Annotated in this window: 109 protein-coding genes and 1 other annotated feature (1 of these 110 cut by a window edge); of the genes, 17 read left to right on the top strand and 92 right to left on the bottom strand. The window is 37.6% G+C overall.

The annotated features are described in order from the left end of the window. The 7 genes from smc to ISU02_RS01125 form a co-directional block, all read right to left on the bottom strand. On the bottom strand, positions 1–2,352 hold the 5' portion of the coding sequence (gene smc / locus ISU02_RS01155; protein WP_207736135.1) for a chromosome segregation protein SMC. 1,206 nt of this gene lie to the left of the window's left edge; the window shows 2,352 of its 3,558 coding nt (coding positions 1–2,352); the start codon lies at positions 2,350–2,352; its stop codon lies off the left edge, out of view. 16 nt (positions 2,353–2,368) lie between these two features. Then, the gene (locus ISU02_RS01150) at positions 2,369–3,403 is read right to left on the bottom strand and encodes an elongator complex protein 3 (protein ID WP_194699945.1); all 1,035 of its coding nucleotides are present in this window, start codon (positions 3,401–3,403) and stop codon (positions 2,369–2,371) included. Beyond that, a complete protein-coding gene (rnc, locus tag ISU02_RS01145; protein ID WP_228727694.1) occupies positions 3,393–4,091 on the bottom strand; it encodes a ribonuclease III in 699 nt (232 codons plus the stop codon). The genes ISU02_RS01150 and rnc overlap by 11 nt, the downstream gene beginning before the upstream one ends. 217 nt (positions 4,092–4,308) lie before the next feature. After that, positions 4,309–5,340 (bottom strand): phosphate acyltransferase PlsX, encoded by a 1,032-nt coding sequence (plsX, locus tag ISU02_RS01140; protein WP_194699943.1) that lies wholly within the window; start codon positions 5,338–5,340, stop codon positions 4,309–4,311. A gap of 370 nt (positions 5,341–5,710) precedes the next feature. Next, positions 5,711–5,887, bottom strand: coding sequence for a 50S ribosomal protein L32 (gene rpmF, locus ISU02_RS01135; RefSeq protein WP_069875554.1), 177 nt, complete (start codon positions 5,885–5,887; stop codon positions 5,711–5,713). A gap of 19 nt (positions 5,888–5,906) precedes the next feature. After that, positions 5,907–6,404 (bottom strand): YceD family protein, encoded by a 498-nt coding sequence (locus tag ISU02_RS01130; RefSeq protein WP_194699942.1) that lies wholly within the window; start codon positions 6,402–6,404, stop codon positions 5,907–5,909. A gap of 63 nt (positions 6,405–6,467) precedes the next feature. Beyond that, complete coding sequence (locus ISU02_RS01125) at positions 6,468–7,661, bottom strand: acetate/propionate family kinase (RefSeq protein ID WP_194699941.1); 1,194 nt, start codon at positions 7,659–7,661, stop codon at positions 6,468–6,470. Between the two features lie 116 nt (positions 7,662–7,777). Between ISU02_RS01125 and ISU02_RS01120 the strand changes: the two genes are divergently transcribed. Beyond that, positions 7,778–8,992 (top strand): nucleotidyltransferase, encoded by a 1,215-nt coding sequence (locus tag ISU02_RS01120; protein ID WP_194699940.1) that lies wholly within the window; start codon positions 7,778–7,780, stop codon positions 8,990–8,992. Continuing rightward, a complete protein-coding gene (thyX, locus tag ISU02_RS01115; RefSeq protein ID WP_228727693.1) occupies positions 8,992–9,678 on the top strand; it encodes an FAD-dependent thymidylate synthase in 687 nt (228 codons plus the stop codon). Before ISU02_RS01120 ends, thyX begins: the two co-directional genes overlap by 1 nt. Positions 9,679–9,808: 130 nt before the next feature. On the opposite strand, the gene ISU02_RS01110 is transcribed toward thyX, so the two are convergent. The 11 genes from ISU02_RS01110 to ISU02_RS01060 form a co-directional block, all read right to left on the bottom strand. Next, on the bottom strand, positions 9,809–11,641 hold the full coding sequence (locus ISU02_RS01110; RefSeq protein WP_194699938.1) for a diguanylate cyclase: 1,833 nt from the start codon (positions 11,639–11,641) through the stop codon (positions 9,809–9,811). 12 nt (positions 11,642–11,653) lie between these two features. Beyond that, positions 11,654–12,286: a hypothetical protein gene (locus ISU02_RS01105; protein ID WP_228727692.1), complete on the bottom strand. Its 633-nt coding sequence runs from the start codon at positions 12,284–12,286 to the stop codon at positions 11,654–11,656. 88 nt (positions 12,287–12,374) lie between these two features. Continuing rightward, positions 12,375–14,177, bottom strand: coding sequence for a hypothetical protein (locus ISU02_RS01100; RefSeq protein WP_194699936.1), 1,803 nt, complete (start codon positions 14,175–14,177; stop codon positions 12,375–12,377). A gap of 25 nt (positions 14,178–14,202) precedes the next feature. Beyond that, complete coding sequence (locus ISU02_RS01095; protein WP_194699935.1) at positions 14,203–15,786, bottom strand: DUF342 domain-containing protein; 1,584 nt, start codon at positions 15,784–15,786, stop codon at positions 14,203–14,205. Positions 15,787–16,008: 222 nt separating this feature from the next. After that, positions 16,009–16,743, bottom strand: a complete 735-nt coding sequence (gene nfsA, locus ISU02_RS01090) for an oxygen-insensitive NADPH nitroreductase (protein WP_194699934.1) — start codon at positions 16,741–16,743, stop codon at positions 16,009–16,011. A 56-nt stretch (positions 16,744–16,799) separates the two neighbouring features. Continuing rightward, on the bottom strand, positions 16,800–17,333 hold the full coding sequence (locus ISU02_RS01085) for an ATPase (RefSeq protein WP_194699933.1): 534 nt from the start codon (positions 17,331–17,333) through the stop codon (positions 16,800–16,802). 3 nt (positions 17,334–17,336) lie between these two features. Continuing rightward, positions 17,337–17,816 (bottom strand): pantetheine-phosphate adenylyltransferase, encoded by a 480-nt coding sequence (gene coaD / locus ISU02_RS01080; RefSeq protein ID WP_194699932.1) that lies wholly within the window; start codon positions 17,814–17,816, stop codon positions 17,337–17,339. Beyond that, the gene (gene rsmD, locus ISU02_RS01075) at positions 17,813–18,364 is read right to left on the bottom strand and encodes a 16S rRNA (guanine(966)-N(2))-methyltransferase RsmD (RefSeq protein WP_194699931.1); all 552 of its coding nucleotides are present in this window, start codon (positions 18,362–18,364) and stop codon (positions 17,813–17,815) included. The genes coaD and rsmD overlap by 4 nt, the downstream gene beginning before the upstream one ends. A 29-nt stretch (positions 18,365–18,393) precedes the next feature. After that, on the bottom strand, positions 18,394–20,412 hold the full coding sequence (recG, locus tag ISU02_RS01070; RefSeq protein WP_228727707.1) for an ATP-dependent DNA helicase RecG: 2,019 nt from the start codon (positions 20,410–20,412) through the stop codon (positions 18,394–18,396). 114 nt (positions 20,413–20,526) lie between these two features. Further along, positions 20,527–22,191: a DAK2 domain-containing protein gene (locus tag ISU02_RS01065; RefSeq protein WP_194699929.1), complete on the bottom strand. Its 1,665-nt coding sequence runs from the start codon at positions 22,189–22,191 to the stop codon at positions 20,527–20,529. A gap of 15 nt (positions 22,192–22,206) precedes the next feature. Beyond that, the gene (locus ISU02_RS01060) at positions 22,207–22,563 is read right to left on the bottom strand and encodes an Asp23/Gls24 family envelope stress response protein (RefSeq protein ID WP_194699928.1); all 357 of its coding nucleotides are present in this window, start codon (positions 22,561–22,563) and stop codon (positions 22,207–22,209) included. Between the two features lie 208 nt (positions 22,564–22,771). Here ISU02_RS01060 and rpmB point away from each other — a divergent pair, with 208 nt between their 5' ends. Beyond that, a complete protein-coding gene (rpmB, locus tag ISU02_RS01055) occupies positions 22,772–22,963 on the top strand; it encodes a 50S ribosomal protein L28 (RefSeq protein WP_194699927.1) in 192 nt (63 codons plus the stop codon). 79 nt (positions 22,964–23,042) lie between these two features. On the opposite strand, the gene ISU02_RS01050 is transcribed toward rpmB, so the two are convergent. Beyond that, positions 23,043–23,930: a LysR family transcriptional regulator gene (locus ISU02_RS01050; protein WP_194699926.1), complete on the bottom strand. Its 888-nt coding sequence runs from the start codon at positions 23,928–23,930 to the stop codon at positions 23,043–23,045. 133 nt (positions 23,931–24,063) lie between these two features. On the opposite strand from ISU02_RS01050, the gene ISU02_RS01045 reads away from it, so the two are divergent. Then, positions 24,064–24,771, top strand: a complete 708-nt coding sequence (locus ISU02_RS01045; protein ID WP_194699925.1) for a CTP synthase C-terminal region-related (seleno)protein — start codon at positions 24,064–24,066, stop codon at positions 24,769–24,771. A 123-nt stretch (positions 24,772–24,894) separates the two neighbouring features. On the opposite strand, the gene ISU02_RS01040 is transcribed toward ISU02_RS01045, so the two are convergent. The 14 genes from ISU02_RS01040 to ISU02_RS00975 form a co-directional block, all read right to left on the bottom strand. Further along, a complete protein-coding gene (locus ISU02_RS01040) occupies positions 24,895–25,590 on the bottom strand; it encodes a thiamine diphosphokinase (protein WP_194699924.1) in 696 nt (231 codons plus the stop codon). Next, positions 25,587–26,240: a ribulose-phosphate 3-epimerase gene (gene rpe / locus ISU02_RS01035; protein WP_194699923.1), complete on the bottom strand. Its 654-nt coding sequence runs from the start codon at positions 26,238–26,240 to the stop codon at positions 25,587–25,589. Before rpe ends, ISU02_RS01040 begins: the two co-directional genes overlap by 4 nt. Continuing rightward, positions 26,234–27,124 carry a ribosome small subunit-dependent GTPase A gene (rsgA, locus tag ISU02_RS01030; RefSeq protein ID WP_194699922.1) on the bottom strand — a complete coding sequence of 297 codons (891 nt, stop codon included), beginning with the start codon at positions 27,122–27,124 and terminating at the stop codon, positions 26,234–26,236. The genes rpe and rsgA overlap by 7 nt, the downstream gene beginning before the upstream one ends. Before the next feature lie 14 nt (positions 27,125–27,138). Beyond that, complete coding sequence (gene pknB, locus ISU02_RS01025) at positions 27,139–29,145, bottom strand: Stk1 family PASTA domain-containing Ser/Thr kinase (RefSeq protein ID WP_194699921.1); 2,007 nt, start codon at positions 29,143–29,145, stop codon at positions 27,139–27,141. Between the two features lie 11 nt (positions 29,146–29,156). Beyond that, a complete protein-coding gene (locus ISU02_RS01020; RefSeq protein WP_194699920.1) occupies positions 29,157–29,870 on the bottom strand; it encodes a Stp1/IreP family PP2C-type Ser/Thr phosphatase in 714 nt (237 codons plus the stop codon). Positions 29,871–29,880: 10 nt separating this feature from the next. After that, on the bottom strand, positions 29,881–31,260 hold the full coding sequence (gene rsmB, locus ISU02_RS01015; protein ID WP_194699919.1) for a 16S rRNA (cytosine(967)-C(5))-methyltransferase RsmB: 1,380 nt from the start codon (positions 31,258–31,260) through the stop codon (positions 29,881–29,883). A 422-nt stretch (positions 31,261–31,682) separates the two neighbouring features. Continuing rightward, complete coding sequence (locus tag ISU02_RS01010) at positions 31,683–32,360, bottom strand: zinc metallopeptidase (protein ID WP_194699918.1); 678 nt, start codon at positions 32,358–32,360, stop codon at positions 31,683–31,685. Positions 32,361–32,373: 13 nt separating this feature from the next. Further along, positions 32,374–33,333, bottom strand: coding sequence for a methionyl-tRNA formyltransferase (gene fmt, locus ISU02_RS01005; protein WP_194699917.1), 960 nt, complete (start codon positions 33,331–33,333; stop codon positions 32,374–32,376). Next, a complete protein-coding gene (gene def, locus ISU02_RS01000; RefSeq protein WP_194699916.1) occupies positions 33,334–33,801 on the bottom strand; it encodes a peptide deformylase in 468 nt (155 codons plus the stop codon). 10 nt (positions 33,802–33,811) lie between these two features. Continuing rightward, complete coding sequence (priA, locus tag ISU02_RS00995; protein ID WP_194699915.1) at positions 33,812–36,256, bottom strand: primosomal protein N'; 2,445 nt, start codon at positions 36,254–36,256, stop codon at positions 33,812–33,814. Positions 36,257–36,421: 165 nt separating this feature from the next. Next, positions 36,422–37,636 carry a bifunctional phosphopantothenoylcysteine decarboxylase/phosphopantothenate--cysteine ligase CoaBC gene (gene coaBC / locus ISU02_RS00990; RefSeq protein WP_194699914.1) on the bottom strand — a complete coding sequence of 405 codons (1,215 nt, stop codon included), beginning with the start codon at positions 37,634–37,636 and terminating at the stop codon, positions 36,422–36,424. A 100-nt stretch (positions 37,637–37,736) separates the two neighbouring features. Beyond that, positions 37,737–37,964 carry a DNA-directed RNA polymerase subunit omega gene (gene rpoZ, locus ISU02_RS00985; protein WP_069875528.1) on the bottom strand — a complete coding sequence of 76 codons (228 nt, stop codon included), beginning with the start codon at positions 37,962–37,964 and terminating at the stop codon, positions 37,737–37,739. After that, positions 37,957–38,580 (bottom strand): guanylate kinase, encoded by a 624-nt coding sequence (gmk, locus tag ISU02_RS00980; RefSeq protein ID WP_194699913.1) that lies wholly within the window; start codon positions 38,578–38,580, stop codon positions 37,957–37,959. The genes rpoZ and gmk overlap by 8 nt, the downstream gene beginning before the upstream one ends. Before the next feature lie 10 nt (positions 38,581–38,590). Next, complete coding sequence (locus ISU02_RS00975) at positions 38,591–39,475, bottom strand: YicC/YloC family endoribonuclease (protein ID WP_194699912.1); 885 nt, start codon at positions 39,473–39,475, stop codon at positions 38,591–38,593. Positions 39,476–39,674: 199 nt separating this feature from the next. Between ISU02_RS00975 and ISU02_RS00970 the strand changes: the two genes are divergently transcribed. The 3 genes from ISU02_RS00970 (at position 39,675) to ISU02_RS00960 (ending at position 43,175) form a co-directional block, all read left to right on the top strand. Then, a complete protein-coding gene (locus ISU02_RS00970) occupies positions 39,675–41,423 on the top strand; it encodes an Rqc2 family fibronectin-binding protein (RefSeq protein WP_194699911.1) in 1,749 nt (582 codons plus the stop codon). A gap of 106 nt (positions 41,424–41,529) precedes the next feature. Further along, entirely contained in the window at positions 41,530–42,459 is a 930-nt protein-coding gene (locus tag ISU02_RS00965; protein WP_194699910.1) for a substrate-binding domain-containing protein, read from the top strand. Positions 42,460–42,566: 107 nt separating this feature from the next. Further along, complete coding sequence (locus tag ISU02_RS00960; protein ID WP_194699909.1) at positions 42,567–43,175, top strand: DUF308 domain-containing protein; 609 nt, start codon at positions 42,567–42,569, stop codon at positions 43,173–43,175. A gap of 149 nt (positions 43,176–43,324) precedes the next feature. Here ISU02_RS00960 and ISU02_RS00955 read toward each other — a convergent pair whose 3' ends face one another. The 5 genes from ISU02_RS00955 to ISU02_RS00935 form a co-directional block, all read right to left on the bottom strand. Next, positions 43,325–45,340 (bottom strand): DUF6449 domain-containing protein, encoded by a 2,016-nt coding sequence (locus ISU02_RS00955; RefSeq protein ID WP_194699908.1) that lies wholly within the window; start codon positions 45,338–45,340, stop codon positions 43,325–43,327. Further along, positions 45,315–46,235, bottom strand: coding sequence for an ABC transporter ATP-binding protein (locus ISU02_RS00950; protein ID WP_194699907.1), 921 nt, complete (start codon positions 46,233–46,235; stop codon positions 45,315–45,317). The genes ISU02_RS00955 and ISU02_RS00950 overlap by 26 nt, the downstream gene beginning before the upstream one ends. 41 nt (positions 46,236–46,276) lie before the next feature. Then, positions 46,277–46,813 (bottom strand): bifunctional pyr operon transcriptional regulator/uracil phosphoribosyltransferase PyrR, encoded by a 537-nt coding sequence (gene pyrR / locus ISU02_RS00945; RefSeq protein ID WP_194699906.1) that lies wholly within the window; start codon positions 46,811–46,813, stop codon positions 46,277–46,279. A 9-nt stretch (positions 46,814–46,822) separates the two neighbouring features. Continuing rightward, positions 46,823–47,737, bottom strand: coding sequence for an RluA family pseudouridine synthase (locus tag ISU02_RS00940; RefSeq protein WP_194699905.1), 915 nt, complete (start codon positions 47,735–47,737; stop codon positions 46,823–46,825). A 94-nt stretch (positions 47,738–47,831) separates the two neighbouring features. Continuing rightward, positions 47,832–48,032: a hypothetical protein gene (locus ISU02_RS00935; RefSeq protein WP_194699904.1), complete on the bottom strand. Its 201-nt coding sequence runs from the start codon at positions 48,030–48,032 to the stop codon at positions 47,832–47,834. A gap of 149 nt (positions 48,033–48,181) precedes the next feature. On the opposite strand from ISU02_RS00935, the gene ISU02_RS00930 reads away from it, so the two are divergent. From ISU02_RS00930 to ISU02_RS00905, 6 genes are all read left to right on the top strand, one after another. Continuing rightward, positions 48,182–48,964 carry a threonine/serine exporter family protein gene (locus tag ISU02_RS00930; RefSeq protein ID WP_194699903.1) on the top strand — a complete coding sequence of 261 codons (783 nt, stop codon included), beginning with the start codon at positions 48,182–48,184 and terminating at the stop codon, positions 48,962–48,964. A 95-nt stretch (positions 48,965–49,059) separates the two neighbouring features. After that, entirely contained in the window at positions 49,060–49,512 is a 453-nt protein-coding gene (locus ISU02_RS00925) for a threonine/serine exporter family protein (protein WP_194699902.1), read from the top strand. An 86-nt stretch (positions 49,513–49,598) separates the two neighbouring features. After that, the gene (locus ISU02_RS00920; protein ID WP_194699901.1) at positions 49,599–50,630 is read left to right on the top strand and encodes a DUF4097 family beta strand repeat-containing protein; all 1,032 of its coding nucleotides are present in this window, start codon (positions 49,599–49,601) and stop codon (positions 50,628–50,630) included. A 208-nt stretch (positions 50,631–50,838) separates the two neighbouring features. Beyond that, on the top strand, positions 50,839–51,156 hold the full coding sequence (locus ISU02_RS00915) for a hypothetical protein (protein WP_194699900.1): 318 nt from the start codon (positions 50,839–50,841) through the stop codon (positions 51,154–51,156). Positions 51,157–51,332: 176 nt separating this feature from the next. Beyond that, positions 51,333–52,121 (top strand): superantigen-like protein SSL4, encoded by a 789-nt coding sequence (locus ISU02_RS00910; protein WP_194699899.1) that lies wholly within the window; start codon positions 51,333–51,335, stop codon positions 52,119–52,121. Between the two features lie 11 nt (positions 52,122–52,132). After that, on the top strand, positions 52,133–53,368 hold the full coding sequence (locus tag ISU02_RS00905) for a D-alanyl-D-alanine carboxypeptidase family protein (protein ID WP_194699898.1): 1,236 nt from the start codon (positions 52,133–52,135) through the stop codon (positions 53,366–53,368). Between the two features lie 88 nt (positions 53,369–53,456). Here ISU02_RS00905 and ISU02_RS00900 read toward each other — a convergent pair whose 3' ends face one another. Both ISU02_RS00900 and ISU02_RS00895 read right to left on the bottom strand, forming a co-directional pair. After that, on the bottom strand, positions 53,457–53,882 hold the full coding sequence (locus ISU02_RS00900; protein ID WP_194699897.1) for a MaoC family dehydratase: 426 nt from the start codon (positions 53,880–53,882) through the stop codon (positions 53,457–53,459). 118 nt (positions 53,883–54,000) lie between these two features. Next, positions 54,001–54,723 carry a beta-ketoacyl-ACP reductase gene (locus ISU02_RS00895; RefSeq protein ID WP_194699896.1) on the bottom strand — a complete coding sequence of 241 codons (723 nt, stop codon included), beginning with the start codon at positions 54,721–54,723 and terminating at the stop codon, positions 54,001–54,003. A 181-nt stretch (positions 54,724–54,904) separates the two neighbouring features. Between ISU02_RS00895 and ISU02_RS00890 the strand changes: the two genes are divergently transcribed. After that, positions 54,905–55,225, top strand: a complete 321-nt coding sequence (locus ISU02_RS00890; RefSeq protein WP_194699895.1) for a hypothetical protein — start codon at positions 54,905–54,907, stop codon at positions 55,223–55,225. Between the two features lie 157 nt (positions 55,226–55,382). On the opposite strand, the gene ISU02_RS00885 is transcribed toward ISU02_RS00890, so the two are convergent. The 22 genes from ISU02_RS00885 to pgeF form a co-directional block, all read right to left on the bottom strand. After that, entirely contained in the window at positions 55,383–56,723 is a 1,341-nt protein-coding gene (locus tag ISU02_RS00885; protein ID WP_194699894.1) for a Sapep family Mn(2+)-dependent dipeptidase, read from the bottom strand. A gap of 259 nt (positions 56,724–56,982) precedes the next feature. Next, positions 56,983–60,078, bottom strand: a complete 3,096-nt coding sequence (gene ileS / locus ISU02_RS00880; RefSeq protein ID WP_194699893.1) for an isoleucine--tRNA ligase — start codon at positions 60,076–60,078, stop codon at positions 56,983–56,985. A 174-nt stretch (positions 60,079–60,252) separates the two neighbouring features. Then, positions 60,253–60,488, bottom strand: a binding site (T-box leader). Positions 60,489–60,650: 162 nt separating this feature from the next. After that, positions 60,651–60,926, bottom strand: coding sequence for a hypothetical protein (locus ISU02_RS00875; protein WP_194699892.1), 276 nt, complete (start codon positions 60,924–60,926; stop codon positions 60,651–60,653). 145 nt (positions 60,927–61,071) lie between these two features. Then, positions 61,072–61,836, bottom strand: coding sequence for a hypothetical protein (locus tag ISU02_RS00870; protein ID WP_194699891.1), 765 nt, complete (start codon positions 61,834–61,836; stop codon positions 61,072–61,074). Between the two features lie 305 nt (positions 61,837–62,141). Next, the gene (locus tag ISU02_RS00865; protein ID WP_194699890.1) at positions 62,142–64,235 is read right to left on the bottom strand and encodes an S-layer homology domain-containing protein; all 2,094 of its coding nucleotides are present in this window, start codon (positions 64,233–64,235) and stop codon (positions 62,142–62,144) included. A gap of 12 nt (positions 64,236–64,247) precedes the next feature. Beyond that, a complete protein-coding gene (locus tag ISU02_RS00860; RefSeq protein WP_194699889.1) occupies positions 64,248–64,526 on the bottom strand; it encodes a hypothetical protein in 279 nt (92 codons plus the stop codon). A gap of 117 nt (positions 64,527–64,643) precedes the next feature. After that, positions 64,644–66,308: a protein kinase domain-containing protein gene (locus tag ISU02_RS00855; RefSeq protein ID WP_194699888.1), complete on the bottom strand. Its 1,665-nt coding sequence runs from the start codon at positions 66,306–66,308 to the stop codon at positions 64,644–64,646. A 9-nt stretch (positions 66,309–66,317) separates the two neighbouring features. After that, complete coding sequence (locus ISU02_RS00850; protein WP_194699887.1) at positions 66,318–66,749, bottom strand: hypothetical protein; 432 nt, start codon at positions 66,747–66,749, stop codon at positions 66,318–66,320. Positions 66,750–66,967: 218 nt separating this feature from the next. Further along, positions 66,968–67,429 carry a DivIVA domain-containing protein gene (locus tag ISU02_RS00845; RefSeq protein ID WP_207736133.1) on the bottom strand — a complete coding sequence of 154 codons (462 nt, stop codon included), beginning with the start codon at positions 67,427–67,429 and terminating at the stop codon, positions 66,968–66,970. 127 nt (positions 67,430–67,556) lie between these two features. After that, entirely contained in the window at positions 67,557–68,345 is a 789-nt protein-coding gene (locus ISU02_RS00835) for a YlmH family RNA-binding protein (protein WP_194699884.1), read from the bottom strand. Further along, positions 68,345–68,611, bottom strand: a complete 267-nt coding sequence (locus ISU02_RS00830) for a YggT family protein (protein WP_194699883.1) — start codon at positions 68,609–68,611, stop codon at positions 68,345–68,347. The genes ISU02_RS00835 and ISU02_RS00830 overlap by 1 nt, the downstream gene beginning before the upstream one ends. Positions 68,612–68,624: 13 nt before the next feature. After that, the gene (locus ISU02_RS00825) at positions 68,625–69,119 is read right to left on the bottom strand and encodes a cell division protein SepF (protein WP_194699882.1); all 495 of its coding nucleotides are present in this window, start codon (positions 69,117–69,119) and stop codon (positions 68,625–68,627) included. A gap of 21 nt (positions 69,120–69,140) precedes the next feature. Next, positions 69,141–69,845, bottom strand: a complete 705-nt coding sequence (locus ISU02_RS00820; protein WP_194699881.1) for a YggS family pyridoxal phosphate-dependent enzyme — start codon at positions 69,843–69,845, stop codon at positions 69,141–69,143. A gap of 14 nt (positions 69,846–69,859) precedes the next feature. Further along, on the bottom strand, positions 69,860–71,143 hold the full coding sequence (locus ISU02_RS00815; RefSeq protein WP_194699880.1) for an HlyD family efflux transporter periplasmic adaptor subunit: 1,284 nt from the start codon (positions 71,141–71,143) through the stop codon (positions 69,860–69,862). 23 nt (positions 71,144–71,166) lie between these two features. After that, positions 71,167–72,195 carry an NAD(P)H-dependent glycerol-3-phosphate dehydrogenase gene (locus ISU02_RS00810; RefSeq protein WP_194699879.1) on the bottom strand — a complete coding sequence of 343 codons (1,029 nt, stop codon included), beginning with the start codon at positions 72,193–72,195 and terminating at the stop codon, positions 71,167–71,169. 180 nt (positions 72,196–72,375) lie between these two features. After that, positions 72,376–72,888, bottom strand: a complete 513-nt coding sequence (locus ISU02_RS00805; RefSeq protein ID WP_194699878.1) for a cysteine hydrolase family protein — start codon at positions 72,886–72,888, stop codon at positions 72,376–72,378. 48 nt (positions 72,889–72,936) lie between these two features. Further along, positions 72,937–73,305: a VOC family protein gene (locus ISU02_RS00800; RefSeq protein WP_194699877.1), complete on the bottom strand. Its 369-nt coding sequence runs from the start codon at positions 73,303–73,305 to the stop codon at positions 72,937–72,939. A 17-nt stretch (positions 73,306–73,322) separates the two neighbouring features. After that, positions 73,323–73,688: a hypothetical protein gene (locus ISU02_RS00795; protein ID WP_194699876.1), complete on the bottom strand. Its 366-nt coding sequence runs from the start codon at positions 73,686–73,688 to the stop codon at positions 73,323–73,325. 156 nt (positions 73,689–73,844) lie between these two features. Then, positions 73,845–74,081 (bottom strand): hypothetical protein, encoded by a 237-nt coding sequence (locus ISU02_RS00790; RefSeq protein ID WP_194699875.1) that lies wholly within the window; start codon positions 74,079–74,081, stop codon positions 73,845–73,847. A gap of 166 nt (positions 74,082–74,247) precedes the next feature. After that, a complete protein-coding gene (gene der / locus ISU02_RS00785) occupies positions 74,248–75,567 on the bottom strand; it encodes a ribosome biogenesis GTPase Der (RefSeq protein ID WP_194699874.1) in 1,320 nt (439 codons plus the stop codon). A gap of 1 nt (position 75,568) precedes the next feature. Further along, positions 75,569–76,879 (bottom strand): DUF512 domain-containing protein, encoded by a 1,311-nt coding sequence (locus tag ISU02_RS00780; protein WP_194699873.1) that lies wholly within the window; start codon positions 76,877–76,879, stop codon positions 75,569–75,571. Between the two features lie 120 nt (positions 76,880–76,999). Further along, positions 77,000–77,818 carry a peptidoglycan editing factor PgeF gene (gene pgeF, locus ISU02_RS00775; RefSeq protein WP_194699872.1) on the bottom strand — a complete coding sequence of 273 codons (819 nt, stop codon included), beginning with the start codon at positions 77,816–77,818 and terminating at the stop codon, positions 77,000–77,002. Between the two features lie 269 nt (positions 77,819–78,087). Here pgeF and ISU02_RS00770 point away from each other — a divergent pair, with 269 nt between their 5' ends. Together ISU02_RS00770 and ISU02_RS00765 are read left to right on the top strand one after the other, a co-directional pair. Beyond that, positions 78,088–78,570 carry a response regulator transcription factor gene (locus tag ISU02_RS00770; protein WP_194699871.1) on the top strand — a complete coding sequence of 161 codons (483 nt, stop codon included), beginning with the start codon at positions 78,088–78,090 and terminating at the stop codon, positions 78,568–78,570. Then, positions 78,552–78,836 carry an ABC transporter permease family protein gene (locus tag ISU02_RS00765; protein WP_194699870.1) on the top strand — a complete coding sequence of 95 codons (285 nt, stop codon included), beginning with the start codon at positions 78,552–78,554 and terminating at the stop codon, positions 78,834–78,836. The genes ISU02_RS00770 and ISU02_RS00765 overlap by 19 nt, the downstream gene beginning before the upstream one ends. A 107-nt stretch (positions 78,837–78,943) precedes the next feature. Here the strand turns inward: ISU02_RS00765 and ISU02_RS00760 are convergent, their stop codons facing one another. From ISU02_RS00760 to yfmF, 30 genes are all read right to left on the bottom strand, one after another. Beyond that, positions 78,944–80,515, bottom strand: a complete 1,572-nt coding sequence (locus ISU02_RS00760) for a xylulokinase (protein ID WP_194699869.1) — start codon at positions 80,513–80,515, stop codon at positions 78,944–78,946. Then, a complete protein-coding gene (locus ISU02_RS00755; RefSeq protein WP_194699868.1) occupies positions 80,500–81,732 on the bottom strand; it encodes an MFS transporter in 1,233 nt (410 codons plus the stop codon). Before ISU02_RS00755 ends, ISU02_RS00760 begins: the two co-directional genes overlap by 16 nt. A 21-nt stretch (positions 81,733–81,753) precedes the next feature. Continuing rightward, positions 81,754–82,836 (bottom strand): class II aldolase/adducin family protein, encoded by a 1,083-nt coding sequence (locus ISU02_RS00750; RefSeq protein WP_194699867.1) that lies wholly within the window; start codon positions 82,834–82,836, stop codon positions 81,754–81,756. 43 nt (positions 82,837–82,879) lie between these two features. Continuing rightward, positions 82,880–84,355, bottom strand: a complete 1,476-nt coding sequence (locus ISU02_RS00745; protein WP_194699866.1) for an aspartate aminotransferase family protein — start codon at positions 84,353–84,355, stop codon at positions 82,880–82,882. A 163-nt stretch (positions 84,356–84,518) separates the two neighbouring features. Further along, positions 84,519–85,187 carry a TetR/AcrR family transcriptional regulator gene (locus tag ISU02_RS00740; RefSeq protein ID WP_194699865.1) on the bottom strand — a complete coding sequence of 223 codons (669 nt, stop codon included), beginning with the start codon at positions 85,185–85,187 and terminating at the stop codon, positions 84,519–84,521. Positions 85,188–85,292: 105 nt separating this feature from the next. Beyond that, on the bottom strand, positions 85,293–86,624 hold the full coding sequence (locus ISU02_RS00735) for an MFS transporter (RefSeq protein ID WP_194699864.1): 1,332 nt from the start codon (positions 86,622–86,624) through the stop codon (positions 85,293–85,295). A gap of 203 nt (positions 86,625–86,827) precedes the next feature. Further along, a complete protein-coding gene (locus ISU02_RS00730) occupies positions 86,828–88,165 on the bottom strand; it encodes a glycoside hydrolase family 1 protein (protein ID WP_194699863.1) in 1,338 nt (445 codons plus the stop codon). A gap of 3 nt (positions 88,166–88,168) precedes the next feature. Beyond that, positions 88,169–88,789, bottom strand: a complete 621-nt coding sequence (locus tag ISU02_RS00725; protein WP_194699862.1) for a TetR/AcrR family transcriptional regulator — start codon at positions 88,787–88,789, stop codon at positions 88,169–88,171. A gap of 444 nt (positions 88,790–89,233) precedes the next feature. Next, a complete protein-coding gene (locus tag ISU02_RS00720; protein WP_194699861.1) occupies positions 89,234–90,853 on the bottom strand; it encodes a prolyl oligopeptidase family serine peptidase in 1,620 nt (539 codons plus the stop codon). 334 nt (positions 90,854–91,187) lie between these two features. After that, positions 91,188–91,928: an NADPH-dependent oxidoreductase gene (locus tag ISU02_RS00715; RefSeq protein WP_194699860.1), complete on the bottom strand. Its 741-nt coding sequence runs from the start codon at positions 91,926–91,928 to the stop codon at positions 91,188–91,190. Between the two features lie 52 nt (positions 91,929–91,980). Further along, positions 91,981–92,445 (bottom strand): MarR family winged helix-turn-helix transcriptional regulator, encoded by a 465-nt coding sequence (locus tag ISU02_RS00710; RefSeq protein WP_194699859.1) that lies wholly within the window; start codon positions 92,443–92,445, stop codon positions 91,981–91,983. A gap of 240 nt (positions 92,446–92,685) precedes the next feature. Then, positions 92,686–94,773 carry a methyl-accepting chemotaxis protein gene (locus ISU02_RS00705; protein WP_194699858.1) on the bottom strand — a complete coding sequence of 696 codons (2,088 nt, stop codon included), beginning with the start codon at positions 94,771–94,773 and terminating at the stop codon, positions 92,686–92,688. Between the two features lie 257 nt (positions 94,774–95,030). Continuing rightward, on the bottom strand, positions 95,031–95,495 hold the full coding sequence (gene nrdR / locus ISU02_RS00700; RefSeq protein ID WP_194699857.1) for a transcriptional regulator NrdR: 465 nt from the start codon (positions 95,493–95,495) through the stop codon (positions 95,031–95,033). 559 nt (positions 95,496–96,054) lie between these two features. Beyond that, entirely contained in the window at positions 96,055–97,134 is a 1,080-nt protein-coding gene (gene ftsZ / locus ISU02_RS00695; protein ID WP_194699856.1) for a cell division protein FtsZ, read from the bottom strand. Between the two features lie 264 nt (positions 97,135–97,398). Continuing rightward, complete coding sequence (locus ISU02_RS00690) at positions 97,399–97,758, bottom strand: small basic family protein (protein WP_194699855.1); 360 nt, start codon at positions 97,756–97,758, stop codon at positions 97,399–97,401. Between the two features lie 12 nt (positions 97,759–97,770). After that, positions 97,771–98,484 (bottom strand): DUF881 domain-containing protein, encoded by a 714-nt coding sequence (locus ISU02_RS00685; RefSeq protein WP_194699854.1) that lies wholly within the window; start codon positions 98,482–98,484, stop codon positions 97,771–97,773. A gap of 12 nt (positions 98,485–98,496) precedes the next feature. Next, positions 98,497–99,207, bottom strand: a complete 711-nt coding sequence (locus tag ISU02_RS00680; RefSeq protein WP_194699853.1) for a DUF881 domain-containing protein — start codon at positions 99,205–99,207, stop codon at positions 98,497–98,499. Positions 99,208–99,213: 6 nt separating this feature from the next. Then, positions 99,214–99,921 carry a cell division protein FtsQ/DivIB gene (locus ISU02_RS00675; protein WP_194699852.1) on the bottom strand — a complete coding sequence of 236 codons (708 nt, stop codon included), beginning with the start codon at positions 99,919–99,921 and terminating at the stop codon, positions 99,214–99,216. Between the two features lie 23 nt (positions 99,922–99,944). Next, the gene (murG, locus tag ISU02_RS00670; protein ID WP_194699851.1) at positions 99,945–101,060 is read right to left on the bottom strand and encodes an undecaprenyldiphospho-muramoylpentapeptide beta-N-acetylglucosaminyltransferase; all 1,116 of its coding nucleotides are present in this window, start codon (positions 101,058–101,060) and stop codon (positions 99,945–99,947) included. Positions 101,061–101,098: 38 nt separating this feature from the next. After that, the gene (gene ftsW, locus ISU02_RS00665; RefSeq protein WP_194699850.1) at positions 101,099–102,190 is read right to left on the bottom strand and encodes a putative lipid II flippase FtsW; all 1,092 of its coding nucleotides are present in this window, start codon (positions 102,188–102,190) and stop codon (positions 101,099–101,101) included. A gap of 2 nt (positions 102,191–102,192) precedes the next feature. Beyond that, complete coding sequence (gene murD, locus ISU02_RS00660) at positions 102,193–103,548, bottom strand: UDP-N-acetylmuramoyl-L-alanine--D-glutamate ligase (protein ID WP_194699849.1); 1,356 nt, start codon at positions 103,546–103,548, stop codon at positions 102,193–102,195. A gap of 18 nt (positions 103,549–103,566) precedes the next feature. Further along, positions 103,567–104,532 carry a phospho-N-acetylmuramoyl-pentapeptide-transferase gene (gene mraY, locus ISU02_RS00655; RefSeq protein WP_194699848.1) on the bottom strand — a complete coding sequence of 322 codons (966 nt, stop codon included), beginning with the start codon at positions 104,530–104,532 and terminating at the stop codon, positions 103,567–103,569. Between the two features lies 1 nt (position 104,533). Continuing rightward, positions 104,534–105,997: a UDP-N-acetylmuramoyl-L-alanyl-D-glutamate--2,6-diaminopimelate ligase gene (locus tag ISU02_RS00650; protein ID WP_194699847.1), complete on the bottom strand. Its 1,464-nt coding sequence runs from the start codon at positions 105,995–105,997 to the stop codon at positions 104,534–104,536. Positions 105,998–106,054: 57 nt separating this feature from the next. Further along, on the bottom strand, positions 106,055–108,028 hold the full coding sequence (locus ISU02_RS00645; protein WP_194699846.1) for a penicillin-binding transpeptidase domain-containing protein: 1,974 nt from the start codon (positions 108,026–108,028) through the stop codon (positions 106,055–106,057). Positions 108,029–108,148: 120 nt separating this feature from the next. After that, positions 108,149–108,664 carry an FtsB/FtsL family cell division protein gene (locus ISU02_RS00640; protein WP_194699845.1) on the bottom strand — a complete coding sequence of 172 codons (516 nt, stop codon included), beginning with the start codon at positions 108,662–108,664 and terminating at the stop codon, positions 108,149–108,151. 18 nt (positions 108,665–108,682) lie between these two features. After that, complete coding sequence (gene rsmH / locus ISU02_RS00635; protein WP_194699844.1) at positions 108,683–109,615, bottom strand: 16S rRNA (cytosine(1402)-N(4))-methyltransferase RsmH; 933 nt, start codon at positions 109,613–109,615, stop codon at positions 108,683–108,685. A gap of 32 nt (positions 109,616–109,647) precedes the next feature. Next, the gene (gene mraZ / locus ISU02_RS00630) at positions 109,648–110,085 is read right to left on the bottom strand and encodes a division/cell wall cluster transcriptional repressor MraZ (protein ID WP_194700299.1); all 438 of its coding nucleotides are present in this window, start codon (positions 110,083–110,085) and stop codon (positions 109,648–109,650) included. A gap of 270 nt (positions 110,086–110,355) precedes the next feature. Then, a complete protein-coding gene (lgt, locus tag ISU02_RS00625; RefSeq protein ID WP_194699843.1) occupies positions 110,356–111,105 on the bottom strand; it encodes a prolipoprotein diacylglyceryl transferase in 750 nt (249 codons plus the stop codon). A gap of 7 nt (positions 111,106–111,112) precedes the next feature. After that, a complete protein-coding gene (yfmH, locus tag ISU02_RS00620; RefSeq protein WP_194699842.1) occupies positions 111,113–112,408 on the bottom strand; it encodes an EF-P 5-aminopentanol modification-associated protein YfmH in 1,296 nt (431 codons plus the stop codon). Next, positions 112,409–113,680, bottom strand: a complete 1,272-nt coding sequence (gene yfmF, locus ISU02_RS00615) for an EF-P 5-aminopentanol modification-associated protein YfmF (RefSeq protein WP_194699841.1) — start codon at positions 113,678–113,680, stop codon at positions 112,409–112,411. It lies immediately after the preceding gene. A 162-nt stretch (positions 113,681–113,842) separates the two neighbouring features. Between yfmF and ychF the strand changes: the two genes are divergently transcribed. Then, positions 113,843–114,934: a redox-regulated ATPase YchF gene (gene ychF / locus ISU02_RS00610; protein WP_194699840.1), complete on the top strand. Its 1,092-nt coding sequence runs from the start codon at positions 113,843–113,845 to the stop codon at positions 114,932–114,934. Positions 114,935–115,343 lie beyond the last annotated feature (409 nt).

Raw genomic sequence — 115,343 nt, 5'->3', positions numbered from 1 at the left:
AGTTGCAGCTTCAATCTTGAGCTCATTCTGCACAATTGTAGCTTCCGTTTCATCCAATTCGGTTTTTAGAACATTCAAATCCTTTTGAAGTTTTAAAAGTGTTTCCGAAAGCGTTTGAATAACACCTTGTTGATTTTCTTTTGCATTCTCAAGCTTTATGTTGGATAACTTCAACTGATCTATTTCCTGTCGATTTGCTTTAAGTGCTTCATCTAAGTCTCGAATCAGTCCATCAAGTGCACTCAATTCTTGTTCTAACTTAACTTGCTCACCTTCGCCTTCAAATATTAGAGTTTCAAGTTCACCAATACGTCTTTTTCTACCCAGTATATTAGAAATCCTAGATTTAAAACTACCACCTGTGATCGTTCCAGATGGAATTAAAACATCTCCATTTAGAGTGATCACCTTATACTTTATATTTTTAATTTTGATCATTTCACTTGCAGTCTCAAAGGTATCCACAATCATGATTCTGCCCAGCAAATACGCCACGAGCACTTCATATTTTGCGTCATATCCAAGCAAATCGCTGGCCACGCCAATGAATCCCTTTGTCTTTTGAGCTTGTTTTAAAACTTCTCTTTGATTGCCTTTATCTTCTAAATTATCTAGCGGTAAGAACGTCACCCGTCCTAGATTATTTTTCCTGAGGTAATCAATGGAACGCTTTGCATCCGTAACACGGTCGCACACAATGTGTTGTACAGATTTTCCAAGGGCAACTTCAATGGCCGTTTCATATTTTTTAGGGACATCAATAAGCGTCGCAACAATACCATGAATGCCTGTTTTATCCGGCAAATTCAGCAATATGTCTTTGACACCTTTGTCGTAACCATCATATTCTTTCTCAAGTGTATCCAAAACCTTTTTCTCAGCTAGAGCATCCGTAACGCTCTTACTAACGCGTTCAAACTGTTTGCGCTTAGATAGCGACTGGTCCTTAAACGATTGAATGGACTTAAGATTTTCAGAAAGTTGCCGCTGTAACTGCTGTTGATTGAGTTTGAGCGCTTCTAACTGTTGATCGTAGTCTGCATGAAAAGCATCCGCCTCACGCTTCTGAGCATTCAGTCTCTCATTTTCATCATTTGAAAACTCAATTTTTTCTAAAAGAGATCGTTTAAACCGATTTAAATTCTCGTTTTCATTTTTTTTGATTTCAATCTCATTGAGAAGCCCTATGACCTCTTGCCGTTCACTTTCATTTGAAGTTTTAATATCTCCAAGAGCGCCTGTTTCAACTTCAAGGGTTTCGTTCAATTGATTAACTTGCGCATCAAAAGAACGAAGTTCCTCTAGGATCAAGGCCTTTTCGCTTTGTATCGTCCCAATCTGAGAATGTACCTTTTCAAACTCGCTTTCAACTTCGCTGAGTTCATCATCAATGCGTTTAATATTGGACTCTGCATTGCTGATTTTTTCTTCAATCAATTCCTTTTCACCAAGCGTTCGGCTCTTCTGATTCTGTAAATTGTGAAAAGTTTCCTCATTTAGACGAATTTCGCGATTCAGTCTATAGAGCACTTGATCCTTCTGATTATAGGCCTCTCTAATGGTATCAGCATTTACTTCATTTGCCTTTATCTTGTCTGTATTACTTCTGATCTCATTGATTGTCTCTATTAAAATCTTTTCACATTCACCATATCGATTGGCAAAATAATTGAGCTCTATATTTTTTAAGGTCTCTGTCACTTCGAGAAATCGGGTTGCACGTTCACTTTCAAGTTTTAACGGTTCCACTCGATCTTCAATTTCAGAGAGAATATCCTGAATTCTGACTAAATTCTCATGAGTTGCTTTGAGTTTTCGTTCAGATTCTTCTTTCCTCGATTTGTATTTGATAATACCAGCAGCCTCTTCGAACAACATTCTACGCTCATCTTTATTGCTGCTTAGAATTTCATCAATTCGGCCTTGCCCAATGATAGAATATCCCTCTCTGCCAATTCCTGTATCCATAAAAAGCTCTCTGATATCTTTTAATCGACAAGGCATGCCATTAATCTGATACTCGCTTTCTCCCGAACGATGTACACGTCTGGTAACAGAAATTTCATTGTATTCAAGCGGAAAAAAGTGGTCAACATTATCAAACACAAGTTTCACCTCAGCAAGCCCTAAGGATTTTCTGTGTTTTGTACCATTGAAAATCACATCTTCCATCTTCGAACCGCGAAGTGTTTTAATCCGTTGTTCACCTAAAACCCATCTTACAGCATCCGTGATATTGCTTTTACCACTGCCATTTGGTCCCACAACACAAGTTACACCTTGCTTAAATTCAACAACTGTCTTATCTGCAAAGGATTTAAATCCTCTCATTTCAATACATTTTAAATACACAATTCCACCCCAACTATTACTTCATTACGGATATTATCTGACGATTATTTAACTTAAAAGTATTCAACTCAATTTGATTGGACTGAATAATCATCACATTTTTCAAACCTTTACAACGTTTCAAATTGCGTTTAGCATGTCCCAAAATATGTGTCACTTGTTTGGGGTTAACTTGTATTTCAAGCGTTTTAAAGTCGGCCATTTCTACATTTTCCTGCAAATAAGGTTTTAAAGCTTCAAAAAAAAGCCAATCGTATACCAATTCTTTTAATGCAGGATGAAAAGGACCCGCAACAACTTCTTTCCCCTCATCTATGAGATCAGTCCTTTGAAGTCCCAATCTTATAATTGGAATGCCAACCTCTTGATATCTTTTCACAGCTTTCGCCATGGCTACAATCGTGTCCTCCAGAGTCACAGGCACATATGTTTTCATCAAGTAAGACTGCTCTAGCGCTGTATTTTTAATCACTAAAACAGGATAGAGCCTTATGCAGTCAGCCTTTAGGCGGATGCTTTCTTCGACAGAAAAAAAGAACTTTTCAAAATTATCTCTCGGAAGCCCATACATCAACTGAATTCCAAGTTCAAATCCATAGTCCTTGATCAAACTTGCCGCTTTATAAATTGACGCCACACTGTGGCCTCGCTTACTAGCCTTTAAAACACTTCTATCAAAAGACTGTACGCCGAGTTCAATGGTTGTAACGCCGTATTTCTTTAGACGCAACAGAATTTCATCATCTATATAATCAGGTCGTGTAGACAATCTAATATTGTGGACACGACCGTTCATTTTGTATTGAGAGGCAATTTCTAAATAGGCCTCCTGAATATGAGCCTCAATCCCAGTAAAACTACCCCCAAAAAAAGCAATCTCAACAACATCGGCTTTTATCGTCTCTAGATAACTTTCAATTTGCCTTGTAAGGCTGTTACTTGTAGGCGCCACATCAACACCTGTAATCTGTCTTTGATTACAGAAGACACAATCATTCGGACATCCCATGTGAGATACAAAAATAGGGATAATCGCATGTTTAAGACACATCAGTTGCCAACTTCTTCAAACCCTCTTTTGCCGCTTCTTGTTCGGATTCTTTTTTACTGCGTCCTTTGCCCACACCGATGATCTCATCATTTAGTTTCACATGTGTATAAAATGATTTCGAGTGATCAGGACCCTCTTCTTTAAAAATTTCATATTTGATGCGATTGCCTTTTTTGATTTGAATAACTTCTTGCAATCTCGTTTTATAGTCAATGAATAATTTGCCATGTATTGCATCCGTAATAATTGGTTCCATGTGCCTCAGTACGAATTCTTTGACGACTTCCACACCACCATCTAAATAAAGTGCTGCAACAAGTGCTTCAAATGCATCTGATAGAATAGAAGTTCTCTCTCGACCACCTGTAAGTTCTTCGCCTCTCCCAAACAGCATAAAATTCCCCATATCCAGTGCTCTAGCTGCCTTTCCAAGAGAAGCTTCACACACAATGCGCGCTCTTACTTTTGTGAGTTGTCCTTCTGCTAAATTTGGAAAATGGTTATACAAGTACTCGCTTATGACAAGTCCCAATACAGAGTCTCCTAAGAATTCCAATCTTTCATTGTTTTTTAAACGTTCCTTTTTGTTTTCATTTGCATAGGACGAATGCGTTATAGCTCTTCTTAAGTAAGCAATCTCCTTAAACTCGTATCCGATCCGCTTTTCTAAAATTTTTATACTTTCCATCATCTCACCCTTTCATGAAAGGGCATTTAAATATACTATGACAAAATCTACATATACGGTGATAATATATTTAAACAACCTTTTTAGTTTACATGCCTCCAATCATTTTATAATTTTAAACTATAAAATTCAATATGTGCAGCAAAAGTAATATATTAAAATTAAAAGACGCTGTTTTTTCAAAACCCGCGTCTTCATCTTTTGAGTGCACACCCAATTACTCATTCTCTTCTTCATTTTCAACTGGTGCTTCAAAGGCAGGCATAGTCTTAATCTTTTCCGTAATCTCCGCAACAAGGTTGGACTCGACACCAATATATGCATATTTAATAGCATTCATAAAGGCCTTTGCATTGGATGAACCATGCGCCTTAACCACTAAGCCATTGACACCCAAAAGGGGTGCTCCACCATATTCTGAGTAATCCAACTGTTTTTTGAAATCACCTAAATTGCGCTTCAAAAGCAGGCCTGCAATTTTCCCAATTGAATTCTTCACGATTTGATTTTTAAGTTCTTTAACAATTGAAAGCGACACGCCTTCTGTTAGCTTGAGAATGATGTTGCCTGTAAACCCATCTGCCACAATGACGTCCACTTTACCTGAAGGCACATCCCTACCTTCAACATTGCCGACGAAATTCAAATCCGTTTCTTTGAGCATCTGATAAGTCTCAATGTAAAGCGGTGTCCCTTTAGTCTCTTCGGCGCCAATGTTTACCAAAGCCACTTTTGGATTGTTGATACCGATTACACGCTCAGCGTACAAGCTGCCCATATAAGCAAATTCAAGCAAATTTCTAGATTTACACTCCGCATTTGCACCTGCATCCACAAGGACCGAAGCACCTGACATGGTTGGATATATCGTACAAAGAGCTGGTCTGCTAATGCCTTTTATTCTCCCCACCTTCAACAAACTGCCTGCAAGCAAAGCACCGGTATTTCCAGCAGAAACAAAGGCATCTACCTCACGTTTTCTGAGCGCCTTCATACCGACTACCATGGAAGAATCACTCTTGCGTTTAATAGCCTTTACAGGTTTGTCATCATTTTCGATTACTTCTGTGGTGCCCACAACGGAAATACGTTTCTGATCATATTTATATTGACTCAGTTCTTTATTGATCTTGAGTTCATCACCGAAAAGAACGATCTCTCCTTCGATTAAAGACAATGCATCAACAGCACCTTTTACAGTTTCCACAGGCGCATGATCGCCGCCCATGGCATCAAATCCAATTTTCATATGTCACCTCTTTTTGACGAATTGCACTCAAAGTTTTCGCGAAAACACTGTCTTCACTTCAAGCGCTTTCGGATACTTTTTGTCCTGCGGACAAAACCACTCCGTTCATCGTGATTTTCGCTTCGCGAAAACACTGTCTTCACTTCAAGCGCTTTCGGATACTTTTTGTCCTGCGGACAAAACCACTGCGTTCATCGTGATTTTCGCTTCGCGAAAACACTGTCTTCACTTCAAGCACTTCCGGATACTTTTTGTCCTGCGGACAAAACCACTGCGTTCATCGTGATTTTCGCTTCGCGAAAACACTGTCTTCACTTCGTTAGTTTAACTAAAAAAGGCAATAGGATAGCCCTATTGCCTAGTTGAAAGATTAAGCTTGTTTTGCATCTCTTCCATGATAATATCCACATTCTGCACATTCTCTATGTGGCACATTAGCTGCTTTACATTTTGGACATTCCACAATGTTCGGAGCAGTCATTTTAATGTTACTAGCTCTACGCTTATCTCTTCTCGCTTTAGATATCTTACGCTTAGGTACTGCCATATCTTAACACCTCCTTAATCTAAGTGAATAAATTCTTTAGTGCTTCTAGTCTTGGATCAATTTTTTCATCATCACACGTACAGCTCCCCGTGTTCAGGTCAGTTCCACATTGAGGACAAATCCCCTTACAACCTTCACTACAGAGAATTTGTAACGGCAAATTTAACAATATATCTTCCTCTAAAATTGGGATCAGGTCAATGGCGCCACTTTCTATAACGGCAAATTGATCATCCTCGTCTTCAGAAAATTGTTCCATTAACTCCCTTGTCACACAACTCGAGAGGTTCAATTTGACTTCAGCTAAACATCTATGACACTCAAATGAAATTACACCCTTATAATCGAAGGTAAGCATCAATCTCTTCTCTATTTTCTTAACGCTACCCGTCATAGAAAACATCGAAGCCTCAATGGCATTGATTTCCTTTAAAAACTCATCTGTCAATGTCAAATCAAACTGAAAATCAGCGACTGATTTGAGTCCGTTTACTACCTTGGATAAATCTAGGTTCATACGATCACCTCTTTAATGCAACATTAATATTATAATTATTACTAAGAGGTTTGTCAAGTAAAACTACTTAACTAATTCTAAAGTATCTCTTGCAATCATTAGTTCTTCATTTGTAGGTACTACCATGATCTTAACTCTCGAATCATCTGTACTCACAACCGTTTCTTTCCCTCTTACTTTGTTTTTTTCTGGATCTAATACAGCACCCATAAACTCAAGGTTTTTACAAATTTCTTTACGACTGTCAATACCATTTTCACCTAAACCTGCTGTAAATACAATCGCATCAACACCACCCAATACAGAAGCATATGCCGCAATGTATTTTCTAACGTTTAAGTGGTAGATGTCAAGTGCTAAAACAGCTCTTTCATTACCTTCTTTTGCTGCATCTTCAATATCTCTAAAGTCACTTGATACCCCAGAAATACCTAAAACACCAGATTTTTTATTCATAATATTATTCATTTCATCTAATGTAAGATCTTCCTTCCCCATGATATAGGTGACAATCTGAGGATCTATATCACCACATCTAGTGCCCATTACAAGACCTTCAAGTGGTGTAAATCCCATAGAAGTATCGATGGATTTACCACCGTCAATAGCTGCAAGAGATGCGCCATTGCCAAGGTGGCAAGTGATAATTTTTAAATCTTCTATATTCTTATCAAGAATCTCTGCTGTTCTTTGAGAAACATATCTGTGGCTTGTTCCATGGAAACCATATCGTCTCACATGATCTCTTTCATAATACTCGTATGGCAATGCATAAACATAAGAACTTTGAGGCATTGTTTGATGGAATGCAGTATCAAAAACGCCAACATTAGGAACTCCTGGAAGCAATTCTTGCATAGCACTAACCCCCATGATATTTGGCGGATTGTGAAGCGGTGCAAGTTCAATACATTCTTCGAGTGCAGCCATTACAGCATCTGTAATGACAACAGAACCGCTGAATTTTTCACCTGCATGAACAACTCTGTGGCCAATAGCATTGATTTCATCAAGCGATTGGATTGCACCATACTCTGCATGAGTAATCGCTTCTAATACATGACCCAATGCCTCTTTGTGATCTTTCATAGGTACTTCAATTTTTTCCTTACCACCAGTAGGACCTTCATGTGTCAATTTCGAGCCCTCGATACCAATTCTTTCCACAAGCCCTTTTGCAAGAACACTTTCATCTTTCATATTGAATAATTGGTACTTTAAAGATGAACTACCACAGTTAATGACTAATACATTCATTATAAATTGCCTCCCTTTGATATATAAAGATTCTTTTTTTAAATCTTAGTGATTTTGGTCATACATTTATATTATAATGTAATTAATCGAATTTTCAACCCTAATGGAGGATATTGATGAAAATAATTGCCATAATCGCCGAGTATAATCCTTTTCATAATGGACACATGTATCAATTACAAAAATCCGTACAAGAAACAGGTGCAAATGGCGTAATTGCCATCATGAGTGGCAATTTTGTTCAAAGAGGGCACCCAGCTTTTTGGGATAAGTGGACGCGCACCGAATTGGCACTTGCAGCAGGTGTAAATCTCATCATTGAATTACCCGTTTTTTTTGCTACTGCCAGCGCTGAACAGTTTGGTTTTGGCGCAATAAAGCTCTTAAACGATACCCATGTTGTCAGCCAATTGTGTTTTGGAACCGAAAATACGGATCAACATGCATTCGATAAAATTGCAAGTATTCTTGCAAATGAACCCCCTGAATTTAAACAAGCATTGGCCTCTGCACTTGCTCAAGGTCTCTCATTTCCAGCAGCACGCGAAAAGGCATTGAAAGCAATTTTAGATATAGATACCATACCCAACACCTCAAATAGCATACTTGGATTGGAGTACTTCAAAGCAATAAAAAAATTAAACAGTCCCATTGAACCGCATTTGACTAAACGTGTTGGTTCCGGTTATAATGATGAAAAACTCAACATTGGTTTTTCCAGTGCAACTGCCATCAGGAAGGCTTACTTTGACGCTCTAAAAAAACAGGAGTCGTTTGATTTCGGCGACGTGTTGCCTCAAAATTGTAACGATTATTTGCGCCAAGTACAGCCTGCAGCACTTTCTGTTGAACATTTTCAAGATATTTTGCTTTATAAATTAAGAAGTTCATCCACATTAGAGCTTTCAAAATTTAGGGAAGTTACTGAAGGCCTTGAATACAAGATTAAGGCGCACGCCCTAAAGGCACGCACTTACAATGAATTGATCGAGGGTTTAAAATCTAAACGCTATACGGCGACAAAGATCTCACGAATGCTTAACAATATACTGCTCAATATTCCAAAAGATTTTGATGGAACAAAACATTTAAATTACTTAAGAGTTTTAGGCTTTGATCCAACCGGTCAAAAAATCTTAAAGATGATAAAAGACAATTCGGAACTCAACCTCATCACAAATTTAAATCATATTCCGTATTCACTCAAAGAAAACCCTCTATTATCAATGGATTGTCTTGCCACAGATGTGTATGCACTGGGCTATAAAAGCACACCTGATAGACAGGGTGCAAAAGATCTCACAAAATCAATTATTATCAGGAGGCCATGATGAAAAAAGTCTTAGACAAGGGATATGTCAGATTGGTTGATACCATGGGAAGCGACTTAAGCGTTGTCAACTCAGCACGTGTCAGCTTTAATAAAGCAACTGAATCGTTGCGCGATGAAGACAAAAAACTCATTAAATACCTTGCAAAAAATGATCATACAAGTCCTTTTAGGCATGCAACCATGCAATTTGAAATCTACGCCCCCTTAATGGTGGCACGCCAATGGTGGAAATACATCATAGGGTCTTCACACCAAGATCCCTTTACTGCATGGAACGAATCCAGCAGGAGATACGTCACAGAAGCCATTGAATTCTATATTCCAGAAGAAAATGCATGGCGTAGCAAGCCAGAAAATATGAAACAGGGCAGTGGTGATAATCTCGGCATTGAGATTGGCAAAGAAGCCACAAAAAAATTATTGTGCCAAATTGAGGCGGGCATGAAAAATTACGACTGGGCTATTGAAAATGGCATTGCCACCGAACAGGCTAGACTCTTTATACCAAGTGCATACGGGTTAATGGTGCGTTGGTACTGGACTACAAGCCTCCAAGGTGTTGCCCATTTTCTAAATCAGAGAACGGATGATCATGCACAATTTGAAATAAGAGCATATGCTGAAGCCGTCAAATCCTTTGCTATTGACAAATTCCCAATTGCTATTGAAGCATTGCTCATATAGTAGAAAATAATTAAAAATAAACTGCTCATAACTTTCTTTTGATAAGTACCATCCTATTTCAGTGGATTTATCAAAGCCGTTATGAGCAGTATTTTATTGCAACATTTTTTTCATTTTTTACCGAATTGAATTACATCCTGTAGAGTCTACATTGATTTCGTCCACCCAGTTTACCTTCATAGAGTGCTTTATCGGCATTTGCAATGGCAGTATCTAGTGTTATTTTATCATTGTAAGCACAAATGCCAATGGTTATTGTGATGGGCGAATGAATAATGATGTTATACTTTGATGCAATAGATTCCCTTATTGTATTGGCGGATCGCAATGCCTTAATCGAGTCAGAGCCATAGAGCACAATCATGAACTCTTCGCCTCCCCATCTGCCAACAAATCCAATACCTTCAAGCGCTTTTGTCAATCTCCGCGATAGGTCTTGTAAAATGATATCTCCCTTGTCATGCCCATAAGTATCATTTACAATTTTAAACTTATCTATATCTGCTATGGCAACAAAAAAATCTTGTTTTTCTTGAACTAAGGCTTCAATCTTTTGAATCATCAAACGCCTATTGGGTAATTTTGTCAGGTAATCCGTCTTGGACATTAAATCCATTTCTGCCAATGCTTCTCTTAAATCCCTAGTTCTGTTCTCAACAATATTTTCGAGATTTGCATTGACATGCTTCATCTCTAAAAGAAGCGCTTCTTTTTCGCCTGATAATTTTTCAACGCTTGCAAAAGCATTAGAAAACTTAGCTGAAAGCGTATAGGCCTGAGTCATAATAAACACCGTTAATCCAAGTGGGATCATAGAAGCTCTATTCGCAAGTGTGGTCTCATATATAAAATCATTTAAAAAAGTAAAAACAATACATACAAAACCCAACAGAACCCATCCAGCAAAGTGAGTGCCTCTTTTCTTCCCTTCGATTAATACAAATATGGCATAACCCATCAGGGTAAATTCTACAACTGCATAAGGCACAATCCATATCGAAAGCAGTTTATATGAGGCAACAGCAGCAACAACAATGGATATAATTGTAAAATACAGACTTACTTTTATGAAAATTTTAGGGAAAAGCGCCTCAAAAGTGACATACAAAAAAGCACTCAATGCCAGAACCCCTAAAAAAACAGTCATATAGGCAACTCTAAAATAAATTGAAAAACTAAGAGGTAATAACGTTGGCAAAACTCTAGAACCCACAATCAGCATACGCAGTCCAAACATTAAACAAAATATACCGAAAAACAAGGGGCCCTGATCTTTTTTACGAATCACCGAGAGTCCAATGTGATAAAGTCCCATGGTAAGAAGCATTCCAAACAGGAATAAATCCCTACCAAAACCCAATTTGACGCTTTGTGTAATTTGATCAGCAAAGCCAATTTGAGGTGGCGTTATCGCACAATCTTCAAAATAAAAATCCGACGTGTGATATATCAACTCAACTCTATTGTCTTTAACTGAAAAATAGCTATCTAAGGGTTTATAATAAGGCAAAGAACTCTCTCTGTCTTTCCCAACATTCCCCACTTCACCCATATAAATGTCGTTGACGTAAAGCTTATAGGCACTGAGGACAATATCACTTCTCAAGCCATATATTTGACTGTTCTCTGGGAGATCAATCACAAGCCTCATAGTCCCATAAAACCGATTATTAACAAATGGTTTAACCGCATTCATCGTATTGGCATTACTCGGCAAAACGATATACTGCGCTCTTGACATCGTATCGCTATCAAAATCAGAAGCCTCTAAAAACTCATTAAAATAAAAAGCCCATTCACCTGCAAGCGAAACCACACCATCTTTTTCAAAAGACCAGTCCCTTAAATCAAGATAGCCTTTCACAGGCATAGGTGGTGTCACCCGATCATTTGTATTTACATAATAAGCCAACATTAAAACAACAATTGTAATTGCTACTGCAAAACCCCGTATGCTCTTCATTCAATCAATCCTTTATTTTAGTCGTGCACCATCTAGAAAATAGAAAGGTTTTAATATCGGCAGTTCTTTATCTTCGTTAAAATCATTTGGACAATAACCATTGGCAACATACTTGGTGGATAAAATATCCATCGCCATATAAGTTTCAGCTGCTAATTGACTGCAAAATGCTTCGTTATCCGGCGTAGGTTTATTGTAGTGTTTGCCATCCACGTATCCCTTAAGCAAACCCTTCGTATCTGGAAACGATTTATCATGAGCTGCATAAATAAAGTTTTTCAATTTTTCAAGTTCTACATCATCCAAAGCTCTACTTATGTATTTCACCTTGAAATGTGTATCGAAGTGATTTACAAGATCCACTCTTATGCGTTCTTCTAAAGAGATGAGCATGGCGCCGTTATCTTTTGGCGCTTTGTTGATGACATCTTCAATACCATCACCAGAAGAAGTGGATTCCCAAATTAGAGGGTCACGTCCTGTTAAGCCTATATCCTCAGGTATAACCACCATCCCCACATGAGACCAGTAAGACCACTCAATAATTTCAATGAGTTCACTTGTTGGAGCCACCCCGTGAAACAACATCAAATCTCCTGTTTTTAAACTGTCTTTAATGTCCGAATACGCTATTTCTCTCACCATTACAATCATCCTTTCTATAATAAAATTTTATGGATAAAACATCCGCCTACTTCATTATTTTACCTATTTTTAATTCTGCTGTAAATCACTATATTGCCAGCATCGTAACAATTGATTTTATTTCTTCCAAATCTGGGTTAATCTCAGTGACTTCATCATAAAGTGCCGGTTCTATCGATTCGTTTGAAAACACAACGACAATTTGATCTATCAACACGTGATTATAGCCTTCATAGCTGGACAAATCTGTATCCACAAAGGGAATCTTCTGTATTTTTTTTATATACACTCGAAAAGATAAACTGTACAGATTGAATTCCAATAAAAATTTATCGTATATTTTTTCTATTTCATATTCAGGTTTTGGTATATAATTGCTTTCATATAGCTCTTTATGAAGTAGTTGTCCCATAACGGGGCCCACACTGTTAGTGAGCATTTCTATCATGGAGACTTGCGTCTCATAAAGCCGCTGTTTTGTTTGAGTTACAACAACGACACCTAAAGGTTCTTTCATGAACTGATTGATGAAAATAGGCGCTATGATGAAGCAATTTATCCCGGAGTGTAAGTTTAAAAGCACCTCTCCATACTCTGCTCGAATTTCCCCGATTGTATAATGCACCTTGATCTCATTTGTTATTTGTGATCTGATCAATGCCATGATTTCTGTTGCATTGTCTTCCTCTAAATTGCCCACGCAACCTCTGAATTGGTCTTCTTCACCGTAAAAAGTGACAAGCATACCAGATTCAATGCCAAAAGTCAGCTGCATCATCGTTAGAATCATATCTGAGAGTTCACTCATCGTTTCAGCAGAATTGATGTTTTTAATGATTCTATTTGTAGTGTTCATGGTATTGAGTTGCAATCCAAGTTGTTCATTTTGTGCTTTGATCAATTCAAACTGATTTGCATTGGTAATTCCAATGTACATGATGGAAGCTATATCTTTAATGCGTTCAAGTAAACTCTCATCATAAACCCTTTGAGCCATGGGCTTTCCTATGGTTATAAAGCCCAATATCTGATGATGTACAAGTAACACCACATACTCTGCAGATAGCGCTTCGAACTTTGAAGCGTCCAAAAACAGTTCTGATAGCTTATCCTGTGCCTCACTATACTTAAATATCACCTGACTGTCTATAGGTTCCAGCGTTTTAAGCTTAAAGGTATCAAAATACTTATGATGATCTATGAGATTTTCATAAGATTGGATCTTTATTAAATTTTCATCGGAATCGTAAATGCTTATACTGGTGACACTACTTGTGGTAATTTCCCGAATAGCCTCTATGCTCAACTGCAATATTTTTTCAACATCTAATTCCAAAAGCAATAATCGCATGGATTGCGATAGTGAATTCAAGTTGAAAATCCGCCTATCGATCTCCATTCTCAGTTGAGCCCTTTCTATATATCTTGATGCTTTTTCAAGTGATAAGTTCATGAGAAAGTTAAATCGCGTCAAAAATTCAGAACTGAGAATACCATTTGGCACGCTATCCGTACTCATTATAAAACCATACAATTGATCGTCAATAATCAGCGGCAGGATCTTCGAGACAGCGGCATTATCCAATATTGCCTCATCAAAATAGCGTGCTTGAGTTCTTCTATCCATAAGCAAAAAGCCATTTCTAACAGCGAAGTCATCATGCTTAAATGTCTTGGCGATCACAGGCAATGGTATTAAATAACCCTGTTGAAATTTTGCGCTGAACTGGTTAAAGGCATCATCATAGGTATAAATTACAGAAGCGCTTGGCTTCTCAATCGTATTAAAGATATTAAATCCATATTCCACAATTTGCTCTAAATGAAGATTTTGAGAAAAGAAATCTATGCTACTTAACAGAGAGTCGTAATCTCTTTTTTTATCATCCATCATAAAATCTCCCTACTTTTAAACATCAATCTGCCACATGTATACGATTATCTTTGACGTAAAACGAGCAATTCATGGTCTCAACAATACTTCTTTGGAGTGTTTTCAATTCCATCATCGTTTTTGGATAAATCGACTTGTGTATCTTTATTTCACCCTCTCCCCGAGTTCTTAGGATATCCTCCAGCTTCTCAGCCTTTCTAGATAAAAAACCCAGATCATCTAGCAACGTTTGATAGTTTTGAACCAAAGCCCCATAAGTATTTTTTGCTCTATCATCAAGACGATCCATGTTGGTTTCAAATATTTCAAGCTTGCGTTTCATTCTATTCGCAGATGAAAGCAAATCTTTAAACTTTAATTTCATTGCATCGAGTTCCGCTTTGATGTCAATGCGTTCAAAACCTTCAACATTGACAATGGTTTGCCTTTCCTGAATGTTGCCAATAGAACCAGATACAATTTTATGTTTTGCATTGATTTTCCCACCCACTACTTTACCCTTTTTAGGATCGAGAAAAACTTTATCCGCTTTTAAAAAACTGTCAAAAGCATATAAGGCCACATGAATTTCATTGCCAGCTTCCAAATAACCTTCATTTACAAATTTGACAAATATAGAATCTTTTGCGATTATTCGACCTTCATTTTTGCCATTGACGCCCCCTTGAATAAACACAGACCCGTTACTGGAAACAATTCTCCCCACTGCACCAACACCAGTTGCACCTTTAATATTTATATCTCCAGTCGCTTCCACCACAAACTTGTCTTGGACAGTGCCGCTAATGGTAACACTGCCGTCAAATCTGATATTGCCCGTTTCATAATCCACATCACCAGAAATGATTAAATGGTCTTCAACTTTGATCTTTTCACCCTCGAAGTTAACAGCACCATTCTGTTTAGCTCTTAAAACAAATTTATCCTTTTCAAACCGTTCTTCCACCGTTTTGGGATCGTATTTTAAAGTGTAATCGCGTCCAAACCGCGCTGGAATTTTATTGCCTTTAACCGTCACACCGTCAATACCAGATTGAGGCAAAGTCTTCTCTCCAAGCCAATCCCCCTTGCTCACATTATCAATAATATTGAGTTCATAATAATCCGTCGTCTCATTTTCATTTGTCTTAGGTTGTTTTGGCGTCACTTTATAATAAGCATATTTTGAGTCTTCACCAGCAACAGGTGGAATACCTTTTGCGATCTCAATCTTTTGACTGTTTAAAAGTGCGCCTTGAAAGCAGTCCGTTTGAATGCCAGCGCAAATGCCATTCGCCTCTAAAAGTTCTAAAATTTCACTCACAACAAGCTCTTTAGAAGTCTCAATTTCAGACAAAGAGATATTGAGTTTTACATATGCCGTCATTTCATCCTTTGAAACTTCAAGTTCCACACGCGGCTTTAAAGTCCCAATAATCACATGAGCATTATCTGCCGATTTTAAGGCCCCTTGTAACTCTGAGAAAGAAGTCACTTTTACTTGAGGTAATTGCTTTAATACATCATTAAACTGGTAGACGGTAACGCCCTTTTCGATCACTTGTATGTATACTTGTTCCTCTTCAACAGAGAGTATAAATTGATTTGATTTGTATACAACGGTCACTTCTTCCACCCCTTTCTTATCCAGCTATATTGATACAATTATATCACAATTAGCATATAATTTTGAAGTTTTAAACATTTTTGTTGTCTTTTTTTAACGTTTTTTTTACATGAATTCGTCCTATTAAATGAATCACTCTACTAAAATAAAAAACGCCTCTATTCAAACCCAATAAATTTAGGATGCATAGAGGCATTTTATCACACTGCCTATTTAAATATTCTATTTTTGATTTAAGGCTTTATCTTCCAAAAATGATTTCATATGTTGTCGCGTTTCATGTGCCATTTTTTCCGAGACAGATTCCGTCCATGATGCTCTTTTCTTCCCATGAGTGCGCTCAATATAGTAATTTCTAATGCGTTCATCATAAGCATTCATAAGAGATTCATCAGCTTCTTTATAGACCTCTTCATGAAAAATAACGTCTCTGGGCAATCTCTCTTTTGGCCCTGGCGCATGATCTGGAAAGCCTAGACACATGCCGAAGACTGGATAAACCTCTTCAGGCAATCTTAAGAGTTCAGAAACCCTCTTGGGGTTATTTCGAATACCCCCGATAAAAACACCTCCAAGACCAAGAGATTCAGCCGCAAGAATTGCATTTTCAGCAGCGAGTGCAGTATCTACTGTAGCAATAATGAAACTTTCTGTATAGCCGCTTTCATAAGGCACATCATGCTTTTTACAGGCCATACTTAACCGATGCAAATCTGCACAGAACACAAAGAAAGTAGGTGCACTTGTGACATATTTTTGATCTCCTGACAATTGAGCAATTTCATTTCTAACGACCATGTCCCCTATTGAAACAATACTATAAGCTTGTAGAAAACTAGAAGTTGATGCCATTTGCGCCGCTTCTATGATTTCGTCAATAAAATTTTTTGGGATGGGGTCTGCTTTAAATTTTCTGATGGATTGGTGTGATTTTAGTAATTTTAGGGTATCATTCAATGTTTTCATCTCCTTTACAAAAAAACCTCACTGAGCGTCTCAGGAGGTTTCTATCCTTATTTATATTCTTCCAGTTCATTGACATTTTCTTTAATGGTTGCAAGTACTTTTTCCATATTATATTCTACTTTTTTCATAATTTCTTCCGCATAATCATACGATCCCACGCGAATATCTTCCGCTTTTGCCTCAGCATCTTTAATAATCTCTTGGGCTCTTTTTTCAGCTAATCTAACAATCTCATGCTCATTGATCAGCTCTCTCATCCTAGAATCAGCCGCCATGAGCATTTCTCGCTCTTTGCTCTTTGCAAGCTCTAAAATTCTCAGTTCTTCACTTTGAGCATTGCTCAATATTTCTTCAGCCATTCTATTGGCTTCCTCTACAATTTGATTCTTTTGGGACTTAATCCATCTCACATGCTGATATTCATCTGGCAACATCACATTAATATCTTTTAAAATATTCAATAGATCATCACGATCAACCAATATTTTACCAGTTAAAGGCACAGTTGGGTAACTCTCTAATTTATCTTCAAACTCTTCAAGCAATTCCAACACTCGCAACTCCAATTTCTCTTTGCTCATCATTTAGCCTCCTATTTTTTGGAATATTGCATCTTTGACTTCTTCAGTCACAAAATCTGAAATATCACCATCAAAGCTTGCGACTTCTTTGACGATACTCGAACTCAAATACATGTACTCCGTCCGAGTCATTATAAAAACTGTCTCAATTTCTTTACACAATTTTTGGTTCACACTTGCCATCTGAAACTCAGACTCAAAATCTGAGATGGCTCTCAGGCCCTTTACAAGAATTCTAGCCTCTTTGACCTTTAAATAGTCAATTAATAGCCCCATGTGCTTATCCACAGAGACATTGGGCAAGTGAACCGTAGTTTTTTTCAAAAGATCCATTCTCTCATCAGGCGAAAACATGGGACTTTTACTCTGATTAAACATCACCGTGACAATCACATGGTCAAAGAGTTTACTCGCACGTTCTATAATATCTAAATGCCCTTTGGTAACCGGATCAAAACTTCCTGGATAAACTGCAATTTTCACGCCTGCCTCCTGTATATAGAAATACCAATCTTTCCGTATTTTTTTGTCTTCACTAATAGGAACTGTGTACCATGATTTAATGCTTCAGCATCTTCAATATCATGTTCAACAACTATTATACCACTTTCACCGAGCAAATTATAGCGTTCCAATTGTGTCAAAGTTTTTTTTACATGACCTTTTAAATACGGCGGATCCATGACAATAACATCAAACGGTTCCCCTCTATAAGTCTCTAAAAAACGATAAACATCTTCTGACAGAATCCGGGCTTTCTCACCGAAAGCTGCCTTTTCTATATTTTTGTCAATGATCCGCTTGGCCTTTAAATTGTTTTCACAAAACACAACTTGATCGGCGCCTCTACTGATCAGCTCAATACCAAGTGCTCCAGATCCCGAAAATAAATCGAGGCAAACAGCACCATAGATTTGATTCTGAATCATGCTGAACAAGGCTTCCTTTACACGATCTGTAGTGGGTCTTGTCTCTAAGCCTTCTATAGTCTCCAGCGTCATGCCTCTTGCACTGCCTGAAATAACTCTCATTTTTCACATCCCAATTTCTATTATACCCATTACAAAGTAAATGTCTCATTAATCTCAAGTCTGAGTTTATCAACATACTGAATCATTTCTCTATTTCCAAGCTGATACTCCGCAATTACTATTTTAACATGTTTTTGTGCTTCTAAAAGTATTTTTTTATGTTTTGATAAATCTGCCAATTTGAGTTCTGGCAAACCGTGTTGCCGCACGCCGAAAATTTCACCAGAACCTCTGAGTTCAAGATCCTTGTCAGCAATTTCAAAACCACTGGTTTCATTGACCATGGTTTCTATCCTTGCCTTTGCTTCCTTGGACAATTTTTCACTCAATAAGAAACAGTAGGACTGATCATCCCCTCTTCCCACTCTGCCTCTAAGCTGATGCAATTGAGACAGTCCAAATCTTTCAGAATTTAAAATAACCATAACAGAAGCATTCGGAACATTTATGCCAACCTCAATCACCGTTGTAGAAACCAAAATTTTAATTTCATTATTTTTAAAAGATTCCATTATCAAATCTTTATCTTTGGCTTTCATCTTACCGTGTACAATGCCCACGGCATAACGATCAAATCTCTCTTTAAGCGCTTCATAATGTGCCGTGGCTGATGTTAAATCAAGCGTCTCAGAATCTTCAACCAACGGGCAAACAAAGTAAATCTGCCGCCCTGCCTCGAGCATTTTATGAATAAATCCATACATTTCTTCAAGCTTTGAGGGCTTTACAAAGTGTGTTTTGATTGGTTTTCTGCCCTCTGGCATTTCATCCACAATAGAGACATCCATATCCCCATATAGAATTAGAGAGAGTGTTCTTGGAATAGGCGTTGCAGACATAATAAGCACATGGGGATTATGACCTTTTTGCGAAACAATTGTGCGCTGCCTCACGCCAAAGCGATGCTGTTCATCCGTTATGACGACCCCAAGATCTTTGAACACAACATCTTCTTCCAACACAGCATGTGTGCCAATGACCACATCTATATGTCCAAGTGTAATTTCAGATTTTATGCGTTTTTTTTCCTTTGCCGAAACACTAGAATCCAAAATTTCAACTGCATAGGCCTCATCAAAATATTTTTTAAAACTCTCATAATGTTGTCTGGCCAGTATGGCAGTGGGTGCCATGAGGACACCTTGCTTGCCGTTTTTCAATGCAATTAATAAAGTTAAAAAGGCCACTATGGTCTTTCCAGATCCAACATCTCCTTGGATTAAGCGATTCATAGAATTGCCTGACTTCAAATCTCTTTTTATATCTTCAAGTGCCTTAACTTGTGCATTCGTAAGTTTAAAGGGCAAAAGCGTCATAAAATCGGATATTTCCTGATCTGCTTCAAGGCAATCCGCTTTTGCTTTATGATAATTGTTCTTGAGCACGATCAGTTTGAGTTGCAATGTAAACAACTCCTCATATATCAAACGGTAGCGCGCCACTTTTAAGGTTTGCTCATCTTTAGGTGAATGAATATGATAAAGGGCTTCCTTTAAAGCACAAAGTTTGCCTAAGCCAATTATGGATAGTGGCAACGTCTCTTCCACCATAGGACTCAACAACCCGGCTACTTGTTGATGCATACGCACGAGATCTGATTGATAAAGGCCTAAAGTCGAAGCGTACACAGGGAGAATAGATAAAAATTGTTTATCATGCTCTCTTGCATATTCCGGGTGCATCATCTTGAAAAAAGCACCCATTTTTTCGATTTTACCAAAAAAATAGTAAACCTCATTGGGTTTAAAAAAGGACTTGATATATTGTGGTGAAAAGAAGACAATCTCACCTTGATGAAAACTATCCGCGACATCCAAGATCATAATTTCCTTTTGAGACTTATTCACCAATTTGAATCGAATATTCAAAACCTTTGCCATTATGGTCACATGTGCTTGATTAGGTGCTTCTGAGATGTTAGCAATTTTCCTACGATCAATATATCTCATAGGAAAATCATAGAGGACATCTCTATAAGTTGACAATCCAATCTTTTTCAGTTTAGCCGCTTTTTTATCGCCAATTCCCTTTAAATTATTCAAAGGCATATCAAACACTTTATCACCTCTCATGCGGTAAATTCACAAGATCACTCTACAATATCGAAGGACATCCTATCTAAAACGCACTCAAATCAATTTGAGTGCGTTAAAAAGTAACTTTTATTCAACCGAAATAACATAATAGTAGAGCGGCTGTCCTCCACGGTAGGTTTCTACTTCAAAATCACCGTATTGCTCTTCAATAAGTTCCGCTAAAGCCAACGCATCCGCTTCCATAACATCAGCACCATAATAGATCGAAATAATTTCTGAGCTCCCATCCACAGTATGCTCAATCGCCTCCATGATGACATCCGTCTGAACTTTACCTGATGCTTTAATTGCACCATCGGCCACAGCCAAGTAATCGTCTTTTTCAATGACCATATTATCAAATGTTGTATTTCGGACCGCATAGGTCACCTGAATGGTCTTAACCGTTTTGAGGCTTTCCGTCATAGCCATATGATTTGTTTCTGGCATTTCCTCTTTGTTGAAATTAAGCATGGCTGTTATACACTGCGCCATTGTCTTAGACGGAATCACATAAACGTCCTTTTTGCTCAATACCCTTGCCTGTTCTGCAGCCATTATAATATTACTGTTGTTTGGAAACAGAAAAATATGTTTTGACGGACACTTCTCTATCTCTCTTAAAAAATCTTCTGTACTCGGATTCATAGTCTGTCCACCAAGTATCTTACCAACTATCCCAAGATCACTGAAAATAGATGAAAAACCATCACCCATAGAAACCGCTATAAAGCCATAATCTTCTTCATACGGGAGTACTTCTTCAACTTCTTGGACAGTCTCTTCAGCGGCCACATCTTGCACCTCTTGATGATGATCTATAATATTGCTGTGTTGATCCTTCATATTTTCAATTTTAACTTTTTTGAGTGCACCATATTTTAAAGCTTCTTCAAGTGCAATACCAGGATTATTCGTATGAATATGCACTTTGACGAGATCTTCATCCTGAACGAATACCAAGCTGTCTCCTAAACCTTCAATGACACCTCTCAGCGCATCCCCTTGGATATGATCACCTTGAATGATGAACTCTGTACAATAAGAAAATACAATATCTTCTGTTGACATGAAGTTTTGAGCTGGCGCCGGCGCTTCTGCACTTTCTATTTTAATCGCTTCAAAAGTGGACTCTTTGCCTAAAAAGGCATCATAGCAGCCGTTTAGAATGCATAAAAGGCCTTTGCCTCCAGCATCGACAACACCCGCTTGTTTCAACACGTCTAAGTACTCTGGTGTCTTTTCAAGTGTCTCTTCACCACGTTTAATCAATATATGCAAAAGTTCATCTATTGCAACCTCTTCTTCCGTGTATTCCATTGCCTTTTCAGCTATTTTGCGAATTACAGTTAAAATCGTTCCTTCTACCGGTTTGAGCACTGCACTGTAGGCCGTATCTGCAGCATCCTTTACTGCATGGCAAAATTCTATAGAATTTAAACTCACTTTACCTTTACAACCCTTTGCAAACCCTCTAAAAATTTGAGATAAAATAACGCCAGAATTGCCTCTTGCGCCCATCAGAGACCCTTTTGAAATTGCCTTTGAAACTTCTTCAACCGTTTCGTAAGATTGTTTAGCGACAACTTCAATCGCTGAATTCATCGTCAATGACATGTTCGTTCCAGTATCACCATCAGGCACTGGAAATACGTTAAGCGCATCCACCAAGTCCTTATTTTTATTGAGTTCATATGTGCCTTGCTTAAACATCTTACTAAGCAACTCTGCATCGATTGTCTTTAATTCCACGTCTATTCCTCCTAGTTACTCTTGAACGCGTACGCCTTCGATATTAAGATTAACCTCGAGAACATTTAATCCAGTGAGGTTTTCAACGTTATATTTTACTTTTTCAATGATATTTTCAGCTACGACAGAAATCTTAGTTCCAAATTGAATGATCACGTATAAAGTAACAATCACACCTGTTTCCTCTACGGTTACTTCCACCCCTTTTGAAAGGTGTTCGCCCTTTAGAATTTTTGCAAGTCCGCTTCTTGCAGATTTATACGTCATGCCTACCAAGCCATAGCATTCCATCGCTGCAAGGCCTGCAATTGTTGAAACTACATCCGCATCTATAATAACATCGCCTAATTCATTTTGAATTTTGATTGACATATTATGCCCCTCCTTCTATTTAAGAGTATTCAATCATTTAATCTAATTTTATAGCAATATCTATCCAATATCAAGAAAATAAGCACTTCTTCCTATAAATATTACAAAAAAGATTAGAATTAAGGTATTTAAGACTTGAAATAAGCGTCCGTCTCTGATAAAATAAATTTGTTATGTTAAGAGTAATCACTCGAAGGAGGTGTCATAAATGGCAAGAGCATGTGAAATCTGTGGCAAAGGTAAAGTATCTGGAAATACTGTCAGCCACGCTAACAACCATAATAGAAGAACTTGGTCTCCAAACTTAAGAAGCGTTAAAGCATCTATCAATGGCGGTACTAAGAGAATCAAAGTGTGTAGTAGATGTTTACGTTCTGGTAAAGTTGAAAGAGCAGTATAATTGAACCCGTAAAATCAAACACAGAAAGCAAATCATATGATCATGAGTCATATGATTTTTTTTTGCATTTTTTGACACTTCAAAATTGAGCCGCTCTGCTCACCTTGTCTATAAAAGTCTTAATGACGGGATTTTCATCCGGCACCTTCCTTGATGCAATGGCAATTCGTCTATAAACGGGTGGTCTTAAAGACTTTACAATTACGCCTTCCATCTGCTCATTTCTTATGGATAATTCCGGTACAATAGAGACTCCAAGCGCTTCTCTCACCATTTGTATAATGGTACTTACATGATTTACCCTATACGATATTTCTGGTAGAGCCCATCCGCCATCTCCTTGAATGCCATTTTCTAGAATTTCCAATACGAAGGGTTCGCAGCCCCCATTGGACATGATAAAAGGCTCTCCACCAAGTTGTTTTAAATCCACAGATTTATAACGACTTAATGGATGCCCTTCAGATAAAATCACTTTCATTTCATCTTGAATCACATATTTGCTGTAATATTTCTCATTGGGAAGTGTTATAAAAGCAATGTCCACGACGCCTTCATCAAGCCATTCTATAATTTCTTGGTCGGTCCCTTCAAATAATGCAATTTTCACCTGAGGATAAATCTCATTATATGTCCTGATTATTTTGGGCAAAATAGATGAAGAAATGCTTGAAAAGACGCCAATTCGAATTGTACACTTGGGCAATTTAACCTTAGTTTCAACCGATTCATAAATTGCATGGACATGTTTATAAATAGCTTGCATGTGCTCGTTGATTTCAGATCCACTGGCCGTCAACTCAATGCCTTTTTTGGATCTTTCAAACAACTTCACGCCCAAGTCTTTCTCTAGATTTACAATTGCGTGACTCACTGCAGATTGAGTCATGCCTATATCTTCACCTGCCTTAGTAAAATTCTTATATGCCACTGTTTTTAAAAATATTTCAATTTGATTTAAAGTCATGAATAACACCCCTATACATGATTAATAACTCATACTATATATGATAAACATTCATTTTACAAGACCAAAATTTTAAATTAAAATAGCACCATAGTTAGAACCATCACTCATTATATTTCAAGGGAGGTCCACCATGATTTTAAAAATTGCTGTCATAGGAGAATTTAAGTCAAACAATTCAACGCACGTAAAATTAAACTCCGCTTTAGAAGATTTTTCAGTTATCAAAAATTGTAAAATAGAATACAACTGGATTGATACGAATTTACTTGAAGAGAATCCCTCTAAAATGCTCAAGGATTATCACGGGATATGGAGTGCGCCCGGAAGTCCCTTTAACAGCCTAAAAGGTGCTCTGAATGCCATTGAATATGCTAGGAACAATGACGTCCCACATCTTGGAACTTGTGCTGGCTTCCAACATTCAGTCGTGGAAATTGCAAAAGATATGTTAGGCTATGAAGCTGCGCAACACGAGGAATATAATCCCGAATCTTCAGAACTTTTTATCAATAAGCTGGTCTGTTCTCTAGCAGGCAAAACAATGCAAGTGAACATAAAAGAAGGCACAAAAGCTTTTGAATTCTATGGCGCGAGTATGGCAAGCGAAGATTACTATTGCAATTTCGGCATCAATCCAGATTTTCTCCACAAACTCGTACATCCTACTCTAATGTTTTCGGGAATTGACCAAGAAAATGAAATTCGAATATTGGAATTGACCGACAAAAAATTCTTCATGGCGACATTGTTCGTGCCGCAATCCAAATCCACTAGAGAGAATCCACATCCGATCATCGGCGGTTTTATAGATGCAGTCTGCGACAAGGCCTCCGTTTAACAGCAGACCCTAACAATCTCATCTCTCTTTTCACCTGTTCCTTGTTCAACCTCTGGTCCCTAGCTCAAGGATTGACTTTGAGAAGGATTCACTTTGATCTCAAAAGAAAAACACAGGCAATCTCTATTTCAAGCCTGTGTTTTTTTCAATTGAATCTTTTGAGAAAATCATGAGCAACTTTCCCGAGACAAATGAAATCATGGCTATATCGTCAATGATTTCATTACTAATGCCAACTGTCTCACCTAGATTTATAGTAGCTCTATTCAGCGGATATTTAAATCCGATTAAATCAATGCCCGTCGCTTGAGCAGATAAAGGGATAAGTGAAACATACTGATAAGGCACCTTTTCCTTTTCTAAGACATACTGAACAGGGCCTTCAATCAATTTTATACGGTTATGGACATCTAGCATTTCAATTTGCATGATATCGCTAAAGCGATTGAGTAAGAACACCGTTCCCAACATATGATCCATTCGTCCGCCAAAAGCACCTAGAACTATTGCTTCATTACAACCTAGACCTTTTGCAGTTTCAAAGGCGAGTTCTGAATCTGTATAATCTTTTTCAGAGGGATATACGAGCCATGCCGCCTCTTTAAATCTCTGTTTATGAACTTCAATATTCTCAATGGAATCAAAATCTCCCAAAATATGCGTCGGCTCTAGCCCTAGCGCTTCAAGATGATTGGTACCACCATCGACACCCAATACAATCTCAGGGCTCTCATCTTTAAATTGTTCTTCCAATATTATTTTAAGTGCATCATAATCGTTATAAAAACCATTAAGCACTATCAGGGCGACCTTTTTCATTTGATCGCTTCTCTAAAAGCCAAAACAGTATCGTTGATATTGTCCGTATTAAAAATCGCCGAACCGGCCACAATAACATTTGCGCCAGCATCAACCACCGTTTTGACATTATCCAGTTTTATGCCACCATCCACTTGGATGTCGATATCTAACCCTCTGTCATCAATCATGGTTTTCAATCTGAAGATCTTATCTGTGGTAGCTTCAATATAACTCTGTCCACCAAATCCAGGATTGACAGACATGAGCAAAACCATATCTACATAGGATAAAACCTCTTCCAGCACCACCAGAGGCGTTCCTGGATTAAGTGTAACACCAGCTTTTACGCCCAGCGATTTGATATATTGAAGCGTCCGATGAATATGAGGACACGCTTCAATGTGCACATTGATCAAATCAGCACCTGCATCGACAAAATCTTTCACATATTGATCTGGATTTTCAATCATCAAATGTACGTCGACAAATAGATTCGTCTTACCCTTTAATGATCTTAAAATGGGTGCTCCAAAAGATATATTGGGTACAAAATGACCATCCATAACATCCACGTGCAGATATTCTGCACCTGCTGCTTCGACCTCTTTAACATGCTCTAACAATCTTGAAAAATCTGCTGATAGTATTGATGGCGCTAGTTTTACCATTTTTTTTGTCTCCTTTTAAGTTCATTAATTTCATTCAATATATAGAGATAAGCTTCATAACGATCTTTGGAAATATCATGTCTTTCAACAGCCTCTTTAACCGCACATCCCGGCTCATTCAAATGCATGCAATTGTCAAATCGACAAGACTCGCCCTGCATTCTGAATTCTATAAAATATTCTTTCAAATCCTCAGGTGCCACTTCGTGCATCGACAGGGAGGTAAAACCAGGTGTATCTACAACGATCCCCCCATTTTTGAGTTCCATGAGCTCAGAATGTCTCGTGGTATGTTTTCCTCTCTTAATCTTTTCACTGATCTCGCCAGTCTGCAAGGTGAACCCCTCGTGAACCGCATTTAAAAGCGACGACTTACCGACACCTGACGGTCCAGAAAAAACAGTGATCTTATCTTGAAGATATACACTTAACGCATCAATCCCCTCACCTTCAAGGGCACATGTCTTTAAAACCGGATATCCTATGCGATGATAAATAGCTTCATACTTCTCATAATCAAAATCCACATCGAGGTCTGCCTTATTAAAGCAAATGACAATATCAAGACCTGATTGCTCTGCCAAAACAAGCATTTTGTCCAAAAGAATGATGTTAGGCAGTGGATTTTTTATAGAGAAGACAATTATCGCTTGATTGACATTCGCAACAGTGGGACGCAAGAGTTCCGTTTTGCGTTCAAGAATTTCTTCAATCATACCTAATTTTTTATCCTCATCTTGGATACTGATTCGGACATAATCTCCCACCAGCGGCGTAATCTTTTGATTTTTAAACTTACCTCTTGCCTTGCATTCGTAAATAGAATCGTTAAATTTCACATAGTAAAATCCGCCAATCCCCTTAAAGATGATACCGTAGTCCATTTACAACTCCTTTTTTAGAACTCAACGTATTGTGTACTAACCAACTGCCCACTGAAGTAGATATTAATCACTGCAGAACCAGTGCCTTTTATTGTAAACTTCACTTCTTTTTCATCTTTTGCATGTGTCTTTTCATAGACAACTGTAGTGACTTCCCCTTGAACCATCTCAACTTTTATCGCTTCTGGATCATTGATAAAAGTATCCGTCGGAATCACAAATAACCTTGAAGTCAACTCGGCACCTGTAGTAGGGTCTACTTGTGGATCAGTAGAATCAGGTCCTGTACTTATGCTCAAGTTAACAGAAGCGCCTTGTTTTGCCTCCGAACCCACACCTGCATTTGAAATAACAAGCCCTTTTTCAACGTCTTCACTTGAAAGTTCTTCAACTTTCCCCACCTTTAACCCCAAATCTTTAAGGGCTTTTTCAGCTTCTGCAAGCGTATTGCCAGCTAAATTCGGAATGAGTACAGTTGTAATCTTAACCCCTTGGCTTATGACGATTTCAACCGTTTCGCCTTCTTTTACTTTCACACCTGCTTTTGGCGTTTGTTGAATGATCATTCCCGCGGGTAAATCATCGAACTCATATGTGGGTTCTCCAATTGTCAATCCCACATTTTCAATCATTACAGTAGCTTTTTGAAGTGTTTGATGTAATACATTCGGTGTGGTTACGAGCACCGGTCCGTTACTGATCACAAGGTTTATCGTATAGCCTTCTTTAAGTTCTTCACCTTCTGGCAAAGATTGTGAAATAACATGACCTTGTTCAACCGTATTGTCAAAACGTTTTTCTGTTGTATCTGCAATGAGCCCCTTTTCATTTAAAATCCTAATGGCTTCTTCAGAGGGTAATCCTGTGACATATGGCATTAATACGATTTCGGTTTTAAACATGTCTTGAATTTTATTAATGGCAAAAACTGAAAAAACAAGTAGAGAAAGCAGAAGTGCAGCCAAGACAACCAGTGTCGCATTGAGTTTATTGACGGGTGCCTTCTTACCCCCTTTTTTGCGCTTCATATTTTTTTGTTCATCCTCTGACGAGTTCTTAGGCATTTTGCCTTTAGCAGAATGGTTTTGATTTTGCTTCTTCAATTGATGATTCATTATATCTTCCTCTGTTATTTTAGGTAATACCATCGTTTCATCATTCAAATAGATATGTTCTTCAACAACATAGTGTTTGTCATTTCTGACATGCTTTAAATCCTCAATCATCTCACTTACAGATTGATATCTCATGTTTAAATCTTTTTGGGTGGCCTTATGAATAATAGACACTAGACCTTCACTTATTTGATCGTTGACAAGCCTTAGATCCGGCAACTCATCCTTAAGATGCTTAAGTGCCACTGCAACAGGCGTATCCGCCACATAGGGCAATTCCTTCGTTGTAAGTTCATACATCAAGATACCAAGTGAATAAATGTCGCTTCTCTCATCCACATAGCCCCCGCGTGCCTGTTCAGGAGAAGTATAATGCACTGAACCAACAACCTCTTTTGTGTTGACAATAGTGGATTTAGTCGTGGCTCTGGCAATTCCAAAATCCGCCACTTTGATGCTGCCCTGCTCATTTACAAGAATATTTTGAGACTTGATATCTCTGTGAATAATATTATTTTGATGGGCATTATTGAGCGCAGAAGCAATTTGCAACGTAATGTTGATAACAGCTTCTTCCTTCATAAAGCCATTCATTTTATTGAGATAATCTCGAAGCGTGTTCCCTGTTACAAGTTCCATGATAATATAGTGCATGCCCTGATCTAATCCAACATCAAAAATATTAACGATGTTTGGATGAGAAAGACTTGCCGCTGATTGTGATTCTTTTTCAAACTTCATTACAAAATCTTCATCATTACTCAATTCTCTTTTGAGTATTTTAACCGCCACCATGCGATTTAAAATGAGATCCTTCGCTCTATAAACAGTAGCCATACCGCCAGAACCCACAATTTCTATGATCTCATAGCGCTTATCTAAAACAGTTCCAATGATACTCGTCATGAATATCCTCCTTACAATTCTATGCAAACAACAGTCACATTATCCAAGCCACCGTTTTCATTTGCTGATTCAATCAATTTATTAGGAATGACATCCGACTCATTGTTATTAATGATTTCAAATATTTCCTCTTTACTTAACATATTAGTAAGTCCGTCTGTACACAACAATATATACTTATATTCAAAATAAGGTATCTTCGTCTGATAAAAATCAAACTTTTCATCCACACCTAAAGCACTGGTGATGATGTTTTTATCCGGATGATTAGCCGCCTCCACTTCACTTATGCTGCCAATTTTTAAGAGTTCAGCCACAAGGGAGTGGTCTTTCGTAATCTGATGAAGTGTTTCATCATTGACCATATAAAGCCGACTATCGCCTACATTTGCTACATGAAGCATTTCATGATCCAAATATGCAACGACCACAGTGGTCCCCATATTGCTATATTCAGACCTGTTGTCACCATATTTTTTAATCGCCATGTTTGCTTCATTCAAAATGGCTCCAATCTCTTTTTCAAAATCAAAATGACCTTCATGGCACTTTGTTTGAATCGCATTTTTTATGGATTCACATGCAATTTTAGAAGCAACCTCGCCAGCATTGTGCCCTCCCATGCCATCTGCCACAATGTAAAGCTTAATGGTCTCATTTACCAAAACATAATCTTCGTTGTTATCTCTTCTTCTGCCTACATCTGTTTGCGAAAATGTTCTCATCCAACACCTCTTATCCAATTTTAATCATTTTAGCAATAAAAAAACCATCTGTGCCATGTTTGTTCGGAAAAAGCTTAAGCATCTCTGTATCCATAACAAGGTCAATGCCTTTCTCCGTCAACAACATTCTTCTCGCCTTTGAAAGGTGTCCGCCTTGATCTCTATCCAATCTGAATTTTGGATGATGCTCTAAAAACCAGTTTACAACAGCTTCATTCTCTTCTAAATTCAAAGTACAAGTACTATAAATTAAAGTCCCCTGATCCTTAACATATTCTGATGATGTGCTCAAAATGCGCTTTTGAAGATCTGAAAGTCCCGCCAATTCTTCTATGGATTTATTGTATTTAATATCCGGTTTTCGTCTGATGATACCTAATCCAGAACAAGGTGCGTCCACCAGAACCACATCGGCTTTATGCTCAAGTTCTTTATCAAAGAGTGCCGCATCAAACACTTGCGCCTTAACATTTTTTAAGCCCAACCGCTCAACATTTTCCATAATGAGACTGAGTTTATGTTCATGTAAATCTCGAGCATAAACAACACCCGTGTTATTCATAAGTTGTGCCACATGTGTCGCTTTGCCGCCAGGTGCGGCACAGACATCCACAACCGTTTGACCTGCCTTTACATCTGATAGGATGCCGACAAACATCGAACTCTCATCTTGAACTTGAAAAAGGCCTTCTTCAAAACCAGGAAGGGTTTCAAAAGACAACGCGTTTAGAGACTTGATCACAAGGGCATCTTTGATATACAGTGAAGGTTCATAGACGACACCGGCTTCATCAAGACGCTTTTGCAGTGATGACACTGTGATTTTCAAGGGATTAACTCTAATAATCAAATTGGGCCTGTTGTTATTGGCTTTCAACAGGGTCTCTGTGAAATTCTTTCCAAATTGTGCGATCCATCTTTCCACCAGCCATTCAGGATGTGAATAAAGAATACTCAAATGAGTGCTTGGATGTCTTTTAGCATCTGGCAATTCAATTTTATTCTTTTCTCTGATAAAAGTTCTTAATACGCCATTCACATATTTTCCTTGCTCAGGACTTATTTTTTTAGCAAGCTTCACACACTCATCAACAGCCGCTGAGTCTGGCACTTTTGACATAAACTCGATCTGATAAAGGCCCATCCTTAAAATATTAACCACTTCATGATGAATCTTTCCAAATCTCAATTTTGACAATTTTCTAATATAAAAATCTAAGAGCATTTTATTTTCAAGTACACCCAGTACCAAATAGCTGATAAATCTTCTATCCACTGAATCCATGTCATATTGATCGAAATATCGATTCAAGGCAATATGTGAAAAAGATTTTTCCGTATCAATTTGACCTAAAATTCGAAGTGCCATCTTTCTAGCATTTATTTTCATAATTCACCCATTTTCTCTTCCATATAATCTTTTTTATATAATCTTTCTCTCTTATATAATCTTTATAGGAAATTTATATAAAATAAAATCATCCCTAATTATATCAAATCTAATCCTCATTGATAACCAAATTTGAATTTTTATCAAATAAACTTAATATTGAATGTGTGGCATTGTGGTATTGCGCAAACAAGAGCTGATTTATTGACCTTTTTCGGAGACTGGTCCTCGGCAGTACTTGCCTGCGGAGCGCCTTCAGACGTCAATAAATCAGCTCTTGTATCATCTAGTCACAATCAAGGACTCATTTTTAAAAATATGGCATACATCATTTTAAAAGGTAAAACTTCAATTTGTGACATGCGAATCACATATCATACCACATCGATGTGCTTTACAAATAATACTTTCTATCCTAAAGGCTAGTTTCTTCGATTTGCCATGAGTAAGAATCGGATAAGTTGTCCTACTGCAATTGCTGCAGCAGCCACATATGTCATCGCAGCAGCGGTTAAGACTTTTCTCGCATGCTTGTTTTCATCGTCTATTAAAATACCGTACTCATTCATCATTCTGAGCGCTCTTGAACTCGCATTGAATTCAACTGGTAAAGTGATCAGCTGAAAAAGCACCGAAAAACTGAAAAAGATCACACCAATGTTGATAAACATTGGAAGTGAAAGAATAACCCCTGCAATCAGCAACGGCCAAGCCGCTTTTGAGCCCAGTTGAGCCGCAGGTAAAACCGCTGTTCTAAGAGATAATGGTATATAGCCATTTTCATGTTGTAATGCATGACCCGCTTCGTGACAGGCAACACTTACAGACGCCACTGAAGGATTGTCATACACTGGCTCTGATAATCTTATCGTCTTGGATCTTGGATCATAATGATCCGACAAGTAACCACTGACGCGTTCAACACTCACGTCATAGATGCCATTACTTCTCAAAATTTGTTCAGCCGCTTGGGCACCTGTAAGACCTCTTGCATTTCTCACTTTATGATATTTGGTGAATGTATTTTTTACACCCATATTTGCAAATGACGCAAGGATCATTAAAATAAACAGCATAAAATAACCGCTTCCATAATACATATGGATACCTCCTCTAAATTAGTTGAGTGCCAATTTCAACGGAATGCCCTAATAAAAAAGCACCACAGGGCATTCTCTTGGCACTTCCCCACTGTATTTCCAAAATCTCCAGTACAGATGACTCCGCCTTGATCAAAATGCTATTTTTCCGGACACCGATTACAGCACCGTGTGCACTGATCTTATGATAATTCGTAAGCTCCAATGCATCTAAATCCTCCATCGCCAATGCATTTGCTTTATAAACTTTTAAAGTCTTTCCTTGATAAGTCGTATGTGCCACTGGCCAAGGATTGAAGCCTCTTATTAAATTTTTGATACGCTTTGCACTCAAATGCCAATCCATACGTGCAAGTTCTTTATTTAACATCGGCGCATACGTGAAGTGATTGTCATCTTGCTTTTCTGGGACAATGCTGTCATTTTCCAGACCTTCTAAAGTCTTCACCAACAGCTGTGCACCCATAATGGCTAAATGATCGTGAAGTTCACCTGCTGTCATCTCATCATCAATCTGGATTGTCTCCTTAAGAAGCATATCGCCTGTATCTAAGCCAACATCCATCTTCATGGTGGTAACACCCGTCTCTACTTCACCATTTACAATAGCCCAATTAATCGGTGCGGCACCTCTAAGCTTTGGCAAGAGCGATGCGTGAACGTTAATACAACCATACTTAGGAATCTCTAGAATTGCCTTTGAAAGGATTTGTCCATATGCCACCACCACGATACAATCTGGTGCAAGCTCTCTTATCAATTGTGTCCAATCACCCTTTTTGATGCGATCAGGCTGAAATACGCTGATATCATGTGCCTCTGCCACTACTTTAACAGGTGGTTTGGTCATTTGCTTCCCTCTGCCCTTTGGCTTATCAGGTTGTGTAAAGACACCAATAACATCGTGATGCTGAATACACGCTTCAAGCGTGCCCACTGAGAATTCCGGAGTGCCCATAAAAATAATCTTCATCTACAACGCCTCATCTTCTAATACTTCTATTTGCTTGTCAATATACAGAATACCATTTAGATGGTCAATTTCATGACAAAGGACAATTGCAAGAAGTTCTTCACCTTCAACTTCATAAAAATCGCCATGTACATCTTGAAATCTCACCTTTGTATATTCAGGTCTAATCACTTTGCCGCTTTTGCCCGGCACGCTCAAACACCCTTCAAACTTACATTGCTCTCCTCTTGTTTCCACAATCTCTGGGTTAATTAATTCAAAAGGGCCTTCATCATCATATAAATCAATCACCACAACCCGTTTGAGAACGCCAATTTGCGGCGCAGCCAGACCAACCCCCTCAGCATCGTGCATGGTCTCTATCATATCATCCACCAGCTGTTCCAATTTTTTATCAAACTTTGTGACTTGCTTGGATGTCTTCCTAAGAATTGGATCATCTTCTAATCTAATGGTGCGTATTGCCATTGTTCGCCTCCTATAAAATGTTTCTCGCATCTAGATCAATTTGCAGGCTACATGCGTCAATTTTAATAAATTCATCTTCTAATATTTTAAAATATCTCATAATCATATTCAATAACTCAGGTGGACATTTGATGAGAATTTGCCATCTGTACTGTCCGTCTATCTTCTTTAATAATGCAGGAGAAGTCGGGTATAATTCTAGCTTATTTTGTAAATCTTTTTTTAAAAAATTCTTATATAGAAAAGTATGTGCCTTCTGCGCATATGACATGGCCGTATTTTCAGACTTCGATATGACCAAAAGATTGATCAACTTAAAATAGGGTGGGTACTTCCGCATCTCCCTATAGTTCATTTCAACCTTAAAAAAAGTTTCGTAGTCTGCAATGTTGATTGCATAATGATCTGGGGTGTAAGTTTGTAAAATAACTTCACTTGCCTTCTCGCCACGTCCACCTCTACCAGCCACTTGGTTTACCAGTTGATAAGTTCGTTCAGAGGCCTGATAGCTCGGAAAATTGAACATCAGATCAGCAGATAATATGCCCACGAGTGTTACATTCTTAAAGTCAAAACCCTTTGTCACCATTTGTGTTCCAATGAGTATGTCCGTTTTGTCCGTTTCAATATCTGCAATCATAGCTTCAAGGCTACCTTTTTTTGACGTTGTCGTGCGATCCATCCTGGCAATAGTCGCATTTTTAAAATATTTTCTCAAGGATTCTTCTACTTTTTCAGTGCCTACACCAAAGAATTTAAAATATTGACTTTCACATTCGGGACACTTTTTAGGCACATAGGATTCATAGCCACAATAATTACATTTAACCGTTTTTTCTGTTTTGAAGTAAGTCAAAGTAACATCACAATTCGGACATGCCATCGCATAGCCGCAACGCCTACAGGAAACAAATGTAGAATGCCCCTTTCGGTTGAGAAATATAATACTTTGTTCGCCCTTTTCAAGCCTTGACTCTATGGCGGCGAACAGACGTCTACTTAAAATAGACATATTGCCCTCTTCTAGTTCGCGTCTCATATCAACGATTTCCATAGCAGGGAGGGATTGATTGTTAAACCTTTTCTTAAGACTTAGCAGATCACGCTTACCACGCTTCGCATCATAGTACGAAGTCAAGGACGGTGTCGCCGATCCTGCAACGAGAATCCCACCAAGGAGCTTCATTCTCAGTTTCGCAATATCGTAAGTTTCATAACGCGGGCGCTTTTCTGAACGATAAGAATTTTCATGCTCTTCGTCAATAATAATGAGCCCTATATCATCAGAAGGGGTAAAAACGGCAGAACGTGCCCCAATGATCACATCGTAGTCGCCTTGACGAATGCCCTTCCATTGATCATGTTTTTCACCATTCGAAATCTTGGAATGCAGAAGCGCAATACGCTTGTCACCAAAACGACTCACGAACCGCGACACAATTTGTGGCGTCAATGAAATTTCTGGCACTAAAAGCACCGTCTTTTTACCTTTTGAAATCATGTATTCAATGAGTTCAGCATAAACTTCCGTTTTACCACTGCCTGTAATCCCATGAATTAGAAAATCATTTTGATCACCAGATTCGAAACGCGCGATAATTTCATCATACACCTCTCGTTGTTCAGAGTTTAATTCAATATTTTTTTTACTTTCAAGTGAGGCCATAAATAAAGGCATACGCCGATCTTCTTTGAACTCTATCTCTATCAAGTCCTCTTCGATAAATTTATCAATAACCGTTCGACTAATGCTATAGTCCTTAACCAATTTGATCTTTTCAATGATCGGGTTTTCAATAAGCACTTCACAGAGTTTGATTCTTGCTGTGTAACGTTTAGGAATTGACATGAGATATGCCTCTAAATCGCCCACTACATGTACCACTTCCACATAGCGATCCTTAACGACATCCTTATAGTCATAATGTAGATCAAGCCATTTTTTAGCTGTGAGTTTGCTTAAAATCTGTGTTTTGATCTTCTCGGAGAACGACGTTTCAATCTGACTCAATTCCAACATGTCAAAAGACATGATCTGGCTGACGATTTCACGCTCTCTTTCGTTGAGTTCAGCTTGATGAAGCATGCCTTTTTCAGTGATGCTGTACTTTTTAAGTTGCGTCGTCATTGTACCAGAAGGTAAAAAGAGCTGTATTGCCTCTGTATAGGTGCACATGTATTGAGCTCTCATATAATCCACAACTTCTAAATCTCTATCACTTAAATAAACTTGGTCATCAAAAACATGGCGCACTTTTTTTATAGCGAATTCAGACGGGGCTTCAAGGTCCGTTTTACATTCAATGATGACCCCTTCTACTTGACCTGAAGTGCCAAAAGGCACTAAGACGCGTCTTCCAGGTCTGGCTATCCATCCAAATTTTCGGGGTATCTCATAAGTAAAAAGTTGATCCAAATTTTGTACATTTCTTAAAATTGCAATATTTGCAAACATGTTCGCCTCATATCATTTTTTAGAGTATCGACCGCCCGTTCCACATAAACCCTCTGCCAACATTAGACATCATACATTTGCCGTGAACGACATCATAATTTAAAGGACGGCCCACTTTTAACACTTGCTTTAGACACGCTTACTTTCATTTATTACTAATATTACTTAAACGGAAAGTTTTTGAACGACTCTATCCAATACAATTTTCGCCACCTGTTCTTTTTCCAAGCAGTCATAAGCCGTTTCAGTGCCGTTTCTATCGTAAATCGTAACAATATTGGTATCGCCATCAAATCCTGCACCTTTTTCAGCAACATTGTTGGCCACAATAAAATCCAGATTTTTTTCATTTAATTTGCCCAGTGCATACGCTTTTAAATTTTGAGTTTCAGCCGCAAAGCCCACCAGTAGTTGATTGGTTTTTATTTCACCAAGTGTTTTTAAAATATCTGGGTTTTTCACCATCTCAATTTGCATGGAACTGTCTTTTTTCTTAATTTTCTCTAGGCTCATCTGAGCGGGTCTATAATCTGCTGGCGCAGCCGCCTTAATAATGACATCCACCTCTTTATTGTCCATAACCGCGTCAAACATCTCCTGTGTGGAAACTACAGGAATTAGACGTACGCCTTCTGGCGCCTTTATAGAAGTTGGTCCACTCACCAGCGTTACATCTGCGCCCATTTCAAGCGCAACCTTTGCAATGGCATAACCCATTTTGCCACTGGATTCATTGCTGATGTACCTTACAGGATCAATGGATTCACGTGTGGGGCCTGCCGTGATCAATAGACGTTTGCCCGCCAAAGCTTTAGGCGCTAAATTTAAAGCTTCCTTTTCAAAATACGCTATGACTTCATTCACGATACGCTCTGGCTCAGCAAGTTTACCAGCTCCAACATCCCCACAAGCCAATCGCCCTGAACCTGGATCAATAATGTGATAGCCATAGGATTTGAGTGTTGCCAAATTATTTTGTAAGATTGGATTCTCATACATTTTTGTATTCATTGCCACCGCCAAGTAAACGGGCGCTTCTGTGGCCATAACCGTTGTCGTCAACATATCATCTGCAATGCCGTGGGCGATTTTGCCGATCACGTTGGCAGATGCAGGTGCAATTAAAAAAAGATCCGCCCTTTTAGCCAGTGCAATATGCTCCACGTCCCAAGTCTTAGGGTCTTCAAACATATCCGTCACCACATAATTTTGTGATAAAGATTGAAATGTTAATGCACTGATAAATTGTGTACTATTTTGAGTCATAATCACATAGACGTCTGCACCTTGCTTCTTTAGGCGACTCACCACATCGGCAGATTTATACGCTGCAATCCCACCAGTTACGCCCAATACGATTGTTTTACCTTGAAGTTTCATAAAAATGCCTCCTTAATCCCTTTTTCTCTATAGTTCCAAAATGCTATTAAAATACACCCTATGAAAACATAGGATGCACTTAATTGGCTTTCATATAAACTTAGAATAATCTAATTTCTTCTGATGCATACTCTGTAACAACATGTAAACCTTCAACTTTATCAGTCATGATTTCATTAATTGCAATTGAAAGTGGTTTTTCAGCATCAAAATCATAAACATCATCTTCACCGTCAATAATTGTTCTTGCTCTTCTAGACGCGATAATGCATAGTGCATACCTGTTCCCTGTTTTTTCGATTAAGTCATCAATTGATGGATTAAGCATTTTCTGTTTCCTCCTTAAATTTACAAACAATTTGTTCTATATCAGCAGCAACCCTACACTTTTCAGCTAAAATAATAGATTGCAGAATATCTGTTGCATGATCGACTTTATCATTCACAATAAAGTAATCGTAGTTTTTAATATATTCGATTTCACTGTAAGCACTCGAAAGTCTTTTTTCAAGAGATTCAGGCGTTTCACTACCCCGGCCTACAATGCGGCTTTTAAGTTCCTTCATAGACGGTGGCAAAATAAAGACAAAAATGCCTTCAGGATACTTCTTTTTGACTTGGAGTGCCCCTTGAATATCAATTTCGAGTAAGACATTGTCACCGTTTACAATATGGTCAATTACAAACTTCTTCGGCGTGCCATAGTAATTGTCATAAACCTTTGCATGCTCCAAAAAACCATCTGAAACAATCATAGCCTCAAATTGATCTTTGCTCAGATAATGATAGCTAATGCCTTCAACTTCTCCATTTCTCGGCGCTCTTGTGGTTGCAGAAACGGAAACCATTATGCTTTCATCTCTTGAAATTAATTCTTTACAAATCGTGCCCTTTCCTGCACCAGATGGCCCAGATACAACGATTAATAAGCCCTTTTGGTTCATAAACGCTCCCTTACTCAATATTTTGAATTTGCTCTCTAATTTGTTCAATCTCGCTTTTTAGATCGATCACAAGATTTGAGATATCTATATCAGGCGACTTTGAGCCAATGGTGTTGACCTCTCTGTTAAGCTCTTGAATTAAGAAATCTAACTTTCGACCAATTGGTTCAGAAGATTCCAATATGGTATTAATTTGAGCAAGATGAGAATAAATTCTCACGATTTCCTCATTGATGTTGGTTTTATCTGCATAAATAGCAAGTTCATTTGCCAGCCTTGCTTCGTCTATTTCTGCGTTGAGTTCTTTTAAAAGCTCTGCAATGCGATCTCTCATTTTAACACGGTAGGCCTCTAAAATCTGTGGCGTCATGACCTCTATTTTACTCAAAATAGAACGAATATGCTCTGTTTTTTCATGGATGTCTTCTTTGAGTTTTTGTCCTTCTTGTCTTCTCATCTCTAAGATGTTTTCAATTGCAGTGTTGAGTGCAGGCTCAATTGCCGCCCAATACTCCTCTTCCCCTCTTTCAAGATAAGAGACATCAATGCCCTCTTGAATCCGAGTCAACATGCTCAAAGTCACATCATCTTTGATTTCATATCTAGATTTTATTTCTCTGTAGACGTTGACATATTTATCTAAAATATCAAAATTTGCAAGCACTTCATAATTGTCATAGGATTTCTCATCCAAGTTGATATAGACATCAATACGTCCTCTTGACAGTTGCCCCTTGATGGTATTCTTAATTCGATCTTCAAATACATTCAATTTTTTAGGCATCTTAACGATAATATCACAATATCTATTGTTAACGGATTTAATTTCCAGTGTTATATCAAACGCATCATTTGAAAATTCGCCGCGACCAAAGCCTGTCATACTGTAAATCATTGCTACCTCCATATACTCATACATCATTAGATTATAACACAGATTAACCCTTTATGACAACTTTATCCCCGTGTTAAATACCCTATTAATAATATATCATATCTAGCCTAGAAAGAGGTCATAAACAATCAAAACTTTATCTTTTTTATGAGAAGTGATATACTTTTTCTAAATAATCATTCATTACTAGGAGGCATCTATGGCATTTGACGGTATTTTCGTAAGCCAGCTCATTCAAGAACTTACACCTATTTTAATCGGTGCGCGAATAGATAAAATTCATCAACCTGAAAAAGATGAACTCTCATTAACTACACGTGGGAAAAATCAAAATTACACCCTTTTTATTTCCGTAGAAAGTGCTCTGCCCTATTTTGCATTGACATCTCAGAAAAAAGAAAATCCCAAAACAGCACCTATGTTTTGTATGCTCATGCGAAAACATATTGCTGGCGGCAGAATTTTCAACATTTCACAACATGGAAACGAACGCGTTATCATTATTGAAATTGAGGCAAAAAATGAACTCGGAGAACTTGAAAAGAAAAAATTGATTATTGAAATTATGGGCAAGCACTCCAATCTTATTTTGACTAAGGAAGACTTTACCATCATCGATAGCATCAAGCGCATCACGCCAGACATGAGCAGAGTGCGCTTAATCTTACCAGGATTAAAGTATGATTTTTTAGAATCCAATAAAATATTGCTCAAAGAGGTTGAAAATTCATTTAAAGCTGAAATGAATGCCAGAATGAATATTTCTCCTAGGATGAAGGTCTTTAAAAGCCTTTATGATATCATTGAAGGCTTCAGCCCCTTGCCCTCTAAAATCGTTTTGAATGCAATTGACATGGACTTTGATCGTCCGATTGGTCAACTCAATTCACATGATATAGATCAAATCTTAGATGGCCTGATTTCATTTAGAAATCATCTGGGCTCTGAAGGTTTTGTCTATTATGATGCCTTTGATATTCCAAAGGAACTCTACTTCGTAGGGACACTCTTGGGATATGATCACGTCGTAAAAACAAATACATTGAATGAAGCAGTTGATCTCTACTACAGCACCCAAAACAAACAACTCAAAAATCATCAACGTGCGCATGATCTGAAAAAAAGAGTTCAACAGCGACTGGATCGATCGGAAGCCAAGCTCCGAAAACTTAAAATTGAACTTGAAACAGCTGAGAACTCTGAAATTTATAAAGTTTATGGTGAACTCATCCTAGCGCATATTTACAAGCTCAGTAAAGGTATGAACGTAGCAACCCTTGAAAATTATTACACTGAAACGAATGAGATCATCGATATCCCTCTGGATATAAGATTGGATCCCTCTGAAAATGCTCAAAAATACTTTAAAAAGTATAATAAATTAAAAACGGCTCGCCTAGAATTAAAAACACAAATTGAAGAAACCGATGATGAAGTGGCCTATTTAGATCAGGTGCTTACGCTTTTAAACAACATTGACGAACCCTCTGAAATTGACAGCATCAAGCAAGAACTTGCCGAAGAAGGCTTTATTAAAATCAAAAGGACAAAACAGAGAAGTAAGTCCCCTAAAGAGGTTTTTAAATACTTCCTCTCCAGTGATGGTTTTGAAATCATAGTCGGTAAAAATAATAAGCAAAATGATCAGCTCACCACCAAAGTCGCCTCAAACAAGGATGTGTGGCTTCATACCAAAACGATTCCTGGTTCCCATGTAATCATTCGCACCGAAGGGCGAGACGTACCTGAAACGACGTTGACCGAAGCTGCAATCATCGCTGCTTATCACTCAAAAGCACGTGATTCATCCAATGTTCCAGTGGATTATACGTTTATTAAAAACGTCTCAAAACCCAATGGTGCAAAACCTGGAATGGTGATTTATGTCCAAAATAAAACGCTTTATGTCACACCAGATGTGGCACTTGTCCAACAGCTTCAAAAATAGATATCGCACCAATGTATCTTATGTGTTGGCATAAATACAGTTGTATTGACATAAATGCAGTGCGTGTGAAATGATGAAATTCATTCTACTCAATTGAGAGGTCTCTATGAAAATAAAAATTGTACTGATCTCACTGATTGTGATGCTTTCAATCGGTGGTCTCTTCTACAGAGATAGCAAATCTGAGAATACTGTGAGGATAGGCGTGCTCTCAGAAACAGCATCTTTGCCCATCCTTGATGCCTATGATCAAGGCCTATTGGATCACTTAGAATTTCCTGTTGAAGTCATTGTCTATTCAACAGAAAATGCAATGCTTTATGATGCACGCATCGGGTTTTTAGATGGTTTTCTTTGTGAACCCTCTTCCTTTATTGTGGCTCATAAAACGCTCTCAGATTTTGTCATCATCTCAAGTACCTATAAGGAACTTTATCTCATTGGCTCAGAAAAGAATAATACTGCAACAAAATTAAGTGACGTCAAAGCTGCTGCAATGGGCATTTACAACTACAATCAATGCGAATTTTTCCTTGACCTCACAATTCAATCCCAAAATACAATTGGCATTTCAATGGATGAAGTTCTGGTCAATGATGCACTTTCACGCGTCAAACTTTTAGAAGATAACACTCTGGATTTTGGTATATTCACTTCTCCATATAGTGATTATCTCTTAAATCACAATGCCAAGTTAATTCAAAAAATGAGTGGGCTTAATCCTTCATATGCCATATTGACCATTAATAAATTCTATGAAAGTGCACATATTGATTTTGTAGAACAATTTTTGTCCAAACTCAATAGCTCATCTGAAGCGAAAACTTTGAAGCATTATAACGCTCTTATAGAAAAGTATTTTAATATTTCCGAACAGATTCAACTTTCTAAGCTCCCGATTAAGACGTCCTTTGAGTTACCAAATATGGACGACATGGACATTTTACTCAGTTGGCTCTATAATACAGAACGTATTCCATCTAAATTCAAATATGCCGATTTAGTCACTGATCTCATCTCAATAAAGTCACATTAACTTTTAGGTATGTTGCTTTTTTGTTAATAATATATTCATATTTTTGCCTTATACTAGCATTAGTATAACGATTTGATCCTAAATTTATTTAAACGGTTGGTGAAATCATGGAACATAATCATAAACTTAACGGTATTCAGTGGTCAGGCATTACACTGGGCATTATCGGTGCAACCTTGATCCTTTTTCCGACATTTATAGGCTTTTTAGCCATCAAATTTATAACGTTACTTTTGATGGTTATAGGTTTTTATGGCTTAACTTTTTCGTTGGTTATGCGAAGCCTTATGACGACATTTCTAAGTGCGTCTCTGCTCTTCATGAGTATCTTTGCCTTTATAAATCCTGAGTATATACTACTCATTATCGGCATCGCCTTTACTTTAAGTGGCGCTCATGGACTACTGCTTTACTCCAAGCAAAAATCTGACAATATCATCTTGTCGGCGATCTTGATGATCCTCCTTGGGGTCTTCGCCATTGTCAATTCTAAAGCAGCACTTGCAACGGTTATGATGATACTCGGCATTATTATTTTAGCTCTTGGTATCATTTTGGTCTATCAAGGCAAGTTGATGAAACCTTTAAAAAAGACTTTTTTCTATCGATACGGTTCAAATGATAATGCTCAAGACGCTTCAACTCACAATAGTCGCGTCATCATCAATATCGATTCAGATGAAGTGGAAGAAGTCGATTATAAAGACGTAAAATAGTAAGATTCCAAAAAAATAAGCACAGTCTTTAAAATGGTTATAAAACATTTAGAGACTGTGCTTTTTTAATATAAACGCGTTGATTAAAAAGTCACTTACTTTTAAGCATTCAAAGCAGAACTTACTTTTTCCTTTGAGGTCATTATAATTTAATGCGTAAACTCATCCAATACCTCTTGTGGTAAATTTTTCTTTTGGATGTAAGCGTAAACCATGCCATCAATTTTATCTTTAAGTCCAACGCCGACAACATAATAAGGTTCTTTGTCATCAAAGTATTCTCCATAAGACATTTTTTCTAAAATATCTTTGATCCACTCCGGTTCGACAACATTTACTGTTTTGGATTCTTCACCAATAACGGTGGTTGCCGATGATCTCAAGCCCACTTCTTCAAGAACGATGTAACTCACCGCTTCAGGCTTCAATGCAATATTGCTCAATACCCCTTTCTCATCAAGCCACGACTTCGTTTTAGAGAACTTTGAATTAAGCGGAATATCCACAATAATCGCTTGACTATCTACTTCGTCAAAGCCACTCAGATCAACACTATTATCTAATTCTTGTTCATCAAGAGCAACCACATTGACATTTGCATTATGCCTGTTATCATAAAATATAATATGCGCCTGATCGTATCTATTAAAAACTAAATCTTCAGCAGATGCCGCCATAACATCTTGTTTCAAAGCACTCAATAATTGATCTATGTCTTTCGTTGTCTCAATTTTTTCTCTATTGTTCCAAAATTGATTGCTCTCAATTAAAACCATTGAAACCGCATTTGGATCAAGATTAAAAATATCATAAGTTTGCTTCTTATACGCCTCAGAACTATACAGAGTATTAAAAATAGGTTTATATCGCAATTCTTCAATGATGTATTGACGCTTAATTTTAATGCCATTCTTCAAATTATACTGAATATAAAATTTTTTCCCCACCTTGCTCTCTACTTCTTCAGCTATGCGTTTTTTATGAATTTCTCTAATGGTTTCAATGTCTTCTATACTCGAATAAACCTTGCGATCATGTTCATCTTTAGGCGCATAAAGCGGCTCAAAAATCACGGATTCAATTGAACCGACGTCAGGCACCTTGCTTTCGAATCCAACAATGTCAAAATATATAACGCCTTGAAAAAGAACGATACATAAAATCATGACACCATATCCTTTGGCATATTTCTTGAAGACATTAATTTTTTTGTTGACAATAATGTGAGAGATATAATAGCCCAGTGTCCCACCGATAAGATATCCTGCAAATAAAGAGATTTCAGTTTCATAAATCACAGAGATATAGGTGCCTACCACAAATACACTACAAATTGTAACCCCCACTGTGAAAATAGGTTTTAAGACTTCAAAGGCCAGCACATCTCCAGCGGATTCATCTTTTCGCTTGGCATAGAGGAAAAAAATCGCAAACAAAAAAACGAATACAAACATTCCAATGCTCACATAGGTCATGTTCGAAATCCTTTTACATGAAAACTCGTAGAGTACTGTAAGAGGCGATAATTTTAAAATCACTTTGTCCATAAAACTATAATTATAGTAAAACCCTTTCAAGGTAAGCTCTAAATTGCTAAAAAGCAATGTCAAGATACCGTACGGTACTGAGAAGAAAATAAGAGTCATCAAAGCTGCTGCAATTGTAAAGCCAGATATTATCGAAATCAAAACTGAAAAAAAATACAGACTTAGCATATAAACACAATTCAAAACCAAAAATTCAAGCGGTGTATGAATCAACTGATTCCCAATGAATCCAGCAGAAGGGTAAAAAACGATTACAAAGAGTGTGAAAAACATTTGGGGAATTAAAAGTATAAACATACCTGTAACAAGTTTTGTACCAAGCCACTCATATCTTGAAAAGGGATAATTGTGAACTCTTGAGATCTGCAATTGATTATGTAGATACTTAAATTGAAATAGACCTAAAACAATGGGAATTGTCACAATTGTGAACAGATGCAGTGGTGCATCAAAATCCAGCAAGCGCAGCATATAATTTGCGAATCTCTCTTCCCCTGAGAGAGAAGCTATCGGCCCTATAAGCAAAAGCAATATAATATAAATGCCACCAATCCATCCGAAGTAGGTGAGATCATGTCTAATCACATGACTGTTATAAAATGATTTCTTTAATTTCATAGCCTTCCCCCCCTATTTCGTAGATAAAGACTTCCTCCAGTGACAGAGGGAGCATGTCAATAAACCGCGGACTATAGAGATTGAGCCATTTGAGAATATGATCTTTATCCCCTTTTATGATGTAATTATGTACGGAGCCCAATATATTTTCATATAATATCTTACCTGCGTTCAATTTTGTCGAATCTGGTTCAAATTCAAATGAAGTCTGTATCTTATGAATATCTGTTTTTAATTCGTCTAAATCCTTTTCCATGAGCAAACTGCCATTATGCAAAATCCCCACATAATCACATACATCCTCAAGCTCTCTGAGATTATGAGAAGAAATCAATACAGTGGTTCCACGTTCTTCAACATCTTGTAAGATCAAAGACCAAACGCGCCTTCTTGTGACGGGATCAAGTCCGTCCACAGGCTCATCCAAAATCAGGATATCTGGCATGCTCGAAATTGCAAGCCAAAAAGCCGCTTGTTTCTTCATGCCTTTTGACATTTTTCGAATCAAGTGATTTTCATCGATTTCAAACACCGTCTTTAAAGTTTCAAATCTCTTCTCATTAAAAAAAGGGTATATTTTTTTGTAAAATTTTGAAATTTTTTTCACCGTGTCTGTTGTATTGAAGTAGAGATCATCTGGAATATAAGCCATACGCTTTAGTATTCGACTATTGTCGTATACAGGTTCTCCATCTATTAAAACCTCTCCACCATCTTGATAATAAGAACCCACTATATGTTTGATCAACGTGGTCTTTCCTGCCCCATTGGGGCCAATTAGGCCATAAATCGAACCCTGTTTGACATGTAAATTGATGCCTTTCAATACTTTGAAGTCTCCAAAATACTTAATCAGATCTTGAACTTCTATGAAGTTCAAACTTGAACTCGACATGATAACATTCCTCCTACAAAAACAAATGTATTTTACATTTTCTATTTTTGATAGATGGCAACTTCATTAAAATCATCTACCTCTAAAACTTTAACTTTTACAATTTCTTTGCTCGATGTCGGCACATTTTTTCCCACATAATCTGGTCTAATCGGTAATTCTCGGTGTCCTCTATCGACTAACACCGCCAGTTGTATCGATGCTGGTCTACCATAATCTATTATGGCATCCATTGCAGCGCGAACCGTTCTTCCCGTATAAATCACATCATCCACCAAAATAACAACCTTGCCATCAATTTCAAAATCAACGTCAAGCCCCTTAACATCCGGTTGATAACTCTTTAAAGACAAATCATCTCTATACATTGTAATATCCAGACTGCCAACTTTTAGTGGCCTGCCTTCTATGGTTGCAATTTTGTTTGAAAGTCTGTTTGCAAGTGGAACCCCCCTTGATTTGATCCCTACTAATACCAAGTTATCGATGCCCTTATTCTTTTCAATGATTTCATGCGCAAGACGTGTCAGCGTTCTATCAATTGCTTTTTCATCTAATATTTGTGCTTTAAACTCCATTGTACCCTCCTATAAACTTCTACACTTATTCAGTAATTTTGTAAAATATTCTGGTAAATCTGATTCAAAAATCATCATTTCATGTGTTGTTGGATGTTCAAATCCTATTATTTTTGCGTGAAGGGCCTGACCTTCGTATTTTACGCGTTCAGATTTAACGCCATAAACGGGGTCTCCAAGAAGCGGATAGCCAATTGAAGCCATATGCACCCTTATCTGATGTGTCCTACCCGTTTCGAGTTTTAATTTTACAAGCGTATGATACTTAAAGCGTTCAAGCACTTCATAATGTGTGACAGCCTCTCTTCCATCTGGGACAATGGCAATCTTTTTACGATCTTTAGGATGCCTGCCAAGCGGCTTGTCTATTGTCCCCGAATCACTTTTGACGACGCCATTCACGATTGCATAATACACCCTCACTGTGGATTTATCTTTAAGTTGAGCTGCCAGACACTCATGTGCCTTATTGTTTTTAGCAACCATTAGAAGTCCAGAAGTATCTTTATCAATTCGATGCACGATCCCCGGTCTTATAACCCCATTAATTGATGAAAGTTTCTCAGTAAATGCCATCAAAGCATTCACAAGCGTTCCCGTATAATTACCTGGTGCTGGATGTACCACCATCCCTTGTGGCTTGTTGATAATCATGAGATCATCATCCTCGTAGACAATCTCCAGAGGAATCGATTCAGCCTTTATACTCAAAAGCTCTGGTTCAGGGATATGAATCTCTATAAAATCATCCATGGATACCTTAATTTTCTTGCTGTTCAACACCTCGCCATTTAACGTCACATGGCCACCTGTTATTAACTTTTGTATATAATTTCTTGAGAGATCATTCAGTGCTTCTGACAGATAGGCATCTATCCTAATATTTTCAGATTCACAAACAATCTGTATTTTTTCATTAACCAACTGCTACCTTCTTTCAAAAAAAATAAAGCACTTTTATAAGTGCTTTCATGTGACCATTTTATCAAATTTTAAAGATTTTTAGAAGTTTTATTTTTTAAAATACGAGCTTTAGTAAAAACATAATGGCCATAACAGCAAAAATAGGCACTACGAAGAATAATGCTACAGGAATAAAGAATAGAAACAAAGCCATCCCGATCAAACTGAAGAATAATTTTGTAATCCCGAAACCTATATGAAACAACACTTTCATTAACATAATAATAACAAATATACTTAAAATAAGACTTAACATTTAACGCTCTCCTCTCCTTATTCATGTTATAATATTTTAGATTGTATATTACTGTTTTACATCTACTATAAGCGTATCATAACACCCTAAGATTCAAAACAAGTTAGTCTTATATTAGAAGCAGATTAAAATGAGAAAAGGACCTCTATATGAAAATACAAACCGAACAAAAACGCATCGTTGATATTGCTTTAAAGGCAGGCAATATTATGCTTACAAATGGCGCTGAGACTTATCGTGTTGAAGATACCGTTCAGAGAATGATGGCATCGCGTGGGCTTGAGGATGTTCATGTTTTTGTAATTCCAACAGGAATCATCGTTTCTGCCAATATAGATAATCATCCGACAACGATCCTTGAGCGCGTTCACGGCGAAGGCATAGATCTTGAAGTGATCGATCGAATAAACGCGCTCTCTAGGCAATTCACAAGTACAGACATGCCTATAGAAGCAGCAAGTGACGCCATTGATTTGCTTGTAAATCATCCTCCTGCTTTTTCTAAATGGACACGTTTTTTCTTTAGTGGCATGGCAGGTGGCTTTTTTATATTTCTCTTTAAAGGTTCATTCGTTGAATTCTTATTGGCTTATATTGTGAGTTCCTTTACAGTACTTTGTTTCGATTCCCTTTCAGATAAACGCCTCAATTTCTTTGTCAAAAATATCATTGGCGGCTTTTTAGCTTCTCTTTTTGGCATTATAAGCGTATCGCTCATAGGGTGCTTTGGCATTTACGCTTCACTTAATATGGTCATTATAGGGCCACTTATGACGCTTGTCCCCGGTGTATCATTGAACAATGGCATTAGAGACTTGATCTCTGGGGAACTTTTAGCTGGCAGCGCTAAAATCACGGAAGCTCTATTCATTGCCATAGCGCTTGCATTTGGTGTGGGCATCATGCTTCAACTTGGCATTAATTTTATATAGTATATCCACAAACAATGCGCATCTATAAGTAACTTAGTATAAAAGTGCATCTCTTAACTGAAAACTGTATATTGCATTCATAGAAAGGACTTTTTATGTATATCATCACTCAAGGGATTTATGCTCTATTTAGTGTTATTGGGTTCTCAATCATATTCAATTTACCGAGAAAACTCATTCCCTATGCAGGTGTCACCGGCATGATTGGCTGGATGGTTTACGTCACTTTACAGGGGCAAACCTCCAATTTCATACTACCTGCCGTGGTAGGCTCAGTTGCTGTTGGATTAATCGGTGAAATTCTAGCTGCAATCACAAGACATCCTTCCACGATGTTTACAATTCCAGGCATCATCCCTTTTGTACCGGGTTATGGGATATATTACACCATGCTCTACATCGTTCAGAAAGATTTCGATCAAGCCATGACAACGGGTGCTCAATCACTTTTTGTTGCCATTTCAATTGCTTGCGGCGTTTTACTTGCCACATCACTTATGAGATTTATTAGGCCCTCTATGGATAAATGGTTGGAAAAAATCAGATAATATTATGATTTTAATGGCTTTCTAACGCAATATTAACTCTATATCATTATACTCAAATCATAATAAATCAAATGGAGGCATTATCAATGAAACGTATCTCATCAATTTTACTCATTGGTCTTTTTGCATACATACTCAGTGGATGTACTTATTGGACCATGAACACAAATGAATCACAGCGCGAAGTATCTGTAAACGAAACCATCGATAAGGAAGAATATATCTACACAGATGATTTTTCTGATTATAAAAAAATAGACCTTAATTTAAATATTGATGTCAGTGATGTTACCATAAAAAAAGTAAACAACCAAACCTTTACTTTGACTCAACATGCAAACAAAACGAAACTATTCGTCATTCCAACAAGTACACCTGATGGGGATACGCTTCACTTATCGTTCGATTCTCCAAAACATCAAACGCACTTTAACACGCTTAATAGTAAGATCGTGATTGAACTACCTGAAAGTTTTCTCTATAACATCCATTCCAATGTAGATGTCGGCAAATTTGAACTCAATTCGGATACACTCCATTTTGAAAAATTGGACGTCAGTTCAGATGTAGGCGATATAAATATCATACTTGCTTCTGAACAAGATGAACTTAAATATGTAGATCTTTCAAGTGATGTTGGCAAAGTCAATTTAGAGCTCCAAAATGATGCTGCCAAACTCGATGCCATCTCACTGAGCTCTGATGTTGGTGATTTGCTCTTAAAGACATCAGGGGCATACCCTACACTTCAAGAGGTTGAGGTAAACGGTAACACTGGCAAAGTGACGCTTTCTATGAATGGCAATTATGATAATGCGTTTACACTTGATGCAAATTCCGATATTGGCCAAGTTAAACTGGATTTAAAAGGCGACTATGCGGAAAATACAAAACTAAGGTGTACTACCTCCACAGGTGGTCTCAAATTAAAACTTGATGAAAACTTAAAGGTTAAATTAATTGCCGAAAAAGAAGATTTCATTTCGAAAATTAAATTCCAAAATGTCAATTATACTGCACAGGAAGATTGCTTTTTCATAAATAATGCCAATTCTGATCAGTTCGACATGACTATTGAAGCGTACTCGGACATTGGAGATATTGAAATCTACCATTAATACAGCATAAAATACAAAAGCCCATTTGATTTTTATCAAATGGGCTTTTAAGATTTGACCTGTAAAAATTTTCTTAAAAAGTGCTCTAGGCCAAAGGCCCTTTTACGTGACATCATTTTATTCAAATCTGTTTTTTTACAACAAAAGTGCTAATTTATCAGAATAATGGGTATATTTAAAATAGATGCTTTAGAAAGGGGTGAAGCTTATGTTATCCTTGTATTTACTTGGTGTTGTTATGATATTTAAAGGCGTGGAAATCCGATTGCACTTATACCTCCCAGATAAAGATCAATTCTTGGAAAAATATAGACATGACTTCATCATATATGATGCAAATGCTTTTCTGAAATTTTTAAGTCTTATCTATTTAGCTTCTGGGACAATGTTCATCTTTGCACTTACCTATAACAGTGTTGTGCCTAATTTCTCAACGATGCTTATTTCATATGGCTTATGTATCTATTTTATTCAACTTATTTTGAGCAATTTGGGTAAAAAATATTACAAGAAAAGATTTAGTTAAATTGTAACCCTATTGACACTTTATATATGATAAAATTATTAGTGGGATGTATCTTATGATACATTCCTTTTTTATAGACACTGGCATCAAGATAGACAAAAGCAACAAAATAGGCAACAGCAGCAAAAATCAGTTTGGTAATAAGAAACTTGCTTAATTGAATGGAAGGACATACTATGAAATATTATTTAAGAAGTATTCTCGCTGTGGGCATGATTACCACTTTTATTTTCACGACAGGCTGCCAAAAGGATGAATCCAAACCGATTCAAACCCCTGTTGAAGTAGAAGTATCACAACCAGAAAAACCTCAGGAAGAAGAGAGCAAAACGACATCTCCTCCTGTTGAAACACAGCCTGAAGAAAGTGAAATAACACCACCTAAAACCGAACTTGCCAATGATTATCAGTATGAACTTACAACCAGTTCATCCACTGAAGAAGGCATTTATACAATTGAGTATCCCGTGATGAAAGGTCTTGCTGGAGAACTCACGCAAGATTATATTAATCAATCTCTAAAAAATGCAGCCATGTCAATGCTTTTGCCTGACGTAAGCGTTGAAAATCCACTTGTTGTGACTTATGAAATCAAACGTCAAGACAAAAAATATCTAAGTGTACTCTATAAGGGTTTACTCACCTGGGAAAATGGCGCCATTGAAATTTGGAACCCGATTACGATTGACATGCATTCAAGCAACTTAATTTTAAATGAAAATTTGGTCAAAGATGATCTTAAATCCAAAACTGAATTTAACCATATTTTTTCAGAAGCTGCGCTTCAAATGGGATTTGAATTTGAATCCCCTGAAGATTGGATGGGCATGTATTTCACAGATGACGAAATTGTCTTTTACTTCATGGAAAATGATTTTGCCACAAATTATACTCTAATTCAAATTCCATTTTCTCGAGTAATGGACTATATCAACATTGATTTTGACACTCACCCAACCAACTGACAGGAGCACTCATGACATTTAGAAATCTATTCGGCAAGAAAATATTAAAGCATTGCATCACCCTTGCAACTTCAGTTTGTATATTCACAACAAACATGCCTGTATATGGCACTGAAATAATAAATCCAACAGACTTTCAAAACGGAAACGATCTCACGCACTTTTCTCAGGCGTATATGCTTTCTGATCTTGATGGTCACTACAATGTTTTTTCTTACAATGTTTCAAAACCACTTGGCATTGCGAGCTTGACAAAGTTAATGACCTTAAGCATTGTCCTGGATGAAATAAATCAAGGTCATATGACGTTAAATGAGATGGTTACAATCAGTGAACATGCCCTTTCTCAGGATGGAAATGGTTTAAAATTACATGTTGGAGAGCAAATGAGTGTAGATGATTTGTTGCACGGCATGCTTATTTGTTCTTCTAATGATGCTGCTGTGGCACTTGCAGAACGTGTTGCAGGCTCAGAATCCGCATTTGTCAAATTGATGAATCAAAAGTCTGCTTCATTAGGCTTAAATTCGGTTTCATTTGTAAACGCTTCAGGGTTGACCCAATATGATGCTTCTAAAAATACACTCCCTGACCAAAATATGATGAATAGTATCGAATTGCTCAAGCTCACTCAATATCTGTTGACACACTATCCTGAACTTACTGAAATTACCAACCTTGAGAGTTGGACACTTAATTCAAAGCAGATCGTCAAGCACAATACAAATGCGCTCTTGGAAACCATACCCGAAGTAGATGGCTTTAAGACTGGATTCACTAATTTTGCAGGGTATTGTCAAGTTACAACTGCACATCTAGATTTTGGTAGTGTTGATACGAAAATTATCGATGACCTCACACATCAATTCAATTCTTTTCCCTCAGAAAAAGAGATTGTTGCCATTGTACTTGGGGCTTCTTCAAAATATCGAAAGAATGATATTACTTCGACCTTAATCAACTATGCAAAAAATCAATGTCAACTCTATTTACTGTGTAAAGATACTGTTCCCATGTATGTAAAAGACTTTGATTTACCTCCCGATTGCGGTATTTTCCCAACGGATACCATTTCCTTGACCTATCCAAAGTCAGGGCACATTGAATACACGATTATGTTGGACCCCTTTTGGAAGAAGAGTCCAAAATTCATCCCTTCAATGCCCGTGGGAAAAATTATATTTTATGACAAAGATCAATACTTGCTCAGTGTAGATCTCATACTAAAAGAACTGTCTCAGTACTAATATGAGACAGTTCTTTTGTATTTACAGTACTTTTATGTTTCCAATTCCTATGTGCTAAATCACGTAATTTATTCCTTGAATACTATCACTATTTTTGTTTTACTGGAGGCATTACAGTTGCCTGTCCATCCACCACGATTTCACCTTTTTGATTTGTAATCGTTGTCTTCAAAATAACTCTGTTGCGCTCCACATTCATTTCCACGACCTCTGCCTTCGCTTCAATGGTATCTCCGAAATATACAGGTTTTTTAAATTTTAATTCTTGGCCCAAATAAATCGTGCCTGCCCCAGGTAAATGGCAGCCCAAAACGGTAGAGATTAAACTTGCACTCAGCATACCATGTGCAATTCTCTCTTTAAACATGCTTTTGCTTGCTTCTACAGCATTTATATGAGCAGGATTAAAGTCACCACTGATCCCTGCATATAAATATACATCACCTTCTGATATGGTTTTCTGAAATACTGCAAAATCACCAATTTTAATTTCCTGAATAGATTTACTTTGCATAATTGGCCTCCTCAAATGCAATTTCTATAAATAAAGATATTTTACTATCACAAAGTGTCCATTTTAGTTGACACTTTTCTTTGAAATAATTTGAAAGTGTAAAGAAAAATGATCACCCCTATAATCGCAACCCACCATTTACAGATAGCGTATGGCCCGTGATAAATGAAGCTTCGTCACTAGCTAAAAAAAGAACGGCATTGGCAATTTCTTCTGGCTCACCTAAACGCCCCAACATCGTTTTAGCTTTGATTGGATCTAAAACCTTATCGGGTACTGTTTTCATCATCTCAGTGTTAACATAACCTGGTGCTACTGAATTCACTCTAACTGCTGCCCCTTTTCTTGAGAATTCTTTAGCCCATGATTTAGCCATGCCTATTACACCCGCCTTAGTTGCGGCATAGTTTGTCTGTCCCACATTGCCATACTCGCCAACCACAGAAGCAATATTGATAATAGAACCTTTATTATTGGTCATCATATGTGGTCCTACAGCTTGTGTTAAATTGAAAACGCCTTTTAAATTAACATCAATAACCATATCCCACATGTCTTCAGTCATTTTATGAATCAATGCATCTTTGGTAATGCCCGCATTATTGACTAAGATATCAATATGTCCATATTTCTTTACAGTTTCGTCTACAAACTGTTCTATTTCTGTACGATTTGTCACATTTAGAGCGACATCTTCAATATTTGCTCTGCTTTCTGTCGGTATTTTCATATCAGCAGAAACAACCATTGCCCCCTCTCTTACGAATGCATCACAGATAGAACTCCCTATGCCACTTGCTCCACCCGTTACAATTGCTACTTTTCCTTCTAAACGCTTCATATATAATCTCCTTTCAATTAATAATATAAATTTTTTCACTTTAATAATATGCAATTCTAATGCCAAAAGACTAATCAGAGGCAATACAACACATCCTCATTTCTCATTTCTTCAAATAATTATTTTGTTTTTTGGTTGGAAATTAGGTATACTATAAAAAAGGAATGGAGGTATACGTTTTATGAGTTCAAAGGCAAAAGCAGAATCTTTAATTGAATACTTCAACAATACAAATAGAGAAATGGTGGAAATATATGTAGAAGGTATTGGATGGCTTATTATTCTAAAAGAGAACATTGAAATTGTGTCTGATAACTGGTTTGCTTCAACCAAATACAATTCATCTACCATTGAAATCTTCAACTCAGAGTCTTCATTAATGCGCCTGACAAATGTATACAAATTGAATTCTTCATTTGTTGAGAATGCCAATAACGTCAAGTACAATTTAATGTTCGAAGACATATGTATATTTATTGATAAAGTATCTGCATTTTTTTAAGTATCTACATTTTTTAAGTATCTACATTTTTTAAATTATTTGAATTTAAAAGCACTTTATAAGGTTATAATAATCATCAACCTTATAAAGTGCTTTCTATTTTGAGTGTAATAAAATATAAAAATTAATCGAGAACACGTTAGCTCGCTTTTATGCGTCAATTTTCCAATAATAATTGAATAGATTTTGCGTAAATTTGAACTGCTTTCATCAAAAAATCGAGATCAATAAACTCATCTACTTGATGTTCTGTTCTTGCCTGTCCTGGAAAAAACGCTCCAAAGGCAACGCAGTTTTCCATTGATCTCGCATAGGTCGCTCCACCGATAGACCGTGGCGTCCCATCAAGTCCTGTTTCTTCTTCATAAGCTGATGTTAATTTTTCCACCAGTGGATGTGTTTTTTCAATATATTTTGGGGCAAGATCACCGAGCACTTCATAGCTAAGATTGTATTTTTCTGCCACACGCCTTAAGCCATTTTCTATAAAACTTCTATTCAGACTAACAGGTATTCTCAAATCTATCCAGATAACTTCTCCTGCTTCAGAGAAATCAATTTTTCCAATATTGATCGTTAACTTGCCTGATAAATCATCGCTGCAATTTCCAAAGATAAGTTCTCCATAGTTTGTGAGACCTATTCTTTCTGCTAAAAAATCAATTCCAGGTGAACTTTTGCCCAGTTCCTTAACTGCCAATATCAATCGATTTATCGCATTGATCCCTAAATTGGGTTTAGAAGCAGGCACACTCTTCCCCACGACGATAATCTCTTCTCCATCATTTTCATAATCAAAGCCATTTTTCTTTAAAATTTTTTCGAGTTTTAAGTAGTCATTGCAAACAATTTGTGCTGATTCAGGAACAGCATTCAACGCATTCCCCGCTTTGATATTTACAGGGGATTTGGATGTCGATTTAAGCTTTACTTGAAGCACCCCCTTTTCAGCAAAAATCACTGGGAAGGAAGCATCTGGTGCAAAACTGATTTGAGGCACTTCTTGCTCTTTCAGATATTTATTGATACCCCGCCACTGATTTTTTTCATCAGTGCCAAATATAATTCTAATACGCTTTTTAAATTCAACTTGCAGATCCATAAGCGCCTTAACCGCATACATCGCTGCAACGATTGGTCCCTTATCGTCTTGAGCACCTCTACCATACAATTTATTGCCCTTTAACACCCCTTCAAAAGGTGGATATGCCCAATGATCTGGATCACCTTCTGATACCACATCAAGGTGGCCTAAAATACCTATCAAGGCTTCACCTACACCTATTTCAGCATATCCATAATAGCCTTTTGGATCATAATAAGTTCTAAATCCAAGTTCTTCTGCAATCTTAAGTACACATTTTAAGGCATCATCTATTGCACTTCCAAATGGTTTTTCCTGAGAATTTGTTTCAATTATACTAGGGATTTTTATCAATCTAATAATATCATGAGTCATTTGCTCTTTTAATGCCATGGTTGCTTCGTTTATTTTCATATGAATCCCTCCCTTTAGTATATATATGAACTCATTTGGCAAAATCTAATCATATTTTTTTGAAAGCCACATTTGGGGCACCGCTCAATGCCCCAAAGCGATTTTCGCTGATGCTGTTTGAGGGTGAACATCCCTCAGCTCAGCTTTCGGCTCAAATCTTGTTGTTTAATTAAAAAACTGCTTTCAATCTTTTGAATAGATTAAAAGCAGTTTTATGGTTTAATAAATTTACTTTTCTATAATTCTGTAGCTAATACTTTTACATTTTCTCCAAGAACAATCCAACCTCGTGACCATTCAACTGATGCATTTCATATGCCTTTTCTGCATCTTTAACAATCTCAGTACCTAAAGTTTCAGACATGATATAGTCTTTATGTGTACTGATGCCTTGTTCAAATTCAGCATCACATTTATAGAATATTTTAATGTTATCCATCATTTCATAATCATTTGATTTTCTCATTTGTTGAATTCTTGAAATCATCTCACGTGCATAACCTTCGCCAATGAGCGTCTCATTTAAGTTTGTATTTAAGATGATAAACACATTATTTTCCATTTTGACCGTGAACCCTTCTTTAGCCGTGATATTAATCAAAACATGTTCACTCGTCAAAGTAAATGGTGTACCAGCAACCTCAACCTCAAATGCTTCTCCACTCTCAAGTCTCATAGCATATTCTTGAGGATCAAAACCAGCAAGTACTTTTGAAAATGCGCCCATATTTTTACCCAATATAGGACCTAGTACTTTGAAATTAGGTTTGAGTTGGAAATTCATATATTCCGGTAAATCTGTTGTGAAGATAACTTCTTTAACATTGAGTTCTTCCATAATCAATGGTACTAAATCACCAATTAAAGCTTCATGTTTACCGTCAACAACCACATTTTGGATAGGTTGTCGCACTTTAATCTTAACTGATTCTCTCGCAGCTCTTCCCAGTGTCACAAGATCTCTTACAAGGTCCATTCTATCTTCAATGCGTTTATCAATTAATTTTTCATCTGCTTGAGGATAATGACTCACATGAATTGAGACCTCACCCGTCAAGTTTCTATAAATTTCTTCTGTTAAGAAAGGTGCAAAAGGTGCCGCCAATTGGCAAACTGCAATTAACACCTCATAAGTTGTATTGTAAACTGATTGTTTATCTAACGAAAGCTCTGCATCCCAAAAACGACGTCTAGATCTTCTGATGTACCAATTGGATAAATCTTCACTGACGAATTCTTGAATTCGTCTAACGGCCTTGGTAAGATCAAATATCTCAAGATCATTATTGACCCCCTTGATCAAAGAATTTAATTTGGATAAGATCCATTGATCGAGTTCAGGTCTATCTTTTGGTTCTACACTAAATTGACTTACGTCTATACCGTCGGTATTAGCATAAAGCGTAAAGAAATTGTATACGTTTTTAAGCGTCCCAAAGAATTTTGAATTGACTTCAATGAGCCCTTCTTCATCAAACTTTGTTGGCACCCAAGCTGGCGAAACATATAAGAGATACCATCTCACAACATCAGCACCATATTGATCGAGTAAGTTAAATGCATCCACTGTGTTGCCTTTAGACTTGGACATCTTCTTGCCATGCTTATCTAAAATCAAATCGTTTACCAACACATTTTTATAAGGAGAAACACCCATGACAAAAGTACTGATGGCAATTAACGAATAGAACCATCCTCTGGTTTGATCAATACCCTCACAAATAAAATCTGCAGGATAAAGTGATTCAAAATTCTCTTTATTTTCAAATGGATAGTGATGTTGTGCAAAAGGCATTGCACCACTATCGAACCAACAGTCAATGACGTCTGGCACTCTATTCATCACACCATTACATTTTTCACAAGTCAAGTGAACATCATCTACATAAGGTCTATGAAGTTCAATAGAATCATCAATATCCTCTATTGCTCTTTCAGCAAGTTCTTTTCTTGAACCTACACTGGTTAGATGACCGCAATCGCATTTCCATATATTAAGTGGTGTTCCCCAATATCTACTTCTTGAAATAGCCCAATCATTAAGGTTTTCAAGCCAGTTGCCAAAACGCTTTTCTCCTACATAATCTGGATACCAATTAACAGCATTGTTATTTGCAATTAACTGATCCTTAAGTTTTGTCATTTCTATATACCAACTTGGTTTAGCATAATATAGCAATGGCGTTTTACATCTCCAGCAATGCGGATAGTTGTGGTCCATTTTTTGTTTTCTGAAGAGCAAATTGTTTTCAGCAAGCCATTGGATGATTTCAGGATCTGCATCCATTACAAATTGTCCTTCCCAAGGTGTCAAAGTATACTTGCCTTCTTCGTTTACAGGTTGTAGAACTGGCAAATCATAACGTACACCTGTGTTGTAGTCATCTTCACCAAATGCTGGTGACGTATGAACGATACCTGTACCATCTTCCACCGTAACATAATCTGCACAAGTTACAAAAAATGCTTTCTTATCTACAGGCACAAAAGGCATAAGTTGTTCATATTCCATATATTCTAAATCCTTGCCTTTCATTTCTGCAAGAACTTCATATTCGCCATCCAAAACAGAAGGTGCAAGATTTTTTTCTACATAGTAGACTTCATTATTGCTCTTGACTTTCACATAGGTTTCATTTGCATTCACAGTTAAAGCAACATTCGAAGCCAGTGTCCAAGGTGTTGTCGTCCAAACGAGGAAGTACTCATCTTTGTCTTTCACTTTAAACTTCACATAGACAGTAACTGTTTTAATTTCTTGATATCCTTGTGCAACCTCGTGTGATGCAAGACCTGTCCCACATCTTGGACAGTAAGGCAATATTTTATGCCCTTCATAGATGTAGTCCTCTTTAAAGAACTTATCTAAAATCCACCATTCTGTTTCAATATAATTGTTTTCAAGCGTGATATATGGATTATCCAAATCAATTAAATAGGCCATTTTTTTTGTCATTTCACGCCATGCGTCTTCATATTCAAAAACTGATGCACGACATTGATGATTAAAATTTTCTATCCCATAAGCTTCAATAGCAGACTTGTCGTTGAGATTTAAACGCTTTTCAACTTCAATCTCAACCGGCAAACCATGAGTATCCCAACCAGCTTTACGCTTTACTTGGTAACCTTGCATGGTTTTATAACGGCATACGGCATCTTTAAGAGCACGTGCAAGTACATGGTGAATACCCGGTTTGCCATTGGCTGTAGGCGGCCCCTCAAAGAAAATGAACGGTTTCTCGCCTTCACGACTTTCAACGCTTAACTTCAGTAGATCAATTTCCTCCCAATAGCTGCGAACACTGCCTTCCGATTCAGCTACTGCTTTCTTGCTGAGCTCTTTATAACTCATATCCATCATCCTTCCCTATCTTAACTGATACATTTATTTGTGTTAGCAACATTTCAGCCATCTCTCGATGACTCAAAGCGATTTTCGCTGACGCTGTTTGAGGTTAAACATTCCTCAGCACAGCTTTCGGCTCAAATCTTGTTGTTTAAATAAAAAGTCCCATAGTTCTATGAACTATGGGACGAATATGCCGTGGTACCACCCAAATTACATGTCTAGAGTTCAAATCCAAACTCAAAGACTATGTCACTCTCTAATGTTAACGGTATTAGACCGATTTAGACTACTCACGTGCGTTTTCGAATAAATTGCTATGGGTGATCTTCCGTAATGCTAACTATCAGTTCACACCAACCACTGACTCTCTTGAAGGTTAATCACTACTTACTCTTCCCAATCTCTGCTTTATTTATGAAACATTCGACTTTAATTATAAATGAATTCCCATTTACAGTCAACTATTTTATAAGTAAATCTTGGACCTCATCAGCTTAGAGTAGACTTCTACCTCATTTAGATCAATGCCAAAGGATCGTTAGCAAACCAAAAGTTCTTGCAATTAATTAACCGCATTATTCAATATAAGCTTCAATCATCTTAACTTCACCCTCTTTTGTAACTTTATCCGTACCGCCTTCTTTGTTCTCCTCATTCTTCCATTCTACCACATAAGCATTCCATTTGATATCAATGGACACGATTTGAGGTGTCCCGTTATCATTTGTATGCTTTGAAATCACTAACTGTTTTGCTTCTTGCTCCGAAATCGAATCACTTATTGAAGAGCACCCGCCAACGAGTATTAATACTAAAAGAATTGGTACTAATTTTACAAAATTCATTTTCATACGCTCACTTCCTTAAAAAATAATATGTATCGCTATAGTAATAAGACGACTCATTATCAGATAAAGTTCCCAAAATATTGAATCTAAATATTTTTTGAGTTTATATAGCAAATATTTTTTCATAAAAAAGTGAAGTCACATAACTCTATACCACCGAATGACGGCGTTTTCTAAAATATCTTAAAATGTATTTCCCCACATAGAACCCCATGAGTGCAATCGCGCCCCCAAATATAAAGATAAAAAATTTACAAACGAGCATAAATCCCAGTATTCCCGCCGCAAGACACCCCAGTATCATAAATGTCGTCCATAAACTCTGTCCTAACTTTTGATGTCCCTTAAGTTCTTTACTCGTATTTTTACCGGTTTCAGAATTATTGCCATTAATTTGGTTTGGATCAAGTATATTTATATTTGAAAGGTTTAGAAGTCTCAATTGGACTTCAGACTTGGTTAAATGCATTTCTTCAGCCTTGACAAGTAAACCGATGCCCTCATATTTAACCATGCCATTATCAAACATCTTAGTAATAACTCTATAAACGATTGGATCACCATATTCATTTTGATTTGGATCTACAAGGAGATCATTATGTACAAAGGTGAGCTCATAGGAATAACCATATTTACTTTCAGTTCCCTTAATTTTTATGCCAAGTTTACCTTCTATAGAAATACTTACGTTATGACTGTTATTTATAAATGGACTTTGAATTTCTGCAAATACCTCATCAGACGCTTCAAACAATCGGATATAAAAACTTTCATAAAAATCGTTATAAATACCTTGACTCCAATTATCTTGTTTTCTAAAATCCATTGCACCAAACCAATGTCCAAACGTTCTTCTTACGGATTCATTCCCGTATTGTTCCATGATGAACATATTTGTGAAATAAGATGTCATAAAAGTCCCCATATCCTGACAATCTTGTTTAAAAAATTCTTCACACTTTTTTGATAATATATAATTACTCACGCCTCTGTTTTTTTCAACTTTATAAATTAGACTCATCCGCTCTACTTATGCAATTGCAATCTTTACAATCACACTCTCCTTTCGTATTTGATAAGTTAATTATAATCTACTTAAATTCACAAAGTGTCACCACACAGCTAACAATTAAGAGTCATTATCAAAAAATAGAGAAGCTGTTTCAAATCAAAATACTAGATTTGAAACAGCCTTCTATTAAGATAAAAAGACACCCATTAACCAATCATTTCGAGCAATTTATAGATAATATAAGCCGCTTGTTCTCGAGTTAAAGCGTCATTTGGCTTAAATTCTGTTTCAGAAATACCAGATACCAATCCCAAATTAACGGCTTTGGAGATGTATGTACCACTGCCACTAGGCACATCCTCGAAAACTTTGGATGCCTTCTCTGATACACTCTTACCACTCATTTTTTCATAGGCTTTTACGGCCATTTCAGCCATATCTTTACGCATCATCTCAGAATTAGGGGAGAAACTTGTGCCAATATGATCTTCAAGCAACGCCATCTTAGAAGCAGCATTCACATAGGATGCAAACCAATCACCAGAATGAACATCACTGAAAGACGCGCCTTGATCAGAGGTTCCTATGCCCAAGCCTCTAACCAATAGAGTAACAAATTGAGCCCTTGTGAGTTTTCCAGCGGGATTAAAGGTGACATCACTTACACCGCTGACAATATTCTTTGAAGCTAAACTTTCAATGTAGGGTTTTGCCCAACTCTTTGAAATATCATCAAAAGTCTTATTGACCTCATAGAGATTAAAATAGTGGAAAGGCATTGGTATTTTGACTTTCACTTTAATCGCATCATCAACCCATTTACTTTCTATCATCTCAAGCTTACCCACAGACTCATTGTAAATAAATGCAGATATTTTATTGAGTTGAGCAGATGCATAGTCGCTTGTTTTGGTAAAGAATGCAACTTGTGGTCTATTGTTAAATTCAGTGCCTATGACATCCTTTTCACCTGCAAAAACTCTCAATTCGTACGAAGACACAAAATTCATATTAGCCTTTACTTGACTACCATATGTTTCTATCATGAAATCTCTAATCTCTGATGGTTTAGAAAATGCATTTTCATATCTAAATTTCATCGAGAGATCACCATCGTATTGAACCATTTCTTTCAAACAATCTGAACTAAAACTTACACTTCCAAATTGAGTTTGAATCGCCAGCTGTTTACCGCTATTTGCTAACTTGCTCAGATCATCTCTATTAAACATAATCCCTTCAAATTGGTCATCTATGTCCAAATGTATTAAAATTCCAGGTTCTGAGCGTTTAACCAACGCATTGATGTCCAACTGATTTTGAGGTAGTGGCAGTCCTGCTACTTTAATTTCATAAAACGCACTTTCTTTTAAGTTTGTGTTTACAGCTGATTCCGAACGGTTCTTACTTTCATCCGTATTTTTAACATCATTATCCGTTGCAATGTCGTCTTCTTCTTTTTTTGCTGCTTTGACAAAGGCCATATATTCAGATTCTAAAACCAAGTCACCACCATTAAAAGAAAACTTCATTTTGTATTGATTTTCATCAATCGCCTCATAATGCAATCGATTAGTCACGTGACCAAATTTCCCCTGATAGACAGATTCACCAGATGTATTTATTATTTCATAATCACATCCACCGCCCGGCCCCATTATAAATAACTCTCCAATAGAACCCACACTCGATTGAGCAATTTCAAATAGATCCTCAAAAGAAGGTTCTTCACTCATTATGACTTCTTGAACTTTGGGCGTAAGCACATAGTCGCCATTAAAGCTAAAAGATTCTACAAGTCCTTGCGGTATACCCAGACTGCCTCGCATATCTACTAAGTAGATCCCTTGAACCTCTAAATTATTGCTAAAAGCAAATTGCTTTTCCTCACCGCTGTTCAAGTTTAATTCTATCTTCATTTCATCCGATAAATTTCTAAATTCTAAAGTAACGATCCCGTCTAATGGATTTACCGCCTTACCAATGGTTATTTTCTTGTGAATCAAATCAGCCGCTTTAAATTTGATCTGAGTCTCTTCGGATGATATTTTTTGGGCCAAGCAGAGTAATTCTCCTTCTTTTTCAGCATTGACAAATACATAGACTTCTTTATATTGATCAAGTGCACCCTCACTTATTATTCGATAAGTGCCGTCAGCTTCCAGCGTCATAAAAGTAAATCCATTCACTTGTAATAGTTTCCCTTCCAAATAAAATGAATAATCCGTATTGGCACTCGCAATATTAAAGTTTATCCCTACCAATAAGACAATTAACAGTAAAATATTTTTTTGCTTCATTTTTCTGACCTCCTACAGTAATTTTTCATTGAGTTCTCTAAGTAATAGATTCAGCCTTTCTAAAGATTGCTGTTTGACAATTGAGTAAATGATCACCGCATCTCTTGGATTTCTCACATAAAGTTTAGGGTGCCCTGAGAGAAGTAACAATTCTTGAACATGTGAAAGTGAAAGCGCATACTTCAATGCTATTTTTAGAATTTCATCACGCTCGTCTACACCATGCCATGTTTTAAAAAAAGATGCGATTTGCTCTGAATGATTTCCCTGTCCTGAGTTATTTGCATACATTTTTCATAATTCTAACCTCCTCATATTATGGCTCTATTATATCTGAAAGTAAAAAGAGAACTGTTAGCCAATAGCTAACAATTCTCTTTTATTGAAAGAAAGATGTCTTAAATGTTGCTAATCTTGTAAAATTTCAACACTTGGTGGAATATCATCGCCTTCAATAAGTGTTCCTCGGATGACTATTCCCTTTAATTGCTCAAGCTCATGAAGCACTTCGTAATCACGAGTGGGATTATCTGCAATGTTTAAGTACTCTAATTGCCTAAGTGCACTCAAAGCATCCAATGAACGCAACTTATTATTTTCTAGATCTAAATGGGTCAATTGATAAAGTCCTTTGATTTCTGAAATATCTTCAAACCCTAAATGTTTTAGAATCAACCAGTTCAAAGAAGTCATCTCGCTAATCCAATTGAAATTTCTACATTTTGTATCTGAGACATCCAATTCACCTAAATTGGAGAGTTCAGATAGCCCCTCAAAATTGCTGATTGGATTTCCACCAACTTCCAAAGTATAAAGTATTTTCATACCTTTAAAAACCGAAGCATCTTCAATTTGATTATCACTTAAGTAGAGATGCACTATTTTTAAATCCGCAATTGGCGATATGTCCTTAATGTTCTGCTTTACCAAACTCAAAGACTTCAAAGAGGTCATATACTTTAGGTCTTCAAGATTATTTATATCACCTCGTCGCGTTGACCGATTGTCATTGACGATTATGGCACTGACATAATCGCCAGGATTGCTCTCCCATTTGAGCTCATCCTCTTTTTTAACAACATATTCTCCCCAAATACTGAGTTCGGTAACCTTTGCCAAATCCTCTTGAGTAATTTCATTTTGAGGCTTATTGAGCACTACAGATACAGCCTGACCAATTGATTCAGATTGAAAGTGATAGTACTTTGAAGCATTAAAAAGCCAAATTGAAACCAGAGTAACCGCGGCAACCAAAATCAACCCCAGAGCAGACCACACAATCTTATTTCGGTTTGAAACCTTATCCTTTGTGGATTTTATATAGGTTTCCATTGCTTCAACTGATTGAAATCTATTTTTAGGATCTATTTCTCGACACTTTTCAAGCGACAAACTCATTTTATCATCGAGCTCAATGCTCAAATTTTCAACAATTTCAGCCATCATAGTCCCAAAAGCATACAAATCAGATCTCTTATCTGTAGGACTAAATCCATACTGTTCTGGCGACGCGTATCCCTGAGTGCCCATCAAAACCGTATCTCTCGATTGATGCTCCTTGAAAAACCTAGAACTCCCAAAGTCAATAAGCATTATTTCTCCTGAATCGCTCACTAAAACATTGTCGGGTTTTATATCTTTATGAATGATGGGCTGTGCTTGATTATGTAGATATTTGAGTGTATTCACAATTTGCCAAAACAACGCTTCAAATACAGATTTTTTTTCTTCGTCATTCACTTTTATCATAAATTGATCTATGGGCACGCCATCAAAATAATCTTCTATAATGATCGTATGCTCCCCAGAAATATTTGCATCTATTATAGTTGGTATATTCGGATAACTCAATTTAGATAAAATAGTGTATTCATTCTTCTGGTGCTCATTTTTACAGACCTTCATCAAATATTTTTTTTCTAATACTTTATGCTTAATCACATAATTTGTACTATTCTCGGTCTCAGACAAACACGCTAAAACTTCATATTGGTCAAGAATACCGCTTGGAAGATTCTCTTTCAAAATATGTTCATTCAATTGCTCTTTATAAAACGTCTTAAAATCTGCCATCTCATCCTCTTACTCACACAATAATTGTTCATTTTCATCATCCAATAAAATATTTGTTTCTATGAGCGACATCCTGTGCGTTATTGCAAACAAAATGATGGCATCTCTTTTATGCTTACTATACAATTCCTTCATATTACTGACTTTTAGCAACTGTTGCATCTCTTCTACGGATAATCCAAGACCAAAAGATAACTGAATTATTTTATCTCTGGAAGGTTTCCTCTTCCCGCTTAAGAGGTGGTAAAAATAAACTCTGTTCATTTGACTCTTCTCAATAATATCTCTGTTTTCCAAGTCTTTCTCTACAATGATATCCATAAGAAAATGATGAAATTCTTTGCGAATTAAATCAGCTTTATTTTTATCTAGAAAATCTTTGATATCATTTGAATTAACAATATCGTTGATCAATTGCTCTGTTGTCTTCTTTTTACTCATAAACCCTCCCTTTTGTTTTCTATAAAATACCATTAAATCCTTTTTGTGTATTTTAAATAAAAAAAGAATACTCCGAATCTTTCGAAATACTCATCTCCCATTATCATTAACATTTTCTCTCACTAAATTTTTCTATCTCTAGGGTAATTATAACATATTCTCATTGCATTAACATGTGCTCATACAAATTCAATATAAAAACATTTCAACCGTGTGAACTAACCCATTTCCCTAGTCTGAGACTGAATGAGCTCCAATTGACTTTCAAGCAGTACTTTAAATCTTGTATTAAAACTCATAAATTCCTGCTTAGCATGTTCTTGTCGCTTAATGATATTAAGTACTTCAGAATTTGCATCTGTAATCAATTTTTTAGCTTGATCATCTGCTTTTTCTATCAAATATTGCGCTTTATTCTCAGCAGTTCGGATGATATCTTCCGATGTCTTTTGAGCTAAAACCATGGCATCCGTAATGGTTTTTTCCATAACTTCAAAATGCTGAAGTTGTTTTTCAAGCTCATTGATCTTTGAAGTGGCTTCTATGTTAACATGAATGAGTTCTTCCATACTCTTGACAATCTGTGCCATGTACTCCTCAACTTCGCTTTCACTATAGCCTCTAATGGCTTTTGAAAAGTGTTTATTTTGTATATCCAGTGGTGTCAACATAAATCTCATCCCCCTTATTAAAATGCCACATGCCTAAGCTTCTGTGTACTCTATGTCTATTATAACTCAAATAGGCATCATTATGATTACTCTCATATGTCATTTTCATAACATTTTCATGCTGGTCTTTTGCGCTTTATACTGGACTTGTGAAACGGATTCTAATTCTGGCTTTTTTTGTAACGCCTTCAACAGAACTCAGCGTAAACCGTCCGAAACCTCTGACAGATATCAAATCTCCTTCCGAAAGTTCATAGGATGTAGCGATAATCGGTCTATAATTCACCTTTACCTTCTCGGATTGTACCAGCTTTTGTGCCTCGCTTCTAGAGAGATTATAAAAAGAGGCAATCACCGCATCAAGTCTCAAAGATTTTACCGTATCGTACGTCTCCTTAACAGGCCTTTCAATTTCCTGTATCTCAGCAATTTCTTTAAGACATCCCTTAACAGAAGCTCTCCCCACCTTCTCAAAACTCATGAGAACATAATCACATAAATCTGACTCTAAAAAAATGATGAAACACGATTCAAAAATCAGAATATCTCCTGTTCGATCTCTATTAATGCCCAATCCCATAAGCGCACCCAAAACATCTCTGTGTTCTACGGTATAGTACTTTGAAGCAAAAGTAAACTCTAAGGCAGCAAAACTAAACTGCTCTGTTTTCGGTTCTAAAAAATCAGGTGTAATTAAAAATTTAACCCTCTCTGCCCCTTGATAACCACCCCATTTGATATAGTGCAGTTCCGAACTCGCTTTCAAAATATGCTCTAACCCAAAAGCAATATCTGGGGAACAAAATAGAGTTTCCTGTGTTTCATAATACTTCTCCGCCGCTTTAATTTTCTCAATCCCTTTTAAAAAGACACCTTCCTGATCTAGGAGGTGCCCAAATTGTTTTAACCAATTATCTTTGTTCATTAGTAGTTTATACCTACAACTAAACGTGAAATAACTTGAATCAATAACAACGCCACTAATGGACTAAAATCAATCATGTTACCACCTATATTCAAACGAATCAACAGCCTTCTAACAGGGCTCAATATAGGTTCTGTCAAGTTGATTAAAATCCTCATAAAGGGATTGTTCGCATCTCTTATAAACCAAGAGAGCATTGCTCTTGCAAAAATCATGTACATGATCACTTGTAAAAAGTAAAAAATAGTTATACGTAATTGTATCATAATATTATTCTCCTTATTCTTTGAGCCATGAACTCATTGTACTCTCAGTCTTATTGCTTGTCATATCACCTGTTATATCGACATTTTGAGGCGCTAAGACGAAAATACCTTTAGATACCTGCTGTATATGCCCATCCAGTGCGTAAAGCGCACCTGAACAAAAATCAAATATTTTCCGCGCCAACTCCCTATCGAGCTCAGAAATATTCATAACCACTGGGCGTCTGCTTTTTAAAGTGTCCACAATTCCCGTAGATTCTTCAAAATTTTTAGGATGAAAAAGCACAACGTTCATCTGCGCATTTGAATGAATATTGAGAATTTTATTACTTGTTTTTATCGTATTCGTCGATTTTGGAGTCGTTTCTTCAATGATATTCATTGGCTCATCTCCATCGATATCGTCACGCTTCATTTCACTATAAAAATCCTCAGCTGCATAATCATCTTCCTCTTGAGAATCAACACCCCAAAAGAATTTAATCTTGTCAATAAATTTATCGCCCATAGGTTCCTCCAAAAATGAATCTTATTTTGTTTGATACGTCCTTTTTCCAAATATTTTTGTCCCAATTCTAACCATTGTCGCACCTTCTTCAATGGCCACTTCATAGTCGCTTGACATGCCCATAGAAAGATGAAGCGGTTCTACATTGGAATACGGGGTGTTATTGAGGTCATCAAACATTTTTTTCATTAATCTAAAGTCATCTCTCAACTGTTCTGATTTTTCAACAATAGGTGCAATGTACATTAAACCACAAATCCTTATGTGTTTCAATGTGGACATGCCCTCGAGCAATGCTCCAAGTTCTGAAGGCAGAATACCAAACTTACTTGCCTCATCCTGAATGTTTATCTGAATTAAAACATCCTGTATTTTATGAATCTGTCCTGCTCTCTTATCGATTTCAACAGCCAGTTTTAAACTGTCTACAGAATGAATCAACTCAACTTTATCAATGATATATTTTACCTTATTCGACTGTAAATGTCCAATTAAATGCCAATTTACACCTTTATTTACATCATCATACTTTCTTAAAATTTCTTGAACTTTGTTCTCAGCAATATCTGTAATGCCATATTCAATCGCAGCGTTCATTACATCTGCCTCGTAAGTCTTCGTCACTCCGAGCAAAGCAACAGCATCAACAGATCTGCCCGCCTTTACACATGCAGACTGGATATGTGCTTTAACGCTTTCAATATTTTCTTTTAAATAGGAATACATCTTACACCTCAAATCTAATTAATACGATCGCCTTCTTTATATTTGGCACCTTCTCTAACAACCTCTTGATTTGCTTTAACACTTCTTACAAGTCCCAAATCAGCATCATAGAATTGTTCATTATATACAATGGCATAGTCATCATCATAACCAATTACTTTTACAGGTACAAATCTCAAAGTACGATCCTTTTCAACCACATAGACGCCATTTTGATTATTATAAGTCAAAAGTGAATCCATATGTAGTTTTAAACCTTGATAATTCTGTCTCGTTATTTCACACCCTACGATGCGTCTATCAAAATATTGGTCAAAAGCTTCTGAAACCCTTACCACAGCAATCGCATTGTCCGCACTTACAAACACATCATAAACTTGACCATCCATCATTTCATCATTTATTTTAACTTTTACTTTAGAGACGTTTTTATACGTTTCAACTTCTTCTTTATCAATTAGAACCACTAGATAGCCTGTTGCATGATCGACAATCTTAAAGACGGGATCATCTGAATTCACATGATCACTTGGGATGTGTTTGGGTACAATATTCAGTGCGTCTACTTCATCATAATTGATATTGTAAATGTTATCAATAGTAAATACGTCCTCATATCCATCTAACTGATAGGTCAACATACCACTTGCAGGTGCTGTTACAACTAAAGATTGTCCCTCTTTTAGCTTACCTGTCCCCACGGTCTTTTGAGTATAACTGGTGGTTCTGTTCGCTAAAAACTTGTTTTCTCCTTCAAGCTTTTCCCGCATTTCAAGCTTTAATAGCAAATCTCTTTTCAGTGCAGGAATCTCCTGATAGTTTTGATGCTTTATATCGAAAATAATCTGATCTTTTAAATTCATGATGTCAAACTCTAAGACATTATAATTATATTCCAATTTTTGCTGTGTTACCTGTGGGGTATTCTGATCCTCAGGATTATCATTCTCTCCTGTACTAGAAGCAATAGGCCTTGGTTCACCATCTCCTCTATTACCATTGTTATATAATTCTATTACTGGCTCCCCTTTTGCGACAATTCTACCCTCTTCGGCCAAAAACTTTAAATCTCCAGAGATATTTGTTTTAACGACCATTTCATTTCGAAAAACAATTGCTTGATATTGATCTTTTATATCCAAATCGCCATATTGTACTAAGTAAGAATTTTGCTCCTTATAAAAAAGATCTAAACCCAGCTTTACTAGAAAAAAAACGATCACACCAACCAAGACCAAGCTAATGAAAATGCGCCCATAGTGAGGTCTTTTCTTCTTAGCCGATTTCTTTTTTGCCATCTATCCATCCACCTTCAAAGGGACTATTCCCATATCTCAAAGCCTTTAGCATATTCATCAATTTCATGTTTCTTCTGTCTCGACATCAGACTATTGACAGCGACTCTGGCGTCTTTCCCTTCATAAAGTACCTTATATAGTTCTGTAGTGATCGGCATCTCCAAATCAAACTTGACCATGAGATCGTACGCCGATTTTATAGTATAAGCACCTTCCACAACCATCCCAATTGCCTCTATGGATTCATCAAAGGAATGCCCTTGACCAATTAAAATACCACATCTTCGATTTCGACTGTGCATACTCGTACAAGTGACAATGAGATCGCCCACACCAGCAAGTCCTCTAAAGGTTTCCACTGTGGCACCCATCGCAGTCCCCAAATAGGCAATTTCGTTGATGCCTCTTGTAATTAAAGCCGCTTTCGCATTATCACCATATCCCAGACCATCACTAATTCCCGCGCCCAGTGCAATGATGTTCTTTAGAGCACCACTGATTTCAACACCCACCACATCAGGATTCGTGTAGACTCTTATATAATCATTCGCAAAGAGATCTTGGACCAACTCAGCAGCTTTTCTAGATTTTGAAGCAGAAACCAATGCCGTCGGTAACTTTTGGGAGACTTCTTCAGCATGTGAAGGCCCCGATAAAGTGACGAAAACTTGCTCTGGCAACAGCCGCTGCGTAATCTGAGACATCGTTTCAAGCGTATTCATGTCAATGCCTTTAGAAACGTTTATCAATATGACTCCTTGGCGCATAAAGCCGCCTTCAATCATTTTCTCAAGTGTTTTCTGATACTGCTGTGAAGGCACGGAAAACAAAATAATTTCAGCCCCTTCAAATGCACTCTTCATATTTGAAGTGAATTTTATAGACTTGGGAATACTTATATTTTTAAGGTATTTTTCATTCATACCTGTTTCATTGATTTTATCGACTTGACTTTGATTTCTTGCCCAAACACAAACATCATGACCATTATCGTTCAAGACAAGAGACAATGCTGTGCCCCAGCTTCCTGCCGCCACAATTGCTATTTTCAAATTATGCCTCCATTTCAAACCATTATACGACTTTCATTATAGCACAAAACCACCTATTCTTAAACCACGATTAGAGCCAAAAGGTTTTCTCATAAAAACTTTAAAGGGACTAATCGCATTGGCACCCTGTAAACCCATAAACTCAGTGTCCAATGAAATCAATCCCTTTTCTCCCTGCACTTATTCTATGCTCAAAAGCGCTTCTAAAGTGCTCATTAATTCCACATGATCATTATATATTCGAGTGTTTACAGACTCTATTATGAATTTCGCATCTGCGGAAAAATTGCTGTGGGCATCACAAATCAGCGTAACAGGCATATTGGCCTTAAGCGCACCATAAACCGTTGATTGTACACAACCATGAGAAATGACACCTGTCACATAGATATGATCAATTTCTAAAGTCTCAAGCAACTCTACAAATTGATTTTCGCTAAAAGCATCACTTTTAACCTTGTCAATTAATAGATCTCCCTCCTCAAAATGTATCTCTGAAAGCAGTTCCCAATCCCTTGTACCTTTCATGAGTAAAAAGGTCCCCGTAAATCTCAAAAATATAATCGGTAGTCTGTACTTACGAAAATGATCAATCAGCTTGTTGATATTGTCTATCAACTTTTCACTTTCATAAACTTTTAAAGATTTATTGAATATGCCGTGTTGCATATCCACCACTACTAAAGCCTTCATAAGGACTCCATCTACATTAATTTTATCTCTATACCTTAACTCCAGAATCTACATTAAAGTAATCACAATACCATAACCTTCTGGATCTCTGAAAAGCTTGCCATTATCTTCCCAAAACGGATTTTTGGGTGCAAACTCTAAATATTTTTCTTTTCTAAGTCTTTCTAAAACTAAGCCATACTGCACTTTATCATCGTATTTAAAGACAATCAAATCATCCTCATCTGCTTTATGATTTGGACAATTACTGGATATTGTAAATTCAATTTCCCAGTTGCAATGATCGCAACTCAAAATGACGCCAGTGTAGCCATTATGGTCCTTAAACTCTGAAATCACTTTTAATCCAAGTAAATTGCAATAGAAATGCAATAAAGGTTCTAAGGCCTTTGCATGTCTTGCAAATCTTACATTCATACTTTCACCTCATAAAATTAGATTCTCATATGCTTCTTAGTAAGAAACTGACGCTCATATACAACCAAACTATAAATTCTGGAAAACCACTCAATACCCAGTAGTGAACCTGAAATCCCCAAGAAGAGATAATACATAACACTTCGAATTCTAATAGAAAATAAGAAAAAATAAACTGCTGTAAGCATAAATATCCTCAAACTATACAAAACACTATTTATTGGCTCAACCTGAGTGTAATAAGATCTAATATCTTCCATTTGATCAATATAGCATTCGTGATGATAAGCTTTTGGAATTGAAAAAAAGTGTTCTTTTGAGACCGTTAATTCCGATCTGTTTGTAATTGGATTCCCACATGTTTCACAAATTGATAGATTCATAATGACACATCCCATCTTATGATAAAATTCTCTTTTTGTTTATATTTTAACATTATTTTTGAGATCATGTCATGATATTTCAGAATATTTCGTCAATAATTTCACCATTTATTTTGACTTGTTCGCATACCTATATTGCCGGGCTCATCGTTCTCATCACAACTTGTCATCATATTCTGCGTCATCGTCTTCATCATAGTCCTCTTCGTCTTCTTCGCTGTAGTCATCATCTTCGTCGTAATCCTCGTCTTCATATTCGCTTAAAGGATGATCCCACCAATTGCTTTCCTCTCCTTCATCTTCCTCATCATAATCCTCATCATCTTCATAAAGATCACGGTCATCTCCAATTTCTATTCTCAAACGCACTATTAGGTCATTAAATCGTCGCATATCATCGCCTCCCTAATATAGATCTATACTGTATATACCCAAAATAAATACCCAAAATCGGGTTCCGACAACGCAAAAAAAATGATCCCTCAGAAGATCATTACCGAAACCTTTAAAAGCATCGTATAATCACTGAAAGATCAATTTCATTTAACTTTAATTTAAGTTACTCGCCCCTTTGCTTAACTTTAAAAACAATTGGTGTGCCCTCATAATTAAAATTCTTTCTGATTTGATTTTCAATATAACGCACATATGAAAAATGCGCCAATTCTTTCACATTGACAAAGAGTACGAAAGTTGGCGGTTTCACGCCACATTGCGTTGCATAGTAGATCTTAAGTCGCTTTCCTTTATCTGAAGGCGGTTGATTTAACGCCATGGCCTCATTGAGAATATCATTGAGAACACCTGTTGAAATTCTAAGTGCATGATTATTAGCGACGTAAACTGCTTGCTCTAGAAGTTGCGTTACTCTCTGACCTGTTAATGCAGAAACAAACACCACTGGCGCATAAGTCATATAAGCGAGCTCTTCTCTGACCTTCTTCGTGAAATCATTAAAAGTATGATTGTCTTTTTCAAGCAAGTCCCACTTGTTCACAACAATCACAATAGCTTTGCCCGCTTCATGTGCATAGCCAGCAACCTTCTTGTCTTGATCCGTAACGCCTTCAACTGCATCGATCATGAGAAAACACACATCTGAACGCTCAATTGCAGCCAACGCCCTCAACACGCTATACTTTTCAATAGACTCATTGACTTTGGACTTTCTTCTGATCCCTGCTGTATCAATGAGCACAAACTTTTGATCCTTATAGGTAAACGGCGTATCCACTGCATCTCGAGTTGTACCGGCAATATCGGATACAATAACTCTATTTTCACCGATGATTTTGTTGACCATTGAGGACTTACCTACATTTGGTTTCCCTATGAAGCAAATTTTAATGGCATCCTCTTCTTCCTCAAGCAATATGTCCTCTGGAAATAACTTTACAACTTCATCTAATAAATCGCCAAGACCCATTGCATTTACAGAAGAAATCATCAATGGCTCACCAAGACCCAAGTTGTAGTAATCATAAAAATGGCTTGGCTTATTATAGACATCAATTTTATTGAGTACCAACACCACTGGTTTTTTAGAAACTCTGAGCATCTGAGCGATCTCTTCATCAGCGCTTGTATACGAATACTTCCCATCGCACAAGTAGATGATGACATCGGCCGTATCAATTGCAATCTGTGCTTGATCTCTCATTTGAGACAAGATGACATCTGTTGAAGAGGGTTCTATACCGCCTGTATCAATAAGCGTAAAATTATATCTCAGCCATTCACATTCCGCATAAACGCGATCACGTGTGACACCTGGCGTATCTTCAACAATGGAAATTCTCCTTCCAGCAATTCTATTAAAAAACGTGGACTTCCCCACATTTGGGCGGCCTACCACCGCAACAATTGGCTTTCTACTCATTTTAATTACCTCCATATAATATGCTTTCAACGAACTCGATTCCCGTTTCACCGACTTTGACAACAGGTTTGTGGTAATGTGCTTCAAGGTCTGAGATGGAACAATCATCTAGCATCACATCTTCATTTGCTCTAAACATAGATACTGGTAATAAAATGGCATCACAATTCTCTGCGTTTAAAACTTGTTTCTTTATATCTGTACCTGTGACTAAACCTGCCACTGTAATACGTTCTCCAAAAAAATCATTTTCGATTTTCATAACTTCAATTTCTAATTTTGGAACTTCAGCCATGATCGCTTGAGCAAGGCTTTCCAAATAGGGATGCGCTGCAACCCCTGTGACGATTAAAACCTTCCTATCGCTTTCCATTTGATAGCGGTTAGAGCCCAAAATTTCTCGTACTTCATAATCCAATTTTCTGATCATGCCTACACCATCTTCATGCTGTATGAAGTCCTCATAAGCTTCATAAGGTGGAAATGGTACACCAGAAAGTAAATAGAACTCATCTGCTAGAAAAGCAAATCGCGTCCCGATCTTTTCAAGTGCCCTCTCTTGAAACGCATGTACCCTATCAATGACTTGCTTCGAAGTCGATTGATTGAAGCCCTCCATTTGTATGAGACCCTCTCTATGCTTTGTCAGGCCAATGGGCACTATGGCAACACTCTGTAAATTAGAACCCAAAGTGATGAGGTCATCCAGTGTACGACTGAGTTCATCGCCATCATTATAACCTGGACATAGAACGATCTGAGCATTGACCACAATACCATTTGAAGTCAACTTTTCAAGGCGTTCCATAATATTGCCCGCAAATCTATTGCCAAGCATTTTCACCCTGAGCTCTGGATTTGTCGTATGCACGGAGACGTTGATAGGACTGATTCTATAATCAATAATGCGATTAAATTTATCTTCATTTAGATTCGTTAATGTCACAAAATTTCCCTGTAAAAAAGATAATCTAGAGTCATCATCTTTAAAGTATAAAGTCGATCTCATATTTTTAGGCAATTGATCAATAAAACAAAAAACACAATTATTAGAACAACGCGTTGCATCATCTATAATTGGATTTTCAAATTCGATGCCCAGATCCTCATCAAATTCCTTATCGATTTCAAGATCCCAGATTTCACCATCTTTTTTTTGAATCTCAACCACAATGAACTCATCGTTTGTGAGATACATTAAATCAATGATATCGACCACTTTTTTATTATTAATGCTCAGTAAAATATCCCCAGATTCTATTTCTAATTCCTCAGCAATTGAACCTGGAAGTACTTTCTTTATCTTATTCATACAGGCCTTCCCATCATAACATAATCTTCTACCATACAATCTAATATTGTAATATAAAATCATTTAAAGTGCAAATGAAACTTTTGCAATGATTTATTTTACATAAAAAGTCATGATTTCCTATATGAGTTGGCAAAGCTGGCTCATCGACCCCCGCTTCCCCCCATTCGCTTTTCGATGCGAATGATACAAATCACTTTTACAGATGGTACATGCAGGATTGATTTCTATATGATCACTTTTTAAACCATTCTCTAAGAAGATGAGTTCATTGGCCTTCTTTAAATCTATAAAATATCTGCCGTTTGCCTTCGGCTCAAAAAAACAATTCATATCGTGCTCTGAAAAATGAACTCTGAATAGCGTTTTTACAGGTTCATCTACTTCATAGCAGCATTTGCCAGCCGATTGTCCTATCCCTGCAAAGAGATGCTGAGGTTCACTGTGATAATGATACGCCATCTCTTTTATAACCGTTTCTGCAATCTTGTTTGAAGTGCCACGCCAGCCACTGTGAACAATGGCAACGGCTTCATTTACAGGATCAAAGAGGTAAAGGGGCACGCAATCTGCATAAAACGTCATCAAGATGACATCTTTTCGGTTCGTCATCAAAGCATCTGTGTCAGGACTCGAATAGAGGCGATAATCTGATAATGCCGTATACTTTACATCTATTTCATCTAAATTTTGAAAGTCTGTGCTTTCATCTATTTTAAGTACGTGGTTCGAATGTGTTTGCCGCGTGGCAACGATGATTTTTCCGGTTAGACCCAGAGCGTCTATGGCAATTTTAATATCTTGGCAGGCATTTTCAAACTGTTCTGGATTATAAAAATTGGTATTCATGCCACCATATACGCCTTGACTCACACCACCCGTTCGATCGGTTATCCCCAGATGCAAAGGGGTAGCCTTTAATTGCTCAAATCTGATCATGATCTCTTTTGTATACTGCTGTAAATATCAGCATACACTCCTTTCAAATTACTGTGATATGTGGTCTATATAATAATATCATAAAGCTCAAAGTGTCAAAAGTCAAAAGTTGGGCATCCCGTTAAGCAAACAATAGAAATTGATAAAAGAGGTTTATTCAGTTAAAATATAAGGGATGTAACCCGCTAATTTACACCCTCTACAGTTTTACTATACAATATGTAGTTTTACTCTATAAGCAGTTTTACTCTATAAAAGGAAGTGAACCCATGTATAAAATTTTAATCGTCGAGGATGATCTCCTCTTAAATAAAACTTTGGCTTATAATTTAGCAGCTGACGGTTTTGATGTCGTTTCTGCTTATAGCTGTGCTTCAGCCCTTCAACAGCTCAGAAAATCTCAGTTTGATTTGGCTTTACTCGATATAAATCTTCCGGATGGTAGTGGGCTTGACTTATGCAGAACCATCAAATCACAATACGCGGATACCTATAGCCTTTTTTTAACCGCCAATGATCAAGAACGAGATATGATTAAAGGCTATGAAGCTGGCGGTTTTGATTATATCACCAAGCCCTTTTCTATCGCAGTGCTCTGTAAAAAGATAGCCGCCCTCTTTGAAACGATGCACAAACAGAGTCCAAAACACGACCTATATTATGATGGCATTTTAAAAATAGATTTTTCTGAACAAATTGCCCAACACTATCCCGTAAACATGAGTTTTCAATCTTGCGCTCAATTGGTTTAAGTCGCCGCCAACTCTTGAGAACCATTCAATACGAAGGCCTCATCTTGGCGTTTTGGCATATTCTCTTGACATTGTGCCTTGGCACACCTGTTGGTTATTATCTCGTCACTTATTTAAAATCACCTTGGGTATGGCGATTTCCTATATACCATTTTATAGGTTATGCCCTCGTGGCAATCACTTTTTCAGTGATGATCTCCACCGCAATCATCCATGTGCTCAATAAAAAAATACTCGTGGAACAGCTTAGAGATCATTCTATTTAGATGCATTTAAGTGCTCATATTAAGGCCTAATAAAACGAGCGGCTACGCGCATGCTTATTGAAAGCTAACATGACGTATACCGCTCGGTTTACTATAGGACCATGAGTCTAAGGTTGATTGAGTGTTTTAAATGCTTTCACATTATTTCTGTAAAGGGATTTAAACACTGGAAACACGTGATTATAAACCACTGCATTAGATGGATTAGGATGATACGTTTCATGCACTGGGATTAATAGCTTTGCCTCATTGACGTCCCTTATGAGATTTAAGCCCACTGCCATTATGACTGCGGCCCCGACCGCACCCACATTTTGAGGGTTTGCAACCGTTTCCACTTCTCTATTGAGAACATCCGCTAAAATTTGACAAGTCAATGGCGAAAGCGCACCCCCTCCCACAAAACGAATGGTCTGAGAAGTCTTAACATGCCTTTCCGTAGCTTCAAGCTGCCACTTTAAATGATAGCAAATGCCCTCCACAACCGCATGAATTAATTCCGTCTTCCCAGTCTCCAAGCTGATGTTGAAAAAAATACCTCTTGCATTGTGATCTTCAAAAGGACATCTATTGCCATGAAGCCAAGGTGTAAATATGACCCCATCACTTCCTGCACGGACATTTTTGACACAATCCATCATAAAATCGTACAGACTTTCATAGATGCTCTCCGGGTCTTCCCAAATGTGCTTTTTATCCAGAAATAGACCAATCTCGTCCAATGCCAAATGATCTTTAACCCACTCCAAGCATTTCCCTGCGGTTTCGAGTTCCGCAAAATAGTTAAAGTAACCTGGATTTGCACCCACAATGGCTGCAATCATATTTGAAATATCTAAGTGTTGTTTGGGAACCACTGTGGATACCCAGCCCGATGTGCCCAAATAGATATGAGTATCCTGCTGTGCCACTGCACCAGCTCCTACGCCAATAAGAGACGCATCACCACCCCCAGAAAAAACAGGTGTTCCAGCTTTAAGGCCCAGTTCTTCAGAAGCCTTTAGTGTAATTTGACCCACCTGATCTGTACTTTTACAAATTTGAGGTAAGTGCGCCATATCCACATCAAACATTCTGCATATTGCCTCGCTGAATTGACGTTTACCCCGACGCGTATCATAGAGTAATGTCGCAAAAGCACTGTCTTCTGACATGGTAAACGCCCCGCAGGATCTACAGACCAAATAATCTTTAACATCAAGCCATTTGTATATTTTTTTGAAAACTTCAGGTTCATGATGCTTAACCCATTGGTATTTCCATACGGGATCTTTAACACTTGCCGAAACGGCACCACTGATTTGGATAGAACGCAACATTTTAAAGGCATTCAGACCTTTCTTCACTTCATCCTTTGCTCGATTATCCATATAACTCATAGCACGTCTCACAGGACGTCCAGATTGATCCACCAAAACAACTGCTTGCATTTGAGCGCAGAAAGAGATCGCCGCAATGGCATCTTTGGAAATAAGAGTTCTTTCAAGAACTTGCGCTGTGGTTGAACACATGGCTTCCCACCACTGATCCGGTTCCTGTTCCACCCCGCCATTTTCTAAAATATAGAGATCGTATCGTGCCATAGCACTGCCAACGAGCTTTATTTGGCTTGAAATTTCAAAAAGACAAGTCTTGACGCCTGTGGTTCCCACATCATATGCAATTACATAGGTAGACATTCATCAACACTCCCTTTCAACAAGTCAGACTCTTTCATTTTTAAGGCCATTGGTATTTCAAATGCCGTAATGCATACAATAAACAACATTGATGGCAATGTGGAATCTACCGTCTCTGTAAGCACTTCAAATAAAAATACAAATAAAATGCCCGAAATTTGCCCCATCAATAAAATCAACCCTAACGAGGTACCCTCCTGTACTGGGTATGCCACTTCTGAACCGTGCTGGAATAAAATTGGTGCCACACCCATGATCAAAAAACCAGTCGTGCAGGCCAGTACAACTAAAAAATAAAAATTGGTAGCCAAAGTTAAGCCCAAGTAAAGCGGGACAAGTATTGCTAGAGAAACTACAAAAAATGGGATTCTAACTTTAAGATGATCTGATAAAATCGGCAACAACACAGCCCCAACAACACCCGCAATTACAAAAACTGCTCCGATAATGCCAATCTGTAATGCCTCTAACCCTTTGGGTAACAGGATGGACTCAATAAGCGTCAATATGGTGTTGAAGATGCCTATGGAGATAAAGCAGATCAGCAGCGTTAAAAAATAGGGCTTATTGTGCATCAGTTTCTTTAACGCCAATAGGCTGAACTCATCTTTGAGCTCAACGTCGTCATAAATGGGTACTTTAGGCTTTTCTCGTGTAAATGCAATGGCCACCACTGCTGAAATAATGGCAATAAGTGCAAAAGTCATCAGTAAAGCTTTAATCCCATACTGCTCTGCAACAACAGGTGCAATTACCATAGGCAGTGCAAAGCCAAGATACTGTGCCATGGTTAAAATCCCTGCTGCTGTTGCTCTCTCCGAAACTGGAAACCAATTTGCAGGCACTTTGGTTGAAATATTGAGTAAAAAGGGTTGCCCAATGGCGATTAAAAATTGTGAAATCATGACGATTATAAAATAGTCCGAAAAATAAGCTCTGGTAAAACCAAAAACAGCAGTCAACAATGCTCCAATAATGAGAGAAGTACGATAGCCGTAGCGATCGATTATCCATGAAGCGGGCAGACAAAATAAAATAAACATCATCATATAACTCATTGAAAAGAGCGTTATAGATAACCCCGAGACATTATAATATTTTTCAGCAGTACTGGATATGGGTGCCAACGACAACCACATCATTTCTGTGGATATGATCATCGGTACAATACATAAAAGGATGATCCACCTATAAGGTGAACTATTGCTTTTCTTCATAAAAATAACCCCCCTGTTATTTTATATTTTTCCCCCTGACAATTTAGAATATTTTTTGAGATAAACCCATCTCATCAGCAGACTTTCCACTAAATTAATCGGTTTGATGTGCTCAAAGAGTACCGCCCCAAAATAGGCCTTGCAATTTTTATTTAGAACCATTTGGACGGCTTTGGCTTCACTTTCGTCTTTGCCCCAACACAGTGCCCCCAAATTTTCTATGAATACTGCTGATGCATTTTTAAGTGCTTTTAAAACAGCAGTTTCTTCAGCCTTCACCACTTTTACCTCAATCCCGATGATTTGAGCAAAATCATCTAAGAAGGGTTTTAAGGCATTTTTTTGACAGGCATATCTCACGATATCTTCTTCTTGGTTCAGTAGCACACAACCGCCTTTTGTCTCTTTAACCATTTCAATCAAATGCATAGAGTCGGCTTGCTTTTGTTGAGACGCTTTCTGTTGCTGTTTTAAAGGTTGTTTTTGATGCTGGTTCTGATGTTGTTCTTCATGATGTGCATCACCCGTCATTGCCGATTTTCGCTCTTGAATAAAATCAGAACAGACTTGTTCTAAGCTATACGCAGAGTTAAAAGCACTCTCATAATCACGTCCAAAGCAAACTGCACCATGATGCTTTAAAATAATAGCACTGCCCTCGGTCTTTTCAAGAGCCTCTACAACATGACGCTTTAACCGCTGAGTGCCTGGAAGAGCATAGGCCGCACATATGATTTGATTAGAAAATAGCGGATGATCCTCAGAGAGCGTTATTCGATCTAATCCCAGAGCTGAAACCACAGAGGCACTTGCCTGATGTGTGTGAATTACAAAGTTGACATCAGAAAAACGCTCATAAACCGCTGCATGAATCCCCTTTTCAGAAGACGGTTTTATCGATCCCGTATAACTTAGATCCTTGATGCTGACTTTGACAATTTCGCTAGGTTTTAATGTAAGATAATCTCTCCCACTGGGTGTGATCCAGAACGACTCTTCATCGATTCTGCAACTCACATTTCCCCATGTCCGAGCAATTAACCCTGCCTTTACAAGTTCTATACCTGCTCTTACTACAGATGATTGTAAGCTCATATTTGACATTATAAAACTCCTCGTATAATCGTTTAATAGAGATATCACTCTATTAAATCTTTTGTGCTATATTTTTAAACACATTTTCAAATCGATTTAAGATATCTGGCAACATTTCATCTTCGTAAGCCGCATTTGTGTAGAGACGACTTCCTGCCAAAGTCACAATCCCCTCAGCCATGTAAGCAGCACCCACATGCTCCATTTCTTGCTTTCTAATCGACGTCTGTTTCAACACTTCTTTGATCTGCCAAGGCTTTGACCAATTAATTGTAAAATGCATCGCCCCCACTGTTTCCAAATGGCAGATTGAACCTTGATTAAACGCAACAAAAGGCAAGTGATATTTGTCAATCAGTGCTTGTATCCCTAAGATGAGTTGATCTGCAATCTGTCCAGATTTTTGAATTGCATGTGTGCGCTCAATTTCACATAACGTATGATATCCAGCCACACAACTCAACGGATTTGCTGCCATAGTGCCGCCCACCAACGCTTTCTTATGCTTACCGCTACCGCCTATGCCTGCGGACAAATACTTCATTACCTCTCTTTTGCCCCCCAAGCCACCAGCACTTGGATATCCCCCAGCAATGACCTTTCCAAACACAGTTAAATCCGGTGAAACCCCAAAGTAGCCTTGAGCACCTGACATCCCTACTCTAAATCCAGTGACCACTTCATCGAATATCAAAAGCGCACCATGTTGTTGACACAACTTTTCGACGCCCTTATTGAACTCAAAGTCCAAAGGCCGTGTGCCACTTTCAGGCCCAAGAGGTTCTATTAAAACCGCTGCTGTACCACCTCTTAATTGATTGAACTTTAGTTTTTTTTCGAGATCATCTAAACTGTTTGGGAAAAATTCTTGTGTGTATTTAAACATATGTCTTGGAACACCGTTTGCCTGAGTCCATTTTGTCCCAGGAATTCTAATCCCGTATGCCAATTGATCACTCCAACCGTGATAAGCCCCGCCCATTTTGAGAATGTTTTTTTTCCCAGTTGCCAACCTTGCAACTCGAATAGCGCCCATACACGCTTCTGTACCAGATCCTAACATTCTAAACATTTCAACGGCTGGCATGACATCTGATATTTTCTTTGCCAATTTGTACTCATACTCATGAAATAGACCTGTGGATGGTCCACATGTGTTGAGCAGTTCGATCACTTTTTCTCGTACAACTTCAGGATTGCTCCCCAATACTGTGGGGCCACCTGCCTGAAGGAAATCATAGTACTGATTGCCATCAATATCATATAAATGGCACCCTTCCGCCTTTGTAAAGACCAATGGGAATGGATGGTTAAAGGCAAGATTGTGTTGAACACCTCCAGGTATGATCTCAATTGCACTTTTAATCATTTCTTTTGACTTGGAACACTTTTGATCAAAATACTCTGTCTCATATTTTTTAAGTGCCTCAGGTTTAACCGTGTAAATCGGTTTTCGTATCAAATCATCCAGTTGTTGCGTCACTTTAGCGGTGTCAGGATAAGTTGAAATTGAATAGCTTTGGTTCATTTTATACCTCCATTTCAAAACGAGTGAGCGCTCGCTTTATGTATTTATTTAAATATATCACAGGGTTTTGAAATGTCAATATTGTTTTCTGAATTTTCAGTCTTTTCGAGAAATTTGTGCACTAAAAAAGCACTCTAGAATTAGAGTGCCTAGAAATGCTCAATTATGAATGGTTGCTGGTCTTCACTGCAAGTGCATTTTTTATAAATTTCATCAGCTGTTCTGCGACAATGACATCGTCATCCAATATGTTTTCATTCGTAAAGATTTTAAAACGTTCCTTGTAATACTCACAAGTATATGAAAATTGGAAAGTAATAAACAAATTATCGAGAAAGAAGGCAAAAAGCCGCACATCAATTTCACTGCTAATCTCATTTCTGTCTTGTGCTTCTTTAAGCATGTTTGCATATAGATCTGCCGAGACGCTTTCCATTTCAGTGACAATTTGAGCAATTAAATCATATCTATTTTCAGCCGTAAGTTGCCCATAGAGTTTAGTCAAGAGCACATTTTCTCTAGAACTCACTTGTATCGCGCGAATTATACTTTCTATTTTGAGTAAAAAATCATCTTCACTCTGCATGATCTTGTCCAGTGCTGACTTGAGTGTCTCAACTGCAAATCCTACAATTGTTGAGAACAAATCCTCCTTGCTACCAAAATAAGAGTACATTGCGCCAATACTGATACCAGCTTTTTTGGCAATCGTATTTATATTGGCGCTTTCAAAACCGTGTTCGGCAAATTCATGCGTTGCCGTCTGTATAATTTTATTTCTCTTGGCTTCAGAGATCTTTGTAAAAGTATCTTTATAGAAGATGGATTTCATATGATCTGGTCTCCTGATTTAAATCGATTTAATTTCAATCGTTCCCTTCATTTTACCATATTGAATTTAAATTTGGAAATAGGGATTTTCCAGTGGTTTTACAGATCAATTTTCACTCAATGCAGTCATTACTTTTTTATAGAACTGAGCGTCTATACTATAAGGTAAAATAATTAGAACTGATAAAATAATAAGCGCACTGGGAATAAAGGTTAGAGTACTCATGACGCCAAACAAGGCCTTACTGGATTGATTGACAGCACCAGGTATATAATCGGTTAATTCCAAGACACTCGCAACTAATATGCCGGCAATTGCCGTGGCCAGCTTCTGGCTAAAACTGTATATCGCATAGGATATGCCCTCTGCTCTAGTGCCTGTTTTCCACTCCCCATATTCGATGGTGTCAGGAATCATGGCCCAACCCATTGTGGATATTGCTGCAATGCCGAAACTGCTAATTGCAGCAAACAAGAGTACAAGGAATAACTGATCATAAGGTATAAAGTAAAAAATTATGGAACCCACCACGCCAATACACGAACCGATAATATAAGTCCCTTTTTTATCCCATTTGCGCGTTGCAAACGGAATCACTAGGTTAGAAATAAGCATGGCCAGAACAATCACACCCAAAAATATGGGCAAGAAATCACTGCGCCCTAAATTGTAAGTCACATAGTAAATGGCCGCAGTTTCACGAATAAAAATAGCCATATTGCCAACAAGCGAGGCCAAAGTGACAATTAATAGCGGTTTATTTTGAAGCAGTAGCGGCCAAATATCTTTCATGCGATACGTTTCATTACTCTTTCGGGTTGTTGCCACGGATACATTGGTATATCTAAAGCACAATTGAAAAAATAAAAAAGCAAGTCCACCAAAGAGCACAGAAACAAAAAAATACCCTCTGTCCGGTGTGGCAAACGAAGATACAAAGGGCTCCGTTACAACAGAAACAATGATCACGCCAATCAGCATAAAAATCATTCGAATAGATGATAATGCTGTTCTCTCTTGTGGTACATCTGTCAATGAAGCCGTCAACGATGAATAGGGAATGTTCACAAGCGTATAAAGCATACCCCAGAGGATATAAGTGATCCCTGCATACAACACTTTGCCATTTGAAGATAATTGAGGCACATAGAACATTGCAATGGTTGCAAATGCCAGTGGCAATGAACCATATTTTATGTACACCCTCGCCTTGCCGTGTTTTGATTTTGTCTTATCCATAACCAGCCCCATCATGGGGTCATTGATGGCATCCCATAGTCTTGCAATTAAGAAGATAAACCCTGCAGAAATTGCAGATATGCCAAGAACATCCGTATAAAAAAACAGAAGATAAATCACTGTCATTTGAAATAATAAGTTGCTTGCCAAATCACCAAACCCATATGCAATTTTCGTCTTCATGCTCAATGTCTTCACTTATATCCCCTCCATATTTTATGTGCCTTGCTCTATTTTAGATACCATGCTCTATTTAGATTATCCTACTCTATTTAAAAGATCGTCCCCTGTTCGGATTATCATGCCTTGTTCGGAATCTCATGATCCGTTTGGATTATCATGCTCGTCTTGGATTGTCATGTTCGCCTTGAATCGTATTATCCTATTGGCATTATAAGGTTTTACCTTAACGCTCCTGCATCAGAAGATGTATCGATATACTGCTCTATAAGGTTTGCCCCTATTTTTTTGGTTTGGCAAATTTGAGCATACACTTTGCCACTTGAGCGAATGCTTCTCTCTAGAGTTTTATAATTGACTTCAATAAGACCAAATCGTGGGCCATAACCATCATGCCATTCCAAGTTGTCCAAAAGCGACCAGTAATAATATCTTCTTATGTCAACACCAGCCTCAATTAGAAAATGTACTTGTTCCAAATGAGTTATAATGAACTTTGTTCGCTTCTGATCTTGCGAATCCGGTATGCCATTTTCGGTTATATAAATGGGTAATGCATATTTTCTGTAGACTTTCTCCACAACTTCGTATAGCCCTTTTGGATAGATTTCCCACCCCATGTCGTTGAGGCTCTCATCCGTCAAACCTGCTTTAAACTTGATTTCACCAAAGAGCATGCCAGGATTAAACTTAAAGTGAATCATATGTCTGGAATAGTAATTGATCCCTATAAAATCGCAAAATATGCCCTTTCCATGAGGATAACCGTGCCCAATTGGAAAAGCCAATTGACCTTCTACCATGCCCTTCAAGAACAATGTATGAAAAGCATAATCCAATATATTTCTGCTCATCTTTGTAAACGGATCTTTTTTTGCACTTTCAAAATAGGCAAGATGATGTACCATGCCCACCATCGTATCGCTATAGCCCATTTCAGTTCTCATCTTGTGAATGAGCTGGTAAGACTCCAAATGCGCCAAAATCAAATGCTTTGATGCCTTAAAATAGGCTTTCATATCCCCCTTTTTGCCCGGCGGGAAATTGCCGTCCATATAAGAATCGTTCACCAATACGTTGGGCTCATTAATAGTACAGTATTCATTGACTAAATCTCCAATGGACTCGATCACTTTTTTGACAAATCGTGTGAAATAGAAGACACATTTATCATGGGTCCATGCACCTATGGCTTCAAACCATTGAGGCTGTGAAAAATGGTGCAATGTGACAAGTGGCTCAATCCCCGCCTCTATCAACAACGTCAACTCTTGTCGATAGTGTTTGATACCTTCTTCAGACCATATGCCCTCTTCAGGTTCAATACGGCTCCACTCTATACTCATGCGATAGACTTCTTGATGCAGTTGCTTCATCAGATCAATATCTTCTCTATAGCGATTATAGTGATCTGCCGCAACAATTGAACTCTCTTGATTGGCTATCCTTCCTTGGAGTCCCCAGTGGTACCAATTGCTGTTTAAATCCCCACCTTCAATTTGAGTTGCTGCGGTGGCACTGCCTAATTTGAATGTACTTGGTAAATTAAACGGTTTCATAACTTACTCCTTTAATGCCATAATATATAGATGTACTTGATTCATGATAAGTGTCACGCCAGAGATCCCATATTCAGCTTCCATAATATGGCCTCTAAGTGCAATGCGTTGAGCAAAACTCCATAATACATTAGAGATCGTCGCCACCATCAACTCAATGTCAACCAGCGGCTTTATCGAACCGTCCTCAATGCCAGTTGCTATAATATTTTTAATAAAATCATCCGATTTTAAAATGATTCCATTAAAAGCATCCTTTTCATCTTGTGAGGGTTTTCCCTCACCATCATCTCTAAAATAAAAATCGAATTCACCGAGATATTTGAGTTCCAAAATTCGACTTGTCATATATTCAATTAATTGACTTAAAAATGACTCTAGTAGTTCAATTCCTTTACCTTCTAATTTTAAAAAAGTTTCACTCTGAAAATCATTCCACTCATTGATTAAAAGTATCGCCGTTTCATAAGCCAAATCTTCTTTCGTCTCAAAATGTCTGTAAAGTGTTCTCCGCGTTATGTTACAGGCACTTGCAATATCAGTCATCACTGTATTGAAAAGGCCTTTTTCCAAAAAAGTATGCTTTGCACCTTCTATAATCATCTTCTGTTTATCTGTTTTCATCGCTCTCTCCACAAGGTAAAATACAAATGACACACTGTGTGACATTTTCTACATTTTATCAATTGTCACACAGTGTGTCAAGTCATTGTCTGCCAAAACGCTTTTTTGGCTGACACGTTTTCGTCTATTCGCTTAGAGCAGGTTGAACATTCCTGACTCTAAGCTGGACGAAAACTAATGTGTATCATTGTCTGCCAAAACGCTTTTTTGGCTGACACGTTTTCGTCTAATCGCTTATAGCAGGTTGAACATTCCTGACTCTAAGCTGGACGAAAACTAATGTGTATCATTGTCTGCCAAAACGCTTTTTGGCTGACACGTTTTCGTCTATTCGCTTAGAGCAGGTTGAACATTCCTGACTCTAAGCTGGACGAAAACTAATGATAAAAGCCATCATTCGCGGTTTGGTGGGATTGCGAATGATGGCACTTTATATGGTATCTTTTATTTTGATTGATCGGCAAGCCATTCGAAGAGCGTAACTTCTTCACCTTCAATGGTCTCAACACACTCGTTATTCAAAGCATAAACCCATGAAAAATGCCCCATGTATTCATATGGATCTACACCATTTTGTGCTTTATACATGCCTGAGGTATCCACGACTTTATCAAATCGACTGTAGTGGACGTTCATAGCACCTAAGCTTTTCAATTGATCATAAAGTGCATTAGAGAAATCCTTTTTTAAAATTGGCATGCCATCTGCATCTTTTTTAACAATGACGTTATGCTGAGCATCCAATTCACCTTCTGCTATGGCAACGACTCCATCTGAAAGCGCATGTGTCAACCAGATTGGCATCTTCTTAATGGCTTCAAGTCTATCCTCAGTCAACCACTCTGCACTATAAGCCTCACAAATTGGAAAAGCAGCAGCAAAATAATCTGGATAGTTGATGATCATATTTACAGTCATATAGCCGCCATTTGAACAGCCACCTATATAAATCCTGTCCTTATCGATTTCAGGATGCTCCGAGACGTACTGATCTATCAACGCCATGAGCGCCTCTTGGTAATAGGATTTACCATCACTATTTTCAATTGTATTGTTATAAATGCCTGTACCATCATAGTCCATCCACATGGTTGGTGACTGTGGCACAAGAACATAGCTCCCTGTTTCACCAAATAATTTTTGAATTTTATCTGTGGCCAAGTTGACAACTTTATTCCCTAGGAGTGGAATCGTCGTGTCGTTGCCTCCTTCACCTGCGCCATGTAACCATATGATCAAAGGATTCTTACCGGTTTCCTTAGATGCCGTTTTAGGAGTATAGGATGCATACAAGAGCTTAATATTACTGTATTCAAAACTTTGATTATTTTCAAATTCATCTGCCACCAGCTTGACATCTTTAGAGTATGCGTCGTCATCTGTTGGTATCATGACCACCTTCTCCCCTTCTTGTGAAGTCAATGTAGTCCCTGGATTGAGACTAATTCTATAACGTATTTTAACATATTCATTTTTGGAAGTGAGCATATTGTAATTAAGAGGTGATGTTTCAACACGTTGTGGCCCAACAGCCATTTCAAGTGTTACAAAATCACCGTTCTCCATTGGCATCCCGTTTGCATCTGATTTATAGATGTGCGTTACAGGGCATGTGACTTCATGAGCAGTCACTTTATCATCATAACTAAATGTTGTAAAATCGAAATCCTTAAAATATCGAATGGATTTCACATCGAAAGTATTTATAGATAGAGATTCAGCATCTATCGGCATGCCAAAATCCAGTACAATTTTTCCAATTGCAGGTCCCCAATCAAAACCTTCCGTAATGGTTTTATAGTGGACATTCGCAAGTGTTTTAGAGGCGCCTTCACTTGGATCTGCTATTTTTTTTATTAAAAGAGGGAGCCACTTGCCTAAGCCATCCTCAGCATTTTGATTGATAAATGTCACCCACGCCTCAGGATTTTCAGTTTTTTCATAGAGAATTTTCAAAACTTCCTCATCGATATTCCCCGTATTTTCCTCTGCCATAGATACGCCTCCAACCATTGTCAGTAGTAATAAAAAGCTCAAAATAACCACATAGATTTGTGTTTTCATCATATTCCCCCTTATATTATATCACTCATCATCTAATAACTCACATATTGAACGATTTGGGACATCGTTTCTGAAGTCATCTAAACATCAGTTCATGACCTCTTGATGGATCACCCCTCCCTTCTTCACCTATAGGAAAAAATAAAAAAGACCAAGGGAATAAGCCACGGTTATCTAACCGTAGTTCTTCCTCTGGTCTTGCCTAAAAACTAGTCACAATCCACTATCAATATGTTTACATTATATCCATAGATTATCACTTTAAATTTAGCCTGTCAATTCAGTTATAGCGATATATTCAGACAATTGTAATTAAAGCACATTTGCAACGGCTCTATTTATCATTTTTAAACCCTTGATTTTTTAGAACAGGGTGAACCTTTGGAAAATAGACGCTCTTATAAACACTAGATGTAGCTACGCTCCAATTAACTTCTTGTTCACGTCCAATTTCTTTTAAATAAGGCACCATTTCCGCATCGTAACTTTCAATGGCCTCTTTTAAGCCTTCTACCTGATATTTCTCATCAAATTTGAAAGTTTCAAAGGGCATCCTTGGTTTTTTATGCGATCTATCTTTAGGGTATCCCACTGCAAGTGCTGCCACTGGGAAAGTATACTTTGGCAGTTCTAACAATTCAATCATTTGAGCGGGATCTCTGCGAATGCCCCCTATTGGAACAATGCCAAGGCCCAGTGATTCTGCTGCGATAATAGCAGCCCCCATATTCAGTCCCACATCGACTGCTCCAACCAATGTTCCTTCAACACTTTCATGAATAACTTGTTCCAAATTATTTTTTTGAGCACCTAAATGCGTCTTATAAAAATCTGCTACAAATACCATCAAAACTGGCGCGTCGTCAACCCAAGTTTGTCCACCAGCTAAAGCTGCAATTTTTGCTTTCTTAGCCTTATCTTGTACGACAATTACCGATGTTTGTTGTCCATTGATTGAATTCGGCATGGATTGAGCTGCTTTCAAAATTTCGCGAATTGTTGCTTCATCAATTTTCTGATCTAAAAAACTTCTAATGGATCTATGATCCTGTATTTTTTTTATGGTCTCGTTCATTATGTTACCTCCTTTAATCCTATCTTTATGAATACATTATTTTTTTTTGATACTACTTCAGTGCTATATCCCCATCTCCTAATTGCCCGAGCAATTTGTTTGTCAACTTTATAAATGTTTCTGTTTCTGTTTCTGTTAAAATATTTCGATAGCGTGCATGTAAGTCATCCCATGCCTTGACAATATCTGGTTGTAAAGCCATGCCCTTTTCAGTCTTGGAAATAAAGATATTCTTCCCTTCAGATTTTCGACTGATCAGATGCATCCTCTCCAATTTCTCAACAAAGCGTGTAATTGTCGAAGGCGTTAAATGCAATAATTCACCAACTTCTTTTTGATGAATTTCACCTCTTGAATTCACTAAATTTAAAAGAAAAGCATGGCTTGGGGATAACCCCGTCTTATTAAAAGCTTCGTCAGCTATTTTTTTAAATGCCCTTGCCAGTTTTGTAGATGAAAAAAATAAACAACTCTCCAAATTACAACTGTGCCCATCTGAAATACATTTTTTATCCAACACATCACCCCGTTTGTTTGTACATACAACTATATCAAAGAGCCTTTCTTCTGTCAATTCAAAACAACGTGATTTTATAATCTTCACATTTTGTTTTCTTATTACAGCAATATAAAGGGCTCAAATATACATATCTTTCAATAAAGTATTAGCCTATTTGAACCCTTGTAAATTTTTTGTGTCGATGATGAATATATTTCTATGCTCCATCACTCCATTACAATTTAGAAAATAGAGCTGTTATAATTTGAAATTATCCGTTTCACTTAATAAGTGTTCCACATTTTGTTTAGAGGCTTCTATTTTGATGATCATTTCGGATGAGCTCTGATTGATATCACTTACTTTCATAGCAATGTCAGTGGTGCCATTTGCCCCTTCATTTGCCGCATTTGAAATACCGTCAATCGTTGCCAATATGCTTTCCACAGAGGCCAATAGTGCTTCAGACGTTGCACTGAATTCGCCTACTAATGCCTCTACATGTGTGGCATCTTCATTATAGGAGTCTGCAACTTCTAGCATGCCCTTATAATCTTGGTCTATATCCGTCGATACATAGGTCAAAAGGTCATTTGAACTCTCAGATAAATTGGCAACCGATGAAATCACTTTAGTTGTGATCTCTTGTATTTCAAGAACTGTATTTTTTGACTGCTCCGCTAAGTTTCTGATCTCATCTGCCACCACAGAAAAGCCTCTTCCAGCTTCACCAGCTCTTGCCGCTTCTATTGCGGCATTTAGCGCCAATAGATTTGTTTGATCTGTAATCTTCATGATTGATTCAGACAGTATATTGATTTGATCTACAACTTTTGACTCTTGTATTGCAGATTCTAACTGCACCTTAGTTTTTTTCAGCATCCATTGCGCTTTTTTTTGCGCCTCCAAAACATCTTGCTGTGTCTTTTCTGCACGCAAGCTGATCTCGCCTGCCACCTGAGCCCCTTGTTGTGCACGATCTGCCAATGAATGGACGGATCTTTCAATTTCATGAGAAGTTGTAGACATTTGATCTGACGCCGCTGCGGTTTCTTCCATGCTGGCTGCAAGTTCTTCTGTTGTTGATGAAACCTCTTCCAAATTGAGTTTTAGCTCATGCATATCTGTTTTGACACGATCTACATGGATTTCTATATCTCTAGAATCACTCTTAATACTATCCACAAGGATCTTAAGAGATTCTTTCATTCGGTCAATGCTTCCCACAATAATACCAATTTCATCTTTACGATTCAGGTAACGTGGATTGATCTCCACTCTAAAATCGCCATTCGCTATTGTATTCAAATATTCCGATGATTTTTTTATGGGAATTGAAATCGTCTTCGACATAATAGAGAGCATAACTGCCGCAATTGCTAATAATATGAGACCTATGAGACCATTGCGCTTATAAGAATTGTATATAAAGTTCATGGCTTCCTTTTGGGATTCAACAGTTATAACTGCCCATTTTTGAGATTCACCTGGCAATTCAATACTGCTATATGCGCTAATAACCGCCCTATCTTCCTGATCCGTATAGATTTCTACACCACTTTCTCCTTCTAAGGCACTTGCTGTAATTCTTTTTAAAGCGTCTGGAATATCAATTGGTTGCTCTTCAGTCAGCTGATTCCCCTTTTCATCTTTAACCACTTCCCCGTTTGAATCTAATTTCAATATAGTTTTATGGCCTTTTACATAATTATAGAGCTCTGATACCTGCATTCTATCTGGATGTGCGATTACGACCCCCTCACCATCCATTATATAGGCAAATTTTGACCCAACACTCAATTTATCCACGATTTCTTGGAGGGCATCTAATTTAAGGTCGGCTCCCATGACGCCATTTAACTGATTTTGATCATTATAAATAGGCAAAATAATTGAAGTCACTGGCATATTGCCACTTAGGGAAAAATACGACTTGCTGACAAAGGGCTTTTCATTTGCCAACATCTGTTTAAACCACCATCGATTAGAGCGATCTCCTAGAGTTCCACTTGACCTTGCAGTCTGCATACCGTCTATGCCTTGTATGTACAATAAATCAAAATAGTCATTTTTACTCGCAATATTTTTGAGCATATCCACTTGACTAGCAGCATTAAACGTACTCACGTCATGATTTATCGCCACTGCTTCTGACAAAACATAGGCTTTGTCAATAAAGGCATTTACTTGATCCGAAATTATCGTTGCAAGTGTCATATTGTTTTCTAATAATTCTTTTTCGTATTCTTTAGAAAAATAATATCCATTAATGAGATTGGATAAAAAAAATAAAACCGTAATCAATGCTAATGTAATCGTAATTAACTGTGTTCTTATGGATTTCATAAGTTTTTCCCCCTTTTTATCTTTTAGCTCTTGATCTTTTGGATCGAATTTTATTTTTTCAACAACATTGGGCCATCATCCGATGCCTCAAAGCAATTTTCGCTGACGCTGCTTAAGGGTGAACATTCCTCATCACAGCTTTCGGCTCAAATCTTGCTGCATAAAAAAACAAGTATACATTAGTATACTTGCTTCGCTACATATTCCTACATAAAGTGACGAAAAACCACATTATTTTCCAATATGTTTTTATATAATTATCCGTTCGTCTTTTCATTCAATAATTTCGTGAGTTCATTGACAAATGTATTGATGTCTTTAAATTGTCTGTAAACTGAAGCAAATCGAACATAAGCAACTTCATCAAGATCTTTAAGACCTGACATCACGAGCTCTCCAATCCATTCAGACTCAATTTCTTTTTCCATGGAACTGTGTAATCTGGTTTCAATTTGATCAATCATCTGTTCCATTTGTTCCATTGAAACGGGCCTTTTCTCACAAGCTCTTATGATGCCATTCAACACTTTCATGCGATTGTATGACTCCCTATTGCCATCTTTTTTAACAATGATAATTGGAATTTCTTCAATTTTTTCATAAGTGGTGAATCTCTGTTTACAGTTGATGCATTCTCTTCTTCGTCTGATTACATGACCGTCATCTGTCGGTCTAGAGTCGATGACTTTAGATTCAAGACTACTGCAATAAGGACATTTCATACATTTCACCTCACCATTTATTTTTTTTGTTTTATCCCGTCGAAAAGATATTCAAAGCTCAGTCCGCTACGCTACCTTCGTAACCCTTGCGCAATCCGCAATCTACATGACTTCAAGTCGTAAGGTCTTACTCAGTCCGCTGCGCTACCTTCGTAACCCTTGCGCAATCCACAACCTACATGACTTCAAATCGTAAGAGGTCTTACTCAGTCCGCTACGCTACCTTCGTAACCCTTGCGCAATCCACAACCTACATGACTTCAAGTCGTGAGGTCTTACTCAGTCCGCTACGCTACCTTCGTAACCCTTGCGCAATCCACAACCTACATGACTTCAAATCGTAAGAGGTCTTACTCAGTCCGCTACGCTACCTTCGTAACCCTTGCGCAATCCACAACCTACATGACTTCAAGTCGTGAGGTCTTACTCAGTCCGCTACGCTACCTTCGTAACCCTTGCGCAATCCGGTAGGATTGCATTCAGTGGGCGTCCTGACGCCCATTGAATAGGGGCTTCGCCCCTCAAGGGTTATAAAAACAAAACCTTGCGAGAAGCAAGGTTATCTTTTTTTTCTTAAAAATGTTGGAATGTTAAATGTGTCGTCTTCGTTGGTCTCTGCTTCAACTTGTTGTACTTTTACAGGTTCAGTTTTTACGGGTTTGACTTCGACTTTGGGTTCAATTTTAGCCGTTTCAAAACCAGTTGCAATTACAGTTACTGTGATTTCGTCTTTTAAAGACTCGTCAATAACAGCACCCATAATGATATTGGCATCTGGATCTGCTTCTCTGTAAACAAGATCTGCCGCCTGTTGAATTTCCATCATACCTAACGATTTGCCACCGCGAATATTAAGTAGTATACCCTTTGAACCTCGTATTGAAGTTTCAAGTAATGGACTATGAATCGCCTGATTCGTCGCGTCGATCGCTCGATCGTCACCACTTGAAGAACCAATACCCATATGTGCAAGTCCCTGTTCAAACATAATCGTCTTAACATCGGCAAAGTCAACATTGATCAACCCTGTCTCAGTAATTGTATTTGAAATACCTTGGACCCCTTGTCTTAAAACATCATCCGCTATGGTAAATGCATCTAAAATAGAAGTTCTCTTTTCAACGATTTCAAGAAGACGGTCATTCGGAATCGTAATCAGTGTATCTACTTTACGCTTTAGTTCCTCAATCCCCTCTTCAGCATGTTTCATTCTTCTCTTGCCTTCAAAAGAAAATGGTTTTGTGACAACGCCAACGGTCAGTATGCCCATTTCTTTAGCAATCTCAGCAACAATTGGTGCAGCACCAGTACCTGTACCGCCACCCATACCAGCAGTAATAAAGACCATATCTGCACCTTGAAGCGCTTGATAAATATCATCTCTACTCTCTTCAGCAGCTTTCTTGCCTACCTCAGGATTTGCGCCAGCACCTAAGCCTCTGGTTAATTTTTCGCCTATTTGTAACTTGTATTCTGCAGCAGAGCTGTATAATGCTTGCTTATCTGTATTAATCGCAATAAACTGAACGCCTTTAAGATTGGACTTAATCATTCTATTAACAGCGTTATTACCCCCGCCACCAACACCAATTACTTTAAGCTGGGCAAATTCTTCAACAGCAACATCAAATTCTAACATGAAAATCCTCCTTTTCCCGCAAAGTAATAATTAATAGGTGTTTACATCTCGTTTCTCTATTAAATAAACCGTATTTCTCTATATATGATTTAACAACACTAATCCTCAGATGTAAAATTGTAAAATCATAAGCTTTTATCCATATCTATTGTTTGAAAAGCCTATAATTCCACTACATATAGTATATACTCTTTTAAGTTTTTTGGGAATATTTTTTTTTAAAAAATCGCTTTTTTTTCGTGTTTTCAACTGTTTTAGGTCTTATTACTTATGTTTTTCTCGACTTTTAGCCCTAAATCGATCAATTGAATAGTGTCTTATGCTTCCAATGTTGTTAAACAACCTAGTACCAAAGACAAAAATAGCCGCGTAATAGATTGGAACACCTAGCTTATCACCAAGATACGAAAGTGCAATTGCCAGTACGGCATTGACCACAAAACCTGTGACAAAGATGACGCTGTCAAATTTATCTTCAAAACTTGACCTCAACGCGCCGAGGATAGAATCTATTGCCGCCAAAATGCCAACTGAAATATAGAGCGAAGAAATTGTTGCAAACTCAAAGGGAATATAAAGTCCTATAAAGATCCCTAAAATTATACCCAAAATTGCAATTATCATTTTAACCTTCCTTTACTGAATCGCGTATTGATTTTCCATGGTGCCTTCATATGCAGGTATCGAAACATTGATGGATGTATTAACTTCTACAAAAACACCCCATTTTCTAAGGCTTTCACTAAAACTTCCGGGTTCGTTAATTGCACTTTCAAGGTATTTTCGATCACCGATCGCTTTAATCACGAAGGGCACCGCAAAAACTTGATCATTGATCTTAATCGTCGGCCCAGTACATTGAATTTCTGATTTATTAAAAATAACACGTTGATCATTGATGGAAATGGCCTCAGCACCGGCATTTCTTAAATCATCTACCATAGCCCTAATGTCAATATCATGCACCGTAACGACATCTGGTCTCTCGTTTTCATAAAGCTCCCTCGTACCGTCAGTTACGATAATCACAATACCTGGTCCCTCAACATTGGTGAGTCCTGCAACTTTTTTTGTATTTTCAATTTCAAGTTGCAAAACATTTTCATAGTCAATGCTGACATCCGTTCTCGCCTTTTGAAACTCATCTATTTTGACTTTTAAACTATCTGCTTTTGCTCTGAGCTGAACAAGCTCTGCATTTTGGCTTTCAAGTTCTATGCTATTGGCATACATCTCTTTGATGGACATGTACTTATAACCAGAATTCACTGCTCGGAATTGCATTGTCGATAAGATGCCTAAGAGAACAGTCAGAGCAAACATCTTCTTTTGAAATGATGTTAATTTCATAGATTCACCTTTCTACTTAACTGTGTTGGCATATTTAAATTTATATGTGCCATTGAAAGCTGGAACCTCTATATTTTCAACTGGTTTTACCTCCACGTAATAGCCTCTATCTCTTATACTCTCAATGATTCCAAAACGCATGTTTAAAGCACCATCCATGGTCTTGGAATTGCCAATCCCCTTGATGATAAACGGCGGTGAGATCGGGATCGTATTGACATTCATCTGTGAGCCTGCCAATCTAACCTCTGTGCTATTGATCACACGTTGTTCATTAATGGAGATGGCCTCGGCACCCGCTGAATTGAGCTCATTTAACAGTTCCAAAATCAATTTATAATCGTAGGCTATATTGAGCTCCAAGCCGTAACTGCCATCTGTAGGCGGATTATCAATCGTCACTAAAATACCTTGTCCAGCCACTTTTGTCCGCCCTGAGAAAGCCTTGAATTTATTGAGTTCATCCGTGAGATTTTTTACAATTGCACTTTCTTCTGAGGCAGACCCTTGAATCGCTTCAAGCTGTTTTTCTAAATTTTCTACTTCTTCAATAAGAGCTTTCTTTTCAGCTTTAACAGTTGCCATCTCATTGAGAATTTCAGTTGTCTTTTGAGTTGGTGTCGAACCGTCAAGGTAAGTGCCCTGAATAAACTTCATTTGAAAGGCTATAAATACACCTAAAATGACACACGCAACACCAATCCATATTTTGTCTGTTTTCATAGTTACCTACTCTCCAAATGGTCTATAGACAGGTAATCCGTCAGTACTGACATCAACGACACCGTCTGTAATATTTTCATTTAACAACGCTTCATAAATTGCTACAAAAGCATTAAATCGCATTTCAATATTTTCACCATTTCCAAATTTTACAGTAATATTGCCAATTTTTATTTTAATGTTGTTGTCTTCATATTGAATCACATTGTAGTAATTGAACGCACTTCGATCCATAAGTTCAATCAAATCCACGATATTGGCAAGTACATATTCTTGCCCGACATCTATTTTCTTGCCCGTTGAAAAACCGTTAAATGTGAAACCTTCAACTGTATACCCATTGTCTTCGTCTTCTAACACTTTTAAAACATCCAAATTTCGATCAAGAGATAAAATAATATCGGAGTACTTTAAATTAAAGTAGTGTGTTTTGTAAGTCAAATTGAAAATAACTTGATCTGGGAAATTTCGATTGACCACGGCTTCTTTGACAAAGGGATGCTTTAACAATCCCTCTCTGGCTTTTTGAAGATTCACTTGCCAATATGCATCTCCATAATGAATGTCAGAATACCTTTGAAGTTCATAGATGTCAAGTTCTTCGCTTTGATTGTAGAGTATCGCTTTAATGGTCAATAAATCCGTTTGGAAAACCAAATAGTAACCTCCAAAACAGATCACGCCCAAAAGTAAAATCCACTTAATTTTCTTCATCTAGAAGTACTCCATACGCTTATTTATATTTCATGTTCCTTGAGCAATAGCCCAATTTCGTTCATAATTGCATCCAATGGTTTAATGTGTTCTATTTTATCGCAATTACATCTCATAATTTCAAGTTTTGACGGTTCTGCATAGAAATTTAGAATCGTATGTTCCATCAACTCTGTATTCAAATCTTCCTCTTTAATGATGATGCCCATACCGTTTCGATCCACTACTTTTGCATTGTGAAACTGATGGTTGTTGGCTACATTGGGAGATGGAATTACAATTGCTGGCGTTCTTGCCGCTATAATTTCATTTATGGTTGAGGCCCCTGCCCTTGAAATCACCAAATCCACTGCATTGAGATAAATCGGCATTTCCTTCATGAAACTGATCAGTTTAAAATTCTTGCCCACCGTGTATTGCCCAGCCTTTATTTTTTCATTAATATTTTCAAAATAACGGTTGCCAGACACGTGAAAAATTTTAATTTTAGGATATTCGACCAACGCAGCATAAGTTTCCATCATCACCTGATTTAATTTTAAGGCGCCATTGCTGCCGCCAACAGTCATTATGACAAATTCATCTTTTGCAATGCCAAGTCTTTGTCTTGCATAATCTCTACTCACCGTATGGAAACTCTCCAGTACAGGCAAACCAGTGAAAACGACCTTCTCTTTGTGTTTAAAATGGGCTCTAGCTTCTTCAAAAGTAACCAATATTCGATCCACAAAACGACTCAAAATTTTATTAGTCATCCCTGGAAAGGCATTCTGCTCATGTATAATCGTTGGAATCCCCATAAGCGCCCCTATCATAACTATGGGCCCAGCCACATAACCGCCTGTTCCAATAATGAGGTCAGGTTTGAATCGCTTGATTTCCCTTCTAGCCTGAAAAAGACCTTTTATCAATACACCTAAAGCCTTGATTGTCTTCGGTGAAATTTTCTTGTTAAGTGGTGCCACATCAATTTGTCTAAAAGCAACCCCCGTCTTGGGTACAATGTCTTTCTCCATCCCAAGCTTAGCACCCATATATAAAATATCGATACCTTTGTACTCTATCTTCAACCGCTCTGCAATGGAAAGTGCTGGATAAATATGACCGCCTGTACCCCCACCTGTAATCATTACTTTCATAGATTGTCTCCATTTTTTATCATATTATTGAATGTACATTAACCACGATTTGAACAGTGTTTAGATATATTGAGCAATATCCCCACTGAGCCCATCAATATAACCAAACTCGTACCGCCCATACTGATGAACGGAAGTGAGATTCCTGTTGCAGGCATTGATGAGGTTGCAACTGCATAATTCATAATCACCTGTAACGTCAACATAGCCGTGATCCCAGTCGCCATAAAAAAAGAAAAGCGGTCTGGTGCATTCATAGCAATTTTAACACAACGGTATATTAATATCAAAAAAAATACAAGGAGCAGTACAGTGCCAATAAATCCGAGTTCTTCTCCAATAGTGGCCAGTATAAAGTCGTTTTGAGGCTCTGGAATATAGAGTTTGTTCTGTGTACTCATGCCGAGTCCCACACCTCTAACACCGCCAGTACCAAGTGCATACAGTGATTGAACAACTTGATATGAATCATCTGTTGGATCATGAAAAGGGTCCATAAAAGACGTCCATCTGCGCATTCTGTAAGGTGCAGATTTAACCAGTGCCCATGCTATGGCACTTCCCCCTAACAGTACAGTAAGCGTATATCGCCAATAAAGCCCTGCCACAAACAGCATAATGCAAAGAATTCCAGCTATAATGACAGCGGTACTCATATTGGGCTGTTTCATTACCAAGAAACCACAAATGCCTATAATGCCTACATAGGTCCCCAGCACCGGCAGTTCGTTGAGCCGCGTGTAATTTTTTTCAAGACTGTACGAAAAAAACAAAATCAATCCGATTTTTGCAATTTCAGCAGGCATAAAGGACTGTTCGCCAATATAGATCCATCTTTTGGCATGGTTGATCTCAGTCCCAAACAACAGGACATAAACCAACAAAACAAGACTGACAATCAATGCTGGAATAGCCAGTTTTTTATAGGATTTATAATTTACTTGTGAAGCCACTAGCATCACCACAACACCAACACTAACCCATCTTATATCTGCTAGAAAAAAGTGCGTTTTATTTTGCATTTTCTCTATAGCATAGTAATAACTTGAGCTAAAAACCATGAGTAGGCCAAATGCTGCGAGCAGTAACGTCACAATTAAAAGTGTATAGTCTATTCTATTCGTCTTCATCATTAATCCTTTAATGTGTGAACACATTTTTTAAAATGTTCACCTCGTTTTTCAAAATTGTCGTACATATCCCAACTTGCACAAGCTGGTGAAAGCAATATCGCATCACCCTTATCTGAAAGTTCGTACGCTTTTGAAACAGCTTCCTCCATATTTGCAACCAAAACACAATTTTCAAACTGATTTTTCAGAGCTTCAGCTCGGATCAGATGTTTTGTTTCACCAAGGAGTACCATTGCCGTTACTTTACCCTCAAAAGCTTCAAACAGAGCTTCAAAAGTACTGCCCTTATCCATACCGCCTGCAATTAAAACCGTGTTTGTTTGCATTGATTTCAACGCACAAACTGTAGAATCTACATTTGTGCCTTTGGAGTCATTATAAAACTTTCGATCGTTGATTGTGCCCACGTATTCAATCCTGTGTTCAACCCCTTTAAAAGTCATCAATGTCTGTTTTATCGTCTCAACTTGAATCCCTGACAAGTATGCCATAGCAATACTTGCTAGAGCATTTTCCACATTATGAGCCCCCAAAATAAACATTTCATCTATTCTGCAAACTGAAATTTTCTTTGAATCCAAACGGATTATAAAGTAACCCGACTCAACATAGACCCCTTCATCTAGAATTGTCTTTTGGCTACAGTAGATGACTTTACTCTTAGCTTTTTTGCCAAGAGCTCTTGTGATTTCATTGTCATAATTTAAAATTAAGTAGTCTGCTTCATTCTGATTTTCAATGACTCTGGCCTTGGCCTCCACATAATTCGCCATGGTTTTATGTCTGTTCAGATGGTCCGGTGTCACATTTAAAATAGCCGCAATATGTGCTCTAAAATCTATGATGGATTCCAATTGAAAACTGCTGAGTTCCGTCACCATTACAGTTTTATCCGTTGCCTCTTTTGCCCTAGACACGGCAGGAATGCCTATATTGCCCACCACAAAATGATCTTTCCCTGCATTTTTGAACATTTCACCCGTCAATGCAGTTGTGGTTGTCTTGCCATTTGTGCCTGTTATCCCTATAAACGTGCCCTTACAAAGCTGGAACGCAAGTTCAATCTCGCCTATAATTGGAATATTCTTCTGTCTTATTTTTTGAATAAAAGGCAGATCTAAAGGAACGCCCGGACTCACCACCACTAAGTCGATCTCCTGAATTTGTTCTGGATGACCTCCAAAAATAGTTTCCGTTACATAAGGCATTATTTCAGGAATCAAACTTTCCAGTTGAGTTGCCGTCTTTGAGTCGTTAACAAGGACCAAGGCACCTTCTTCCTTTAAAGCTTTAATGGCTGATATACCTGATTTAGCAAGTCCAATGACCAAAACGCGTTGATTTTTAAAAATCATATGAGCATCCTCCAAAATCTAATAGACTAAAATACCTAAAACGCCCGTAAACAGTGTTACCAGCGCAAATGTGACTACAATTCTCTTTTCTGTATAACCGACCAATTCAAAATGGTGATGAATTGGCGCCATCTTGAAAAACCGTTTTTTTGTTTTTTTATAGACGCCTACCTGTATCACAACCGATAGAGCCTCAATCACATATATTAATCCAATAATCGGCACCCAAAGAGGCATTTTTAGAACAACGGCCATCGCTGCAACCATGCCGCCTAACGCAAGTGATCCCGTGTCTCCCATGAAGACTTTAGCCGGATGCCAGTTGAATTTGAGATAGCCCATGAGTGCACCAGCCATGGCAAGTGAAAGCATCACCATCTGTGGCATATGTTGCCTATACGCAAAATAAGCATAAAACAACATCACAACTGTTGTAACTGATGCTGCAAGACCATCAAGGCCATCTGTCAAGTTGACCGCATTATCCACTGCGATAAAATAAAATAGCATAAATGGAATAAAGAGGAAACCCAAGTTGAGCGCATACCCTAAAATTGGAAGACGAATTGTTGTGCCAAATTTAAGTGCTAGAATTGCCATTACAAGGCTCATGAAAAGTTGCAAGAAGATCTTCTGCTTTGCTCTAAGCCCTAAGTTGTGTTTGCGAACAACCTTGATATAATCATCTAGAAATCCGATCATACCAAAGCCAAGCACACCAGCTAAAACATAGAAGACCTCATACGAATGCATTAAAAAAAAGCAAATGGGCACTAAAAAAGCCGTGATGAAAATCAAGCCGCCAATGGTGGGCGTCCCACTTTTTGAAAGATGTGACTTTGGTCCCTCTTCCCTAATGGCTTGACCAAACTTAAGCTTTTTCAGCTGTGGTATAATTACTGGTCCCAGTAAAAGTGCCGCTGCTAAACTACATGCAAAAAATGCAATATAGTACAGGCTATTATACTTAAAAAGTGTTAACATATTATTTCCTTCCGTCAAAAAAATCTTGTACAACTTCTTTATCATCAAAATGAATTTTGGTTTTTCCAATGACTTGGTAGTCTTCATGCCCTTTGCCCGCAATGAGGACCACATCATTTTCACCAGCTAATTCGAGTGCTTTATAAATGCCTTTACGACGATCTGCCTCCACAAATAAAGCATCCGAAAGCGTCATCCCCTCAAGCACATCTTTTATAATCAGCTCTGGTGCTTCGGTCCTTGGATTATCACTGGTCAAGATGACGAGATCAGAGAGTCTTTGTGCAACCTCCCCCATCATTGGCCGTTTCTTGCGATCGCGATCACCACCGCATCCAAAGACGATAATGATCCTGCCTTTTGAAAATTCATGAATCGCTTGAAGTACATTTTCAAGCGCATCCGGTGTGTGTGCATAATCTAGCAATACAGTTCTCGCCGGATCACTGGATACCTGTTCAAGTCTTCCCCTTACAGGCTTAACTTTGGTGACCAGCTTGCTTATTGCATCAAGTTCAAAGCCTTCAAGAAGCATTATGCCCACACACGCCATTAAATTGTAAATATAAATCTTTCCAGGAATATTTAGCTTTACAGGAACACACTGTTCATGCCAGTTTAAATGAAATGTGCTGCCCCATTGATGATATTCAATTTGGTCCGCCCTGAGCTCAGCTGTTTCAGAAAAGCCGTAGGACAAGCATCTCTTGTGAGATTTCATTGCTTCTATTATACGACGCCCATATTCATTGTCGTTGTTGACCACACAACCTTTTAAAGCCATTTTGAAAAGCTGAAATTTGGCCGTAAAGTAATCTTCAAAATCAGTATGGAAATCGAGATGATCTTCTGTTAGATTTGTAAATATGGCATAATTGAAATTCATATTGTGGACCCTGCCCATCTTAAGCGCATGCGAGCTCACTTCCATAAAGCAATTCTCGCAAGACATCTTAACCGCTTCACTCATCAATCTGGCGAGTTCAAGTGCATCAGGAGTTGTATTTACTGTAGGTATTTTTTCCTCACCTATGAAATTGGCTATCGTACCAAATACAGCATTTTTTTGCCCTGTAGTTTTATACAAGTCATTGAGCATTTGTGTGATGGAAGTCTTCCCATTCGTTCCCGTTATCCCCACCACATTTATTTTCTCAGTTGGCTTTTGATAGAACAGATTAGCCATCTCAGCTAGTGCCAATTTGGTATCAGCTACTTCAAGCACACTTACGTCATCTGGAATGAGATTTAAATCGATTGATTTCTCAACCACCACGGCTGTGGCACCATCTGTAATAACCTGCCCAATGAAATCATGACCATCTCTTTGATAACCTGAAATGGCCACAAATAGAGTATCTTTTTCTATTTTGCCCGAATGGTGTTGAATCGCCTGAATCTCTTTGTCTATTGTGCCCTGAATAACTTTGCAGTTCGAATTTTTTATTATTTCACTTAAAATCATGTGCCCTCCCAAACCAATAGCTCTTCTGGACTATCTTATTGTAAATTCTGTATGAATTCAATCGCTATTTTTATCATTTGGAGCAAGCTCATCACCCACTGATAAAATCATCACCGATTTATCCGAAATTTGTGTCCCTGGCTCCGGGTATTGATCCACCACCAGCAGATTCACATTGTTAATTGTAATTGGATCTGTTGAAAAGCTGATCTTCATTTTATTCAATTCTTCTGAAGCTTTTTCATATGTTAATCCCACGAGATTAGGTGCCTTGATGACTTTACTATCTTTGGCAGAGGGCATAATCGATTTATATCTCAATATATCCTCAAGCATATCTTTAACGATTGGCGCCGCAACACTACCGCCTCCGAACTCATCTTGTGGTGCATCTATAACCACATAGACTACAAATTGAGGTGCGTCTATAGGCGCAATCCCCACAAATGAAGCGACAACATTATTCTCTTGATAAGCACCATCTTCAAACTTTCGACTCGAGCCCGTCTTTCCGCCTACACGAATCCCATCAATATAAGCATTTTTACCTGTCCCGCCGTCAACCACTGCTTCGAGCATAATTCTCATCTTTTCCGATGTTGCCTCAGTGATCACCTGACGCACTTCTTTTCTCGGATATAAGTTGACAATTTCATCTTTTTCATTGATGACTTCTTTTACAATGTGCGGTTCTAAGAGATATCCGCCATTGACAAGTGCAGAGATAGCCCTGACGACTTGAATCATCGTTACGTTGATCCCATGTCCATAAGACATGGTTGCAAGTTCCACTGGACCTACTTTATCTTTTGGTATGGATATGGACCCTGCTTCCGCTGGAAGTCCAATGCCAGTCACATCAAAAAAACCAAATGCGTCAAGATATTTATAGTAAGTTTCCAGACCAATCATATCAATTGTTTTCATGAAAACAGGATTACACGAATTTTTTAAGCCTTCCAAAAAAGTTTCCTCTCCATGTGCACTTGGATAAATCCAACAATGTAGAGGCACACCTGCAACTTTCAAAACACCATTACATACAAATTTTGTATTTAAATTGACGAGGCCTTCATTGAGTGCAATTGAAGCTGTAATGGCTTTAAAAACCGATCCAGGCTCATAAGTATTCCCAATGACAATATTACGCCACATTTCATTCCAATATTTTGATTTCTCTTCACTGCTCAATGCCTTAAAAGCAACTGGGTCTGTACGCCCACTTACATTTCTCGGATCATTTAAATTATAATCTGGCTTAGAGGCCATCGCTAAAATTTCGCCTGTCATGGGGTCCATCACAATCGCAGACGCTGAAATAGGCGTATGATCTATCATGGCTTTTTCCAATCGCTCTTCTACAAAATACTGAATGGTGTCGTCCAGCGTAAGCCTAACAGTACTGCCATTGAGTGGTGCCACCACAGTATCCTCTCCATAGGGGAGTTGTCTGCCATGTACATCTGTCGTAACAAAATACTTGCCTTCAGTGCCCTTTAGAATGGTGTTCATCGCATACTCAATACCAATATAACCATCATTGTCCATATTGACGTTGCCAATCACGTGAGAAGCTAAATTGCCATAGGGATAAATGCGTTTATTGTCTTCAGTTACGGAAACCCCTTTGATACTCTTACTCCTAATCAAGTCGCCTTGGCTCTTATCGAGATCAGATACCAATTTGACATAAGTTGTCTTGGCTTCTACGATTTTCTTTTGAATTACAGAGGCATCAGCATCCACTGCTTCTGCGATTAAAACAGCGGTGTCATGCGGATTTTTAATTTCAGATGCCTTTACCCAAATGGAGAATGTCTTAATCGAAAACGCCAGTTTATCTCCATTGCGATCTAAAATATCCCCTCTCTTCGCTGGAATTGGAATATTTTTGTTTTGTTGATCTCTTGCCATTGCTGTGAGTTCATCTTTCCATATAACTTGAATATAAAAAAGTCGGCCAATCAGAGCACCCATCAAACAACAAGTGACAATAAAAAAAATTAATAGTCTATTCCTAAATTTAGTCATTAATCAGCCTCCAAAACATAGCTACTACTATTATAACCGAACATTAAACAATATCAACTCAAGATATTTAAAAATTAAAAGTCTGCGAGTAGGCAGACTTTGTACAAACTAGAATCGGGTTTATTTATTTGCTCTAAACAGTGCAGCTACAATATCCTTAAACAGACTCGGCTCTTCTTTGACAATTTCTGACGCCATTGGAATTACGGATTGTTTATCCTCAAGTGCATATTGGACTGTTGAATCCACATAGACGATTTGCGCTTTTGTTGGATATTGCATTTTGAGTTCTTCAATCGCAATTTTTTCAACTGCCTTAAGTTCTGTTTTTTGTTCGATATCTGCATTTAATTCTTCAATTTGCGTATTTAGAGACTTGATCTCAGATTTCAAATTAAATATATTATATTTCGCCTCACTGACGAGAGAGTTCTTAAAAATAATCATACTCAACATGGCTACAAAAATGAACACCAAAAGCAGCGACTTGACTGTATTGATTAAAGTCGTTTTCGCACGTTTTTTCTGTTTTTCTCTTTCCAATCGCTTCTTTCTGATGCTGACAATTTTAGCAGATTGCGATTTATTGAAATCATCAAATTCGTATTCATTTTGCAATCTTCCAGTTGAGTACATGCTACCCCTCCTTGGGTACTATTTCACCTGCGCAATCCTTAACTTAGCACTCCTTGCCCTAGGATTGTTTTCGAGTTCTTCTTCTGATGGTAAAATAGGTTTTTTGGTAATTACTTTTATTTTGGGTTTATTGTTACAAACGCATACCGGTAATTCTTTTGGACACGTACACCCTTCAGCCAATCTCTTAAAAGTCGTTTTAACGATCCGATCTTCTAGAGAATGGAATGTGATAATGGCGATTCTCCCACCTTTTTTCATAACACTGACTGTGTCTTCTATGGTCTTTTCGATAATTTTGAGTTCATTATTGACTTCAATCCGGATCGCTTGAAAAGTGCGTTTTGCCGGATGTGGTCCATCTTGTCTTGCTCTTGCAGGAATCGCTTTTTTGATGATGTCCACAAGTTCAAAAGTCGTCTCTATGGTTTTTTCAGCTCGGGCTTCTACGATAAACTTTGCAATTCTAGCAGCCCAATTTTCCTCACCATACTCTCTGATCGTCCGTAATAATTCCTTTTCAGAATAAGTGTTGACCACATCCCAAGCAGAAAACGAAGCTGTTTGATCCATTCTCATATCCAGCGCGCCATCATTCATGTAAGAAAAACCGCGTTCAGCTTCATCCAGTTGGAAGGATGAAACGCCTAAATCAAGAACCAATCCATCTATTTTATCTATATTGAGTTCTTTTAAAACCGTCTTAATGTTTTCAAAATTGCTATGCGCAGGAATAAATTTCCCTTCAAATATGGACAAGCGCTTTTCAGCTGCATCCAGTGCATCCTGATCCTGATCAATACCGATAAGCTTTCCTTTGTCTAAAAATTGAAGAATCTTAAACGAATGTCCTCCGCCACCTAAAGTGCCGTCTACATAAATTCCATTAGGTTTAATATCAAGCCCTTCAATTGTTTCTTTTAATAATACAGTAACGTGATTAAACCCCATAGCTTACTCTCCTATCCTCAATCCATTGGCAATTAAAAACTGATTCCCAGAGACTCCATATCCTCTGCTAAATCATCCATATTGGCAGTCATAAAGTCATTATATGCTTCCCATGCCTTTTGATCCCAAACTTCAATTCGAGAGCCTGCACCATTGATGTATACTTCTCTATCGATACTGGCATGTTCTCTCAGGGGCTGTGGTAATAAAATTCTGCCTTGCTTATCTAAAGAGCACTCTGCTGCACCAGCAAAAAATGAACGTGCAAACGCTCTTGCTTTCTTATTTGAAAGTGGTAACGCTTTTAATTTTGCCTCAAACAATTGCCATTCATCCATCGAAAAAATGAAGAGACAATGATCAAGCCCTTTAGTGATATAAAAAGTATCCCCTAGTTTTTCTCTAAATTTTGATGGTATGCTCAATCGATTTTTGGCATCGACAGAGTGTCTGTATTCACCTGTAAACATCATCCACTCGTCCTTTAGTTTTTTTCGGTATGGTCTTCTTACCCACTTTATAACATTTTGTACCACTTTATATAGTTATTTTAAACTTTTTTTGAATAAAGCGCAACTAAAAAAGCGACTTTATACTAAATAAAGTCGCTTTTACCCAACGCAATGGGACTAGAGTCTCATCTTCTGTATGGATTGAAATTTCAATCTTTTTTATAATTTATAAGAATCCTATGCACACCATTCTATATACAGTCTACTACGATTTAAAGCCCTCTATATCTAGTGGTTCTCATCTATTTTCCATTTGCCTGTATGTCTTGCATAAAAAATCACGGCTAACCCCAATACGATGAAAACCAAGCTGATCACTTGTGCTATTCTGAGTGGCCCAAGCATCAAACTATCCGTTCTAAGACCTTCTATAAAGAATCTTCCTATCGAATAGAATATCATATACTTCAAAAAATGTTCGCCCTGAAATTTTCGATTCTTAAATGTAAAGAGCAATATGCCAAAAATCAACAAATTCCAAATAGACTCATAGAGAAAGGTCGGATGCACTTTTACTCCATCTACCATGATGCCCCAAGGCAAATCTGTTGGCCCGCCATGTGCTTCTTGATTGATATAGTTTCCCCATCGGCCAATGGCTTGCCCCAAAATTAATGGGATCGCTATCATGTCAGCCAATTCGGCAAAGTTTAGTTTTTTTACTTTACAGACAATATAGCCGCCAATAAGTCCACCAATGATCCCTCCATGAATAGCAAGACCACCTTGTCTAAAAGCCAGTATCATATTGGGGTGCGCACTATAATATGACCATTCAAAGATGACATAATATGCACGCGCACCTATTATGGCAGACGGTAAGACCACCAGCGCCAAATCAATGAGGTCATTTTCAGCATAACCATATCGTTTTCCTATTTTGGTCAATATAATCGTTCCTATAAACATTGCAGAAGCTATGATAATGCCGTACCAAGCAATGCCGACACCAAATATTTCAAAAGCATAACGGTTCATTTTTCACCTATTCCTTTAATTCATTTTTTAAGAGTATCGCCATCGAATGATTTGCTTCATCTTCAAAAAAATAGTTAAACACTTCAAGCATATAATCGTATTCTATATCTTTGTAGGCTTCAATTTGATTGTAGAAATTTCTGTTCCTCGTGATCTGATACGTAAAATTAGAAGCAATTGTACTCAGTGAATTCAGAGATGAAAGCACCCTGCCAATCATTTTTCGTTTAATGCGCTCAAAATCCACTGGATCAAATCCATTTGATTTAAAGGCTCTAATAGTGTCAAAAATCATTTTTTCAACGGCTTCAATCTCATCCGTGTCATTGGAAATCACAACATATGAAAAATTTTCTTCTATTTGTATATCAAATTCAAATTGACTCTGAACTAAATTCTGTTCATAGGCATCCTTATAAAATTGACTGCCTCTGCCAAACATGAGGTCAACCACCAATTTAATTGCGCCCATAAAGTTGTAACAATTTCCAATTAAAGGTTTGGTATGCTTGAATCCCAATTCAAATCGATTTTTATACACGTCCCCATAGATGACACTACGTTTTTTGTGAACAGGATAGGGTTCTTTAAAATCAACTTTCCTTGCAGTCTTACGTCTTTGTTTAAATTCAAGGGTTTGAAGACTGTCCACATATTCAATCATTTCCTTGGCATCCAAATCACCATATATGACCATCTTCATGTTCTCTGGCGTATAAAAAGAGTTGTAGCATAAGAGCACTTTTTCCACATCAATATGCTGGATAGAAGCCACTGAGCCCGCAATTTCTTCCTTTGATGGATGTTCCTTTAGAAGCCCTCTCATTAACTCTCTATTTAAACGCCATGTGGGTTCATCCTCATACATTCTAATCTCTTGTTCTATGACACCCAGTTCTTTTTTTATGCTTTTCTCATTGATATTCAGTGTTTGCACGAACTCCATGAGCACTTTTATAGCTTCTTTAGTATATTTCACAGCGTCACAATGATAAACCGTGGCATAATTACTCGTATAGGCGTTGACATTGGCACCAAATTCTTCAAAGGCTGAAAACGTATTTCTACCTGCATCCTCAAAAACCTGATGCTCTAAAAAATGTGCAATACCTGCTGGCATTTCCACCAAATCACCATCGCTTGTATAAAACTGATTGTGAATCCCACCATACTGCACGATAAAAAAGGCATATCTCTTAACAAAGTCTTTCTTCGGAACAATAATAACCTCTAAACCTGATTCTAAAACTGCTCTATGATACGATTCATTTAAATAATCGTTTGATATCGTTTCTATTTTCATCTAATCCTCCTTATTTATAAACGCAATCGTATCCAATTGCAATAGTTTTGATGCATCAACGACTTCTGCTTTTGTGGCATTTTCAAGTGACTCAATTTTCTTGTCAAGATCCATAGATAAACCAAATTGACTTTGAGCATAGTAGTAGTTGATAAAACTATTTTGATAATCCGATATAGAAAGGAAGCTAGAAATAATGACTTCTTTTGCCTTTTGCAAATCATCCTCTGTGAAATCACCGTTTTGAACTGCAAGAACTTCTCGTTTGATCAGCGCCACCGCTTTTTCATAATTGTCTGGATCAATACCAGCATAGATGAGCATAATCGATTTAAATTTATCCGAGCGCGCAAAAATGGTATAGCATAAGGATTCTTTTTCTCTTACTTCCGTAAAGAGTTTAGAACCCCCACCACCGCCAAGTACTGTACTTGCAAGGAATAGTGCCGTATACCTTGGGTCATCATAGGCAATGTCAAAATGATATCCCATTACCAATCTGCCTTGTGTCACATCCATTTTTTCTTCATGATATTTGACTTTTTTAATCTCTTTTTTATGAGAAGCCCTCAACACCGGTGTATAAGATGTTCTCTCCAATCTAAACCAATTTTGAATCACAGGTAAAATCTCTTCTAAATCGATATCTCCGTTTACAATAATATCAATTTCCGCTTCTCTGAGTAAAAATTGTAAATGCTCATAAAGTGATTGAGGCGTTATCGCTTTAACCCACTCTATGGTTCCCAGTTCATGAATTTTATAGTTTTCATCTTCAAACATCGTCTCGATACAATTTGAAATTGCCCAGTCCATTTTATCATCTTTTCTCATTTCAATTTCACTGATTAAGGCAGACTTCGCTTGATCAAAGATATCTCTTTTAAACCCACCATCTTCTACCAAAGGATCAAATAGAATATCCATGAGAATTTTTATCGGTTTTTCATAGAAATCCTCTTCCTCTAAATATTTTGCATTTGGGAAAGACATTTTGATTTGAATGGTCTGATTATTGCCATATTTATGCGTATCTACCACAATTACAGATCCATATAAATATTCCAATTCGTTGTTAAGATCTCTCAATGACGGCAATGATCTTGTCGCATGATCCATAATTCTGGACAATAATGCGTTATAAGAGGCTTCAACAGGTAAAATCGGTCTCTTAAAATAGACACCTGCTAAAATAGTTTTAAATTTTTCAGACTGAATCACATGAAGTGTTACGCCTTCAGTCAATTTCATTTTTTTGGTTCCTTTTATCATAAGTCACGTCCTTAATGAATAGTCTATTGATGTTAACTTTCTGTGCTACGTATCTTCTTATTATATAATATTTACAATGCCTTGTTAATGGTTTATAATTATTTATGCGTGCTGGAAGTAAAATTGTAAAATTTTCACATATAAATAGAAGGTAGGTTTAAAATGAAATTAGGTATCGTAGGTTTACCAAATGTTGGTAAGAGTACATTGTTTAACGCAATTACAAAAGCTGGTGCGGAAAGTGCGAACTATCCTTTTTGTACAATTGAACCAAATGTCGGCGTGGTTTCTGTACCCGATGAACGTCTCAATGTTCTAAAAGAGATGTATGACTCCAAAAAAGTCGTTCCCACAGCTATTGAATTTTATGATATAGCAGGCCTTGTCAAGGGTGCTTCAAATGGCGAAGGCTTAGGTAATAAATTTCTAAGTCACATTCGCGAAGTTGCCGCTATTGTTCATGTGGTACGTTGTTTTGAAGATGAAAACGTCGTCCATGTGGATGGTGCTGTCGGCCCTCTTAAAGATATTGAAACAATCAATATCGAACTCATTTTATCCGATGTTGAAATGCTCGATAGAAGAATTCTAAAGACACAAAAACAGCTTAAGGCCGACAAATCGTTGATGAAGGAATTCGAACTCTTAGAGCGCATCAGAAAGGTTCTTGAAGATGGGCAATCTGCTCGAACTATGACGTTTACTGCTGATGAAGAAGAACTTGTAAAGTCGCTTAACTTGCTCTCTTACAAACCTGTTATCTACTGTGCCAACGTTTCTGAAGAAGATGTTGTGGCTGGCGTTGATAATGATTATGTAAAAGAAGTAAAGTCATTTGCTGAATCGGAAAATGCTGAGGCCGTTGTGATCTGTGGCAAGGTTGAACAGGAAATTTCTGAACTTGACGATGAAGACAAACAAGCTTTCCTCGAGGAATTAGGGCTTAAAGAATCTGGCTTAGATAAGCTCATCCGTGCAAGTTATCATTTACTTGATTTAATCAGTTTCTTAACGGCTGGCCCTCAAGAAGTCAGAGCTTGGACCATCAGACGCGGCACCAAAGCGCAGCAAGCTGCTGGTAAAATCCACTCGGATATCGAACGCGGCTTCATCAGAGCAGAGACAATTGCTTATGAAGATATCAAGACTTACGGCACTATGGCCGCTGCTAAAGAAGTGGGCAAAGTGAGACTTGAAGGCAAGGAATATATCGTTCAAGACGGCGATGTGATGTTGTTTAGATTCAACGTATAGTTAGGCTATAAGGTAACCCCCCTCATCATACACACCCTTCGGGCTAGAGTCCTCGCTGACGCTGTGGATAGCCCTGCTGATGTGTGTATGATGAAGGGGATTTTTTTGTATAGATCACTATTACGGTGAATCTAAGATTGTGGCGGGTTATTGGGCAGTTATGATCGTCTCTACATACTTTTCATATAGACTATATAAATGCATCCCCATTCACATACATACAGCCCTTCGGGCTAGAGTCCTCGCTGATGCTGTGGATAGCCCTGCTGATGTGTGTATGATGAGGGGGGATTTTTTTGTATAGATCACTATTACGGTGAATCTAAGATTGTGGCGGGTTATTGGGCAGTTATGATCGTCTCTACATACTTTTCATATAGACTATATAAATGCATCCCCATTCACATAC

Source organism: Fusibacter ferrireducens (assembly GCF_015352425.1).
Taxonomy (GTDB): Bacteria; Bacillota; Clostridia; order Peptostreptococcales; family Acidaminobacteraceae; genus Fusibacter_A; species Fusibacter_A ferrireducens.
The sequence above is the reverse complement of the archived record's forward strand: the minus strand, read 5'-3'. Positions and strand labels throughout refer to the sequence as shown.

What these genes read in the sequence shown, in the direction of transcription:
- ISU02_RS00885 (WP_194699894.1), bottom strand. Translation starts at nt 56,723, where the DNA reads ATGAAAATAAACGAAGCAACCATGGCATTAAAAGAGCAAATGACTCAT.
- ISU02_RS00725 (WP_194699862.1), bottom strand. Translation starts at nt 88,789, where the DNA reads ATGAAAACAGATAAACAGAAGATGATTATAGAAGGTGCAAAGCATACT.
- thyX (WP_228727693.1), top strand. Translation starts at nt 8,992, where the DNA reads ATGAAAAAAGTCTTAGACAAGGGATATGTCAGATTGGTTGATACCATG.
- ISU02_RS00690 (WP_194699855.1), bottom strand. Translation starts at nt 97,758, where the DNA reads ATGATAATTGCAATTTTGGGTATAATTTTAGGGATCTTTATAGGACTT.
- ISU02_RS00845 (WP_207736133.1), bottom strand. Translation starts at nt 67,429, where the DNA reads ATGAGATTTATGTTGACACCACTGGATATACAAAATAAACACTTTTCA.
- ISU02_RS00830 (WP_194699883.1), bottom strand. Translation starts at nt 68,611, where the DNA reads ATGATACAATTACGTATAACTATTTTTTACTTTTTACAAGTGATCATG.
- ISU02_RS01150 (WP_194699945.1), bottom strand. Translation starts at nt 3,403, where the DNA reads ATGTGTCTTAAACATGCGATTATCCCTATTTTTGTATCTCACATGGGA.
- pgeF (WP_194699872.1), bottom strand. Translation starts at nt 77,818, where the DNA reads ATGATCAGATTTGAGCAATTAAAGGCTACCCCTTTGCATCTGGGGATA.
- rpmF (WP_069875554.1), bottom strand. Translation starts at nt 5,887, where the DNA reads ATGGCAGTACCTAAGCGTAAGATATCTAAAGCGAGAAGAGATAAGCGT.
- ISU02_RS00905 (WP_194699898.1), top strand. Translation starts at nt 52,133, where the DNA reads ATGACATTTAGAAATCTATTCGGCAAGAAAATATTAAAGCATTGCATC.
- ISU02_RS00790 (WP_194699875.1), bottom strand. Translation starts at nt 74,081, where the DNA reads ATGCGACGATTTAATGACCTAATAGTGCGTTTGAGAATAGAAATTGGA.
- recG (WP_228727707.1), bottom strand. Translation starts at nt 20,412, where the DNA reads ATGCCTTTGAATAATTTAAAGGGAATTGGCGATAAAAAAGCGGCTAAA.
- ISU02_RS01020 (WP_194699920.1), bottom strand. Translation starts at nt 29,870, where the DNA reads ATGAGAACATTTTCGCAAACAGATGTAGGCAGAAGAAGAGATAACAAC.
- ISU02_RS00805 (WP_194699878.1), bottom strand. Translation starts at nt 72,888, where the DNA reads ATGAAGGCTTTAGTAGTGGTGGATATGCAACACGGCATATTCAATAAA.
- ISU02_RS00895 (WP_194699896.1), bottom strand. Translation starts at nt 54,723, where the DNA reads ATGAAGCGTTTAGAAGGAAAAGTAGCAATTGTAACGGGTGGAGCAAGT.
- ISU02_RS00950 (WP_194699907.1), bottom strand. Translation starts at nt 46,235, where the DNA reads ATGTCGAGTTCAAGTTTGAACTTCATAGAAGTTCAAGATCTGATTAAG.
- rsgA (WP_194699922.1), bottom strand. Translation starts at nt 27,124, where the DNA reads ATGGACTACGGTATCATCTTTAAGGGGATTGGCGGATTTTACTATGTG.
- ISU02_RS00890 (WP_194699895.1), top strand. Translation starts at nt 54,905, where the DNA reads ATGAGTTCAAAGGCAAAAGCAGAATCTTTAATTGAATACTTCAACAAT.
- yfmH (WP_194699842.1), bottom strand. Translation starts at nt 112,408, where the DNA reads ATGAAAATAGAAACGATATCAAACGATTATTTAAATGAATCGTATCAT.
- rpe (WP_194699923.1), bottom strand. Translation starts at nt 26,240, where the DNA reads ATGGTAAAACTAGCGCCATCAATACTATCAGCAGATTTTTCAAGATTG.
- ISU02_RS01060 (WP_194699928.1), bottom strand. Translation starts at nt 22,563, where the DNA reads ATGTCAATCAAAATTCAAAATGAATTAGGCGATGTTATTATAGATGCG.
- ISU02_RS00780 (WP_194699873.1), bottom strand. Translation starts at nt 76,879, where the DNA reads ATGAATAAGATAAAGAAAGTACTTCCAGGTTCAATTGCTGAGGAATTA.
- ISU02_RS00925 (WP_194699902.1), top strand. Translation starts at nt 49,060, where the DNA reads ATGTATATCATCACTCAAGGGATTTATGCTCTATTTAGTGTTATTGGG.
- ISU02_RS00955 (WP_194699908.1), bottom strand. Translation starts at nt 45,340, where the DNA reads ATGAAATTAAAGAAATCATTTTATAACAGTCATGTGATTAGACATGAT.
- ISU02_RS00815 (WP_194699880.1), bottom strand. Translation starts at nt 71,143, where the DNA reads ATGGCAAAAAAGAAATCGGCTAAGAAGAAAAGACCTCACTATGGGCGC.
- ISU02_RS00745 (WP_194699866.1), bottom strand. Translation starts at nt 84,355, where the DNA reads ATGAACCAAAGCTATTCAATTTCAACTTATCCTGACACCGCTAAAGTG.
- ISU02_RS00685 (WP_194699854.1), bottom strand. Translation starts at nt 98,484, where the DNA reads ATGAAATTAACATCATTTCAAAAGAAGATGTTTGCTCTGACTGTTCTC.
- lgt (WP_194699843.1), bottom strand. Translation starts at nt 111,105, where the DNA reads ATGAACCGTTATGCTTTTGAAATATTTGGTGTCGGCATTGCTTGGTAC.
- gmk (WP_194699913.1), bottom strand. Translation starts at nt 38,580, where the DNA reads ATGAACCAAAAGGGCTTATTAATCGTTGTATCTGGGCCATCTGGTGCA.
- ISU02_RS00865 (WP_194699890.1), bottom strand. Translation starts at nt 64,235, where the DNA reads ATGAAGCAAAAAAATATTTTACTGTTAATTGTCTTATTGGTAGGGATA.
- ISU02_RS00910 (WP_194699899.1), top strand. Translation starts at nt 51,333, where the DNA reads ATGAAATATTATTTAAGAAGTATTCTCGCTGTGGGCATGATTACCACT.
- ISU02_RS01040 (WP_194699924.1), bottom strand. Translation starts at nt 25,590, where the DNA reads ATGAAAAAGGTCGCCCTGATAGTGCTTAATGGTTTTTATAACGATTAT.
- ISU02_RS01125 (WP_194699941.1), bottom strand. Translation starts at nt 7,661, where the DNA reads ATGAATGTATTAGTCATTAACTGTGGTAGTTCATCTTTAAAGTACCAA.
- ISU02_RS00720 (WP_194699861.1), bottom strand. Translation starts at nt 90,853, where the DNA reads ATGAAAACACAAATCTATGTGGTTATTTTGAGCTTTTTATTACTACTG.
- ISU02_RS00875 (WP_194699892.1), bottom strand. Translation starts at nt 60,926, where the DNA reads ATGAAAATGAATTTTGTAAAATTAGTACCAATTCTTTTAGTATTAATA.
- ISU02_RS00750 (WP_194699867.1), bottom strand. Translation starts at nt 82,836, where the DNA reads ATGTCAAATATGAGCTTACAATCATCTGTAGTAAGAGCAGGTATAGAA.
- priA (WP_194699915.1), bottom strand. Translation starts at nt 36,256, where the DNA reads ATGTTTGCAAATATTGCAATTTTAAGAAATGTACAAAATTTGGATCAA.
- ISU02_RS00680 (WP_194699853.1), bottom strand. Translation starts at nt 99,207, where the DNA reads ATGAAAACAGACAAAATATGGATTGGTGTTGCGTGTGTCATTTTAGGT.
- ISU02_RS01010 (WP_194699918.1), bottom strand. Translation starts at nt 32,360, where the DNA reads ATGTATTATGGAAGCGGTTATTTTATGCTGTTTATTTTAATGATCCTT.
- murG (WP_194699851.1), bottom strand. Translation starts at nt 101,060, where the DNA reads ATGAAAGTAATGATTACAGGTGGGGGTACAGGCGGTCATATTTATCCA.
- rnc (WP_228727694.1), bottom strand. Translation starts at nt 4,091, where the DNA reads ATGGAAAGTATAAAAATTTTAGAAAAGCGGATCGGATACGAGTTTAAG.
- ISU02_RS00740 (WP_194699865.1), bottom strand. Translation starts at nt 85,187, where the DNA reads ATGAAATCCATCTTCTATAAAGATACTTTTACAAAGATCTCTGAAGCC.
- ISU02_RS01130 (WP_194699942.1), bottom strand. Translation starts at nt 6,404, where the DNA reads ATGAACCTAGATTTATCCAAGGTAGTAAACGGACTCAAATCAGTCGCT.
- rsmB (WP_194699919.1), bottom strand. Translation starts at nt 31,260, where the DNA reads ATGAAAATAAATGCTAGAAAGATGGCACTTCGAATTTTAGGTCAAATT.
- ISU02_RS00800 (WP_194699877.1), bottom strand. Translation starts at nt 73,305, where the DNA reads ATGAATGTAAGATTTGCAAGACATGCAAAGGCCTTAGAACCTTTATTG.
- mraZ (WP_194700299.1), bottom strand. Translation starts at nt 110,085, where the DNA reads ATGTTTACAGGTGAATACAGACACTCTGTCGATGCCAAAAATCGATTG.
- murD (WP_194699849.1), bottom strand. Translation starts at nt 103,548, where the DNA reads ATGATTTTTAAAAATCAACGCGTTTTGGTCATTGGACTTGCTAAATCA.
- ISU02_RS00715 (WP_194699860.1), bottom strand. Translation starts at nt 91,928, where the DNA reads ATGAACGAGACCATAAAAAAAATACAGGATCATAGATCCATTAGAAGT.
- ftsZ (WP_194699856.1), bottom strand. Translation starts at nt 97,134, where the DNA reads ATGTTAGAATTTGATGTTGCTGTTGAAGAATTTGCCCAGCTTAAAGTA.
- ISU02_RS00650 (WP_194699847.1), bottom strand. Translation starts at nt 105,997, where the DNA reads ATGATTTTAAGTGAAATAATAAAAAATTCGAACTGCAAAGTTATTCAG.
- ISU02_RS01045 (WP_194699925.1), top strand. Translation starts at nt 24,064, where the DNA reads ATGATTTTAAAAATTGCTGTCATAGGAGAATTTAAGTCAAACAATTCA.
- pknB (WP_194699921.1), bottom strand. Translation starts at nt 29,145, where the DNA reads ATGACGAGTATCATTGGAACTGTTTTAGATAAGCGCTATGAGATCATA.
- ISU02_RS00675 (WP_194699852.1), bottom strand. Translation starts at nt 99,921, where the DNA reads ATGAAGAAAATTAAGTGGATTTTACTTTTGGGCGTGATCTGTTTTGGA.
- ISU02_RS00645 (WP_194699846.1), bottom strand. Translation starts at nt 108,028, where the DNA reads ATGACTAAATTTAGGAATAGACTATTAATTTTTTTTATTGTCACTTGT.
- nrdR (WP_194699857.1), bottom strand. Translation starts at nt 95,495, where the DNA reads ATGAAATGTCCTTATTGCAGTAGTCTTGAATCTAAAGTCATCGACTCT.
- pyrR (WP_194699906.1), bottom strand. Translation starts at nt 46,813, where the DNA reads ATGGAGTTTAAAGCACAAATATTAGATGAAAAAGCAATTGATAGAACG.
- ISU02_RS00870 (WP_194699891.1), bottom strand. Translation starts at nt 61,836, where the DNA reads ATGACATCTTATTTCACAAATATGTTCATCATGGAACAATACGGGAAT.
- ISU02_RS00920 (WP_194699901.1), top strand. Translation starts at nt 49,599, where the DNA reads ATGAAACGTATCTCATCAATTTTACTCATTGGTCTTTTTGCATACATA.
- ISU02_RS00795 (WP_194699876.1), bottom strand. Translation starts at nt 73,688, where the DNA reads ATGAATCTATCAATTTGTGAAACATGTGGGAATCCAATTACAAACAGA.
- ISU02_RS01050 (WP_194699926.1), bottom strand. Translation starts at nt 23,930, where the DNA reads ATGACTTTAAATCAAATTGAAATATTTTTAAAAACAGTGGCATATAAG.
- ISU02_RS00825 (WP_194699882.1), bottom strand. Translation starts at nt 69,119, where the DNA reads ATGGGCGATAAATTTATTGACAAGATTAAATTCTTTTGGGGTGTTGAT.
- ISU02_RS01120 (WP_194699940.1), top strand. Translation starts at nt 7,778, where the DNA reads ATGAAAATAATTGCCATAATCGCCGAGTATAATCCTTTTCATAATGGA.
- rsmD (WP_194699931.1), bottom strand. Translation starts at nt 18,364, where the DNA reads ATGAGAGTTATTTCAGGCAGTGCAAGAGGCATGACGCTGGAGACTATA.
- rpoZ (WP_069875528.1), bottom strand. Translation starts at nt 37,964, where the DNA reads ATGCTTAATCCATCAATTGATGACTTAATCGAAAAAACAGGGAACAGG.
- plsX (WP_194699943.1), bottom strand. Translation starts at nt 5,340, where the DNA reads ATGAAAATTGGATTTGATGCCATGGGCGGCGATCATGCGCCTGTGGAA.
- yfmF (WP_194699841.1), bottom strand. Translation starts at nt 113,680, where the DNA reads ATGATAAAAGGAACCAAAAAAATGAAATTGACTGAAGGCGTAACACTT.
- rsmH (WP_194699844.1), bottom strand. Translation starts at nt 109,615, where the DNA reads ATGGGGTTTAATCACGTTACTGTATTATTAAAAGAAACAATTGAAGGG.
- ISU02_RS00915 (WP_194699900.1), top strand. Translation starts at nt 50,839, where the DNA reads ATGTTATCCTTGTATTTACTTGGTGTTGTTATGATATTTAAAGGCGTG.
- ISU02_RS00850 (WP_194699887.1), bottom strand. Translation starts at nt 66,749, where the DNA reads ATGAGTAAAAAGAAGACAACAGAGCAATTGATCAACGATATTGTTAAT.
- ISU02_RS00860 (WP_194699889.1), bottom strand. Translation starts at nt 64,526, where the DNA reads ATGTATGCAAATAACTCAGGACAGGGAAATCATTCAGAGCAAATCGCA.
- ISU02_RS00820 (WP_194699881.1), bottom strand. Translation starts at nt 69,845, where the DNA reads ATGTATTCCTATTTAAAAGAAAATATTGAAAGCGTTAAAGCACATATC.
- ISU02_RS01085 (WP_194699933.1), bottom strand. Translation starts at nt 17,333, where the DNA reads ATGAGCAAAGAGAAATTGGAGTTGCGAGTGTTGGAATTGCTTGAAGAG.
- ISU02_RS00855 (WP_194699888.1), bottom strand. Translation starts at nt 66,308, where the DNA reads ATGGCAGATTTTAAGACGTTTTATAAAGAGCAATTGAATGAACATATT.
- ISU02_RS01100 (WP_194699936.1), bottom strand. Translation starts at nt 14,177, where the DNA reads ATGGATGATAAAAAAAGAGATTACGACTCTCTGTTAAGTAGCATAGAT.
- ISU02_RS01110 (WP_194699938.1), bottom strand. Translation starts at nt 11,641, where the DNA reads ATGAAGAGCATACGGGGTTTTGCAGTAGCAATTACAATTGTTGTTTTA.
- ISU02_RS00930 (WP_194699903.1), top strand. Translation starts at nt 48,182, where the DNA reads ATGAAAATACAAACCGAACAAAAACGCATCGTTGATATTGCTTTAAAG.
- ftsW (WP_194699850.1), bottom strand. Translation starts at nt 102,190, where the DNA reads ATGAAGACGAATAGAATAGACTATACACTTTTAATTGTGACGTTACTG.
- ileS (WP_194699893.1), bottom strand. Translation starts at nt 60,078, where the DNA reads ATGAGTTATAAAGAGCTCAGCAAGAAAGCAGTAGCTGAATCGGAAGGC.
- mraY (WP_194699848.1), bottom strand. Translation starts at nt 104,532, where the DNA reads ATGTTAACACTTTTTAAGTATAATAGCCTGTACTATATTGCATTTTTT.
- ISU02_RS00640 (WP_194699845.1), bottom strand. Translation starts at nt 108,664, where the DNA reads ATGTACTCAACTGGAAGATTGCAAAATGAATACGAATTTGATGATTTC.
- ISU02_RS00900 (WP_194699897.1), bottom strand. Translation starts at nt 53,882, where the DNA reads ATGCAAAGTAAATCTATTCAGGAAATTAAAATTGGTGATTTTGCAGTA.
- ISU02_RS00935 (WP_194699904.1), bottom strand. Translation starts at nt 48,032, where the DNA reads ATGTTAAGTCTTATTTTAAGTATATTTGTTATTATTATGTTAATGAAA.
- ychF (WP_194699840.1), top strand. Translation starts at nt 113,843, where the DNA reads ATGAAATTAGGTATCGTAGGTTTACCAAATGTTGGTAAGAGTACATTG.
- rpmB (WP_194699927.1), top strand. Translation starts at nt 22,772, where the DNA reads ATGGCAAGAGCATGTGAAATCTGTGGCAAAGGTAAAGTATCTGGAAAT.
- ISU02_RS00970 (WP_194699911.1), top strand. Translation starts at nt 39,675, where the DNA reads ATGGCATTTGACGGTATTTTCGTAAGCCAGCTCATTCAAGAACTTACA.
- ISU02_RS00965 (WP_194699910.1), top strand. Translation starts at nt 41,530, where the DNA reads ATGAAAATAAAAATTGTACTGATCTCACTGATTGTGATGCTTTCAATC.
- ISU02_RS01105 (WP_228727692.1), bottom strand. Translation starts at nt 12,286, where the DNA reads ATGGTGAGAGAAATAGCGTATTCGGACATTAAAGACAGTTTAAAAACA.
- ISU02_RS00975 (WP_194699912.1), bottom strand. Translation starts at nt 39,475, where the DNA reads ATGATTTACAGTATGACAGGCTTTGGTCGCGGCGAATTTTCAAATGAT.
- ISU02_RS00730 (WP_194699863.1), bottom strand. Translation starts at nt 88,165, where the DNA reads ATGAAACCGTTTAATTTACCAAGTACATTCAAATTAGGCAGTGCCACC.
- def (WP_194699916.1), bottom strand. Translation starts at nt 33,801, where the DNA reads ATGGCAATACGCACCATTAGATTAGAAGATGATCCAATTCTTAGGAAG.
- der (WP_194699874.1), bottom strand. Translation starts at nt 75,567, where the DNA reads ATGAGTAGAAAGCCAATTGTTGCGGTGGTAGGCCGCCCAAATGTGGGG.
- ISU02_RS00960 (WP_194699909.1), top strand. Translation starts at nt 42,567, where the DNA reads ATGGAACATAATCATAAACTTAACGGTATTCAGTGGTCAGGCATTACA.
- fmt (WP_194699917.1), bottom strand. Translation starts at nt 33,333, where the DNA reads ATGAAGATTATTTTTATGGGCACTCCGGAATTCTCAGTGGGCACGCTT.
- ISU02_RS00755 (WP_194699868.1), bottom strand. Translation starts at nt 81,732, where the DNA reads ATGAAGAAAAGCAATAGTTCACCTTATAGGTGGATCATCCTTTTATGT.
- ISU02_RS00835 (WP_194699884.1), bottom strand. Translation starts at nt 68,345, where the DNA reads ATGAACAAAGATAATTGGTTAAAACAATTTGGGCACCTCCTAGATCAG.
- ISU02_RS00770 (WP_194699871.1), top strand. Translation starts at nt 78,088, where the DNA reads ATGTATAAAATTTTAATCGTCGAGGATGATCTCCTCTTAAATAAAACT.
- coaBC (WP_194699914.1), bottom strand. Translation starts at nt 37,636, where the DNA reads ATGAAACTTCAAGGTAAAACAATCGTATTGGGCGTAACTGGTGGGATT.
- ISU02_RS00760 (WP_194699869.1), bottom strand. Translation starts at nt 80,515, where the DNA reads ATGTCTACCTATGTAATTGCATATGATGTGGGAACCACAGGCGTCAAG.
- ISU02_RS00705 (WP_194699858.1), bottom strand. Translation starts at nt 94,773, where the DNA reads ATGAAATCCATAAGAACACAGTTAATTACGATTACATTAGCATTGATT.